The organism is Actinomadura rupiterrae, from assembly GCF_024172125.1.
In the GTDB taxonomy this organism is placed as follows: domain Bacteria; phylum Actinomycetota; class Actinomycetes; order Streptosporangiales; family Streptosporangiaceae; genus Spirillospora; species Spirillospora rupiterrae.
The window spans coordinates 1-112345 of record NZ_JAMZEA010000018.1; the positions used below are offsets into that span (position 1 = coordinate 1).

A 112345-nucleotide genomic window follows, 5' to 3' on the forward strand; every position below is an offset into this window, starting at 1 on the left:
TCGTTGCCTCGGGTCAACGACTTATGTCCCATATATGGATAAGGTGCCGCCCGTCCGGTTCCCCCTCGCCGGCAGCGCGCCGGCCCGGCCCCCAGGAGCACTCGATGCGCCCTCCCCGCCGCGCCTCCCGCTCGTCCCATCCCCGAGATCCCCGGGCGGACGAGCCCTACCCGCCCGCGCCCTCCGCGCCCCTCGGCGGGTACGGGGCCCCGGACCAGTTCGACCCGCCCGCCGGGCCCCGGCCCCTGGAACACGAGCGGCACCGCCCGTACGAGGCGATTCCCCCTCTCGGCGCCTCCCAGGCCGCGCAGCCCTTTCAGGGCGCTCACAGGGCTCAGGACGCCCCCGTCCACGCTCAGGGCGCTCACGGCCCCGGCTACGGCGACCAGCAGCCCTATCCGCCCGCGCACGGCGACCAGAACTACGTTCCCGAGGCCGGTGACACGCTCGCCTACTCCCCCACCGGACGGGCGCCGCACGAGCCCCCTCCCGGGTACGGCGGCGGTCATGGCGGCCCGCACGGCGGCGGACGGTCCGGTGGATCGGGCGGCGGACGCGACTTCTGGGACTCCCGTCCCGGCGGCGGTGGCGGTCGCAAGCGCCGGACGCCGCTGATCATCGCGGGCGCGGCCGGGGCGATGGCCCTGGTCGTCGGCGCGGGCATCGCCGTGAACCAGCTCACATCGGACGGCGGCGAGCAGAAGCCGACCGCCGCGTCCAAGCCCGAGGGCGGGCCGTCCGACCAGACCGGGACGCAGCCGGACGCCTCGCCCAGCGACAGCCCGTCCAGGACGCCGTCCAGGGCTCCCAGCACGAAGCCCAAGGCCAAGCCGAGCTCGAAGAAGCCCGCCTCGAAGCCCACGTCCGGCAAGACCGGCGGCGGCTCGGACTCCCCGTCCGGCGGATCGGGCGGAAACGGCGGCTCGGGCGGCTCGGGCGGCGGGTCTGGTTCCGGTGGGAACGGCGGCTCCGGCTCCGGCGGTGGCGGCGGCGCGACCGCGTCCGAGATGGCCGTCTACAAGCTGACCAACCAGCAGCGCGCCAAGGCGGGCTGCTCCCCGCTGCGGCTGGACGCGCGCCTCACCCGCGCCGCCCGCCTCCACTCGCAGGACATGGCGGCGCACGACTACTTCAGCCACGACTCCCGGAACGGCGACGACCCGTGGACCCGGATCAAGCGCCAGGGCTACACCCAGCCGGGCGCCGAGAACATCGCCAAGGGCTTCCCGGACGCGGCCGCCGTCATGAAGGGCTGGATGAACAGCCCCGGGCACCGCGCCAACATCCTGAACTGCGGTTTGAAGGCGATCGGCGTCGGCCGGGCGGACGGTCCGGACGGCCCGCTGTGGACCCAGGACTTCGGCTGGATGTGAGCTCCGGCGGACGCCGCGTGAGGTTCCCGAAACCAGCGGCGTCCGGTTCGCCCCCATGTCATGGTGGGTGGGCCGAAGGTCCAGAGCCCTGAGTAAAGAACGGTAGGGTCCGAGCCATGGGTTACCCCGGTGACACAGGCAGAAACGGCGGCTGGCCTGCAGAGCAGCCGTCGCGGCAGCCCCACGGTCCCGGCGGCGCGGAGCCCGCGCCGGTCTCGTGGGACGACGACCAGAACCGGTTCGCCCCCGGTTCCTTCGGCGCGCCCCCGGGCGGCCTGTCGCAGGAACCGGCGCGCTCGGCGTCCGGGCACGGCGACCCGAACGGGACGGCCGCCCTCGGCGACCCGCCCGCGTTCGGCGGCCCCGCCTCCGACCAGGGCTTCGGCGCTCCCCAGCCCGGCTTCGACGACCCCGCTCCCGGCCAGGGCTTCAACGCTCCCGGCCAGGGCTTCGACGCCCCGCAGGCCGGTCCCGGCCACGCGCCCGCGTTCGGCGAGCAGCAGCACCAGTTCGGCGCCCCGGGCGGCGAGTTCGGCTCGGGCCAGAACGACTTCGGCCCAGGCCCCGGCGAGTACGGGCAGGGCGAGCACGGCTCCGGCGGCCCGGGCGATTTCGGTCCCGGCCCCGGCGGGCCGGGCGGCTTCGGCGGCGACGGCTTCGACCAGCACGTGGCCGGACCGCCCCCCGGCAAGGCCAAGAAGCGCAACCTGCCGCTGATCATCGGCGGCGCGGCCGTCGCGGGCGTGGTGCTCATCGGCGGCGGCATCGCCGCGGCGTCCCTGCTCAAGGACGACCCGAAGCCGAAGCACAAGACCACGGCGACGACCAAGTCCGCGCCGGCCAAGGGGACCCAGCCGTCCCCGTCCCCCTCCCAGACCCTGGACCCGGTGAAGCTGAAGTCCCGGGCCACCGACCCCAGCCCGCTGGGCCTCGCCGAGATCTACGGCAAGGCGTCGTTCTCCGGCGCGGGCGAGAAGTACAAGCGGACCGGCTGGAACACCGCCAAGGACTGCACCGGAGCGGTCGGCGGCACGGCACTGACCGGCTCAGTGAAGAAGGGCGGCTGCTCCCAGGTGCTCCGCGCCACCTACACGCGCGGCGACGGCAAGCTCATCGGCACCGTCGGAGTTTTCAACCTCAAGACCGAGACCGCGGCCAAGGCGGCGGTGAAGGCGGCGGCCGACAAGGACGCCTACCTCAAGCCGCTGCCGGGCTCCGGCAACACCAAGAAGATCGGCACCGGGCTCGCCCTCGGCACCGCCGAGGCACGCGGCCACTACCTGGTCATGACCTGGGTGCAGCGGCCGGACGGCAAGAAGATCGCCGACAGCGCGCACCAGGACGTCTCCGACTTCGGCCAGCAGGTGATCCAGGGCAGCGGCCTCAGTTTCGCGCTGCACTACCGGGAGACCGAGGGCAAGCCCTACCGGAGCTGATCGGCACGAGGACCTGAACCCCCATGCCTGAACCTGACGAGATCCGCCCCGCCGAGGCGGCGGCGGACCCCGCCCCTGCCGCGCCGCCGAGCTTCGGCCACGACGAGCCGGCGCGCCCTGCGGGCGAACTCCGCATCCCGACCGCCTTCCGCCTCCAGGCCCCCTGGTGGGCCGCCGAGTCCACCGACACGGACGAGCCGGACCCCGAGCCCCCTTCCTCCCCGCCACACCAAGCGGAGGCCACCCCGGCCCCCGCACCCACCTACGACCCCGCGCCCGCGCCCACCGGCCCGGCGACCCAGCCGCGCCCGGAAGCACCCGTGCCGCATGCCGAGGCCGCTGCCGACCCGGCGAGCCCGCCGCACGCGGACGGCCCGGAACCGACGGCGCCACACCCCGCCGAGGCCCCTGACCAGGCGGCTCCGCTCCATGCTTCGGCAGCCGGTCCGGGCGCGGGGTCGGCGGCCGGGAACCGGCGCGTGCCGGAGCCGGAAGATCGGCTCGTGGCAGGGGCGGGTGCACCCGACGTGGACTCGCGCCGGGCCGTCCCCCGTCCGAAGCCGACGTCCCGTCCGGCACGCGACACCGTCCCGGACGGCACGCCGATCCAGCCGCCCGCGGCCTCGCAGCCCGAGCAGGCTGCCAGCACCGGCCCTCGGCCGCTCCCGTCAGCGCAGTCCGACGGCACTGGCCCTCAGCCGCTGCCGTCCGCGCAACCCAGCGCGGGCGGGCAGGCGGCGGACGGGACGGGGCCGCAGGCGCTGCCTCCGGTGCCGTCCGCGGACGGGACCGGGCCTCAGCCGACGGTCGCGGAGCCTCGGCCGGCGATCACGCCACCCCCGGCGCCGCAGGCGGCTCCGGCGGCCGGGCTGGAGGCGCGGACGGACAGCCGGACGTCCGGGCCCGTCCTGACGCCGGACGCGATCCTTCCGCCCGGCGTGACGCTGCCGCCCGCCGTGGCCCTGCCGACGGTCGAGCGGAACGTCGAGCAGACCGTCCACGACGTCCCGAGGCAGAACGCGCCGGTCACGGTCACCGACATGCCGACCGTCCCGCAAAGGCCGGCCACCGGGGGCGCGACGGCCACGGCGGTAGCGCCCGTCCAGCCGCCGCCCCTCCGCCCGGACGGCCCGAACGACGGCAACACCGGCCCGCAGCCGGTCTTCCCGGCAGGCCCGCTGAACAGCGGACCCGGTTCCAAGGCGAGCCGGCGGAAGCGCCTGCTGATCGGCGGAGGCGTCGCCGCGGCGGTCCTCGCGGTCGGCGGTATCGCCGTGGCCGGAATCGTCTCCAGTGACGGCGGCGGCAAGACCACGAAGCACAAGACCCGCCCGGTGGCCGGCGGCTCGCCGTCGCCGAGCGCGCCCGTCCACCACCCCGTGGACATCAACGACGAGAAGACCGACACCAGACCGCTCGCGCTGACCGAGGTCTTCCCGAGCCCGGCGATCCAGCTGGGCGGACAGAACTTCCAGCGCGACCGATCGTCGGTCAACCACCAGTGCGGCCTGACCGCGCGCGGCTCGATGGCCGCCGCGCTCGCGCACGAGGGCTGCCGGGCGGTCGTCCGCGTGACGTTCGTCAGCGACTCCAAGAAGTTCGCCGTGACCAGCGGTGTCGCCGTCCTCCCGACGCACGACGCGGCCGTCAAGGTGAGCCGCTCCGGAAACCCGGGCCGCTACGAGTGGTTCCGCGGCCTCACCGGACCGCACTCGCCCGACATCGACGGCACGGGCGGTTACGCTGCCGCTACCGTTCGAGGCCGTTACGTCGCATACGCGTACGCCACCTACACCGACGGCACCCGCATCACGCCCCAGGACACCCAGATCAAGGGCCTGGCCCAGCAGTTCCTCGACTACGGCACCAAGGCCCTGGACGCCCGCGCCCGAGGCTGAGCCCAAGTCTGAACGGCAGAACGACTGAGCGCCCGGTGCCGCACGGCACCGGGCGCTCAGTCGTGAACGAGGATCTAGCCCAAGGTCCGGACGCGCCGGGTCTGCTGCGCCCGGAGCGCCAGATCGGCGTCGTCCGGATACGAGATCTCCTCCAGCGACAGGCCGTGCGCGGGAGCCACGTTCACCGCCGAGTCGCGGACGCGCGCACCGAGCACCTCGGCGGGCCAGTCGATGTCGCGGCGGCCGTCACCGACGACCAGCAGCGCCCCGACCAGCGCGCGGACCATGGAGTGGCAGAACGCGTCGGCCTTCACCGTGGCGACCGCGAAGTGCTTCTCCTCGCGGTTCCACTCGAAGACCTGGAGCTCGCGGATCGTCGTGGCGCCCTCGCGCTTGCGGCAGAAGGCGGCGAAGTCGTGCTCGCCGAGCATCAGCTTCGTCGCGGCGTTCATCCGGCTGATGTCGAGGGGGCGCGGGTGCCAGAGGACGTCGTGGCGGCGCAGCGGGTCGACGCCCACGGGGTCGTCGCAGACGCGGTAGGCGTAGCGCCGGGACAGCGCGGAGAAGCGCGCGTCGAAGCCCTCCGGGGCCGTCCGGACGCGCCAGACCCGCACGTCCGGCGGTAGCAGGCCCGCCAGGCGGCGCGGGAGCGTCCCGTTGACGGCCGAGTAGGCGGCGACGGGCACCACCACGTGCGCGACCTGGCCGCGGGCGTGCACGCCCGCGTCGGTGCGCCCGGCGACGGTGAGCACGGGCGGGGGGTCGAGCCGCAGCACCCGGGCCAGCGCGTCCTCGATCACGCCCTGGACGGTGCGCTGGCCGGGCTGTCGAGCCCAGCCCGCGAAGTCCGACCCGTCGTAGCCGATGTCGAGCCGGAGTCGTACGAGAGCGGTCATGGGAGGCGGGGGTTCCTTGTCCTTTGCGTCGGGCATCGCGCGTCCAACCAGTTCCTGCCGACTGTCCGATTTCCGCCGACCGTGCCTCCGGTGCGGGGCCCCGGCATGGGACCGTCCCCGTCCGGCGGCGTGCCCCAGTGCATCATCGCCCCCCCTGACCATGGGATCCAGTCTGGCAAAGATCGAGCCCGCCGTCCCGTAGGGGGACGGCGGGCCCTCACATGTCGAGCGGGAAAGAACCCTTCCGGGGCCTTACTCCGCCTTCTCCTCCGCGGTCTCCTCGGCCTCGTCCGCGACCTCGGGGGTCTCGGCGGGGGCCTCGGCGACGGGCTCGGCCGGAGCGGCGGCCTGGGCCGGACGGGACGACGCCGCCAGCTGCTCGGTCACCAGCTCGATGACCGCCATGGGGGCGTTGTCGCCCTTGCGCGGGCCGAGCTTGGTGATCCGGGTGTAACCGCCGGGACGGTCGGCCATGGCCGGGCCGATCTCGGTGAACAGGGTGTGCAGGACGCCCTTGTCACGGATCGTCTTGGCCGCGAGGCGGCGGTTGTGCAGGTCGCCCTTCTTGGCCTTGGTGATCAGCTTCTCCGCCAGCGGGCGCAGGCGGCGGGCCTTGGCCTCGGTGGTGGTGATGCGGCCGTGCTCGAACAGCGAGGTCGCGAGGTTCGCCAGAAGCAGCTTCTGGTGAGCCGCGCCGCCGCCGAGGCGGGCGCCCTTGGTGGGCTGAGGCATGGTGTGTCCCTTCTTGCACCGGCCGTGCCAGGCACCGGTGGCAAATCTCCGCCGCCGGCCGTACCAGGTACCGGCGACGGGGTTGCGGATGATCCTGGCCCAGTTGGGCCCGGATCGGTTTCAGGCTAGGCGGAGATCAGTACTGCTCGGTCTCGGCGTAGCCGCCGTCGTCGTCGCCGTAGTTGTCGGCGGCGGCGGACGGGTCGAACCCGGGAGGCGAGTCCTTCAGCGAGAGGCCCATGTCGTTGAGCTTCTGCTTGACCTCTTCGATGGACTTGGCGCCGAAATTCCTTATGTCGAGGAGGTCCTGCTCGGAGCGGGCCACCAGCTCGCCCACCGAGTGGATGCCCTCGCGCTTCAGGCAGTTGTAGGAGCGGACCGTGAGGTTCAGCTCCTCGATCGGCAGGGCCAGGTCCGCGGCGAGCGCGGCGTCCGTCGGGGACGGGCCCATGTCGATGCCCTCGGCCTCGACGTTGAGCTCCCGGGCCAGGCCGAACAGCTCGACGAGGGTCTTGCCGGCCGAGGCCACCGCGTCGCGCGGCAGCATCGCGGCCTTGGTCTCCACGTCCAGGATGAGGCGGTCGAAGTCGGTGCGCTGCTCGACTCGGGTGGCCTCGACCTTGTAGGTGACCTTGAGCACGGGCGAGTAGATGGAGTCGATCGGGATCCGGCCGATCTCCTGACCCGGCTGCTTGTTCTGGGCCGCCGAGACGTAGCCGCGGCCGCGCTCGACCGTCAGCTCCATCTCCAGCTTGGCCTTGTTGTTCAGCGTGGCGATGTGCAGGTCCGGGTTGTGGACCTCCACACCGGCCGGCGGCGCGATGTCGGCCGCGGTGACCTCGCCGGGGCCCTGCTTGCGCAGGTACATGACCACCGGCTCGTCGTGCTCGGACGAGACGACGAGCTCCTTGAGGTTCAGGATGATGTCGGTGACGTCCTCCTTCACCCCCGGCACGGTGGAGAACTCGTGCAGGACGCCCTCGATCCGGATGCTGGTGACAGCGGCTCCGGGGATGGACGACAGCAGGGTGCGGCGGAGTGAGTTGCCGATCGTGTAGCCGAAGCCCGGCTCCAGCGGCTCGATGGTGAACCGCGACCGGTACTCGTCGACCTGCTCCTCGGTGAGGGTCGGGCGCTGAGCGATGAGCATGGGTTTTCCTTCTTTCCGCGGTGCCCGCTATATGACGACCGCAGTGGAGTTCTTCCCTGCCCGCCGCCGCCCACGCATGGCGCGGGCGGGCGGCGGGCGGTGAGCCCTACTTGGAGTAGAGCTCGACGATCAGCTGCTCCTGGACGGGAGCGTCGATCTGCTGGCGGACGGGCAGCGAGTGCACGAAGATGCGCATGCGCTCGGCGTCCACGCCCAGCCAGGCCGGAACCTGGCGCTCGCCGGCCTCGGCCTTGGCGACCTGGAACGGCGTCATCTCCAGCGACTTGGCCTTGACGTCCACGATGTCGGCCTCGGAGACGAGGAAGCTCGGGATGTCGACCTTCTTGCCGTTGACCCGGATGTGACCGTGCCGGATCAGCTGGCGCGCCATGTCGCGGGACTTGGCGAAGCCCGCGCGGTACACGACGTTGTCCAGGCGGCGCTCCAGCAGCGAGAGCAGGTTGTCACCCGTCTTGCCCTGCTGGCGGTTGGCCTCGACGTAGTAGTTCGAGAACTGCCGCTCAAGCACGCCGTAGATGCGCTTGGCCTTCTGCTTCTCGCGAAGCTGGAGCAGGTACTCGGTCTCCTTGGGACGACCGCGGCCGTGCTCACCCGGCGGGTAGGGACGGATCTCGATCGGGCACTTCGGGCCCTCGCACTTGCTGCCCTTGAGGAACAGCTTCATCTTCTCGCGGCGGCAGAGCTTGCAGTCCGCACCGGTGTAACGAGCCATTTTCTGTGATCTCCCCTACGGCTTCTCAGACCCGGCGACGCTTCGGCGGGCGGCAGCCGTTGTGCGGAACGGGCGTGACGTCCTGGATCGAGCCCACTTCGAGGCCGGTGGCCTGGAGCGAGCGGATCGCGGTCTCACGGCCCGAGCCCGGACCCTTGACGAACACGTCGACCTTGCGCATCCCGTGCTCCATCGCGCGCCGGGCGGCGGCCTCGGCGGCCTGCTGCGCGGCGAACGGGGTGGACTTGCGGGAGCCCTTGAATCCGACGTGGCCGGAGGAGGCCCAGGAGATCACGTTCCCGTTGGGGTCGGTGATCGAGACGATGGTGTTGTTGAACGTGCTCTTGATGTGGGCGTGCCCGTGAGCGACGTTCTTCTTCTCCTTGCGGCGCACCTTCTTCGCGCCGACACGGCTCTTGGGAGGCATCTCTGCTCTCTTCCTTCTGAGGTCGTCGATCCGTCAGACCAGACGAGGTCCGGACGGACTGCTACTTCTTGCCGGCCTTCTTCTTACCGGCCACGGTCTTCTTCTTGCCCTTGCGGGTACGCGCGTTGGTCTGCGTGCGCTGACCGTGCACGGGGAGGCCGCGGCGGTGCCGGATGCCCTGGTAGCAACCGATCTCGATCTTGCGGCGGATGTCGGCCTGGATCTCGCGACGGAGGTCGCCCTCGGTCTTGTAGTTGGCTTCCATCCAGTCGCGCAGCTTCACCAGGTCCTCGTCGGTGAGCTGGTGGACGCGGGTGTCCGGGTCGACGCCGGTCTGGGCCAGCGTCTCCTGGGCGCGGGTGCGACCGATGCCGAAGATGTAGGTGAGAGCGATCTCCACGCGCTTGTCGCGCGGGAGGTCGACGCCGAGGAGGCGTGCCATCTCTGGCGGTTCCCTTCATTTGGCGGAGGTGTTGGCGCATCGCGTCCGCACACACCCGACTCGCGTCGGGTGGCGGCCCCGGCCTCCGTCCGGGGGTGGCCCCTTCACACGACGGTGCCGCACGACCCGATCTTGGTGGACCGGAGCCGTACGGCGACCGCGTGCGAAGGCTGCGATGCGTGGATCAGTTGTTGAGCGCCTGCGGTCTGGGCGTCAGCCCTGACGCTGCTTGTGGCGCGGGTCGGAGCAGATGACCATGACCCGGCCGTGCCGGCGGATGACGCGGCACTTGTTGCAGATCTTCTTGACGCTCGGCTTGACCTTCACTGGGTCTCCTATTGATCAGGGTCACCCGGGTGCCGCCACACACCCGAGAGGCAACCCCAGTGATTACTTGTAGCGGTAGACGATCCGACCGCGCGTGAGGTCGTAGGGGCTCAGCTCCACGACGACGCGGTCGTCCGGCAGGATCCGGATGTAGTGCATCCGCATCTTGCCGCTGATGTGGGCGAGCACCTTGTGCCCGTTGTCCAGCTCAACCCTGAACATGGCGTTCGGGAGGGACTCGATGACGGTGCCCTCGATCTCGATGGCGCCTTCCTTCTTGGGCATGTCCTCCGCGCTTCGCTGATCGGCTCATTGGACGAAGGCCCGCGACCACCCCACGCACGCCGCGACCGCCGCTGGATCGGAGATCCGGGGATCGGGCGAGGTGCGGAACCGGCCGCGACCACGCCACGACGCGCAGGTGCGTCAAAGCAGGGATACAAGGCGGCCGAACACGGACCGACATAAGAGTGTACGTCACCGGGCGGCGGAACGCGAAATCATCCCACGGCCCGGCACCGGATACTGCTCCCGACACAAGCATACAGCGCTCCCGCGTTGTACCTTTCCAAGAGGACCAACGTCCAGGGTCCGAGCGGACCGGCGCCCAGGGGAGGATCGATGCCGAGCTATGACTTCGCGCTGATCCTCAGCCGTCCCCTCTACGAGGAGGAGCTGGACCCCCTGTTCGACCGCACCCACGGACAGGTCACGGTCTCGATCATCACCGAGCCGCAGCACGCCGACCGGCCCGGCAACGCCACCGCGTCCTGGCACGCGGCGACGCTGGCCGAGGCCGTGATGCAGGTCGTCGCGCACCTGGAGGCCGCCGCGCCCGGGCTGCACGTCCGGCAGGTCGAGGCCGACCCGCTGCTCACCATCCGCGACATCGCCGAGCGCGTCCGGCGCTCGGTCGAGTCCGTCCGGCTGTCGATCACGGGCGCGCGCGGCCCGGGCGGCTTCCCGGCGTCGGAGATGTCCACCGGCGGGCACCGGCTCTGGCGCTGGTCCAAGATCGCCGCCTGGTACGACGTGGACGACCCGCAGCTGCGCGAGGCGCGCCCCACCACCCAGGCGATCAACGGCTGGCTCGCGCTCCGCGACGTCGTCCCGGACATCGCGCCCACCCCGGAGGACGTCACGTCCGCCCTCAGCGCCGTCCTCACCCACGTCGCCTAGCCCTGCCTCACGTCGCGCGGACTGGGAGGCTCGTCACTTCGGGGCCGAAGCCGCATGGGCACCGCGCGGGGGTCAGCCTCGGGGCATGGACGCCAGGTCGGCGGCGCGGTAGGCGGCCGCGAAGGTGGCGTAGACGATGAGATTGTCGTCATAGGCGCCGCGGGCGCGGTCGTAGCGTCCGGCGCAGGTGATCAGCCGCAGCTCGGGGACGGTCCCGGCGACCAGCACGCGCGACTCGCTGAACCGCCGCTTCGGCACCTGCTCGGCCCGGGTCATGCGGAACACGGCGACCGTGCCGTCCGAGCGCGCGACGCCGATGATGTCGCCCGGGCTCAGCTCGCCCAGGTGCGCGAAGACGCCGGGCCCGGACGCGGTGTCCAGCCGTCCGAGCACCAGCGCCGCGCCCGGCTCCCCCGGACTCGGCCCGGACGCGAGCCACCTCGCGCGGTCCGGCGCGTCCGGGAGCAGGGCCTGGACCGTTCCGGGGAGGACGCGTCCGAGCGGCGCGGACAGCGCGATCTTCGGAATCAGCAGCCGCGTCGGGACGGCGTGGTCGAGGGCCGTCCGCAGCGGCGCCGGGACGTCCGCCCTGCCCTGTGGCAGCGCGAAAGAGGCGCGCTCGTGGCGGCCGCGCGGTCGCGGGAAGGCGGACGCCCCCGGCGACGGCCTCAGAACGCAGCGTGCCGACTGGCGGCGCCTCCCTGGACAAGGTCTAGGCATCCGGCCTCCCGGTCCGCCGCACGGCCCGCCAGGGCCCGCCCGGGGCACGTTCTACCAGCGCGGACCCCGGCCCCCGCGGCGCGGCGTCCGGCGGGCGGCCCGGCGGCACCGGCGGCCCCTGCCCCCCGGTGGCCGGGGATATGATCGACAGCGTCCGCCCCGCCCGAAGGCGTGCCTTCCCAGGTCTCCACGTCGCCCCGTCGTCCACGGACGCCGCCGGGCGGGCGGGGAGCGCGGTCAGGAGCACGGCGCGCGCCGAGGCCGCGCGTGCGCCGGGCCACCGGAAAGGCATGGTCTCCCCCGCCGGTCCCGGGGTCGGACGGGACCGGTGATCGATTACTGCCCGGCCCGCCTCGACGGTCCGGTCAGCCGGACGCAAAGATCGGGTCAGCGCTTCCCCCGGCGAGGATGCCGCGGGCGCGGGCGGCCGGGGCGTGCGAACGGGTCCGGTCCGTGGTTCGCTTGGAGGAGGGGGAGGATCAATGGCGATCATTGCGCAGCTCAGCGACATCCATCTGGCGGTCGGCCGGGACGGCGAGGTGGACGACGGCTCGGGGCCGGTCCGCTCGCTGCGCGCCGCGGTGTCCAGCCTGCTGGCACTGCCCGCCCGGCCGGACGCGGTCGTCCTGACCGGGGACCTGGCCGACGGCGGCCGGCCGATCGAGTACGCCCGGCTGCACGCCCTGCTGTCCCCGCTGCCGATGGCGGTCTACCCGCTGCCCGGCAACCACGACGACCGGGACGCGCTGCGGCACGCGTTCCGCGACCATCCGGCCGTCGCCGGCAGCGGCGGCCCCGGCGAGCCCGTCCAGTACGCGGTGGACGTCGCCGGAACCCGGCTGGTCTGCCTCGACACGACCATCCCGGGCTCGACGTCCGGCGAGCTGGACCTGGAGCGCCTCGCCTGGCTGGACGCGACGCTCGCCGAGCATCCGGACGTCCCGACCGTGATCGCCATGCACCACCCGCCGTACCCGATCGGCATCCGGTTCATCGACGACACGGGCCTGGCCGGGACCGAGGGCCTCGCCGAGATCTTCAAGCGGCACCGCCAGGTCGTCCGGGTGATGAGCGGGCACGTGCACCGCAGCTCGGCCGGCTCGCTCGCCGGGACGCCCTGCACCACCACCTCCAGCACCTACCGGCAGCTGTTCCTCGACCTCACCCGGCCGGGCCGGGCCGCGCTCACCGGCGAGCCCGCGGGCTTCTCGATCCACCTGATCGAGGGCGAGTCGGCCGTCACCCACTTCGTCCCGACGGGCAACTACCGCCCGCTGATGGAGGTCGACTGAACCGGACGCGAACGCGTCGGAGGCCCGTCCGGAACCCCGGACGGGCCTCTCTCGTCCTCCAGTCCTAACGTTTGCTCTCCGGGCCGCCGAACAGGGACCTGAGCAGCAGCAGCGCGCCCCACGGCCCGGCCACCCACAGCCACCACGGGTACGGGACGACCGGCGCGGTCACCGCGATGATCGCCCAGATCACCAGGTTCAGCGAGGACACGACCGCCCACGCGCCCCACATCGCGCGCGTCCCCGTCCAGACCTGCCCGCCGTGGGAGCGGGGCGCGACGGTGGCGCGCTGGTAGGCCGGGATCGGCCGGTGGTGCAGGTCGGCCTCGGGCAGGTCGGCGGTCAGCTCGTCCAGCTCGCCCATGGTCCTGGCGGAGTAGACGGCCTCCAGCCGCTCCTCCAGCTCGACCATGGTCAGCCGGCCCTCCGCGGTGTGCTCGCGCAGGCCGGCGGCCACCCGGTCCCGGTCGGCGTCCGAGGCCCGGATATCTGGATTGGACGCCATCGCGACCCCTTCACAGCGTCGTTCGAGGCAGCGGGAATGCGCCCCGCCGCTACCTCCCAGAGTGCCCAAGGATCGGCGGTGCTCTCAAGGTAGCCAGGACCACCTTCCCCCAGGGCACGGAATCCACCCCGCCCGTCCCGGTTCGACCGGGCGGATCGACCGCCCGAGTCGGCCGCCCGGGTCGAGCGGCCGGGTCAGGCGCCGAGCTTGGCGAACCACTCCTTGCCCTCGTCCAGCGCGGTCAGGACGCGCGGACCCTCGGGCGTGACGGCGAAGGTGTGCTCGAAGTGCGCCGAGGCGAGGCCGTCGGTGGTGATCACCGTCCAGCCGTCGTCCAGCTCGGCGGTGTCCTTGGTGCCGAGGTTGACCATCGGCTCGACGGCGAAGCACATGCCGGGCTCCAGCACCGGCCCGTGGCCCGCCGCGCCGTGGTTCGGGATGAGCGGGTCCATGTGCATCTCGGTGCCGATGCCGTGCCCACCGTAGCCCTCGACGATCCCGTACTCGCCCTGGGACCGGACGTAGGTCTCGATCGCGTGCGACATGTCGGTCAGCCGCGCGCCGGCGACTCCGGCGGCGAGACCGTGCCACATGGACGCCTCGGTCACGTCGAGCAGCTTCCGCAGCTCGGGGGTGATCTCGCCCACCGGGACGGTGATCGCGGAGTCGCCGTGCCAGCCGTCCACGATCGCGCCGCAGTCGATGGAGATCACGTCGCCGTCGCGCAGCACCTTGTCCGGCCGCGGGATGCCGTGCACGATCTCCTCGTTCACCGAGGCGCAGATCGTCCCGGTGAAGCCGTGGTAGCCGAGGAAGGACGGCACGCCGCCGTGGTCGCGGATGTGCTGCTCGGCCAGCCGGTCCAGATCGAGCGTGGAGATGCCCGGCTCGACCGCCTCGCGCAGCAGCTGCAGCGTGCGGCCGACCAGCAGGCCGGCCGCCCGCATCAGCTCGACCTGCTCGGGCGTCTTGATCTGGATGGCGGGCTTGCGCCGTTTGAACACTGTCTCTCCCCCATGGCCGGGGCCTCGGGGGTTACCCGACTCCCGCGGGCCCGGCGATCTACTTCTCGAACGGACGCAGCGCGTCCAGGGCCCGCCGGGTGACGTCCTCGACCGGTCCGGTCGCGTCGATACCGCGCAGGATGCCCTCGTCGGAATAGAACTGGACGAGCGGCGCGGTCTGTTCCGCGTAGACCTCCAGCCGGTGCCGGACGACCTCCTCGCGGTCGTCGTCGCGCTGGTAGAGGCGCCCGCCGCAGTCGTCGCAGACGTCGTCGTGCTTGTCGTCGAAGTCGACGTGCCAGATGCGGTTGCACTGCGAGCACTGCCGCCGGCCGGACAGCCGCCGGACGACCTCGTCCTCGTCCACGACCAGTTCGAGGACGACGTCCAGCCGGGTGTCCCACTCGGCCAGCATCTTCTTCAGCGTCTCGGCCTGGGGCACGTTGCGCGGGAAGCCGTCGAGCAGGAACCCGTCGCGGGCGTCCTCCTGCTGGAGCCGGTCGCGCACCATGTTGATGGTGACCTCGTCCGGGACCAGGTCGCCCCGGTCCATGTACTCCTTGGCCTGCTGCCCGAGCTGGGTGCGCTCTTTGATGTTGGCGCGGAAGATGTCACCCGTCGAGATTTTCGGGATCGACAGGTGCGACGCGATGTACTGGGCCTGCGTCCCCTTGCCCGCTCCGGGGGGGCCCACCAGAACGATACGCATCTACCGCAGGAAGCCTTCGTAGTTGCGCTGCTGGAGTTGGGATTCGATCTGCTTCACGGTATCCAGTCCGACGCCGACGACGATCAGGATGCTCGTCCCGCCGAAGGGGAAGTTCTGCGTGGCGTTCAGCAACGCGAACGCCACCATGGGGATCAGCGCGACGAGCCCCAGGTAGAGCGCGCCCGGAGTGGTGATCCGGGTCAGCACGTAGTCCAGATACTCGGCGGTGGGCCGACCCGGACGGATACCTGGGATGAACCCACCATACTTCTTCATGTTGTCGGCGACTTCAGTGGGGTTGAAGGTGATCGCGACGTAGAAGTAGGTGAAGAAGATGATGAAGACGAAGAAGATCGCCATGTGCCACGGGTTGTCCTGCTTGAGGTACGGCTGGACCTTCTGCAGCCAGTGCACATTCGGCCACAGCTGGGTCGCCAGCACCGGCAGGTACAGCAGCGACGAGGCGAAGATCACCGGGATGATGCCGGCCTGGTTGACCTTCAGCGGGATGTAGGTGGAGGTCCCGCCGTACATCCGCCGGCCGACCATCCGCTTGGCGTACTGCACCGGGATCCGGCGCTGCGCCTGCTCCACGAACACCACACCCGCCATGATCGCCAACCCGACGACGATCACCAGCGTGAACACGAACCCGCCCTTGGCCTTGTAGATCGACCAGAACTGGGACGGGAACACCGCCACGACCTGCGTGAAGATCAGGATCGACATGCCGTTGCCGACACCCCGGTCGGTGACCAGCTCACCCAGCCACATGATCACCGCGGTGCCCGCGACCATGCAGATCACCATCGTGATGATCGGGAAGATCCCGGTCTTGTACAGGATGTCGGCGCCCGAGCTGCCCTGGAACAGGTTCCCGGTCGAGGCCATCGCCACGATCCCGGTGCCCTGCAGGATCGCCAGACCCACCGTCAGGTACCGGGTGTACTGGGTGATCTTGGTGGTGCCGGCCTGGCCCTCCTTCTTCAGGGCCTCCAGCCGCGGGATCACCACCGTCAACAGCTGCAGGATGATCGAGGCGGTGATGTAGGGCATGATGCCCAGCGCGAACACCGACAGCTTCAGCAGCGCGCCACCGGAGAACAGATCCACCAGACCATAAAGCTGGTTGGACTTCTTCGCGGCGTCGGCGGTCTGCTTGAGCACCTCCACGTTCACGTTCGGGGTCGGCAGGTTCTGGCCGATCCGGAACACCACGATCATCAGAAGCGTGAACAGCAGCTTCTTACGCAGATCGGGCGTCCGGAAGGCCCGAGCGAACGCGGTCAGCACCATTCCTCCTGCGGGAACTTGCGAAACATCGGCCCTGGGGCAACGACGGCGGGGGCGCGGCGCGCGGGAAACGCGCCGCCCCGCGACGCCGGGGAGACTCTAACAGCAGATGAGACCGGGGCCGGTTCCCACGCGGCGGGCCCACCGGCCCGGACACGTGGTGGACTCTGGCCCCGGTCTCACGGGTGTCGTTCTCAGAGCTGCTCGGCGGTACCGCCGGCGGCCGCGATCTTCTCCTTGGCCGCGCCGGAGAAGGCGTGCACCTTCACCTGGACGGCGACGGAGATCTCACCGGTGCCGAGGATCTTCACCGGACGGCCGGAGCGCACCGCGCCCTTGGCCGCCAGGTCCTCGGCGGTGACCTCGCCACCCTCGGGGTAGAGGGCGGCGAGCTTGTCCAGGTTCACGACCTGGAACTCGACCCGGTTCGGGTTCTTGAAGCCCTTGAGCTTCGGAATCCGGCGGATCAGGGGCATCTGGCCGCCCTCGAACCCGACCGGAACGGTGTTGCGGGCCTTGGTGCCCTTGGTGCCGCGGCCGGCGGTCTTGCCCTTGGACGCCTCGCCGCGACCCTTGCGGGTCTTGGCGCGGTTGGCACCCGGGGCCGGACGCAGGTCGTGCACCTTGAGCGGGGTGCCCTCGGTGGCGTCGGCCATGTCAGTCGACCTCCTCGACGGCGACCAGGTGGGCCACCGTCCGGATCATGCCGCGAACCTGCTGGGAGTCCTCCCGGACGACCGACTGGCCGATCTTCTTGAGGCCCAGCGTCCGCAGCGTGTCACGCTGGTTCTGCTTCTCGCTGATCACGGACTTCTTCTGCGTGATCTTCAGCTGGCTCATGATGCGGCCGCCTCCGTCCGCGCCTCGGACCCGGCGGCCCGCGCGCGCAGCATCGCGGCCGGAGCCACGTCCTCGATCGGCAGGCCGCGCTTGGCCGCGATCTCCTCCGGACGCTTCAGCTGCTTCAGCCCGTCCACGGTGGCGTGGACGATGTTGATCGCGTTGTCGGTGCCCAGCGACTTGCTCAGCACGTCGTGGATGCCGGCGCACTCCAGCACCGCGCGCACCGGGCCACCCGCGATCACACCGGTACCCGGCGAGGCCGGGCGCAGCAGGACGACGCCGGCGGCGGCCTCACCCTGGACGGTGTGCGGGATGGTGCCCTGGATCCGCGGCACCTTGAAGAAGTGCTTCTTGGCCTCCTCGACACCCTTGGCGATCGCCGCGGGCACCTCCTTGGCCTTGCCGTACCCGACGCCGACGGTGCCGTTGCCGTCACCGACGATCACCAGGGCGGTGAAGCTGAAGCGACGTCCACCCTTGACGACCTTGGCGACACGGTTGATCGCCACGACCTTCTCGATGTACGACTGGCCCTTGTCGGCGCCACCGCGACGGTCATCGCGGCGGCCGTCGCGACGGTCGCCACCCTGACCGCCACCACGCCTCTGCGCTGCCATCAGTGGTTCCTCTTCTCATTGGTCGTGAGAGCCATCAGAGCTTCAGGCCCCCCTCGCGGGCGCCGTCCGCGACGGCGGCGACGCGACCGTGGTACTTGTTGCCACCGCGGTCGAAGACCACGGCGGTGACCCCGGCGGCCTGCGCGCGCTCGGCGAGCAGCTCGCCGACCCGGCGCGACTTGGCCGTCTTGTCGCCGTCGGAAGCGCGCAGGTCGGCCTCCATCGTCGACGCCCACGCCACGGTGTGGCCCTTGGAGTCGTCGATGACCTGGGCGAACATGTGCTGGTTGGAGCGCGTCACGACAAGGCGGGGACGCTCGGCGGAGCCGACGACCTTCTTGCGGACCCGCAGGTGCCGCCGCTTGCGGGCCAGCGCACGCTTCGACGTGGCCTTGCCGGCCAGGTGCTTCGTGCCTGCCATGACTACTTACCAGCCTTTCCGACCTTGCGGCGGATCTGCTCGCCCTCGTAACGCACGCCCTTGCCCTTGTACGGGTCGGGCTTGCGCAGCTTACGAATGTTGGCGGCGACCTCGCCGACCTTCTGCTTGTCGATACCCTCGACGACCAGCTGGGTCGGCTTCTCCACCGTGAAGGTGATGCCTTCCGGCGGCTCGACCGTGATCGGGTGGCTGTAGCCGAGCGAGAACTCCAGGTTCTTGCCCTTGGCCACCACGCGGTAACCGACGCCCTGGATGACCAGGGTCTTCTTGTACCCCTCGGTGACGCCGACCACCATGTTGTTGATCAGCGACCGGGTCAGGCCGTGCAGCGCGCGGACCGTGTTGACGTCGTTCGGCCGGGACACGGTCACCTGACCGTCCTCCAGCTGAACCTCGATCGGCTCGGCGACCGTCAGCGACAGGGCGCCCTTGGGGCCCTTCACCGCCACGTCCTGGCCGTCGATCTTCACCTCGACATTGCCGGGAACGGCGATGGGGAGACGTCCAATGCGAGACATTTTTCGAATCCTCCCCTCTACCAGACGTAGGCGAGGACTTCGCCGCCCACGCCGCGCTTGCCGGCCTGCCGGTCCGTCATCAGGCCGGAGGACGTCGAGATGATCGCGACGCCCAGTCCGCCGAGGACCTTGGGCAGGTTGTCCTTCTTCGCGTACACCCGGAGACCGGGCTTGGAAACGCGCTTGATGCCGGCGATCGAACGCTCGCGGGTGGGGCCGAACTTCAGCTCGACCAGGAGCTTCTTGCCCACCTCGGCGTCCTCGACGCTCCAGCCCGAGATGTAGCCCTCCTGCTGGAGGATCTCGGCGATGTGCGCCTTGATCTTGGAGTACGGCATCGACACCGAGTCGTGGTACGCCGAGTTAGCGTTCCGCAGACGCGTCAGCATGTCTGCGATCGGGTCGGTCATCGTCATGGCCTACTGGCCCTCCCTCGCCACGGTTTCCATCCGCCCGCCCGCCCGGCGGACGGAACGGATGGACCTTTGGCGCGGTCATGGGCACCTTCACCAGGTGCCCGGTGGTTATTACAGGCCGGGCTGGTTACCAGCTCGACTTCGTGATGCCCGGCAACTCGCCCCGGTGCGCCATCTCGCGGAAGCAGACGCGGCACAGGCCGAACTTGCGGTACACGGAGCGCGGACGGCCGCAGCGCGAGCAACGAGTGTACGCGCGCACGCCGAACTTGGGCTTCCGGGCCGCCTTGGCGATCAGGCTCTTCTTGGCCATTCGGCTCAGTTCTCCTTGAACGGGAAGCCCAGGAGCTTCAGCAGCGCCCGGCCCTCATCGTCGGTCTTGGCGGTGGTCACCACGGTGATGTCCATGCCCCGGACGCGGTCGATCTTGTCCGGGTCGACCTCGTGGAACATGACCTGCTCGGTCAGACCGAAGGTGTAGTTCCCGTTGCCGTCGAACTGCTTCGGCGACAGGCCGCGGAAGTCACGGATGCGGGGCAGCGCGGTGGCCAGCAGCCGGTCCAGGAACTCCCACATGCGGTCGCCGCGCAGCGTGACGTGCGCGCCGATCGGCATGCCCTCGCGCAGCTTGAACTGCGCGATGGACTTCTTGGCCCGGTTCACGGCCGGCTTCTGGCCGGTGATCGCGGTCAGGTCGCGGACGGCGCCCTCGATCAGCTTCGCGTCCTTGGCGGCGTCGCCGACGCCCATGTTCACGACGATCTTGGTGAGGCCCGGCACCAGCATGATGTTGCTGTAGCCGAACTGCTCCTGCATCGCCGCGACGATCTCCTCGCGGTAGCGGAGCTTGACGCGCGGCTGCGGGACGGGGCGCTCGGTAACGGTCTCGGTCATCTCAGATCTCCTTGCCGCTACGGCGCGAGATCCGGACCTTGGTGCCGTCCTCGTTCACGCGGTAGCCCGCGCGGACGGGCTTGCCGTCCTCGGCGAGGGCCACGTTGCTGACGTGGAGGGGCGCCTCGACGGTCACGCGGCCGCTTTCCTTGCCGGCTCGCTGCGCGTCGGCCTTGATGTTCTTCGTGATGAGGTTGACGCCTTCGACGACGACGCGCTCCTCACGGGGCAGCACGCGGATGACCTTGCCGGTCGCACCCTTGTCCTTGCCCGCGATGACGACGACCTCGTCGCCCTTCCTGATCTTCATCACAGCACCTCCGGCGCGAGCGAGATGATGCGCATGAACTTCTTCTCGCGCAGTTCGCGGCCCACCGGGCCGAAGATACGGGTGCCGCGGGGGTCCCCGCCGTCCTTGATCAGGACGGCCGCGTTCTCGTCGAAGCGGATGTAGGAGCCGTCCGGGCGCCGGCGCTCCTTGCGGGTGCGCACGACGACCGCCTTGACGACGTCACCCTTCTTCACGCCCGCGCCGGGAAGGGCGTCCTTCACCGTCGCGACAATGACGTCGCCGACTCCCGCGTAGCGCCGACCCGAGCCACCGAGAACGCGGATGCAAAGGATCTCCTTCGCACCCGTGTTGTCGGCGACCTTGAGTCGCGACTCCTGCTGGATCACGTCAACTCCTGTTCGTCACACCGGTTCTCCGGGGGCGTCGCCCGCGGAGCCTGGCGGAACCTTCACTGGTCTCCCCCCGAACGCGGGCCCTCGGCTGAGGGCCCGCCCACGGGGAGTCTGTCGGGAGGCGCCCCGGATGGGACGGAGCTCCCTGGTTACTTGGCCTTCTCGAGGATCTCCACCACGCGCCAGCGCTTGGTCGCCGACAGCGGGCGGGTCTCCATCAGGCGGACGCGGTCGCCGATGCCACACTCGTTGGCCTCGTCGTGCGCCTTGTAGTTCTTGGTGCGGCGGATGACCTTGTGGTACTTCGCGTGCTTGACGCGGTCCTCGACGGACACGACGACGGTCTTGTCCATCTTGTCGGAGACCACCAGGCCCTCCAGCACCTTGCGGGTGCTGCGCGCTTCGGTCTGCTCTGCCATTACTTCTCGCCCTCCGCGGCGCCCTCGGCGACCGTGACGATGCCGAGCTCGCGCTCGCGCATGACGGTGTAGATGCGGGCGATCTCGCGCTTCACCGTGCGCAGCCGCCCGTGGCTCTCCAGCTGCCCGGTCGCCGCCTGGAAGCGGAGGTTGAACAGCTCCTCCTTGGCTTCCTTCAGCTTGGTGACCAGGACGTCCTCGGGCTCGGTCCGCAGCTCGTCGGCGGTAAGACCCTTGGCCATCAGGACTCACCCACCTCTCGCTTGACGATCTTGCACTTCATGGGCAGCTTGTGGATCGCGCGGGTGAGCGCCTCCCGAGCGATCTGCTCGTTCGGGTAGGAGATCTCGAACATCACGCGGCCCGGCTTCACGTTGGCCACCCACCACTCGACCGAACCCTTGCCGGAGCCCATGCGGGTCTCGGCCGGCTTCTTGGTCAGCGGACGGTCCGGGAAGATGTTGATCCAGACCTTGCCGCCACGCTTGATGTGGCGGGTCATGGCGATACGCGCGGCCTCGATCTGCCGGTTGGTCACGTACGCGGCCTCGACGGCCTGGATGCCGTACTCACCGAAGGTAACCTTCGTACCGCCCTTGGCCATTCCCCGGCGCTTCGGGTGGTGCTGCTTGCGGTGCTTGACCTTACGAGGGATCAGCATCGGGTTCAGCTCCCCTCACCAGACGGAGCAGCCTCGGTCGCGGGGGCCTGCTGCTCGGTGTTCTGCTGCTGCTGGCGGGGCGCGCGGTCGCCGCCGCCCTGGCCGCCACGGCCGCCGCGGCCGCCGCGGCCGCCGCCGCCGCCACCACCGCGCCGGTCACGGCGCTCGCCACCGCGGCCACCGCCGCCGGCGGCGCGCTGCTGCGCGGCCTGGGCCTCGCGCTCGGCGCGGGTCTGGGCGGCCTCGCCCTTGTAGATCCACACCTTGACGCCGATGCGGCCGAAGGTCGTCCGGGCCTCGTAGAAGCCGTAGTCGATGTCGGCGCGCAGCGTGTGCAGCGGGACCTGGCCCTCGCGGTAGAACTCCGACCGCGACATCTCCGCGCCGCCGAGGCGGCCGGAGCACTGCACCTTGATGCCCTTGGCGCCGGACTTCATGGCCGACTGGATCGCCTTGCGCATCGCGCGGCGGAACGCCACGCGGGAGCTCAGCTGCTCGGCCACGCCCTGCGCGACGAGCTGGGCGTCGATCTCGGGGTTCTTGACCTCGAGGATGTTCAGCCGGACCTGCTTGCCGGTGAGCTTCTCCAGGTCGCCCCGGAGGCGCTCGGCCTCGGCGCCGCGGCGGCCGATCACGATGCCCGGACGCGCGGTGTGGATGTTCACCTCGACGCGGTCGCGGGTGCGCTCGATCTCGACCTTGGAGATGCCCGCCCGGTCCATGCCCTTGGAGAGCATGCGCCGGATCTGGACGTCCTCCTTGACGTAGTCCTTGTAGAGCTTGGTGGCGAACCACACGGACTTGTGGTCGGTGGTGATGCCGAGCCGGAACCCGTGCGGGTTGATCTTCTGACCCACTACCGGGCCCTCCTCGTCTTCTTACCGCCGGCCGCAGCGACCTCGTCCTGCGGGGCGACGACCACCGTGATGTGGCTCGTGCGCTTGTTGATGCGGTAAGCCCGACCCTGGGCGCGGGGGCGGAAACGCTTCAGCGTCGGCCCCTCGTCCACGTACGCGGCGGACACGACGAGCGTGTCGGTGTCGAGCTTGAAGTTGTGCTCGGCGTTGGCGATGGCACTCGCGAGCACCTTGCCCACGGGCTCACTCGCCGCCTGTGGGGCGAACCGCAGCACCTGCTGCGCCTCCGCGGCGGGCAGGCCGCGGATGAGGTCCACCACGCGCCGAGCCTTCATGGGCGTGACACGGATGAACCGTGCCTGGGCCCTGGCTTCCATCGCTGTTCCCTCTCTCCTACAGATTCCTGCCCGTGTCAGCCGCGACGGCTGCGACGGTCTTCCTTGACGTGGCTGCGGAACGTGCGCGTCGGCGCGAACTCGCCGAGCTTGTGCCCCACCATGGCGTCGGTGATGAACACCGGAACGTGCTTGCGGCCGTCGTGCACGGCGATCGTGTGACCGATCATGTCCGGCACGATCATGGAGCGCCGCGACCACGTCTTGATGACGTTCTTCGTCCCCTTCTCGTTCTGGGCGTCCACCTTCTTGATCAGGTGGTCGTCCACGAAGGGGCCCTTCTTAAGGCTACGTGGCATTGCGAGCGACTCCTACCGCTTCTTCTTGCTGCGACGACGGACGATGAGACGGTCGCTGGACTTGTTCGCCTTGCGCGTCCGGCCTTCCTTCTTACCGTTCGGGTTGACCGGGTGGCGGCCGCCGGAGGTCTTGCCCTCACCACCACCGTGCGGGTGGTCGATCGGGTTCATGGCCACACCGCGGACGGTCGGGCGCTTGCCCTTCCAGCGCATGCGGCCGGCCTTGCCCCAGTTGATGTTGGACTGCTCGGCGTTGCCGACCTCGCCCACCGTGGCGCGGCAGCGGACGTCCACCATGCGCATTTCGCCGGACGGCATACGCAGCGTGGCGTACTTGCCCTCCTTGGCGAGCAGCTGGACGCCGGCGCCCGCGGACCGGGCGATCTTCGCACCGCCGCCGGGCCGCAGCTCGATGGCGTGGATGACCGTACCGGTCGGGATGTTGCGGAGCGGCAGGCAGTTGCCCGGCTTGATGTCCGACCCGGGGCCGTTCTCGACCCGGTCGCCCTGCTTGAGCCCCTGCGGCGCGAGGATGTACCGCTTCTCACCGTCGGCGTAGTGCAGCAGCGCGATGCGAGCGGTGCGGTTCGGGTCGTACTCGATGTGAGCGACCTTCGCCGGAACGCCGTCCTTGTCGTGCCGGCGGAAGTCGATCAGCCGGTACGCGCGCTTGTGCCCACCGCCCTGGTGGCGCGTGGTGATGCGGCCGTGGTTGTTGCGGCCGCCCTTCTTGGGGAGAGGACGCAGCAGCGACTTCTCCGGCTCGGTGCGCGTGATCTCGACGAAGTCGGCCACGCTGGAGCCGCGACGACCCGGGGTCGTCGGCTTGTATTTACGGATGCCCATCTTTTTCGTGCAATCCCTTAGTTCACGCTTCGGGGCTCGGACCTCGTCAGGAGGTCTGTCCGCCGAAGATGTCGATCGGCTGCTCGCCCTCGGCCAGGCTCACGATCGCGCGCTTGGTGCCCTTGCGCTGACCGAAGCCGTAACGGGTCCGCTTGCGCTTGCCCGGACGGTTGATCGTGTTGACGCCGGCCACCTTGCGATCGAAGATCGCCTCGACGGCCTGCTTGATCTGCGTCTTGTTGGCGTCGGGCCGGACGATGAAGGTGTACTTGCCCTCGTCCAGCAGCCCGTAGCTCTTCTCCGAGACGACCGGCGCGATGATGATGTCGCGGGGGTCAGAGATCTTGTTCATGTCTGCCCTCGTTACTTCTTCGCGCGCGCCACGAACGACTCGTACGCCTTCTGGGTGAAGACCACGTCGTCGTTCACGAGCACGTCGTAGGTGTTGAGCTGGTCGTCGACGATGACGTGCACGCTCGGCTCGTTGCGCAGCGACTTCCAGGTGAGCTCGTCCTCGCGGTCGAGCACCAGGAGCACGCGCTTGGCCTCGGTCACGCCGCGCAGGGCGGCGAGCGCCGTCTTCGTCTTCGGGGCGTCGCCCTCGATGAGGCTGTCGACGACGTGCACCCGGCCGTAGCGGGCGCGGTCGGACAGCGCACCGCGCAGGGCGGCGGCCTTCATCTTCTTGGGCGTCTTCTGCGAGTAGTCGCGCGGCTGCGGGCCGTGGACGGTGCCACCGCCGGCGAACTGCGGCGCACGGGTCGAACCCTGGCGCGCGCGGCCGGTGCCCTTCTGCCGGTACGGCTTCTTGCCACCGCCGGAGACCTCGCCCCGGGTCTTGGTGGCGTGCGTACCCTGCCGGGCCGCCGCGAGCTGGGCGACGACGACCTGGTGGATCAGCGGGACGCTGGTCTTGGCGTCGAAGATCTCACCGGGCAGGTCGATGTCGAGCTTTGAGGTCACTTGCCCGTCCCCTTCACTGCGTCGCGGACCAGGACCACGCCGCCGTTCGGGCCGGGGACCGCACCCTTGATGAGGAGCAGGCCCTTCTCCGCGTCGATCGCGTGGACGGTCAGGTTCTGGACGGTGGTACGGGCGTTGCCGTGCCGTCCCGCCATGCGGAGGCCCTTGAAGACGCGACCGGGGGTCGCGCAGCCGCCGATCGAACCCGGCGAGCGGTGCTTGCGCTGGGTGCCGTGCGAGGCGCCGAGGCCCTTGAACCCGTGGCGCTTCATGACACCCGCGGTGCCCTTGCCCTTGCTGGTGCCGGTCACGTCGATCTTCTGGCCGGCCTCGAAGACGCTGGCGGTGATCTCCTGGCCGAGTTCGTACTCGGCGGCGTCGTCCACGCGCAGCTCGACCAGGTAGCGGCGCGGCGTGACGCCGGCCTTCTCGAAGTGGCCCGTGCGCGGCTTGTTCACCTTGCGCGGGTCGATCTGGCCGAAGCCGATCTGAACGGCGGTGTAGCCGTCCTTCTCCTGGTTCTTGAGCTGGGTGACCACGCACGGCCCGGCCTGGACGACGGTCACCGGAACGATCCGGCCCTCATCGTCGAAGACCTGGGTCATGCCGAGCTTCTCGCCCAGGACGCCCTTCCTCTGCGTACTCATTGTCGGTGCGTCCCTCAGAGCTTGATCTCGATGTCAACGCCGGCCGGAAGGTCGAGCCGCATCAGCGAGTCGACCGTCTTGGGCGTCGGGTCGATGATGTCGATCAACCGCTTGTGCGTGCGCATCTCGAAGTGCTCGCGGCTGTCCTTGTACTTGTGCGGCGAGCGGATGACGCAGTACACGTTCTTCTCGGTCGGCAGCGGCACCGGGCCCGCGACCTTGGCGCCCGTCCGCGTCACCGTCTCAACGATCTTCTTCGCGGAGGTGTCGATGACCTCGTGGTCGTAGGCCTTGAGCCGGATGCGGATCTTCTGTCCCGCCATGGTGGCCTCGGTGTCCTTTGCTGGTAGTGCCGCTGTTGCTTCTTCGGTCGTGGAACGGCGGGCCGACATGGCGTTCCAGGCCAGTGGTCGGCCCGCCGGACTACGAGAGTGTTACTTGAGAACCTTGGTGACGCGACCCGCGCCGACGGTCCGGCCGCCCTCGCGGATGGCGAACTTCAGGCCCTCCTCCATGGCGACGGGCTGGATCAGCTCGACGCGCATCTCGGTGTTGTCGCCCGGCATGACCATCTCGGTGCCCTCGGGGAGGTTCACCACGCCGGTCACGTCCGTGGTCCGGAAGTAGAACTGCGGGCGGTAGTTGTTGAAGAACGGCGTGTGGCGGCCGCCCTCGTCCTTGGACAGGATGTAGACCTGCGCCTCGAACTCGGTGTGCGGGGTGTTGGTGCCCGGCTTGATGACACACTGGCCGCGCTCGACGTCCTCGCGCTTGATGCCGCGCAGGAGCAGGCCGACGTTGTCGCCCGCCTGGCCCTGGTCGAGCAGCTTGCGGAACATCTCGACACCGGTGACCGTCGTCTTGGACGAGGTCTCCTTGATGCCGATGATCTCGACTTCCTCGTTGACGTTCACGACACCGCGCTCGATACGGCCGGTGACGACCGTGCCGCGGCCGGTGATCGAGAAGACGTCCTCGATCGGCATCAGGAACGGCTTCTCGGTGTCACGCACCGGCTCCGGCACGTTCTCGTCGACGGCGGTCATGAGCTCGATGATCGAGTCGGCCCACTTCTCGTCGCCCTGCAGCGCCTGGAAGGCGGAGACGCGGACCACGGGGACGTCGTCGCCCGGGAACTCGTACTCCGACAGCAGCTCGCGGACCTCGAGCTCGACGAGCTCCAGGATCTCCTCGTCGTCCACCATGTCGCACTTGTTCAGCGCGACGACGATGTAGGGGACGCCGACCTGGCGGGCCAGGAGCACGTGCTCCTTGGTCTGCGGCATCGGGCCGTCGGTGGCGGCGACCACCAGGATGGCGCCGTCCATCTGCGCCGCACCGGTGATCATGTTCTTGATGTAGTCGGCGTGACCCGGGCAGTCGACGTGCGCGTAGTGCCGCGACTCGGTCTGGTACTCGACGTGCGCGATCGAGATCGTGATACCGCGCTCGCGCTCCTCCGGCGCCTTGTCGATGTCCTCGAACGGCGTGAAGGGGTTGATGTCCGGGTACTTGTCGTGGAGCACCTTGGTGATCGCCGCGGTAAGCGTGGTCTTACCGTGGTCGATGTGCCCAATGGTGCCGATGTTCACGTGCGGCTTCGTCCGCTCGAACTTGGCCTTCGCCACTGGTTGCTCCTTGTTGCGATCCTCGGCCTGCAGGAGGCCGCTTCGTGTGCTGGCTGGGTGACTGTGCTGGCTCGACGACCGTCGCGCCGGTCCGGGACTACTCGCCCCGGGCCTTGGCGATGATCTCCTCCGCGACGTTCTTGGGAACCTCGGCGTAGGAGTCGAACTGCATGGTGAAAACAGCCCGGCCCTGGGTCTTGCTGCGCAGATCACCCACGTAGCCGAACATCTCCGAGAGGGGCACGAGCGCCTTGACGACCCGCATCCCCGAGCGCTCGTCCATCGACTGGACGTGGCCGCGCCGGGAGTTGATGTCGCCGATGACGTCGCCCATGTTGTCCTCGGGCGTGGTGACCTCGACGGCCATCAGCGGCTCGAGGATGGTCGCCCCGGCCTTGCGGGCGGCCTCCTTGAACGCCATGGAACCGGCGATCTTGAACGCCATCTCCGAGGAGTCCACCTCGTGGTAGGCACCGTCGAGAAGGGTGACCTTCACGCCCACCATGGGGTAGCCGGCGAGAACGCCGAACTCGGCGGCCTCCTGGCAGCCCGCGTCGACCGACGGGATGTACTCCCGCGGGATGCGGCCACCGGTGACCTTGTTCTCGAACTCGTAGCCGTCGTTGCCCTCGCCCAGCGGCTCCAGGTTGATGATCACGCGACCGAACTGACCGGAACCACCGGTCTGCTTCTTGTGCGTGTACTCGACCTTCTCGACCTTCCGCGTGATGGTCTCGCGGTAGGCGACCTGGGGCTTGCCGACGTTGGCGTCGACCTTGAACTCCCGCTTCATGCGGTCGACCAGGATCTCCAGGTGGAGCTCGCCCATGCCGGAGATGACCGTCTGGCCGGTCTCCTCGTCCGTGCGGACCTGGAAGGAGGGGTCCTCCTCCGCGAGCCGCTGGATGGCGGTGCCGAGCTTCTGCTGGTCGGCCTTGGTCTTCGGCTCGATCGCCACGTGGATGACCGGCGCCGGGAAGTTCATCGACTCAAGGACGATGGAGTCCTTCTCGTCGCAGAGGGTCTCGCCGGTGGTGGTCTGCTTCAGACCCATGACGGCGACGATGTCGCCGGCGCCCACCTGGCTGATCTCCTCACGCTTGTTCGCGTGCATCCGGTAGATCTTGCCGATCCGCTCCTTGCGCTCCTTGACGGAGTTCAGGACCTGGGAACCGGCCTCCAGCACGCCCGAGTAGACGCGGATGAAGGTCAGCTTGCCCAGGTGCGGGTCGGACGCGATCTTGAACGCCAGCGCGGCGAAGGGCTCGTCCTCGGAGGCGTCCCGGTGAAGGGTCTTCTCCTCGTCGCGCACCGCGTGGCCGTCCACGCCGCCGTCGTCCAGCGGCGAGGGCAGGTAGCGGACGATGGCGTCGAGCAGCGGCTGGACGCCCTTGTTCTTGAAGGCGGTCCCGGTCAGGACGGGGAACAGGTTGCCCGCGATCGTGGCGCGGCGGACACCGGCGTAGATCTGCTCCACGGTGGGCTCGACGCCCTCCAGGTAGAGCTCCATGATCTCGTCGTCGCCCTCGGCCAGCGTCTCGATCAGCTTGTCGTGCCACTCCTGGGCGGCCTCGACGTGCGTGTCGGGGATCTCGACGGTCTCGTACATCTCGCCGAGCTTGGTGTCGTCGGTCCAGACCAGGGCCTTCATGGTGACCAGGTCGACGACGCCCTTGAAGTCCGCCTCGGCGCCGATCGGGAGCTGCATGACCAGCGGGGTCGCGTTCAGGCGGTCCGTGATCATGTCGACGCAGCGGTGGAACTCCGCGCCGACCCGGTCGAGCTTGTTGACGAAGCAGATCCGCGGGACGCCGTAGCGGTCCGCCTGGCGCCACACGGTCTCGGACTGCGGCTCGACGCCCGCGACACCGTCGAACACCGCGACGGCACCGTCCAGCACGCGCAGCGAGCGCTCCACCTCGATGGTGAAGTCGACGTGGCCCGGGGTGTCGATGATGTTGATGGTGTGCTTGACGTCCTCGACCGGCCAGGTGCAGGTGGTGGCCGCGGAGGTGATGGTGATGCCCCGCTCCTGCTCCTGCTCCATCCAGTCCATCGTGGCCGCGCCGTCGTGGACCTCACCGATCTTGTAGCTGATGCCCGTGTAGTACAGGATCCGCTCGGTGGTGGTGGTCTTGCCGGCGTCGATGTGGGCCATGATGCCGATGTTGCGGACCTTGGAGAGGTCTACACCGGTTTTGGTAGCCACTTTCGTCCTCGCGTCGTCTCGTCGTAACTCAGGATCCGCCGGATTACCAGCGGTAGTGGGCGAAGGCCTTGTTGGACTCCGCCATCTTGTGCGTGTCCTCGCGCTTCTTGACGGACGCGCCGAGCCCGTTGGAGGCGTCGAGCAGCTCGTTCATCAGGCGCTCGGTCATGGTCTTCTCGCGGCGCTGCCGCGAGTAGAGCACCAGCCAGCGCAGCGCGAGCGTCGTGGAGCGGGCGGGCCGGACCTCGACCGGGACCTGGTAGGTCGCGCCGCCGACGCGGCGGGAGCGGACCTCCAGGGTCGGCTTGACGTTGTCCAGCGCGCGCTTGAGCGTGACGACCGGGTCGTTGCCGGTCTTCTCGCGCGCACCCTCCAGAGCGTCGTAGACGATGCTCTGCGCGATGGAGCGCTTGCCGTCCAGGAGAACCTTGTTGATCAGCGCGGTGACCAGCGGCGAGTTGTACACCGGGTCCGCGATGAGCTGGCGCTTGCCAGCAGGGCCCTTGCGCGGCATTAGCTCACTTCTCCTTCTTGGCGCCGTAGCGGCTGCGCGCCTGCTTGCGGTTGCGGACGCCCTGGGTGTCCAGCGAACCGCGAATGATCTTGTACCGAACGCCCGGGAGGTCCTTCACTCGGCCGCCGCGCACGAGCACGATCGAGTGCTCCTGCAGGTTGTGACCGACACCGGGGATGTAGGCCGTGACCTCAATCCCGCTGGTCAGCCGGACACGGGCGACCTTGCGAAGCGCGGAGTTCGGCTTCTTGGGCGTCGTCGTGTAGACGCGCGTGCAGACACCCCTGCGCTGGGGGCTGCCCTTCAGCGCCGGCGTCTTGTTCTTGGTCACCTTGTCCTGGCGGCCCTTTCGGACCAGCTGCTGGATCGTGGGCACCGCGTCTCCGTCTTCCTCGTACCGAGCCGGTAAGTCTTGTTCTGCCAGGACCCCATCGGTGAGGTCCGTCATCACCACCTCGTCTGAGGCTGTGACCTGCCGGTTTCCCGACCTCTCCGACCCACGCGGTCGGGCGTGTCGCATCCTGCTCATCCAAGGATGTCCGGATCCGACACGAGACCGCCCGGCCCACGTGATGGGCCGAAACAAGCCGGGGAGTTTGCCGCGGCGCTGGGCCGCCCTGTCAAATCGCAGGGACCTGCCGGCGCGCACGCAGATTGGCCCGCACACAGCGGGCACAAGTAGAGAGGTTACCGACCGCTACGCGAAAGGTCAAAGCGAACGGTCCACTATCGCGAGCGGGGCCTCCGGCGCAAGCTCGCGACGCCCCTGCGGGCCATGTTCCCGTAGTCAGAACGGACGAACGCCGACGGGTTGTTCCCGTCCTGTGACGGAATTCCCGTCGGCGTTCGTGCCACCGTCCCCGACGACCGGTCCGCGAGTCAAGAGATCCTGGCCCGCTTTTTGCGTGTCGCCGGGGCCCGGCGCCGTCCGTCCGGTCCGGCGCGCCGCCTCTGGTCCCGGTGGGTCAGAGGAAGAACGCGACGATGACGACCACGATCACGACCACGGCGAGGACGCCGCCTCCGACGATGTACCAGAGCTGCTTGTTGCTGCCGCCGCCGCTCTGCGCCGGCGCCTGCTGGTAGCCGGGGTACGGCTCGGCGCCCTGACCGGGCTGACCGTACTGCCCCTGCTGACCGCCGAACTGGCCTTGTCCCTGGGCGCCCTGGCTGTAGGCGCCGGCCTGCTGGCCATACTGGCCCTGCTCTTGGCCGTACTGGCCCTGCTGCCCCTGACCGAATTGGCCCTGGTCCTGGCCGCCGTACTGGCCCTGGCCCTGGTCCTGCTGGCCGTAGGACTGCTGGCCCTGGCCGTACTGGCCCTGGTCCTGGCCGTACTGGCCCTGCTGGCTGCCGTACTGGCCGCCCTGCTGCTGGCCGTACTGGCCGGGCTGCTGGGCTCCGAACGGCGGCTGCTGGCCGTAGCCGCTCTGCTCCTGCTGGGCGGACGCGCCCCACTGGCGGCCGACGTCCATGCGGGTCGCGTCGCCGAGGCCCTCGCCCTGCTGGCCCTGCTGACCCGGCTGGGAGCCGTGCGCGGACGGGTCGAACGCCTGGGTCGGCTTGCCGTCCTCGACCTGCGGGCGGTCACCGCCGAAACCGGACGGGTCGTGCCCGGCGACCGGGGCGCCGAGGTTCTGCTCCGGCGGCGGGACCATCATCGTCCGCTCGTTGTCGCCGCCCTGCCGGCCCGGCTGCGGGCTCGCCCACGGCTCGGGCGCGTCCGGCGTGGCCGGGGCCTGCCACGGCTCGGCGGGACGGCGCTCCGGACCCGACGCCACCGGGACGTCCGGTCCGGGCGACCACGCGACGGTGGCCTGGTCGTCCACCTTCGGGTTCGGGCGCTCGGGCTCGGCCGCCGGGGCCGGGGACGCTGCGGGACCGGGGACGATCAGCGTGCGGTCCTCGCCCTGGACCGGCGCGGCGGGCTCGGCCGCAGGCGCCTTCGGCTCCGCGGGCGGCGCGAACGGCTCGACCGGCGGGTAGGCGCCGCCCTGCGGCGGGGCGTACGGGTCCTGGCCGAACTGCTGCTGCGGCGGCTGCCCGAACTGGCCGGGTTCCTGCGGCTGGCTGTACGGCTGCTGCGGGTAGGCGGGCTCCCCCGCCGGCGGCTGGCCGCCGAATCCCTGCGGCGCGGCCGGAGGCTGGCCGTACGGGTCCTGCGGCTGGTTGCCATATCCCTGCTGGCCGCCGAAGCCCTGGTCGGGCTGCTGACCGTAGCCCTGCTGCTCGTGCTGCGGCTGGCCGTACGGCTGCTGCGCGCCCGGCTGCTCGCCGTAGGGCTGCTGCCCGTACTGCTGCTGCTCGGGGGGCGCGCCGTATCCGCCCTGGTCGGCGGGGGGTGCGCCGAAGCCGGGGGCGGCCTGCGGCTCGTGCGGCGGGACGGGCGGCTGCTGGCCCAGCGCCGGCATCGGCTCGATCATCGTGGGGGGCGCGGCGGGCGGGGTCGGCCGCGCGGGCTCCGCCGGGGGCCCGGCGGGGGCCGCGGGCTCGGCCGGCTTCGGCGCGGCGGGCTGCCCGCCCGCGGCGCCGCCGAGCTGCGGCGCGCCGAACACGACCGTGCGGTCGCCCATCGGACGCGCGGGCGGCTCGGCGCCCTTGCCCTCGTCACTGGAACCGGCCGCCCGGCCCTCCGCGCCCTCGGGCTTCTCGTCGTCCCGGGGCGACGGCCACTGCGGTCCCTGCGCGCCGTCGTTGTCGGTCATCGTCAGGCTCCTTCGGGCGGATATTCCCACGTGAGGGTGGTCCCCACGAAGTGACTCATCGGCTCAAGCCTGCCCCGATCGCCGGGGGAATCGCAAATCACCACCGTCCGGTTCGACGCGCCGGACGGCCCGTCCGTTCCCGACCGGGGTGTCCCGTCCCACCCGAAACGAGCGCGGGACGCACGGCCGATACCGAACGTCCGCTGCGGTTCGCCCGCGACCGCCGGCCTTCGGGCGCGCGATGCCGAACACAGCGTGAACGTGAGGTCGACCACGCTTGCGGGCAAGCAGGTCGTAGACGTGAAAAGGCCCCCGCCGAGGCGGGGGCCCTTCACTGACTGCTACCGCTTAGCGGTTGTACTGACCGAAGTCGTACTCCTCCAGCGGAACCGCCTCGCCCGAGCCCTGCCCGAACGAGTAGTCCGCGCCGTCGTCGTACGAACCGACGGAGTAGACCGCGGCCTTCGCCTCTTCGGTCGGCTCCACCCGGACGTTGCGGTACTGCGGCATGCCGGTACCGGCCGGGATGAGCTTGCCGATGATGACGTTCTCCTTGAGGCCGAGCAGCGGGTCGCTCTTGGCGTGCATGGCCGCCTCGGTGAGCACCCGGGTCGTCTCCTGGAAGGACGCCGCCGACAGCCACGACTCGGTCGCGAGCGAGGCCTTGGTGATGCCCATGAGGACCGGCCGGCCCGCCGCGGGCTTGCCGCCCTCGGCGACCACCGAGCGGTTGGTCTCCTCGAACATCGGCCGCTCGACCAGGTCGCCCGGCAGCAGTTCGGTGTCGCCCGACTCGAGGATGTTCACCCGCTTCAGCATCTGGCGGACGATGATCTCGATGTGCTTGTCGTGGATCGACACACCCTGCGACCGGTACACCTCCTGGACCTCGTGGACCAGGTGGAGCTGGACCGCGCGCGGGCCGAGGATGCGCAGCACCTCGTGCGGGTTCTGCGCGCCGACGATGAGCTGCTGGCCGACCTCGACGTGGGCGCCCTCGAAGACGCCGTCGGTGAGCCGGGCCCGCATCGGGACCTGGTAGGCGATCTCGTCGGTGCCGTCGTCCGGCACCACGATGATCTTCCGGGTCTTCTCGGTCTCGTCGATCTTGATCCGGCCGGCCACCTCGGAGATCGGGGCCACACCCTTGGGGATGCGGGCCTCGAACAGCTCCTGGACACGCGGCAGACCGTGCGTGATGTCGCCACCCGCCACACCACCGGTGTGGAAGGTACGCATGGTCAGCTGGGTGCCGGGCTCACCGATGGACTGCGCGGCGATGATGCCGACGGCCTCGCCGACGTCCACCCGCTTGCCGGTGGCCAGGGAGCGGCCGTAGCACGCGGCGCAGACACCGATCTTCGCCTCGCAGACGAGCGCGGACCGGGTCCGCACCTCCTCCACGCCGACCTCGACCAGGCGGGTGATCACCGTGTCGGACAGGTCGGTGTCGGCCGGGAAGATGACCGTCCCGTCCACCGTCACGTCCTCGGCGATCGTCCGGCCGACCAGGCTGGTCTCGGACTGCACCGGCTTGGTCAGGGTGCCGTCCGCGGCGCGGTCGGCGACCCGGAACGCGATCGTGCGGTCGGTGCCGCAGTCGATCTCGCGGACGATCACGTCCTGCGCGACGTCCACCAGGCGCCGGGTCAGGTAACCCGAGTCGGCGGTCCGCAGCGCGGTGTCGGCCAGGCCCTTGCGGGCGCCGTGCGTCGAGATGAAGTACTCGACGACCGACAGGCCCTCGCGGAAGGACGACTTGATCGGACGCGGGATCGTCTCACCCTTCGGGTTCGACACCAGGCCGCGCATGCCGGCGATCTGCCGCAGCTGGAGCGGGTTGCCTCGGGCGCCCGACTGGATCATCATCCAGATCGGGTTCTCCTTCGGGAACGCCTTCTCCATGTCGGCGGCGACCTCGGCCGTGGCCTTGTTCCAGATCCCGATGAGCTCCTGCTTGCGCTCGTCGTCGGTGATCAGACCGCGGTTGTACTCGCGCTGCACCTTGGCGTCGTCACGCTCGTGCTCGGCCAGGATGGCCGCCTTGTTCGGCGGCGTCACGACGTCCTCGATCGAGATCGTCACACCGGACCGGGTGGCCCAGTGGAAACCGGTGCTCTTGAGGGCGTCCAGCGCGTCGGCCACCTCGACCTTGGGGTAGGTCTCGGCCAGCTCGTTCACGATCGCCGACAGCTGCTTCTTGCCGATCTCGGCGTCCACGAACGGGAAGTCCGCGGGCAGCGTCTCGTTGAACAGCGCGCGGCCGAGGGTGGTCTCCAGCCGGTACGGCTGGCCCGGCTCGTAGCCCTCCGGGGCGACCCACTCGCGCGGCGGCGGGACGTCCTTGAAGCGCAGCTGGATCTTGGCCTGCAGGTCCAGCTCGCGCCGGTCGTAGGCCATGATCGCCTCGGCGATCGAGCCGAACGCCCGGCCCTCGCCGACCGCGCCGTCCTTCTGCGTCGTCAGCCAGTACAGGCCGATGACCATGTCCTGGGTGGGCATGGTGACGGGCTTGCCGTCCGACGGCTTCAGGATGTTGTTGGTGGACAGCATCAGGATCCGCGCCTCGGCCTGCGCCTCGGCGGACAGCGGCAGGTGCACCGCCATCTGGTCGCCGTCGAAGTCGGCGTTGAACGCCGTGCAGACCAGCGGGTGGATCTGGATGGCCTTGCCCTCGACCAGCTGCGGCTCGAACGCCTGGATGCCGAGGCGGTGCAGGGTCGGCGCCCGGTTCAGCAGGACCGGGTGCTCGGTGATGACCTCTTCGAGGACGTCCCACACGACCGACTTGGCGCGCTCGACCATCCGCTTGGCGGACTTGATGTTCTGCGCGTGGTTCAGGTCGACCAGCCGCTTCATGACGAACGGCTTGAACAGCTCCAGCGCCATCTGCTTGGGCAGGCCGCACTGGTGCAGGCGCAGCTGCGGACCGACGACGATGACCGAACGGCCGGAGTAGTCGACGCGCTTGCCCAGCAGGTTCTGGCGGAACCGGCCCTGCTTGCCCTTGAGCATGTCGCTCAGGGACTTCAGCGGGCGGTTGCCCGGACCCGTGACCGGACGGCCGCGCCGGCCGTTGTCGAACAGCGCGTCCACGGCCTCCTGCAGCATTCGCTTCTCGTTGTTCACGATGATCTCGGGCGCACCGAGGTCGAGCAGGCGCTTGAGCCGGTTGTTCCGGTTGATCACGCGGCGGTACAGGTCGTTCAGGTCGGAGGTCGCGAAGCGGCCGCCGTCCAGCTGCACCATCGGACGCAGGTCCGGCGGGATCACCGGGATGCAGTCCAGCACCATGCCGAGCGGGCTGTTGCGGGTGTTCAGGAACGCCGACACGACCTTCAGCCGCTTGAGCGCGCGGGCCTTCTTCTGGCCCTTGCCCGTGCGGATGATCTCGCGCAGCTTCTCCGCCTCGGCGTCGAGGTCGAAGTTCTGGAGCCGGGCCTGGATGGCCGCGGCGCCCATGCCGCCCTCGAAGTACTTGCCGAAGCGGTCCCGCATCTCGCGGTACAGCATCTCGTCGCCCTCAAGGTCCTGGACCTTGAGGTTCTTGAAGCGGTTCCACACCTCGTCGAGCCGGTCCAGCTCGCGCTGGGCGCGGTCGCGCAGCTGCTTCATCTCGCGCTCGGCGCTGTCGCGCACCTTGCGCTTCTGGTCGGCCTTGGCCCCGGCCTCCTCCAGCTCCGCCAGGTCGGCCTCCAGCTTCTGCTGGCGGGCCTCGACCTGCGCGTCGCGGGCCTGCTCGATCTGCTGGCGCTCCACCGAGATGTGCGCCTCCAGCGTGGGCAGGTCGCGGTCGCGCCGCTCCGCGTCCACACTGGTGATCATGTAGGCCGCGAAGTAGATGATCTTCTCGAGATCCTTCGGGGCCAGGTCCAGCAGGTAGCCCAGCCGGGACGGCACGCCCTTGAAGTACCAGATGTGCGTGACCGGAGCGGCCAGCTCGATGTGGCCCATCCGCTCGCGCCGCACCTTGGCGCGGGTCACCTCGACGCCGCAGCGCTCACAGATGATGCCCTTGAACCGGACGCGCTTGTACTTGCCGCAGTAGCACTCCCAGTCCCGGGTCGGACCGAAGATCTTCTCGCAGAAGAGCCCGTCCTTCTCCGGCTTAAGGGTCCGGTAGTTGATGGTCTCCGGCTTCTTCACCTCGCCGTGCGACCACTGGCGGATGTCGTCGGCGGTCGCGAGGCCGATGCGAAGCTCGTCGAAGAAGTTGACGTCAAGCAACTTTGTTCCCCTTGAGTTGATCAGACCTCGTCGACGCTCATCGCGCCCTCATTGGGGCGGCGGGAGAGGTCGATGCCGAGCTCCTCCGCTGCGCGGAAGACGTCCTCGTCCGTGTCCCGCATCTCGATGGACATGCCGTCGCTGGACAGCACCTCGACGTTGAGGCACAGCGACTGCATCTCCTTGATGAGGACCTTGAAGGACTCGGGGATGCCGGGCTCGGGGATGTTCTCGCCCTTGACGATGGCCTCGTACACCTTCACGCGGCCGAGGACGTCGTCGGACTTGATGGTGAGCAGCTCCTGCAGGGCGTAGGCGGCGCCGTACGCCTCCAGGGCCCACACCTCCATCTCGCCGAACCGCTGGCCGCCGAACTGCGCCTTGCCGCCCAGCGGCTGCTGGGTGATCATCGAGTACGGCCCGGTGGAGCGCGCGTGGATCTTGTCGTCCACCAGGTGCAGCAGCTTGAGGATGTAGGTGTAGCCGACCGCGATCGGGTCCCGGTAGGGCTCGCCGGTGCGGCCGTCGAACAGCTTCGCCTTGCCGCCCGGGCCGACCATGCGGTTGCCGTCCCGGTTGGGCAGGGTGGAGCTGATCAGGCCGGTGACGTCGTCCTCGCGGGCGCCGTCGAACACCGGGGTGGCGGCGCGGGTCCAGGGCTCGGCCTGGTCGGCGCCGATCTCCTTGAGCTCGCGCTTCCACTCGGCGTCGTCGCCCTCGACCTTCCAGCCCTGGCTGGCGACCCAGCCGAGGTGGGACTCCAGGACCTGGCCGACGTTCATCCGGCCGGGGACGCCCAGCGGGTTCAGCACGATGTCGACGGGCGTGCCGTCCTCCAGGAACGGCATGTCCTCGACGGGCAGCACCTTGGAGATGACGCCCTTGTTGCCGTGCCGGCCGGCCAGCTTGTCACCGTCGGTGATCTTGCGCTTCTGCGCCACGTACACCCGGACCAGCTCGTTCACGCCGGGCGGGAGCTCGTCGCCCTCGTCCCGGGAGAACACCCGGACGCCGATGACCTTGCCCTGCTCGCCGTGCGGCACCTTCAGCGAGGTGTCGCGGACCTCGCGCGCCTTCTCACCGAAGATCGCGCGGAGCAGCCGCTCCTCGGGGGTCAGCTCGGTCTCGCCCTTCGGCGTGACCTTGCCGACCAGGATGTCGCCGGGCACGACGTCCGCGCCGATGCGGATGATGCCGCGCTCGTCCAGGTCCGCCAGGACCTCCTCGGAGACGTTCGGGATGTCCCGGGTGATCTCCTCGGGGCCGAGCTTGGTGTCGCGGGCGTCGACCTCGTGCTCCTCGATGTGGATCGAGGACAGGACATCGTCCTGCACGAGGCGCTGCGACAGGATGATCGCGTCCTCGTAGTTGTGGCCCTCCCACGGCATGTACGCCACGAGCAGGTTCTTGCCGAGCGCCATCTCGCCGGTGTCGGTGCAGGGGCCGTCGGCGACGACCTGGTTCACCTCGACCCGCTGGCCCTCCTGGACGATCGGCTTCTGGTTGAAGCAGGTGCCCTGGTTGGACCGCTTGAACTTGGCGACGCGGTAGGTGGTGCGGGTGCCGTCGTCGTTCATGACGGTCACGTAGTCGGCGGAGACCTCCTCGACCACGCCGGCCTTCTCGGCGACGATGACGTCACCGGCGTCGACCGCGGCCCGGTACTCCATGCCGGTGCCGACCAGCGGCGCCTCGCTGCGCAGCAGCGGCACCGACTGGCGCTGCATGTTGGAGCCCATCAGCGCGCGGTTGGCGTCGTCGTGCTCCAGGAACGGGATCATCGCGGTGGCGACCGAGGTCATCTGCCGCGCCGACACGTCCATGTACTGCACGTCCTGCGGCGGGATCAGCTCGATCTCGCCGCCCTTCTTGCGGACCAGGACCTGGTTCTCGGTGAACCGGCCCTCGTCGTCGAGCAGCGAGTTCGCCTGGGCGACGACGAAGCGGTCCTCCTCGTCGGCGGTCAGGTAGTCGATCTGGTCGGTCACCTGGCCGTCGACGACCTTGCGGTACGGGGTCTCGACGAACCCGAACGGGTTCACCCGGCCGTACGCGGCGAGCGAGCCGATCAGGCCGATGTTCGGGCCTTCCGGCGTCTCGATCGGGCAGGCGCGGCCGTAGTGCGACGGGTGGACGTCGCGGACCTCCATGCCCGCGCGCTCACGGGACAGACCGCCCGGACCCAGCGCGTTCAGGCGGCGCTTGTGGGTCAGGCCCGCGAGCGGGTTGGTCTGGTCCATGAACTGCGACAGCTGGCTGGTGCCGAAGAACTCCTTGATGGAGGCGACGACCGGCCGGATGTTGATCAGGGTCTGCGGCGTGATCGCCTCGACGTCCTGGGTGGTCATCCGCTCGCGGACGACCCGCTCCATCCGGGCCAGGCCCAGCCGGACCTGGTTCTGGATCAGCTCGCCGACGGTGCGCAGGCGGCGGTTGCCGAAGTGGTCGATGTCGTCGACCTCGATCGGCACGGGGGCGCCGCCGAGCGACGCCTCCTCCTCACCGGCGTGCAGCCGGACGAGGTACTCGATCGTCCCGACGATGTCGTCCTCGGTCAGCGTGCCCTGGTTGGTCTCCAGCTCCAGCCCGAGCTTCTTGTTGACCTTGTAGCGGCCCACCTTGGCCAGGTCGTAGCGCTTCGGGTTGAAGTACAGGTTCTCCAGCAGGGTCTGCGCCGACTCCTTGGTCGGCGGCTCGCCCGGACGCAGCTTGCGGTAGATGTCCAGCAGCGCGTCGTCCTGGCCGGAGGTGTGGTCCTTCTCCAGGGTGATGTTGATCGACTCGTAGGAGCCGAAGCGCTCGCGGATGCGCGCCTCGTCCCAGCCCAGGGCCTTCAGCAGGACCGTGACCGGCTGCTTGCGCTTGCGGTCGATGCGCACACCGACGTTGTCGCGCTTGTCGATCTCGAACTCCAGCCAGGCACCCCGGCTGGGGATCACCCGGCAGCCGTAGATGTCCTTGTCGCTGGCCTTGTCGAGCGCGCGGTCGAAGTAGACGCCGGGCGAACGCACGAGCTGGGACACCACGACCCGCTCGGTGCCGTTGATGATGAAGGTGCCCTTGGAGGTCATGAGCGGGAAGTCGCCCATGAACACCGTCTGGCTCTTGATCTCACCGGTGGTGTTGTTGATGAACTCCGCCGTGACGAACATGGGGGCGGAGAAGGTCATGTCCTTGTCCTTGCACTCCTCGGCGGAGTACTTGGGCGGCTCGAACCGGTGGTCGCGGAACGAGAGGGACATGGTCCCGGAGAAGTCCTCGATGGGACTGATCTCTTCAAAGATCTCTTCGAGGCCCGACTGGGTCGGGACGCTCTTACTTCCGGCCTTCTGGGCCGCCTCGACCCGGGCCTTCCACCTCTCGTTGCCCAGCAACCAGTCAAAGGAGTTGGTCTGAAGGGCAAGGAGGTCCGGGACTTCGAGCGGCTCCTTGATGCGCGCGAAGGAGACGCGGTTCGGACCGGTTGCGGTATTCGAGGCGTTGCGCGAGGCTGCCAAGAGTGGTCCTTCCGAGGGCTCGCGGCGTAACTGACGACACGCACGCCAGACGATCCAGATGCGAGACCGGCACGATAAGGTCCAAAACGGACCATGGCAGGAGTGCTCTCGCACGTGGATAGTCAGAGGGCAGCGCAAAGGGGCAGTGTAGTCGACAACCACACCGCTCGCAACTCCAGCGCCGCAGTATGCATCACAGTCGCCTGCGAGCATCGCTCCTCACGGCCTCCTAGTCAAGAGCGCACTTGGACTTTTCGGGCTCTGACCTGCAGTGAGGAAGGCCATAGTTTAGAACCCCCGCCGGGCCCTCCGGCGACCGCGCCGCGACGGCGTGCCGAAACGCCGCGAGCGACCACCCCGGAGAGGGTGGTCGCTCGTTCCGCGCCCGGGTCCGGGCGGGCCGGTTACGGCCCGTCCGGAGGCCGGATTAAGGGTGGGCTAGAGCATCTGGAGGTCCGAGACCATCCACTGCCCCTTGACCTTCTTCATCACCATGCGCAGCGTGTACTGGTTCGGCGTGCGGGACGCGCTGGCCTGCTTCGCGGTCGTCTGGTCGAGGTAGACCAGGGCGATCGCCTTGTCGCCGTCCACGTTCTCCACGGCCGTCTTCACGGCCTGCCCCTCGACCACCGCCTGCTGCTGCTGGGCACTGGTCTTGACCTGCGAGATCTGCTGGTCGAACTGGGTCTTGAAGTTGCCGGTGGTGTGGCCGGCGGCGCGCTTCAGGTCCGAGTCGATCGTCCGGTAGTCGTAGGACGAGATGTCCTCCGCCGCCCGCGTCGCCGCGAACTGAACCGCCTTGGTCTCCTTGTCGCTGCCGCCCGACTGGCCGGACTTCGCGATCAGCAGCCAGCTCAGCCCGCCCACGAGCAGGATGTTCACCGCGATGAGCAGCCAGACGGCCATGGAGACCGTGCTCAGGAAGATCAAGGCTCCCGCTCCGGGACCGCGCTCCCTCCGGGGAGCCGCGTCCACCGCAGTGCCGTCCTCAACGGTGACGATCTTCGCCTGGCGCCCGCGCCTCCGCTTCTTGCGACCGGCGGCCTCGTCGCCTTCGTCGCCCGAACCATCCTCTCCGGACGGCGTTTCGGACTCCTCGGAATCACCGCCGACATCGGCGCCAGCGTCCGCAGTGTCGACATCGTCCTCGGCGACCTCAGCCACGTCGGCGTCCGTCTCAGCCGCCTTGGCGAGCTTCACATCGCCCGCCTCGTCGTCCGCGTCGGGCGTGTCGCCGTCATCGGAGGTCGCGTCGGCGTCATCGGACGTGGCGTCGGCCTTCGTGTCGGACGCAGCGTCGGCCTTGGTGACGGCCTTCGCGTTCTTGCCCTGCTTCGCGGGCTTGGCGAGCTCCGCGTCAGCGTCCGTTTCGTCCGCTGCGTCCGTGTCGACAGGGGTGCCGGTGTCGGCGTCCTCGGCGGACGGCTTGGCGGACGCGGATTTCCCGCCTGTACGGGCCTCAGCGGGCTTCTCCGGCGTTTCGGGGGCATCCCCGGCGTTTGAAGTCTCCGACGACCCGGCGGCCTCGCGTTCGGCCTCCTCGGCCTCCCGGGCGGCCTCCTCGGCCATCCGGCGCGTGATCTCCGCCTTGAGCTTGGCCTCCTGGGCCCGGCGGGCCCGCTCCTCGGCGTTGATGTCGGTCGTCACGGGACCATCCCCATCTTCGACACGAGCCACTTGCCCTTGACCTTGGACATGTCCATCGCGAACCGGTAGTAGCGCGGCTCACCGTTCGGCACCTTCGGGCTGGTGGTCGTCGCGGTGATCGAGACGAGCACCTCGGCCGAGTTCCCGTCCATCGACACGATGCCCGCGCGGACCTGCTGGACCGACGAGGCGGACTGGGACTTGGTGGCGATGTCGGCGATCTGCTTGGCCTGGGTGGCCCACTGGTTCTTGATGTCGCCGGTCATCCCGGAGGTGACCCGCTCGATGCCCTGCTGGACGGTCTTGTAGTCGATGCTGGCGAGGTTCACGCCGGTCTGCCGGGCCGACTGGAGGACCGACTTGCGGTCGTCGGCGTGGTCCCTCGCGGAGTACCACTGGATGCCGGCGACCACCGTCGCCACCGCGAGGGCGGCGGCCACGATGCCCAGGACGATGGCGGCGATCGAAACACCGACCCCGGCCCGCCGCGTTGCGGCATCGACCGCGTCGGTCGCGCCGTATTTCATAGCGTCTCCTAACGCGTTGAGGGGTTCGCTCCGGGCCCGGGCTGTGTGGTCATTTCCCGCCCATCAGGGGGCCGAGCAGGAGCATCTTCCAGGAGGCGTCCCCGAGGAGGCGCTGCTGTCCGCCGGTGTTGCCGAGGCCGTAACGGCGTCCGTCCGGTCCGTAGACCACACCGGTCGATGGATCGTACCCGGCGAGTTCGACCGTCCCGGTCGTCGGAACGTTGATGCCGGTCAGCTGCCCCATCGGGCTCGGCGCGGAGCCGGAGCCCGCGGCGGCCTTCCGGTCCTTCGTGCCCGGCTTTCCGGCCGCGTCGGACGTCTTGCCGGGCGGGAAGCCGCCGCCGTCGGTCGCGCCCGGCGGCACGGACGGGACGGGCTCCAGCGCCGAGGTCGGGAAGTTGCGGGCGCCGCGGACGTCCGAGGGCGAGTTGTGCGGCGCCTTGCAGCCGGTGTTCAGGTCGGGCATCCGGTCGCGGGTGTCCTGGGGCCAGCGGTGCGGGGTCTTCTCGTACCCCTTGGTGCACGGCGGCGGCGAGTCGATGTTGAGGGCGAGGCCGAGGTGCTGGGTGCCGTCGCCCGGCATGACGGTGAACACGCCGGCCAGCGTGACCGGGTAGAGGATCATCAGGGACCGCAGCCCGGCCCGCCGGGCGGCGATGATCTGCCCGGTGGTGGTCAGGTTGGCCAGCAGCACCGGCAGGGTGGGGGCCAGGTCCTTGATCGTGCCGTCGGCCTGGGTGATCGCGCCGGGGGCGGCGGCGATGTCGTCCCGGATCGCGCCGTCGTTGTCCCGGAGCGTGGCGCTCAGGTCCTTCAGGTTGGCGGCGAAGCCCCGGATGTTGGCGCCCTCGGCGGCCTGGGTGTCGAGGACGACCCGGCTGTTGTCGAGCAGCGCCTTGGTGTCCGGGTAGGACTTGTTGGCCGTCTTCAGGATCCGGTCGGTGTCGTCCAGGATCTTCTGCAGGTCGGTGGACGTGCCGGAGAACGCCTTGTCCAGCTCGTTCACGATCGTGCCGAGGTTCTTCGGGTCGACGGACCCGACGAGCTGGTCGACGTTGCGCAGCAGCTCGGCGGTGGACACCGGGATCTTGGTCAGCTGGCGCGGGATCGTGTACGGCTTGCCCTGGTCGAGGTAGGGCCCGCCGTCGCGGCTCGGCTCCAGGTCGATGTACTGCTCGCCGACCGCGGACCGGTTCGCGACGATGGCGGACGTGCCCTCGCGCGGGATCCGGTGGTTCTTGTCGAGCAGCAGCTTGACCTTGATGCCGTCCTGGGTGAGCTGGATGGGCCCGACCCGTCCGACCGGGACGCCCCGGTAGGTGACCTCGGCGTTGGTGAACACGCCGCCGGAGTCGCTGAGGTCGACATAGGCGATGTACTGCTGGCCGAGCGCCTTCTTGCCGAACCCGACGTAGTTCACCGAGACGACGGTGATGCCGATGATCGTGATCAGCAGGAACGCGATCAGCTGGATCTTGACGCCGCGCTTGAGGATCACGAGAGCCCCCCGGTCATCAGGCTGTGCAGGTCACTGGGCCCCTGGAGCGCCTTCGGCTTGGGCTGCCCGCCCTTGCCGCCCTGGCCCCCCTGGCCGCCCTGCCCGCCGGTAGTGCCGTTGCTGCCGCCGAGCCCCGGCAGGCCGCCGCTGGACGGCATCTGCGGCAGGATGCCGAGCGGCGTCCGCGGCAGCGTGACGTTCGGGACCTTGAGCATGGACCGCATCTGCTGGCCGCCCGCCAGGCCCTCCAGGTCGGTGCCGCCCAGCAGGTTGTGGGCGATGCTCTGGAAGTCCAGGTCGAGCGTCAGCCGGACGTTGCCGTAGTCGCCCTTGATGACGTTGCCGAACGTCGGTGCGAACGGGTAGCTCAGCAGGGTCTCCAGGTTGCGCGGCAGGGTGTTGCCGGCCTTGTTCAGGTTGCGCAGCAGCGGGTCGAGCGCCTTGAGGTTGGCGAGCAGGTCGTCCCGGGACTGGTTCACCACGCTGGTCGTCGTGCGGCTGAGCTTGTCCAGCGACACCAGCATCTCGGTGAGGTCGGCGCGGTTGTCCTTGAGGATCTCGATCGCCGGGCCGGTGGTGTCGATGGTCGCCTTGATCGTCTTGCGCTCGGCGGCCAGCTTGGTGGTGAGCCGGTCCAGCGAGTCCAGCGCCTTGGTGATCGCCGGACGGTTCCGGTCGAGCGTCCCGACGAACACGTTGATCCGCTGGAGCACCGAGCGGATCGTGGACTCGCGGCCGCTCATCGCCGCGTTCAGCTCCCGGGTGATCGTGGTGACCTGCTCCAGCCCGCCGCCGTTGAGCAGCAGCGACATGGCCGAGAGCACCTCCTCGATCTCGGTGGACCGGGTGGTGCGCGACAGCGGGATCACCGCGCCGCTGGCCAGCTGCCCGCGCGCGGGCTCGCCGACCGGCGGCTCGTCCAGCTCGACGAACTTCTCGCCGAGCAGGGACGTCTGGCCGATCCGGGCGTAGGAGTTCTCGGGCAGCCTCACGTCCGAGCGGACCTTCAGCGTGACCAGGGCGTGCCAGCCCTCCTGCCCGCCGCCGAGCTGGATCTTGTCGACCTTGCCGACCGACACGTCGTTGACCTTGACCACCGACTGCGGGACCAGGTCGAGCACGTTGCCGAACTCGACCTTCACCGTGCGCGGGTGCGGGCCGAGGTCGGGCCCGCCGGGCAGCGGGATCGAGTCGACGCCGCGGAACGAGCAGCCCGACAGCGCCGCCGCGGCCGCGAGCGCCGCCGCGCCCAGCCGGACGGGCGTCCGGAACGACCGGCGGGTCATCGGGTACCTCCCGGCAGCAGGGCGGTGAAGTCGCGCTTCTTGGTGGACGGCTTGGTGGACGGCTGCCCGGTCTTGCCGGACGCGCCCTTGCTCTTGGTGCCCGGCCGCTCCTCGCCGGGGCCGTAGGCGTCCGGCGGGATCGGGACCGGGTCGTAGTGCGTGGTCAGCGCCGTGATCCAGGACAGGTCGAGGCTGAGGCCGGTGAGGGCCTTGCCGATGCCGTTGTAGGGCCGGACGAAGTCCAGGCACTGCTTGGGCGGCGTGCCGACCGAGTAGGCCAGCGAGCACACCCAGTCGGCCAGGTCGTGGAACTGGCGCAGGTCGGCCCGGTTGTGGATGGTGCCGCTGATCGGGTCGTAGGCGCGGGCCAGGTTGTTGATGGCCAGCGGCGCGACCGCGAGCAGCTCGGCGAAGGAGTCCTTCTCCTTGACCAGCGTGCCGGTGACCTGGGCGAGCTGGCGCACGTTGGTGGACAGCCCGTCCCGGTTCTGCCTGACGAACTGCTGGACGTTCCGCAGCGTCGGGCCGAGCGTGCGCAGCGCGGCGGTGAGGTCGTCCTTCTCCCCCGCGAGCTGGCCGGAGACCGAGTTCAGGTGGCCGGTCAGGGACCGCACCTGGTCGTCGTTCTCGCGCAGCGTGTCGGTGATCACGCGGAGGTTGCTGATCGTCTTGGCCACGTCCTCGCGGTCCTGGCTGAGCGTGCTCAGCGCCTTGGACGAGTCGTGGATGGTGGAGTTGAAGTCGTCGCCGGTGCCCTGGAGGGTGTCGGCGCCGGTCTGCAGCAGCCGGGACAGCGCGCCGTCCTTGTTCGCGCCCTGCGGCCCGAGCGCCTTGCTGAGGTCGCTCAGGCTGGAGCCGACCTCGTCCACCTCGACCGGCACCTGGGTGCGGGCCGTGGTCAGGGTCGCCTTGTCGGCCAGCGTCGCGCCGCCCTTGTAGACGGGGGTGAACTGGACGTACCGGTCGGCGACGAGCGTCTGGTTCACGATGACCGCGTAGGCGTCGCTCGGCACCTTGTACTTGGCGTCGTAGGTCATCTCGACCTTCACCGACGGCCCGACCGGCTGGACCTTGGTCACCTTGCCGACGGGGATGCCGAGGATCCGCACGTCGGCGCCCTTGTAGAGGCCGACGCTGCGGGTGAAGTACGCCGTCACGTGCTTCTGCTTCGGCTCGCGCAGCAGCAGCACGACCGCGGCCGCCACGACGGCGAGGGCGAGCAGCGCCCCGCCGATGCGGAGGATCAGTCCTGAGTTACGCACGGTGTACCTGCCTGGTCGCGATCACGGGAGGAACGGCAGCGGGTTCTTGCCGCCGCCCGACTGGCCGTTGCCCGGCTGTCCGTTGCCGGACGGGCCGCGCTGGCCCGTGTTGCCGTTTCCGGACGGGGGGTTCTGGATGGAGGCCGGGATCGGAAGCAGGTTCTGGATGTAGCTGTCGAACCAGCGTCCGGTGCCCGTGACGTCGGCGAACTGCCGCGCGTAGGGGGTGAACAGCTTGATGATCTTGTCCAGGTTGTCCTGGTTGCGAACCAGCAGCGCGGTCACCCGGCCGAGGTTGTCCAGCATCGGCTTGACCTGCGCCTGGTTCTCCCGGATCAGCGCGTTCACCTGCTCCGACAGCGAAACGGTGTTCACCAGCAGCTGGTGGATCACCTGCCGCCGCGCCTGCACGGCCGCGAGCACCTTGTCGCCGTCCTGGATGAGCTTGGCGAAGTCGGTGTTGCGGTCGGCGAGGATCTGGGACACGTTCTTCGCCTTGCCGGCCAGCTCGTGCAGCTCGTCGTCGCGCGAGGCGACGGTGTTGGACAGCCGCTTGAGCCCGTTCAGCGACGCCCGGACCTCCGGCCCGGAGTTCTTGAACGTGTCCGACAGGACGTTGAACGACTTGGCGACCTGCGCGTAGTCGATCTGGCTGATCTGCTGGCTGAGCTGGCTGATCGCCGGGACGACCTCGAACGGCGTGGCCGTCCGCTCGATCGGGATGTTCTTGCCGAGCCGCCCCGAACCGCGCGGGTCGAGCGCCAGGAAGTGCGAGCCGAGCAGCGTCTTGATCTTGATCTCGGCGCGGGTCTGGTCGCCCAGCCGCACCCCGTCGTTCACCCGGAAGGTGACCTTGACGTGGTCGCCCTGCAGCGACAGCGCCTCGACCTTGCCGACCTTGACACCGGCGATCCGCACCTCCTCGTCCGGCTTGAGGCCCGCGGCCTCGGCGAACGAGGCGGTGTGGGTCTTGCCGCCGGTGACGAACGGGATGCTGTCGAGGTTCATCGCCAGCACCAGCGCCACGATGATCACGGCGAACGCGGTGAGCCCGATGGGGACCGGGTTGCGCTCCCGGAAGGGGATCCTCATCTACTTGCACCTCGCGTTCTCGTTCACGATCGCCGGGGTCTGGTAGACCGGACCGCCCGGCAGCCGCACCCGCGCGTCGAGGCCGCAGATGTACATGTTGAACCACGAGCCGTAGGACGAGATGTTCACCATCCGCTGCAACCGCAGCGGGCTGCGCTGGAACAGCGTGTTCAGCGCGTCCTGGTTCTGGTCGAACGTGGTGGCCAGCTGGCGCAGCCCCGCGATGTCGTTCTTCAGATCGGGCCGCGCGTCCTTCAGCAGATCGGCGGTGGTGCCGGTCAGGCCGTTGATCGCGTCCACCGACTGGAAGATCGCCTCCCGGTCGTTGGCCAGCCCGCCGACCAGCGAGCGCAGGTCGCCGACGACCTGCTCCACCTGCTGGTGGCGCTCGTCGATGGTGCCGAGCACGCTGTTCAGGTTGGTGATCACGTCGCCGATGACCTTGTCCCGGTCGGCGAGCGTGTTGGTCAGCGACCCGACGTGGGTGAGCAGGCTGTTCACCGTGCCGCCCTCGCCCTGGAGGGTCTGCACGATCTCGAACGCCAGCTTGTTGACCTCCTGCGGCTCCAGCGCCTTGAACAGCGGCCGGAACCCGTTGAACAGGACGGTCAGGTCGAGCGCCGGGTGGGTCTGCGCGACCGGGATCGTTCCGCCCGGACGCAGCGTCGACCCGACGTTGCCCGGCCCCTCGGTCAGCGACAGGTAACGCTGGCCCATGAGGTTGCGGTAGCGGACGTTCGCCTGCGTGGACGAGGGCAGACCGCCCGCGAACACGCCGCCCTTCTCCACCGAGAAGGTCACCTCGGCGAGGTTGTCCCTGGTCAGCTTGATCTTCTCGACCTGGCCGACCCGGACGCCCGCGACGCGCACGTCGTCCTTGTCGAGCAGCCCGGTCACGTCGGTGAACAGCGCCTTGTAGCTGCGCGTGTCCGCGAACCGCAGGTTGCTGATCGTCATCGCCAGCACGCCGGTGGCCAGCGAGGTGAGCACCACGAAGATCACCAGCTTGATGCCGGCGGAGAGCGTCCTGCCCCTCATCGGAGGTTCACCACCGATCCCTGCATGAGCGGGCCCCACCACAGCTGGACGGCGTCGGTGACCTGGTCCGCGGGGGTGTGGGTGGCCGGCCCGACGATGCTCTTGATCTTGTCCTTCTCAGCCATGGCGCCCTGGTCCACGAAGACGTCCGACACGGCGCGGCCGCGGCCGTTGCCGGTCGTGGAGCCGTTGGCCGGGTCGGGGTTCTTCCACCACAGGTCGTCCTCTGTGCCGTCCCGCGCGAGGTAGTCGGGGAACGGGACCTTCGGGTTCGGCAGGTTGTAGCAGCGGGGGCCGCGCCGGTCCTTGGCCTCGGGGAGGTCCAGGGGGTACTTGTAGGCCGGGCGCGGCTTCACGATCTCGATCGTGAGGTTGAAGGTCGGCGAGCCGTTCGCGCCGCCGACCCGCTCCAGCTCGGGCTTGATCTTCTCCAGCGTGCTGAACACGCAGGACAGCGACGGCGAGTAGTACGACAGCAGCTCGATGCCGGGCCGGCTCGCCGCGTTCACGCCGATGATCTTCGGGCCGTTGTCCTGCATGAACCGGGTGCCGTCCTTGGCGAACCCGGTGACCATGGGGATCAGGTCCTCGATCTGCCGCTTCTTGTCGACGATCGTCTTGCTCGTGACGTTGAGGTTGCGCAGCGCCTGCATCAGGTCGGGCGTCGCGTCCGCGTAGACGTCGGACGTCGCGGCCAGCCCGTTCAGGTCGTGCACCAGCGTGCCGAGCTGCGGGTTGACCTTGCCGAGCAGGCTGTTCGCCTCTTCGAGGTCGGTGCCGATCTGGTCGCCGCGGCCCTGGAGCGCCGTCGCCAGCGCGTTCAGCGTCGTGTTCAGCTTCTCCGGCCGGACGGCCTGGAGCAGCGGCAGCAGCTTGTCGAGCACCTGGTCGATCTCGACCGCCTGCTGGGAGCGGTCCTGCTGGATGACCTGGCCGCGCTTCAGCCCGAACGGGCCGGGCTGCGACGGGATCTCCAGGTCGACGTACTTCTCGCCGAACAGCGTCTTCGGCAGCAGCCGCGCCTGCACGTTGTCCGGGATCAGCTTGGCCTTGTCAGGGTCGAGCGCGAGGTCGAGGGTCGAGCCCTGCGCGGTGGCGTGCGTGCCGCGCACCTCGCCGACGATCAGCCCGCGGACCTTCACGTCCGAGTGCGGCAGCAGCTGCAGCCCGGCGCGCGCGCCCTCGACCTTCACCTTCAGGACCGGGGTGAAGACCTTCTCGTAGAAGCCGACCGTCAGCACGAGCAGCAGGATGATCACCATGATCATCGAGAGCCCGAGCAGGCGGTAGCGCGCCTTCTCGCCGAGGCCGGTGCGGCGGGGGGCGGAGGGTGCGGGGTGGGGGGCGGGAGCAGCGGGGGTGGGGGCCCCGGGAGAGGTCATCGCGCGGTCACCCCGCGATCCGGACGTTCATGCTGGAACCCCAGATGGCCATGCCGAGCAGCAGGTCGGCGACGTTGATCACCACGATGCTGGTGCGCACCGCCCGGCCCACCGCGACGCCGACGCCCGCAGGGCCGCCGCTCGCGTTGTAGCCGTAGTAGCAGTGGATGAGCATCACCAGGACCGAGAAGATGATGACCTTGCCGAACGACCACAGGATGTCGTTCGGCGGTAGGAACAGATGGAAGTAGTGGTCGTAGGTGCCGGTCGACTGCCCGTAGAACAGCGTGACCACGATCCGGGTCGCGCCGTAGGACGCCAGCAGGCCCACCACGTACAGCGGGATCACCGCGACCATCCCCGCGATCATGCGGGTGGTCACCAGGAACGGCATCGACGGGACCGCCATGACCTCCAGCGCGTCGATCTCGTCCGAGATCCGCATCGCGCCGAGCTGGGCGGTGAACCCGCAGCCGACCGTCGCCGACAGCGCCAGCGCCGACACCAGCGGCGCGATCTCGCGGGTGTTGAAGTAGGACGCGACGAAACCGGTGAAGGCCGAGACGCCGATCGTGTTCAGCGAGTTGAAGCCCTGCAGGCCGACCTGCGAGCCGGTGAAGAACGTCATGAACCCGACGATCACCACCGAGCCGCCGATCACCGCGAGCCCGCCGGTGCCGAGCGACACCTCGGCGAGCAGCCGCAGCACCTCGGTGCGGTAGCGGCGCAGCACCCGGAACGTCCAGGCGAACGCCCGGACGTAGAACGACATCTGGTGCCCGAAGTCGTCGAGCCGCGACAGCGGCGCGTTGACGGCGGACTTGACGGCCCTTCCCGTCCTTCCTTGGGCGGCCATGCTCACATGCCCTTCGACGGGACGAACTGGAAGTACAGCGTGGAGATGATGAAGTTCTCCACGAACAGCAGCATGAAGGTGATGACGACGGTCTGGTTGACCGCGTCGCCGACGCCCTTCGGGCCGCCCTTGGCGTTCAGGCCCTTGTAGGCCGCGACGAGCCCGGCGGTGATGCCGAACACGAACGCCTTGAACTCGGCCTGCAGCAGATCGGGCAGCTGCGCGATGGCGTTGAACGACGCCAGGTACGCGCCCGGCGTGCCGTTCTGCAGCATCACGTTGAACACGTAGCCGCCGACCAGGCCGACCACCGACACCAGGCCGTTGAGGAACAGCGCGATGAACGCGCAGGCGAACATGCGCGGGACGACCAGGCGGTGCAGCGGGTTGATGCCCAGCACCTCCATCGCGTCGATCTCCTCACGGATCTTCCGCGAGCCGATGTCGGCGCACATCGCCGACCCGGCCGCGCCCGCGACCAGCAGCGAGGTCACCAGCGGGCTGGCCTCGCGGACGATCGCGACCACCGCGGTCGCACCGGTGTAGGACTGCGCGCCGAGCTGCCGGATGAGGCCGCCGACCTGCAGCGACAGGATGCCGCCGAACGGGATCGCGACCAGCATCGTCGGCACGACCGTCACGCTGACGATGAACCAGGACTGCTCGATGAACTCCCGCCACTGGAACGGCCAGCGGAAGATCGCGCGGAAGGTGTCCAGGCACAGCGCGAAGAACCGGCCGGGTTCCTTGACGGCGACGTTCACCGCGCCGTCGGAGATCTTGCGGAGCGCGGCACCGCCGCCGCCTCCCCCGGCGCGCCGCGCGCGCCGGGGGGTCGAACCGCCCGAGGGGGACGATCCCCCGATGCCCCCCGGGGTGAAGCCGTCGGTCGTCATCAGTACGCGGCACCGCCCGGACCCGGCGCGGGCGGCGGGAAGGCGCCACCCGGCGCCCCCGCGGCCTGGCCGGCCTGCATCGACGCCACGTACCGCGGCCACTCGTCCACCCAGTTGCGGCCGAGCTCGTCGATGAACGAGCCGGGCGGCGGGGTGACGCCGTGCGCCGCGCACCACGCGCCGGGCGCGTGCTGGCCGCGCCGGACCAGCCCGTTGCTCGGCATCTGCTGCGGCGGGATCGGCGGCAGCTTGCCGGAGTCGAGGCCCATCTTGGCCTCGGCCTCCAGCTCGGAGGCGTCCTTCTCCTCCGACATGCCGATCGGGCCGACCTTGCTGGCGTTGAGGAACTGCCGGACGACCGGCTCCTCGCTGGACAGCAGCATCTCGCGCGGGCCGAACATGGCCAGGTGCCGCTGGTACAGCAGGCCGATGTTGTCCGGCACGGTGCGCGCGGTGTTGATGTCGTGGGTGACGATCAGGAACGTGCAGTCGAGCTGCGCGTTCAGGTCGATGAACACCTGGTTCAGGAAGGCCGTGCGGACCGGGTCGAGGCCGGAGTCGGGCTCGTCCACCAGCAGGATCTCCGGGTCGAGCACCAGCGCGCGGGCGAGGCCGGCGCGCTTCTTCATACCGCCGGAGATCTCGCCGGGCAGCTTGCCCTCGGCGCCCATCAGGCCGACCAGGTCCATCTTCTCCAGCACGATCCGCTTGACCTCGGCCTCGGTCTTGCGGGTGTGCTCGCGGAGCGGGAAGGCGATGTTGTCGAAGAGGTTCATCGACCCGAACAGCGCGCCGTCCTGGAACAGCACGCCGAACAGCTTGCGGGTCTCGTAGAGCTGGTGCTCCGGGAGGTAGGGCAGGTCGCGGTCGCCGATGTAGATGTGGCCGCGGTCGGGCTTCAGCAGACCGACCAGCGACTTCAGGAAGACCGACTTGCCCGTGCCGGAGGGGCCCAGCAGGACGGAGATCTCTCCTGCGGGGATGCTCAGCGACACGTCCTGCCAGATGACCTGGCGGCCGAAGGACTTGGTCAGCCCCTCGACTCTGATTTCGACGCCCACTCGTCACCTTTCGTCCAGGCCGGGGGAATCCGAACCAATGAGCGAGTAGCACTCAGGCGGGGTGCGGTCCCGCGCCGCCGCGCCGCGGACGGGATCGCCTTGCTGTTGTCGTTGTGTTGTCCGCCGGCGCTGCCCGAGGTCTCGGCCGACGCGCCGGTCGCCGCCGTGACATCCGCCGTGACGTCAGGTGCCGGGCCGGTTACTACCGTCCGGTAGCTGTGGCGGGTGCCACTACCGTAGCGGTCCGCGCGCGAAATGGAAGAGGCGCGAGCCCGCTGGGGCGACAAAAACCGACGTCGTAAGACAATCGTTACTTACGTCGTCCGTGAGACTAGTGGTCCGAGAACCAGCACTTCAAGGCGGGTGTCGGCGGAACGTCCGAGACCGGCCGAGGCTCCCGGGATTCCCTTTGACGCCCGAGACGCTACGCGCCGTGGGAGAACGGGCACAACCGGCGTGCTCACTTGTGGATAACTTCCGGCTCCCCTCAAGCGCACATCGCGCACGCACGAGCCGGATCCCCGTCACGCTCCGTGCGCACGCCTCCGGGAGCTCTCCTAGGAGCGGTTCGGTGGCCGTCCGGGATGGGTGCGTCACCGTCCGGAACCGTCCGGGTGTCCAGAACCGTCCGGGGACGTCCGGAACCGACCGGGGACGGCCGGGGACGGCCGGAAAAGCGGCGAGGCGGCCGCCCCACCGGAGTGGGACGACCGCCTCGCGCGGAGAGACTCTGAGTGCAGAGCGCTCTGGAGGGTCCTACTTGACCGTGACCGTGGCGCCGGCCTTCTCCAGGGCCTCCTTGGCCTTCTCGGCGGTCTCCTTGTTGACCTTCTCCAGCAGCGGCTTCGGCGCGCCGTCGACCAGGTCCTTGGCCTCCTTGAGGCCGAGCGAGGTCAGGCCGCGCACCTCCTTGATGACCTGGATCTTCTTGTCGCCGGCGGCCTCGAGGATGACGTCGAACTCGTCCTGCTCGGCGGCCTCCTCGCCACCGCCGGTGCCACCCTGCTGGGGGGCGACGGCGATCGCGGCCGGGGCGGCGGCCTTGACGTCGAAGGTCTCCTCGAAGAGCTTCACGAAGTCGGAGAGCTCGAGAAGGGTCATTTCCTTGAACGCGTCGAGCAGCTCGTCGGTGCTGAGCTTCGCCATGATGTTTCCTCCGCTATGGCTTGGTACGTGTGGTCAGTGATGACCGCGGGTCTCAGTCCGGACGGACCGTTACTCGGCGGGCGCCTCGTCGGCGGCGGACTCGGCCGGAGCCTCGTCCGCGGCCGGAGCGGCCGGAGCCTCGGCCGTCTCGCCGGCCTCCTCGCGCTTGGCGCGCAGCGCCTCCGCGAGCTGGGCGGCCTTGGTCGGCAGCGCGTTGAACAGGGCCGCGGCGTTGGCCATGGACGCCTGCATCGCGCCGGCGAGCTTGGCGAGGAGAACCTCGCGGGACTCCAGGTCCGCGAGCTTGGTGATCTCCGCGGCGTCCATCGACTTGCCGTCGATGAAGCCACCCTTGATCACCAGCAGCGGGTTCGCCTTGGCGAAGTCGCGCAGGCCCTTGGCGGCCTCGACCACGTCGCCCTGCACGAACGCGATGGCGGACGGGCCCTCAAGAAGGTTCTTGAAAGCGTCGTCCACACCCGCGCCGTCAGCGGCGATCTTGGTCAGCGTGTTCTTCACCACGGCGAACTTCGCGTTCTCGCCGAGGTTGGTGCGCAGCTCCTTGAGCTGGGCGACCGTGAGCCCGCGGTACTCGGTCAGCACGGCGCCGTTCGAGCTCTCGAAATCGTTCTTGAGCTCGGCGATCGCCGTGGCCTTTTCGGCCTTAGCCATGGGCCTCCTTCCGATTACCTTGGGTGGGAAGCCGCCGGGGCGAAGAAAACAGAAACGCCCCGGCGCAGGCGCACGGGGCGTCAGGCACGACCACGGGAAGGCCATGCGGGAAGCTCTCGTCTCACCTACGCGGGCCGCTCGTCCCCCGACGGATCGGGTTCGGAGTCCTTCGGCCGTCCGCTGTGCGGACACAGGGACGGCGACCGGCGGTCTTCGGCAGTGCACAGGTTACGCGCCGGAGACCGCCGATGCCAAATCGCGCTGGCGGGCGAGGCCGCGGCAGGGCGGCCGAGGCTCGGTCAGTCGCCGGGGGCGCCGTGGGTGAGCAGGCTCGGCATCTTGCCGACCTGGGCCGCGGGCGGCGCGCTGACCTGCACCGGGAGGTTCCAGCCCGTGTAGGTCACCGTCGTGTTCATCTTGCTGGACGCGTCGTCCGGCGTCTTCATGACGATCTTCGCCGGGAGCTGCTTGCCGTCCACCCACAGGTCGAACGCCAGCGACTGGACGCCGAGCTTCTGGAAGCTCTGCTGCCGCTGCTGCCGCTGGGCCTCGGGGAGCTTGGCCAGCATCTCCTGCACCGAGACCGTGCCCTGGTAGTGCGTGGTCTGGACGCCGTTCAGCGTCTCCTTGCCGACCTCGTGCACGTCCTTGGACGCGGTGAGCTGCTTGACCTGCTCGGTCGGGTCGGCCTGCTTCTGCTGCTGGAGGAGCTTGTCGAAGTTCTGCCCGACCGCGCCGCCCAGGTCCGTGGTGGACAGCCTCACCCACGGCTTGCCGTGCGTCAGCTGGGCGAACATCGGCGACTTCATGTAGATCGTGTGGCCGAGCAGGACCATCTCCATGCCGTCGGCCTGGCCCGCCATGGACTTGCCGCCCATGTTCATCGAGTCGATGGTGATCCGGTAGGCGGGCTCCGGCCGGAGCTTCGCCTCCATCCGCATGTGCATCGTGACCGGGTCGGACACGCCCGGCGCGGTGACCTCGGTCTGGATCTCGCCCTTCACGGACTGGACCTGCGAGGTCTTGGCGGACGTGTCGCGCACCGCGGCCGCCGCGAGCACGACCGCCTTGGCGCCGCCCGCCTTGTCGTCCCCTCCCGAGCCGAGGCAGCCGGTCAGTGAGAGGACCAGGCCCGCCGCGACGGCGGTCCCGGTGGCGAGACGACGTTTCATGACAAAGGCTCCCTTTCGGTGATCTCCACGGACCGTGGGTCCGGCACTATACGGGAGATCACCGACGGGAGCCTCATCCGAACCGGCCGTGCCCGGGGCTCCGGACGCGCGGTCCGGGGCCGTCCGGGCGCCCGGTGGAGCCGGGGCCGGTCGGGGTTCGTTCCGGGATTCGTCCGGTGTTCGTTCCGGGATTCGTCCGGGGTTCGTTCCGGAGTTCGTCCGGGGTTCGTTCCGGTTCGTCCGGGTGGGTCAGTTCTTGTTGCCGAACAGGCCCTGCAGCGAGAAGTCGCCGACCTGGTCGGACGGCGGCGGGCTGACCTTGAAGGACTTGCCGTAGTCGCGGTAGAGCACGGTCACGGTCCCGGTGTCGCCGTTGGCGCCGGCGCCCTTGGTGACCATCTTGCGCGGGAGGTTGTCGGAGTCGACCCACAGGTCGAAGTTCAGCTTCTTGTCGGAGTTGGCGGCCTTGTCCAGCCACTTCTGCGCGTCGGCGCGCTGCTGCGCGTTCAGCTGCTGCAGCGCCTCCTTGACGGTCACGGTGCCCTGGTAGTGCGTGGTCTGGGTGCCGTCCACCGACTCGGTGCCGACCTTGTGCACGTCCTTCGACGCGGTGAACATCTTGGTCTGCTCGGCCGGGTCGACCTGCTGGATCTGGTTGATGATGCCCTTGACGTCCATGCCGGACTGCTGCTGGACCTGCGCCACGCTGATCTTCACCCACGGCTTGCCGCCGCCGACGAACTGGCTGAACTGCTGGGGCACCTTGGCGTACAGGGTGTCCCCGGTGAAGATCGCCTGCCCGCTCAGCCCGCCCAGGCTCTGCCCGCCCTTGGACACGTTGTCGAGCGTCGCGTTGAACTGGAGCGTCGGACGCAGCCGGAACTGCCCGGTCGCGTGCACGGACCCGCCCTTGGCGGAGTCGGTGGCGGTCAGGTCGGCCTTGAAGGTGTCGGCCTTCCCGGTCTTCTCGGACGCCTTGACCACGGCGTCGGCCGCGGTGAGCTTGATGTCACCCGTGGTGCCGCCTTTCGAGCCCGTCCCGCCACATCCGGACAGGAGAAGGACGGCACCGACGGAGGTCACGCCGGCGGCCACGGCGATTCGGCGCTTCATGGAAAGGTGCCTCCTGGATCTCACTGCTGACTGGGTCTCTGCTGATGACCTTCAGTCTGCGCGGGCGGGCCGCGCTCCACATCCCCCGGTGGTACGAAGCACGGCCCCCCGGCTACGACCACGGACGTACCCCACTTGGCCATCTTGTGCGGATTATGTGCGGACGTCCTGCACGAAAACGCGAAATGGGCGCCCCCGGAATCCGGGAACGCCCACTTCATACGGCTCGTCCGCCTTGTCGGGCGGACGAACCGACGGCTCGACCGTCCTCAAGGACGGGTTCACCGATGGCTCGTCCGCCCGCAGAAGGCGGGTCGGCCGGTGGCTCGTCCGCCCTCAGAGAGCGGGCCTGCCGGTGGCTCGGCCGCGTCAGGCGGCGGAGTCCTCCAGCTCGGCGGCGAGGTTGCGGACCGCGTTCGGGTCCACCGGGATGGACGGGCCCATCGAGGTGGTGAACGAGGCCTTCTTCACGTACCGGCCCTTGGCCGCGGACGGCTTGAGACGCATGATCTCGTCGATCGCGGCGGCGTAGTTCTCCACCAGCTGGCGCTCGGAGAACGAGGCCTTGCCGATGATGAAGTGCAGGTTCGCGTGCCGGTCGACACGGAACTCGATCTTGCCGCCCTTGATGTCGGTGACGGCCTTGGCCACGTCCATGGTGACGGTGCCGGTCTTCGGGTTCGGCATCAGGCCGCGCGGACCGAGCACCCGGCCCAGGCGCCCGACCTTGCCCATCTGGTCCGGGGTCGCCACGACCGCGTCGAAGTCCAGGAAGCCGCCCTGGATCCGCTCGATCAGGTCGTCCGAGCCGACGATGTCGGCGCCGGCCTCGCGGGCCTCGTCCGCCTTAGCGCCACCGGCGAAGACCAGCACGCGGGCGGTCTTGCCGGTGCCGTGCGGCAGGTTGACGGTGCCGCGGACCATCTGGTCGGCCTTGCGCGGGTCCACGCCGAGGCGCAGCGCGACCTCGACGGTCGCGTCGAACTTGGTGGCCGCGGTCTCCTTGGCCAGCTGCACGGCGGCGGCCGGGGAGTACAGGCGGTCCTTGTCGATCTTCTCCTGCGCGGAGCGGTAAGCCTTGCTGCGCTTCATGGTTCCCTCCCTGGGGACTCGTGGTACGGGCCGCGCAGCGACCCTGCCACTGACTTCGGTGCCGTCCGCGCGCGGCGGGCGGTCGCCCACCCGGGCGCGCACGGACGGTCGGCTCGATGACGAGCCTGGGCGCCCGCGCGAGGCGGGCGCCGGGGTACTACTCGACCTCGATGCCCATGGAGCGGGCGGTGCCGGCGACGATCTTCTCGGCGGCGTCCAGGTCGTTGGCGTTCAGGTCGGGCATCTTGGTGGTGGCGATCTCGCGGATCTGGTCGCGGGTCACCTTGCCGACCTTGGTCTTGTGCGGCTCGCCCGAGCCCTTCTCGATGCCCGCGGCCTTCAGGATCAGCTGCGCGGCCGGCGGGGTCTTGGTGACGAAGGTGAACGAGCGGTCCTCGTAGATCGTGATCTCGACCGGGATCACGTTGCCGCGCTGGGCCTCCGTGGCAGCGTTGTACTGCTTGCAGAAGTCCATGATGTTCACGCCGTGCGGACCGAGCGCGGTACCGACCGGCGGCGCCGGGGTCGCCTGACCGGCCTGCAGCTGGACCTTCACGACGGCGGCAATCTTCTTCTTGGGGGGCATGTGCCCTCCTTCGTCCCGTTTCGCGGTGGCTTCGACTCCCGTGGGCACGGGCAACACGGCGGCCGGGACTTAGCCCGCCGTGTAGAAGCCGGGAAGAGCGGCTCCGCCGACCCTGCGAACGCGGGGCGGGCGGCGCGGGAGTCCTGCGACCCGTCCGCGCCCTCCGGAGCCTTCCCCGCCGGAGCGGGGCCAGCCAGCAAGTCTAGGCGATCCGCCGGAGCACCTCGTCCAACGCCCGCGGAAACCCTCGTCCCGGGCCACGGAAACCCTCGCCCCGGACCCGCCGAAACGCTCGTCCCGCGGGCACGGAACACCGGGGGCACGGACCCTCGCCCCAGGAACGCCGAAACCCTAGTCCTGAGCACGAGGCAGCTCTCGGTCTAGGCCACGGAGACCTTCGTCCTGGTGCCGTCGAAACCTCCCGTCGGCTCGTCCAGGCAGCGCGGGCCTCGGCCGGGTAGGCCGGGACCGGGTGGCGGGGACGCAGGCGGGATGCGGACGCGGGCGGGTTGCGGACGCGGGCGGGTTGCGGACGCGGGCGGGTTGCGGACGCGGGGGGACGGTCCGGGCTGGAAAGGCGAACGCTCCCGGCCGGGTGGCGCGGGAGCGTTCGGGGAAGCCGTCGTCAGATCTTGGAGACCTGGTTGAAGGAGAGCTCGACCGGGGTCTCGCGGCCGAAGATCGACACCAGCACCTTGAGCTTCTGCTGCTCGATGTTGATCTCGTTGACCGTGGCCGGCAGGGTCGCGAACGGGCCATCCATGACGGTGACCGACTCGCCGACCGAGAAGTCCACCGTGCTGGCGATCTTCGCGGTCTCCTTGGCCTTGGTCTCCGGGGTCTCCTCCGGCTCGGGCGCGAGCAGCTTGGCGACCTCGTCAAGGCTCAGCGGGGACGGCTTGTTCGACAGGCCGACGAACCCGGTGACGCCCGGCGTGTTGCGGACCGCGGCCCACGACTCGTCGGTCAGCTCCATCCGGACGAGGATGTAGCCCGGCAGGACCTTCTCGTTGACCTTCTGCCGCTTGCCGCTCTTGATCTCGGTCACCTCGTGCTGGGGGACCTCGATCTGGAAGATGTAGTCCTCCATGTTGAGCGTCTGGGTGCGGGTCTCGATGTTGGTCTTGACCCGGTTCTCGTACCCCGCATAGGAGTGCACGACGTACCAGTCGCCCGGCTGGAGCCGGAGCTGCATCTTGAAGTCGGCGTAGGGGTCGACCGGGATCTCGACGGGGGCCTCGTCCTCGCCGTCCTCGGCTGGGGCCTCACCCTCGGCGGCCGGGGCCTCGCCCTCGGCGTCCTCCGCCGGAGCCTCGGCGTCGCCGGTCTCGGCGTCGCCAGTCTCGGCGTCGCCCGCCTCGGCCTCCGTGACGTCGCCCTCCGCGGCGGCGTCCTCGCCGGCCGGGGCGTCCGCGACGGCGCCGGCCGCCTCGTCCGTGGGCTCGGCCGCGGCAGCCGCAGCGGACTGGGCCTCTTCGCTGGCCTCGTCGTGGGGCTGTGAGGACTCGGACACGGTGCTGAACCTTCTCTCGGACTGGCTTGGCTGGAGTTTTCCGGCGGTGGACCGGACGCGGGGGGCTGGTCGGCTCTCGGTGCTGCTGACGCGGACCGCACGGTCGGCGCCGGAGCGTCACGCTCCCGGCGAAGGGGACACGCGCCCGGCGTGCCCCGCGCGGTCGGCGCGGATCAGCCGAAGAGCCAGAACACGCCCTTCTGCAGACCCCAGTCGATGCCCGCGACCAGCGCGACCATGACCAGCACGAAGACCAGGGAGACCGTGGTGTAGGTGACCAGCTCGCGGCGCGTCGGCCAGATGACCTTGCGCAGCTCGGCGATCACCTGGCGCACGAACAGGGCCGGGGTGGTCCGCTTCGGAGCGGAGCCCGACTTGCCCTCGTCCTTGGCCGCTGCCTCGTCGCGCGTGTCAGTCGCCATTGTGCCGCCGTTCACCTCATAGGTCGTGTTCAACCACGTCGTGGTTGTTCGCGCGGACCCCGGCAGCCCGTGGCCGCGCGGGGAAGCGCGCACCGCACCTCGCAGGGCAGGAGGGACTCGAACCCCCAACCGCCGGTTTTGGAGACCGGTGCTCTACCAATTGAGCCACTGCCCTTCAACGCCTCCCGGAGGAGGCAGCCCCGGTCCTCGCGGACCGGTTTCGTGCCGGTACCAGCTTACGGCTTGTGCGGACATGGCCGTATCCCGGTGACGCGTCACTAGGCAGTGGAGTCTACGGCCCCGAACGCCCTTCCGTCGAACCGGAAACCGAAAACCGTCCCGGCATGTCTCCGCGACCGGGGCGGACGGCCGTCCGCATCTCGCCGAAGTGCCGCGGATATCTCGCTGAAGTCATGGCCCGGCGTCGGTAACGTTGCGGGCATGAGCACTGAGCGTCCCCGCATCTCACGCCGCATCGCCGCCATCTCCGAGTCCGCCACGCTGGCCGTCGACGCCAAGGCCAAGGCGCTGAAGGCGGCGGGCCGCCCGGTCATCGGCTTCGGCGCGGGCGAGCCCGACTTCCCGACGCCCGACTACATCGTCGAGGCGGCCGTGACCGCGTGCCGGGTGCCGCGGTTCCACAAGTACACCCCCGCCGGGGGCCTGCCGGAGCTGCGGGACGCCATCGCCGAGAAGACGCTGCGCGACTCCGGCCTGCGGGTCGAGTCCGCGCAGGTGCTGGTGACCAACGGGGGCAAGCAGGCCGTCTACGAGGCGTTCGCGACGCTGCTCGACCCGGGCGACGAGGTGATCGTCCCCACCCCGTACTGGACCACCTACCCCGAGTCGATCAAGCTCGCCGGGGGCGTCCCGGTGGACGTGGTCGCCGACGAGACCACCGGCTACCGGGTCACCGTCGAGCAGCTGGAGGCGGCCCGCACCGACCGCACCAAGGTGCTGCTGTTCGTCTCGCCGTCCAACCCGACCGGCGCGGTCTACTCCCGCGACGAGATCGAGGCGATCGGCCGCTGGGCCGCCGAGCATGGCCTCTGGGTGATCACGGACGAGATCTACGAGCACCTGGTCTACGGCGGCGCCGAGTTCCACTCGATGCCCGTCGTGGTGCCCGAGCTCGCCGACCGGACGCTGGTGCTCAACGGCGTCGCCAAGACCTACGCGATGACCGGCTGGCGGGTCGGCTGGATGATCGGCCCGAAGGACGTCGTGAAGGCCGCCGCGAACCTGCAGTCGCACGCCACGTCCAACGTCGCCAACGTGTCCCAGGCCGCCGCGCTCGCCGCCGTGACCGGCGACCTGTCGGCCGTGGCCGAGATGCGCGCCTCGTTCGACCGCCGCCGGCAGACCATGGTCCGGATGCTCAACGAGATCCCCGGCGTCCTCTGCCCCGAGCCCGAGGGCGCGTTCTACGCCTACCCGTCGGTCAAGGAGCTGATCGGCAAGGAGATCCGCGGCAAGCGCCCGCAGTCGTCGGTCGAGCTCGCCGCGCTGATCCTGGACGAGGCGGAGGTCGCGCTCGTCCCCGGCGAGGCGTTCGGCACCCCCGGCTACTTCCGCCTCTCCTACGCCCTCGGCGACGACGACCTCGTCGAAGGCGTCTCCCGCCTCGGCAAGCTCCTCACCGAGGCCCACTGACCTCTCCACCGAAGCCCCGGCCACCCACCCGGCCGGGGCTTCCGCGTTCCAAGGCCCGGACCTTCCACGTCCAACGGCCGAGCCTTCCGCACACCAACAGCCAGAGCTTCCACGTCAGGCGGCCAGCCCTTCACGCCCCTCCACGACCCGGGCCTTTACGCCTCTCCGAAAGCCGGGCCTTCGCACTCCTCCGAGGGCCGGGGCTTCGCGCCCTCCGAGGAGTGATTTTCCACACACCCGAACCAACCCGTTCCCGATATGCCACCCATCTGGGACGTGCTCGCATCACTGGGGATTTCGCCGCTCCAGATGGCATCCGGGACGACCAAAGGATCATGGGGCCGCATGGCCGCAACGGGTCATGGCGGGTAGTCCGGACTGATGGTCCTGGTGAGCCGGTGGTTACGGACGGCCCCGGATCCGGCAACATTGGCACATGGAGGCCCCTACCACGTTCGCCGCGTCCCCGCTGGTCGAGTCCCGCCGTCCCCGTCCGGTGGCCACGCTGCCCAAGGCCCACCTGCACCTGCACTTCACCGGCTCGATGCGGCACTCCACCCTGGTCGACCTCGCCGCCAAGTACGGGGTGCACCTCCCGGACGCCCTGGTCGAGGACTGGCCGCCCCGGCTGCGCGCCACCGACGAACGCGGCTGGTTCCGCTTCCAGCGCCTGTACGACATCGCCCGGTCCGTCCTGCAGTCCCCGGACGACCTGCGCCGCCTGCTCCGCGAGACCGCCGAGGACGAGGCCGCCGAGGGGTCCGGCTGGCTGGAGATCCAGGTGGACCCGAGCGGCTACGCGGCCCGCTTCGGCGGCCTGACACCGACCGTCGAGCTCGTCCTGTCCGCCGCCCGCGAGGCCGAGGAGGCCACCGGCGTCGGCATCGGCATCGTCATCGCCGCGAACCGCACCCGCCACCCCCTGGACGCCAAGACCCTCGCCCGCCTCGCCACCCGCTACGTGGACCAGGGCGTCGTCGGCTTCGGCCTCTCCAACGACGAGCGCCGGGGCCGCGCCTACGACTTCGAGGGCGCCTTCCGCATCGCCAAGCGCGCGGGCCTCCTCTCCGTCCCGCACGGCGGCGAGCTCCTGGGCCCGGCCAGCATCCGCGAATGCCTTGAAACCCTCGAAGCCGACCGCATCGGCCACGGCGTCCGCGCCGTCGAGGACCCCCGCCTCCTGGCCCGCATCGTCGACCGAGGCGTGGCCCTGGAGGTCTGCCCCGCCTCCAACGTCAGCCTCGGCGTCGCCTCCACCCCGTCCGACGTCCCCCTTCGCCCCCTCTACGAAGCCGGCGCCCACCTGGCCCTCGGCGCCGACGACCCCCTCCTCTTCGGCTCCCGCCTGGCCCGCCAGTACGAACTGGCCCGCGAAGTCCACAACTTCACCGACCCCGAACTAGCCGACCTGGCCCGCCACTCCATCCAAGCCTCCGCCGCCCCCACCCCCCTAAGATCCCGCCTCCTAACCCAAGTAGAAACCTGGCTAACCAACCCCCCCGAATAACCCCCACCCCAACCCCACCCACCAGCCCAACGCACCGCACCGCACACCACCCGCGCAAGCCCACGCCCCCCCACGCGCAACGCAGTGGACGCCAAAACGCCACACAGCCCACCCGCGCCGCATGCACCGCGCCCCAAGCGGCAGGAGCCTCGCAACGCGGACGTGCCAAACAGACACACGGCGCAGGACGAACGCCGAGCGGAACATGGGCAGTGGACGCGCGGCATGAGCCAAGCGGCACCAGCCTCGTAACGCGGACGCGCGGCAACCGCGCAGCACATGTACTGCACCCCCCGGACGACGCAACACGGACACAACGCAGACGCGCCGCACGGACGCACGGCACAGGACCCATACCGAGCGGAACATGGGCAGTGGACGCGTGGCATGAGCCAAGCGGCACGATCCTTGCGACGCGGACGCGCGGAACATGCCCCATGCGGAATGTGTCGGCGAGGATCACCCCACACGGGGGTGGTCCGCGGGCACACCGTCTGGACATAGCGCCCGGCCCACGCTCGGCCACGAACGCCCACTGCAAACGAGCAACGCAAGCGTCCACCGTTGGCGTCCACCAGGGAACGGGCGTTGCGAGCGCAGGCGCCAGCTGCGCAGTACAAGGGGAGGACGGCGTTCCCGCGCCGCCCCGCCGCGCATCACACGAACCCGCTGCACAAATACACAGCGCACTTGTACGGCACCGCCGCCTGGACGACGCCACGCGGACAACCCGAAGCGAGCCATGCGGAGTGCCCCATACGCAGCGGACGCGCAGCGCGAGCCATGCGCAACGGGACACGCGTGGCACGAGCCATGCACCGCGGAACAAGCAGCCCAAGCCTTGCGGCATGAACCCACTGCGCAGACGCGCGGCATGGACGCGCGGCACACGAGCCATGCGCAGCGCGGACAAGCCAGGTAGTCGCGCGCCGCGAGCCGTGTGAAGCGGGCCAAACGGCACAGCCATGCAGCACGGACGCGCGGGTACAGGGCCCGCGCGAAGCGGTAACCGGAGCGGACGCGCGGCACGCGTCACGTGGCGCGTGGCGCGTGCCGCGTGGCGCGTGGCGCGCGTGCGACGCTGATCGCTCTGTGCTGCGCAGGGGGATGTATGTGCGCAGGTGGAAGTGTGCGCCGCGCGGGTGGATGTGTGCGCCACGTGAGTGGATGTGTGGGCGCGCGGGTGAATGCGTGGGCGTGCGGCATTGGCAGGCCGGGACGGGGCCTTTGCGAACGCTGTGGTGCTTCGTGATCAACCCCCTGGGTTGTTACGGGTGAGTGCGCAAGTTCCGCTTGTTGTGTGGTTGGCAGCGGCGTGGGTGCCACATCGCGTCGCGTGCCCTTGCAGTTGGCGCCTGGTTGGCGTCTCGTCGCGCCTTGTTCGGCTTCAGGAGGTGGCGCGGGGTGGACGTTGGGGGGCGTAGAGCGTTGGGCATTGGCGGCGTGGAGTTGTGGGGAGTTTGCCCAGGACGCCGGGCGGTCGCCAGAGCAGGGGTTCTGGCGTCGGGCACGACGTCGAGGCATCGGGTCACGGGTGGCGGTAACGGCGTCAGGGGTCGGGACGCGGGCGGCGGTGAGGGACAGCGGCGGCAGGCGGCGTAGCTGATGCCGTCGCCGAGGGAGGGCAGCCTGACCGTGAACGCGCCGGAACTGGGTCTGCCGCGGCCGGTCATGCAGCCACTCGGACGGCAGCGACAAGCTCGTGGTCGGCACCATCGTGCACAACCAGGGCAGCCCGCCGGAACTGGGCCTGCCGCGCCCGGTCAAGCAGCCACTCGGACGGCAGCGACAAGCTCGTGGTCGGCACCATCGTGCACAACCAGGGCAGCCCGCCGGAACTGGGCCTGCCGCGCCCGGTCAAGCAGCTACCCGGACGGCAGCGACAAGCTCGTGGTCGGCGCCGTCGCGCACAACCAGGGCGACGCGCCGGAACTGGGCCTGCCGCGGCCGGTCTCGCAGCCCCGCCCGGGACGGCGTCGACGAGCTCGTGGTTGGCGCCGTTGTGCACGGCCAGGGCGACGCGCTGGCCCCGCACAGGGGTTTGACCTGCGCCTCTGGCTCGCCTTGTTGGGCGGGCACGCCCCGGTTGGGGGGGGGTGGACTTGTTAGGGCGGGATTGGGGGTGGGGGTTCTTGGTGGGGTGGGTTGGCTGGCCACGTGTTGGGGGCGTGGCCAGCCTTGTTTGGGTGGCGGGGTGGGTTAGAGGGCTGGGGCGGATTCGGGGGTGGGTTGGGTTGCGGGGGTTTGGGGGGTTGTTTCGGGTGGGGTGGTGGTGGGGGTGGGGATGGCTAGGGCTGCTGCGGCTGCGGTGGTCAGGACTGCTACGGCGGTCCAGAGGACGGTGGTGACGCCGGTGGCGAAGTGGTGGGGGGTCGTCATGTCGCCGGAGGCGGAGAAGACGGCGCCCAGTGCGGCTACGCCGAGGACGGTGCCGAGCTGGCGGCTGACGTTGCTGATGCCGGACGCGACGCCGGTTTGGGCGGGCGGGGCGGACGACAGCACGAGGCGGGTGACGGGGGCGAAGAAGAGGCCCATGCCGGTGCCCGCCAGGACGAAGCCGGGGATCAGGTCGGCGTAGTCGAAGGTCGGCGCGAGGTTGAGGGCGAGCCAGGCCAGGCCCGCGGCCTGGAGGAGCAGGGCCAGGGTGATCACGGTGCGGGTGCCGAGGCGGGACGCGAGGGGCGCGGTGAGCGGGGCCACCAGGAGCGGCATGGCGGTCCACGGCAGGGTGCGGACGCCGGCCTCCAGCGGGGACATGTGGCCGATCATCTGGAGGAACTGGATGAGGATGAACGTCACGCCGAACATGCCGAAGCACATGGCGAGGCTGATCAGGTTCACCAGGGTGAAGCTGCGGGAGCGGAACAGGGGCAGGGGCATCATCGGGTGCGGTGTGCGGGCCTCGTGCGCGACGAACGCGGCGAGCAGGGCGATGCCGGCGATGGCGGGGACGAGCACCTGGGCGCTCGTCCAGCCGTGCTCGTTGCCGCGGACCAGGCCGAGGACGACGCCGAGCAGGCCGAGGGTGACCAGGACGGTGCCGACCGGGTCGAGGCGCTGGGCGGGGCCGCGGCTCTCGGTCAGGAAGCGCGGGGCGAGGGCGAGCACGAGCAGTCCGGCGGGGACGTTGATCCAGAAGATCCACTCCCAGGTGGCGTACTCGGTGACGGCGCCGCCGACGACCGGGCCGAGCGCGACGCCGAGGCCGCTCATCACGCTCCATGCGGCCAGCGCCACGGCGCGGCGGGCGGGCGGGACGGCGTGGGCGAGCAGGGTGAGCGTGAGCGGGGCGAGGATCGCGCCGCCGACGCCCTGGACGGCGCGCGCCGCGATCAGCACGCCGATGCTCGGCGCGAGCGCCGCCGCCGCGGAGGCGAGGGTGAACAGGGCCAGGCCGAGCATGAACAGGCGGCGCCGGCCGTGCCGGTCGGCGATCGAGGCCGCGGGCAGCAGCAGGACGGCGAAGGTGAGGGTGTAGGCGTTGACCGTCCACTCCAGGCCTTCGAGGCCGGTGCCCAGGTCTTCGCGGATGGCGGGCAGGGCGTTCGTCACGATGAGGTTGTCGAGGGTGACCATGAACAGCGCGATGCCGGTCACCACGAAGGTGCGTAGGGCGTGAGGTTTCATGACTCTTCCTAGGTAGTTATCAGTCACTAACTTCAATGGCCGTAAGAATGCGCGCCCGAAGGCGCGCGACGTCGATGGTGCAGCGGCTACCCCGTCCCCGCCGAAGGCGCGGATGCGGCGGGCCGGTCCGAGGGCGAGTGGTCGGCGGCGAGACTTCCGGCGGAGGCCCCGTCGGGGTGATGCGACCACTCCACCAGGAGGTGCGGCAGCCGCTCACCCGTGTCGAACGGGATGTTGAAGGCGGTCAGCACGTTCAGCAGCATGCCGACGGAGACGAACCGCATGACCTCTTCGGCCGACTCGCCGGAGAGCTCGCCTATTGTCCGCCAGAGGCTGGCCCACTTGGCGTTCCCCAGGGCGCGCAGCTCCGGATCGTCCACCGCGGCGGCGTAGATCTGCAACTGGAAGCGGAGCAGGGTCGGGTCGTCGACCAGGATGCCGCGGTACGCGCGGCCCATGGCGGTGAGCGCCTCGGCCCCGTACAGGCCGCCGGCCGCCTCGCGCATCACCCGTTCCATGTCGTCGAAGCAGCGCTCGGCGGCGGCCAGGAACAGCGCGCGCTTGGACGCGAACAGGCGGAACAGGTAGGGCTGCGAGACCCCCACCCGTTCGGCGATCGCGGCGGTGGAGGTGCCCTCGAAGCCGCTGCGGGCGAACTCGGCCGTGGCGGCCCGGATCGTCTGCTCGCGGCGCTCGTCGGCGCTCATCCGTGGACTCATGGATCCGAAGTTAGTGGTCGATCACTAATCTCGTCAACTCGAACGAGGCCACACTCTCCTACCGTTTCGGTTAGGTGATCACTTCGGTGATCCTCAAGCGGCAGGCACAGACGGCGTCGCAGGACGCCGGGCTCGGCCGGGAGCCGGGTGCTTGCCGCGTCAGAGCACGTCCAGAGTCAGAGGGTCACGCCTACGAAGACCGGCTCGTTGACCAGTTCGACGCCGAACGCAGCGCGGACGCCGTCGCGGACCTCGCGCGCGAGGTCGAGCAGGTTCTCGGTGCTGCCGCCGTCCGGGTTGGTGAGGGCGAGGGTGTGCTTGGATGAGATGCGCGCGCGCCCGCGAGCGTGGCCCTTGGCGAAGCCCGCGCGGTCGATGAGCCAGGCGGCGGACGTCTTGGTGAGCCCTTCACCTTCCGGGTAGCGCGGGAACGTGGCGTCCGGTCCGAGGCGTTCGGCGACGCGCCGCTCAAGCTCGGCAAGGGACGACGGGTCCAGGATCGGGTTAGTGAAGAACGATCCGGCGCTGCGGGTATCCGGGTCCGAAGGGTCCAGGACCATGCCCTTGCCACGGCGCAGTTCCAGAACGGCGTCCCGCGCTTCCTTCAGGGGGACGCACTCTCCCGGCGCCGCACCCAGGCGGCGGGCAAGCTCGGCATAGGCGATCGGCTGCGAATCGTCGGACTCGCGTAGGGCGTAGGTCACATCAAGGACGACGTACTGGTCCGGCGTCTGCTTGAAGCGACTGTTGCGGTAGGTGAAGCGACAGTCCTCGCGCGAGAGGGTGACGATCGCTCCCGAACGGCGGTCGTAGGCGCGGACCTCGACGATGGTCTCCGAGACGTCCTGCCCGTAGGCGCCGACGTTCTGGATCGGCGTCGCGCCCACGCGTCCCGGGATGCCGGACAGGCACTCGACTCCGGCGAGACCGTCGGCGACACAGCGCGCCACGAACGGTTCCCACTCCTCGCCTGCCTGCACGCGCATGAGGACGCGGCCGTTCGCCTCTGTCAGCTGCTCGGCGCCGCGCGTTCCGACGTGGACGACCGTCCCGGGGAAGCCCTCGTCCGACACCACCAGGTTGCTGCCGCCGCCCAGCACCAGCACGGGCTCGCCGTCCGCGTCCGCTTCCCGGACGGCGTCGACGACCTCGGCCTCGGTGGTGGCCTCGACGAACCGCCGGGCCGGGCCGCCGAGGCGCAGCGTGGTGTATCCGGCCAGGTTCACCTCTTCAGCGAACACCGCCACGTGGTGTCTCCCCTCCCGTGCGCGCATGAGCCGGGGGCGGCCAGCCGCCCCCGGCTCATGTGTACCGTACTCGCGGCCCTCGTCCCGACTCAGGCGAGCCCGACGGCCCGGTCCCGGGCAAGCCCAACTGCCTGCCCCCGGCCCACGCCAACCCCGGCCCACGCCAAGCCTGGCCTCACGCCAACCTCGGCTGCCGCAAGCAGCCAGGTCCCGGCTCAGGCGAGCTTCACCACGGCCTTGGCCCGGGTGAGGACCTTCTGGCCCTCGGCACGCGCGGTCAGGGCGATGACGACCGTGTTGTCGTCCCGCTTCTCCTCGATCTTGCCGGTGAGCTCCAGGTCGGCGCCGCCGGCGTCCGGCACGACGACGGGTGCGGAGAAGCGCACGCCGTAGTCGAGGACGGCGCCGGGGTCGCCCGCCCAGTCGGTCACGTAGCGGCCCCCCTGGGCCATCGTGTACATGCCGTGCGCGATGACGTCCGGTAGGCCGACCGACTTGGCGAAGCTCTCACGCCAGTGGATCGGGTTGAAGTCGCCGGACGCGCCCGCGTACATCACGAGGTTGGCCCTGTCGACGTGGTAGGTCTGGGCGGGGAGCTCGTCGCCGACGTTGACCTCGTCGAACTTCACCTTGGCGGTCATCAGGCACCCCGCTCCACGATCGTGTTGTACGACTTGCAGACCAGCTCGCCCTCGGACGTCTTCACGTCCGTGACGATGTCCACCTTCTCGTTGTTGCCGATCGCCTTGATCTCGGTGATGGCCGAGGTGCAGGTGACGACGTCCCCCGCGCGCACGGGGCGGACGTACTCGAAGCGCTGCTCGCCGTGGACGACCATGGCGAAGTTGATGCCCAGCTCGGGATCGGCGAGCGCGCCCCCGCCGAGGGAGACCACGATCGGAAAGGTGGGCGGCGCGATGACGTCGGGGTGTCCGGCGGCGCGGGCGGCCTCGGGGTCGCGGTACACGGGGTTGGGGTCGCCGATGGCGTCCGCGAACTCCCGGATCTTCACCCGGCTGACCTCGTAGGGCTCGCTGGGCGGGAACGTCCGCCCGATGAAATCACGGTTGATCGCCATGCACTCCGTCCTTCTCGCTCGCGTCCGGACTCCCCGGCGGAGTCCGAGGCTCGCGCGCGCAGAGCCGCAGAGCCCCCGTACGGGACGTCCCGTAACGGGAGTTCCCGAGCAGGAGCCCGTGCGAGGCTCGTGCGCGCGCAGTCCGCAGGCGCCCGCGCCCAAGCGCCTGCTTACCGGTCTCGCTCCGGGACGGTAACAGAACGACGTTCAGCCCGCCCTCGCGGGTAGGTGCGAGGACGGGCTGAGGCGCGTCTGTGGCAAGCGCGAAGCTGCCCGCGCGGACCGCTGCGGCCGGTGGAGGCTAGCGGGTCTCGCGGTGCGGACGGTGCGTCCGGCAGTTGGGGCAGTACTTCTTGATCTCCAGGCGGTCCGGGTCGTTCCGCCGGTTCTTCCGCGTGATGTAGTTGCGGTGCTTGCACTCCTGGCAGGCCAGCGTGATCTTTGGCCGGACGTCGGTGGCAGCCACGGTGGAGTGCCTTTCTGGGCTAGGGACATGGACGTTCTCGGTCGGCCGTCCGGGAGTGGATGGCCGGCTGTTTCAACCCAGCCCTCTCGCCCCCGTCGGGGGCCGAGAGGTTCGGGTAGTAGCGAGGGCCGGACTTGAACCGGCGACACAGCGATTATGAGCCGCTTGCTCTGCCTGACTGAGCTACCCCGCCGTGATGGTCGGTGACGACCGGATTGCAAGGATACCGGAAGTTCACCGCACCGGGGAAACACGAGCTCCCGGGGCTTGCAGGGGGACTCGGTTCCACATGGTCCGCAGCGGACCGGACCCCAGGCTACCCGCTGACGCGGTGACCTGCGAATCATCCCGTTGGGACCGGATGGACGCTATCACAACGCCCGCACACGAGCGAATCTCGCACACGCCTGACCAGGCCCTTCCGGGCACGCCCGCATCATCGTCCCCACTGGCCGCTCTCATCCCCAGTAGCCGCTCTCGTGCGCACGGGCGATTGGGCGCGGGGATTGGGCGCGGGCGATCACGATTCGCACATACGAAGAGAGCCGCACCCCCTGATCGGGATGCGGCCCTTACTCTCTGAGCCCCTTTACGGAATCGAACCGTAGACCTTCTCCTTACCATGGAGACGCTCTGCCGACTGAGCTAAAGGGGCCTGGCCTCCGCGTTCTTCCGTCCGCGGCGACAGGAAGAACAGTACACGGTCCCGGGGCGTAGTGCGAAATCAATCCGGCAGGGCTGCGGGGCGCCTAGCGGAGGAGGTGCCGGGCTATGACGAGCTGCTGGATCTGGCTCGTGCCCTCGTAGATCCGGAAGAGCCGGGCGTCCCGGTAGAACCGCTCTACGGGGACGCCGTGCATGTAGCCCATGCCACCGAACACCTGGACGGCGCGGTCGGCGACGCGTCCGACCATCTCCGAGCAGAAGTACTTGGTGCAGGACGGCCCGAGCTTGGTGTCCTCCCCCGCGTCGAACGCACGAGCCGCCTCTACGACCATTGAGCGTCCGGCATACAGATCGGTCTGGGAGTCGGCGATGAGGCCCTGGATGAGCTGGTACTCGCCGATGGTGCGGCCGCCTTGGCTGCGCTCGCGCGCGTACGCGACGGTCTCGTCCAGGATCCGCTGGGCGAGGCCCACGCAGACGGCGGAGATGCTCACGCGCCCGTGCGCGAGCGAGGCCATGGCCGTGCGGAAACCCGTCCCCTCCCGCCCGACCATCGCGGACGCCGGAACGCGCACTCCGTCGAAGAAGACCTCGGCGGTGTGCGCGCCGCGCTGGCCCATCTTGGCGTCGGGCGGCCCGACCTTCAGGCCTTGCGCGTCCCCTGGGACGAGGAACGTGGAGATGCCGCGCGAGCCCGGTCCTCCTGTGCGCGCGAACACCATGAAGACGTCCGCCTCTGGGGCGTTGGTGATGAACCGCTTGGATCCGTCGATGACGTAGTCGTCGCCGTCCCGCCGGGCCGTGGTGGTGAGAGTGCTGGGGTCGGACCCCGCTTCGGCCTCGGTCAGGGCGAAAGCACCCACGATCTCGCCGGACGCCAGGCGCGGCAGCCAGACCTCCCTCTGCTCCGCCGAACCCGACTTCACGAGGACCTGGCCGGCGATGCCGTTGCTGGTACCGAACATGGAGCGGAAGGCGGGGCTGGCATAGCCGAGCTCGAAAACCAGCCTGACCTCCTCGCTCAGGGACAGGCCGAGGCCGCCGTACTCCTCGGGCAGGGCATAGCCGAACAGGCCCATCTCGCGCGCGCCCTGGCGGATCGCCTCCGGGATGGCATCGGATTCTTCGATCTCGTCCTCGCGGGGAATGACTTGCTCGCGCACGAAGGCGCGTACGGCCGAGATGACGTCGGCGAAGTCCTGTGCGTCCATGGCGCCGATTCTAGAATCCAGCTCTAGAATCCGATATGCCAGGGTGATCCGCATGGGTTCCGAGGACTTCCACCGGGCCTGCGATGCGCTCGTCCAGGCCGCCGTCGGCGACAACCCCGCGTTCAGCGATCTGTTGCCGCAGGTCATGGGCATGGCACAGCAGGTCCCCCCTGACGATCTGTCGGCGGCGCTGCCGCGCCTGGCGGACGGCCTGGCCAAGGCCCAGCCTTCCCTGGCCGGCTGGCTCGCGGTCATGTCCGGCGCATGGGTGGAGAACGGCGCGGCTCCCGAAGCCGTGGGACTTCCACTTGTCGAGCGCGCGACCGAGGTGATGACCGAAGCGCTCGCCTTCGCGCGCGCATGGAGCGAGGCCACCGGCGATGCGCCGCCCGACATGGAGCAGTCGGCGCCTTCGCAGGAGATCGTGAACACCATCGGCCCGAAGCTCGGGGACGCGGCCGTCAGCGCGATGCTGTCCTGGTTCTCGCTGCCCCAGTTCGCCATGGGGACGACCACGATCCTGCAGAACTCCGCGATCGTGCGCGGGGCCATCTCGGATCGCGAGCGCCGCGCTCACCTCGCCGGCGAGCTGGCCGAGCACCACGGGCACATGGTCTACGTGCGCGACCTCCTGCGCGTGCTGGAGGGCGAGCGGCTGCTCGTCCTGGACCGTGCCAGCAGGCAAGGCTGGACGGTCACGATCGCGGGAATCGGCGACAACTTCCAGTTGCACATGCTTCTCGGTGGGGCGCTCCTAGGACGTCCCGGTTGCATGCCCGGGGAACCGCTCGCTCCCGAGTGGGTCTCATGGTTCACCAACCAGGACCCGCCCGGGAAGGTCGTCGTCACCAGCCCGTGGAACCTCGTGGACGGCCACGGCGCATGGATCTACAACGAAGGCGTCCCGGCGGACATCCCGGCCATCAACGGCACCCGCGTAGTGGTGCTGGACGCGCCCTCGTACGCGCGCCACTTCCCGGCCGGACGACGCTTCCCGATGATGGACGCGACGCTCACCATCGAAGGCGTCCACCACCCCGAGGACCTCGCCGCGTGGTGGCCGCACATCGCTCCCGACCGCGGCCAGTAGAGGCCAAACGAATTCCTCTACGCCGACGAGCGGCGGCCCTACGGACGGCGCCGCCGCTCTACAAGCGGAACACGGCGCCGCCGCTCTACAGGCGGAACACGGCGCCGCCGCTCTACAGGCGGAACACGGCGCCGCCGCTCTACAGGCGGAACACGGCGCCGCCGCTCTACAGGCGAAGCAAGGCGACCGTGGCGTCGTCGTAGCGTTTGCCTCGGCGCGCGCCGTCCGGCTCTGCGGACTCGGCTGCGCGCGTGCGCTCGATGACGGCCTGCGGACCTGCGCTGTAGGCGAGGTCGAGCAGGCCGTCCCAGTCGAGCGTCCCGAAACGTTCCACGAGCCGCGAGGCGCCGTCGCTGAACAGCGCCGCGCGCCGGACCGAGGCCGCGTCGATCCGGCCGCTCAGCGCCTCGTACGCCGCCTCCGGACGGGTGCTCGCGACCCAGAACCCGTCCGCCGCGTTCCGGGCCGCACGGACGGCCTGAAGCGTGTACGAGGACAGGTGGTCGACCCGGTCATCTCGCATGACTCGCACCTCCCCTTCCACGTCCAGCATAACGGGCGAATCAGCGAGAACCAGCCACTCCAGGGCGTCTCCCCTGCGGCGCAGCATCGCGACCGTCGCGGACGGGCTGTCGGGGTTGGCCAGATCGCACCGGTCGGCATGCAGCTCGCACACCGTCTTGATTGCCTCGGCAAGCAGGTCGTCCAGCGGACGCTCGTCCTCTACCGAAAGCCTCGCCGCCAGCGCTCCGCCCAGGTGACGCGCGAGCCACGCGGGATTGTGCACGCATCCGCTGTCGACGCCCGGCGGTGCGGTCGCCCCGTCTAGGACGACGACCCAATCCGGGCCTGCAACCACGAAATCCTCGTTCGTCCGCCCGGGCGTCGGTTCACTCGCGAAGCTCACATGCACGAGCCTGGTCTACACGTCCGCTCGACGTGGGAACAACATCCACCTCGCGGAGGAACAACATCCGCCTCCAACTGGGAACAACCAAGGCCGATGATGCGTCCACGACATGGGGCCGATCCGCAGGCGCGCTGAGGCATCGGACACCATAAGCTGGCAAGCCTGTCCCCGGGGAGGTTCTCGAACGTGCGACCTGATGCTGAAGACCAGCACACGGAACCCTCTCCAGAAGAGCCCGAGCAGGGAACCAAGAAGGACAAGGGCAAGAAGAAGGGCTCGTTCTGGAAGGAACTGCCCGTCCTCATCGCCGTCGCCGTGATCCTCGCCCTCACCATCAAGGCGTTCGCGGTCCAGGCCTTCTACATCCCGTCCGGCTCCATGGAGAACACGCTGCTGGTCGGCGACCGCGTCCTGGTGAACAAGATCGTGTTCCACACCAGGGACGTCACGCGCGGCGACGTCGTCGTCTTCAAGGGCCCGCCCTCGTGGCAGCCCGAGGTGCAGGTCTCCAAGCCGACCAACATCGTCTCCAAGGCGGCGCGCTGGGTCGGCACGGCCTTCGGGGTCGCGCCTACCGAGAAGGACTACATCAAGCGCGTCATCGGCATCCCCGGCGACCACGTGAAGTGCTGCGACGCGCAGGGGCGCATCACTGTGAACGGGGTCGCGCTCAACGAGCAGGCCTACATCTACACCGACCCCAACGACCACGAGCAGGACAAGCCGTCCGAGAGCCCCTTCGATGTGACGCTCCAGAAGGGCCAGCTCTGGGTCATGGGCGACCACCGGTCCAACTCGCTCGACTCGCGCGCGCACCAGGACGGCCCCGACAACGGTTCGATCCCCACCAAGAACGTCATCGGCCGCGCGTTCGTGAAGGTCTGGCCCCTCAACCGGATGGGGACGATCCCGATCCCGTCCACGTTCAAGCAGCCCGCCCTGAAGCACAGCCAGGCGTCCGCACCGCTACCGGCCCCCGACCCCGGCCCGGTTCCGGCCTTCGCCGCCGTGATCCTGCCCATGGCCATAGGAATCCGCTTCCGCCGCTAACGCACAGGACGAGTTCCTAGCCCCAGGTTCCTAGCCCGGGTTCCTGGCCGCCGGGACGGCTGCTCATGCTTGAGCGGCCGTCCCGAACACTTTCTCTGGCGAGATACGCATCTGCACGCGCACGATCTCGGGCGGCAGTTCGAGGTACTCCTCCCCCGCGCCCGTCCCCTCGTACTTCTCCGCCAGCGCGACCGCGAGCGCGCGCCCCTCGTCCTCGACCACGGCGCACTTTCCCCGCACCTCCAGGTACCAGAGGGGGTCGCTCTGGTCGAAGACGCTCAGCGACACCCGCGGATCGCGCAGGACGTTGAGGACCTTCCGCCGTCCTTGCTGGCTGGAGACGAGCAGGTCGTCCCCGTCCCGCCCGACCCAGACCACCGACGTCTGAGGGCTCCCATCGGGATTCACCGTCGCCAGGACCGCCGGGTTCTCCCCGTCCACCAGCCGCCGCGCGGCGTCGCTCAACACATTGCTCACCCCGCGAACCTAACGTCCGTCCCCCCGCGCACGCACGAGGCGGCGGCGGACGGACGAGGTGTGGGCGGACGGACGAGGTGTGGGCGAACGCGCGGGGCGGTGGCGAACGCACGACGCGGCGGTTCGCCGCAAACCGTGTGGTGACCGGCTGCCCGGCGGCCACCACACGGGCCTTTTCTCAACTGCTCGCGATCCAGCTTCCGTGCAGCCCGAGCGGAATTCGACTCGGCAGGTGGATCCGGGCGATCGGCTTTCCGGTGAAATCCTGCGCCGACAGGATGACCAGGTCCGAAGCATTCCGATCAGGATTGTGCACGTAGGACATCACGTAGCCGTCATCCTCGGCGCGCGCACCGGCACGCGGGACGAAGACGGCCTCGCTCGCACTGGCATGCTTCGGGAACTGGTGGAACTGCGAACGGCCGGTGACCAGATCGTGCTTGACCAGGCCGTTGCTGAACGCCGAGTCGGGCGTCGAACCGTGCCCGTACGACTTCAGGAAATCGGCGGTGGCGGCCGTGTAGCCGTACCTGTGCTTTCGGCTGACCCGGGCGTCCGGGACGCGCGGGAATTCCTGCGGACGGTCGTCCAGAACGCTCCGGCGGACGGCGCCCCGCGCCCGGTCGATCGTCCATCTGACCAGGGACGGCGGCGCACTGGTCGACAGCTGGTCCGCACTGAACGGAGCAGGGAACTCAACGAAGTCGACGACGATGCCCCCGCCCTCGTCGTACGCGTTGAGCGTGTGCGAAATATACGTTGCCGGAACGGTGATCCAAGTGACGGGACCGCCGGTCCGCGAGAAATACCCCACCCGATTGGGACGCTTCTCATCCCACACCCACGGGATCTTCTGCCCCCGCTGCATCGCCCCCATATCGAACATGATCGGCTGGTCGTAGAGCACGACGTATTTCTCGGTGAGAGCGAAGTCGTGCATCAGGATCGTCCCACCCATGGGAATTTTCCGGCTCGACTTCACCTTCCCGTCCGCGCCGACGACCATGTACTGCACGTAATCGGCGCTCTCGTCGTAGCTTACCGAATGCAGCTCACCGCTGCCCGGGTCGAGCTTGGTATGTGCCGACATCGTCCCGGCCCATGTGCCGTCGAAATCGCACGGCCCGACCGTGTACAGCTCATTGGTGAGCTCCTGCGGACGAGCCGTCCCCTCCTGCAGCGCATAGGTCTTGCCCCGGAACCCGATCACGTTGACGTTCGACGCGAAATCGGTCTCGGCCGGCTTTCCCCGCACCGGCTCACCGAGCTTCTCGGCAGTGCCCTTCGCGCGGACCCACCGGCTCCGGTACCACTCGGCCTTGCCGTCGCGCAGTTGCACGCCGTGCACCATGCCGTCGCCTGCCAGCCAGTGATGGGCGACCGGATCCTCCAGGCCCAGCACGTTGGGGCCGTTGCGCAGCAGGCGCCCGGTCAGATCCTTGGGGATCGTCCCGGTAACCGCCAGGTTGAACGCGGTCACTTCATACGGAACCGGAGCGAACTGCCCTTCTAGGAAGGGGTTTCCGCTGTCGGACTTGGGTGGAGCCGGCTGGGCCGCACCCGCCTTCGCCGCCACACCGACCGCGACGGCCGTGCCGGCGGCGAGACCGGCGGCCAGCGCGTGCCGGCGGGACATCTGCTGGGGCATCCTGCACCTCCGATGGACGAGACAAGACGTCTCGTTCCCATGGAGGCTAGACCCGCCCGGCACCCCGGTCAAGACGAGTCGTCTCGTTTCACCTATAGTCACTGGTCATGACTCCCGAACCGGCGAACCCGCGCTACCGGAGCGAGAGCTCCCACAAGGCGATCCTCGATGCCGCGCTGAGGCTCTGCCTGGAGCAGGGCTTCGCGAAGACCAGCGTCGACGCCATCGCCAAGGAGGCCGGCGTCGGCAAGCAGACGATCTACCGCTGGTGGCCGTCCAAGGCCGCGGTCCTGGTCGAGGCGATCGACCGGCACGCCGCCCCGACCACCACGTTCCGGGACACCGGGGACATCCAGGCCGACCTGCGCGCCCAGATGCACGCCGTCGCCGAGTTCTTCCAGTCGCCCCAGTCCTCGACCTACCGCGAGGTCATCGGCGCCGCCCAGTCCGACCCGGCCGCCGCCCAGGCCATCCTGGAAAGGCTGGTCAAACCCCGCGTAGAGGACTGCCGGCACCGCCTGGAACTAGCCCGGCAACAGGGCCAGATCCGCCCCGACGCCGCCCTGGACGACATCGTGGAGCTCCTCTACGCGCCCCTCTACTACCGCCTGCTCCTGGAAACCCGCCCCATAACCACCGACCACGTCGAAGCCATCCTGACCCTCGTCTTCGAAGGCCTCCGCCCCCGCTAACGCCCCGGCTCCGCGGCCCCACCCGCGAACACGCGAACGGCCCCTGACCGCAATCGCGATCAGGGGCCGTTCTCATTGGTGTGGCGGGTGCAGGGTTCGAACCTGCGTAGGCTAAGCCGACGGATTTACAGAGAGTTCGCCCCGTTCTCCCGAAACCACCGCTGACCTGCCACGGAACAGCGCACGCCCACGTATTTCGGTGCCATTGTCCCGTCACTGTCCCGCAGCGTGGTTCGCGAGATGCTGGTACAGCGCCCGCCGGGACTTCCCGAGAACCTCGCGTTCGAACTCCTGTGGGTCGTCCCTCTCCGGCTGGTAGGTGGCCATGAGGGCGTGAGCGTCCTCATACCAGTCAAGCAACGGCTGGACTTCCGCTTGTCCGATCCTGCCCCGCCGAAGGGCTTCGGAGATCAGAAGTTCAAGCTCTTGGTGCATCAGGTCCGGCTTGGGACGCTGCGGGTTAACCCAGTCATCGGACAGCACCGGCCGAAGCGTCTTCGCATGCTCGTTCCAGTGCAGGAGAATGGCCAAGTCGGAGGTAAACCCCTCCGGTAGTTCCGTAGGCCACAGATGCCGCATGGCCGCCCGCTGACCAGACCACGGGCTAGAACCAACCCGCGAAAGCATCTCCGGGAAAAGAAACCCGGCAACTGGCGCAAAGAAGGCTTGCAGCCAAAGTTGAGGATACAGCGGCCTCCAATAGAGATCTGAGACAACCGCATCCGCGATGCCGTTTAGGATGGGCTCGGTGACCAACGCCGCGAGCGGCTGATCACCGTAGTACTGCAAGTCGCCGTCGATCAGACAGACAACATCCCCGGTTGTCGCCTTAAGTCCTGTGATGATGGCAGCTCCCTTGCCCTTCGGCGCATCGACGACATGCGCCCCCGCGCGCGCAGCAATATGCGCGGTCGCATCGCTGCATGCACTTGCGCTTACGGTGACGTCACCCGCGACATCGAGAACAACGAGAGCGCGTCTCGCTTCACTCACGACTTCGCCAATGGTGGCTTCCTCGTTGTGAGCCGGGATGATGATGCTGACACTGGCATCTGATCTACTTAGCGTCCGCTCCCGCTTGAGTTCAAGCCCTAGAGCCGGATCAATCGTAGGCCGCTCCATTAACGGTCCCCCTTCTTAATGTCGAATCGATTATGGTCGGCTGGCCAGCGCGCCAGCTTCTCGGCATAGACGAGTTCCGTCCTGTCCGCGGGGTACCACGCGTCCGAAAGCTCAACAACCCTGTCATTTATGTCTATCGACCGGGTACGCACGCGAAGCATTGGCACCCCTTCGTCCATACCCCAGCGCTGACGATCTCCGACCGTAGGTTGCTCGGCGATAACCGATCGGATGAATTTTCCGACTTCGATCCCGACCGTGTAGAGCTGATGCAGATGCCCGCCCGGCCATGGCTCGTTCTCCTCATCCAAGAGAGCCGGGTTGTCCCGAATTAGCTCCAATGGGATGTATGAAATACTGAAAGACAGGCGATGTCTCGTCTTCGGGTCGGTCATCTCATATGTCCGACGTAGAAGTTCGCCGCCCTCAGCGATCCCGAATTCCTCGCTCAGATCAGGGTTCGCGGCGACGACCTCATAGCGATGTGTGGAGATGACCTCTTCGATCGGAACGCCGGAGATCATCTCGATTGCACCGCGCTTGGCCCGTTCGGCGCGTGGCCGCAGAACAAGATCCTTCTGTTCCTGCGCAAAGCCGGTCCGCAGCTTGATACGAGTCGGCGGGACGCGGACGGTGGACGCCTTGCCGCGCGAACTCGCGATCAGTCCCTCCGAGCGGAGCACCGCGAGAGCTTCACGGACGACGCCGTCAGAGCAACCCCAATCCCGCTGCAAGTCGCCGATGGTGGGCAACCGGGCGCCCGGTTGAAGCTCCCCCGACTGGATGCGTTCCCGCAGGTCATTCGCGATCTGGTGATGGACCGGGAGTACACCGGTCGCAGGCTCTGACCTCATGAGGTCATCTAATCACTTCGGTAGTTCGGTACCAAACCCTTGCGCGGCGCCATCGCGGCGGGCTACGGTCATCGCAAGTTCGGTACCGAAGTACCGAAGAGGCGAACTTGACGGAGGTCCGATGCTCCCCCAGAAGTCCCACGTCGTTCAGACCCTGATCGCAATTGCGCTGATCTTCTACGTGTTCAACTCGCCGGCGTCGGCCGGCCACACGGTCAACAAGGCCCTGCACTCCGCGGGCACGTTCTTCTCCTCCATCCACCCCGACAAGCAGTGACCGCCCGCCGTCGCCTGTCGCGCTTCCCGGCGCACTGGCCACCAAGCACGCCGCCGGGACCGCACCCCCAACCGACCACCACGCCCTTGGAGTTCGTCATGACCGTTCGTCCGTCCCTACTGCGCTCGGTGGATCTGCTGGACGCGCTGGCCGAAAACGCCGCGTGCCGATGGGACCCGGAGCTGCACACCGGCCCGGACGTGTTCACCCCGGAGTCCGTCGCCGAGCGTCAGGCCCGAATGGACGTGGCGCGGGAGGTGTGCGAGAGGTGCCCGGTCTGGGCCGAGTGCCTGGACTACGCGCTTCGCGTGCGCCCCTCGCACGGCATGTGGGCGGGTCTGTCCGTGCGTGAGCTGAACGAGCTGCGCCGGAACGCGCGTCAGATGCCCTCCCCCGTTCCGGCTGACCTTCCCGCCGCGGCCTGATGATCGTGTCGAAGTACTTCGCGACTACCCGCAAGGAGTGTCACCAGTGATCGAGATCCGAGCGAACGCCGAGGCCGAGCCCGCCCGCGCCGATGCGGGGCACAACCCCGACCAGACCCTTGCGATTGCCGACGCCCTTGCGGAATCGGCTCGGCTGCTCACGTACGCCACGATGCCGGGCAGCGGCGGCCTGGACGACCCCGGCGACGTCTACACCGTGCTCGGCTCGTTGACCGCCGCTATCGGGTCTCTCCCTCAGACGCTCGCGCAGATGAGCGAGTTGGTTCGCGACCAGATCGCCCAGGGGCGCGCGGTTGAGAACCCGTTCTACGGGCCGAACAGCGGAAACGCCAACGCGTCCTACGCCGAGATGCACGCCGCCATCCAGCAGGCCGGCGGCCATCTGGCCGCATTGCTCCGTGACCTCCAGGCCGCACACATCGCTGTGTCGGGCCTCGGGATCAACCCCAACCCGCCGTCCGAGACCAACGAGTAGAGGAGTCCTCCCCCATGACTTCCCGAACGTTGACCGCCAGCGTGGCGGGCCCGGCAGTGCTGGCGGTGGATCTGCCGCACGGCCGTATCGAGACCATCACCGAGTCGGGCCGGCGGTTCGCCGAGGTGACGGTTACCGCGACCGGCGACGACCCGGAGCTTGCCGCCGCGGTCCGAGACGCCCGTATCGAGTTCCTGCCCGACCCGACCCGCCTGCTGGTCAAGGTCCCCGCCGTCAGCGCGGGGCGGACCGTGACCGTGTCGGACGGGGCGGTGCGCATCACGCAGTCCGCCGGACGCGTGGCGACCGGTTTCCAGGTCGGCGGGGTGTCGTTCCACGGTGGCGTGTTCGACCTGGACGAGATCACCGTCAACGGCGTTCCGGTGTCGGAGCTGACCGCGGGTCCGTCCGGCATGCTGATGGTGACCGCCCGGCTTCCGGCCGGTTCCGGCGTGGTCGCCTCCACCGAGTCGGCCGACCTGGACGTCACCGGTTGCTACGAGGGCATCAAGTTCGATTCGACCTCGGGCAGCCTGACCGGTACCAAGCCCGACGACCACACCCGGTACCTGATCGCCAAGACCGGTTCGGGTGCGGTGCGGGTGACCTCCGCCGTGCGGGGCAATGTGTCGAGTACCTCCGGCGCTGTGTGGCTCGGCTGGACCAGCGAGATCCAGGCCGTCACCAAGTCCGGCGCCATCCAGGTGGACCGCCTGAGCGGTCCCCGCGCTGACCTGTCCACCGCTTCGGGCGCGATCACGGCGCACGCCGCGGAGCCCGGCGAAGTGACCGCCGAGTCCCGGTCGGGCGCGGTGACGGTCACCGCCAGCCCGCACCTGACCTCGGACCTGCTGACCGTGTCGGCGTTCAGCAGGTCCGGCCGCGTGCGCACCCCGCACACCGCGGCCCACCGCACCGGCGGTGCGTGGTGAGCCGCCGGCGCGGGAGCGTGACCCGCTTCTATGACCCGACCGGCGACAAGTACGGCGTGCCCACCTACCCGTGGCGGATGGCGCCCGGTCACCTGCTGACCCGCCGCCAGCTCACGGCGCGCGGACTGCGGCCCGGCGGTCAGACCGTGGTCGCCCAAGTGATGTGGCAATCGCGCCGGACCCGCGGCGTGCGTGAGGCGTACCTGTACGACGCGCGTCTCGCCCTGCCGAAGCGGACCGCCAGCCCGCGTCAGCGCGTCGCGCTCGGCAAGGCCATGGCCGCCCGCCGCACCTGCCCCGAATGCCGCACCGACGTCGGATACGTGATCCCGCGCAGCCTCGGCGCCTGCCTGGACTGCGCGGAGAGCTGGGAGAACGCCGCATGAGCCACCACCCGCACGTTATGGGCATGGTCGGCACCGGCAAGAGCAGCACCTTCGACGCGATCGCCATCCACGCCCTTCTGACCGGCGACGACGCCACGAACCACGCCGGTTACCTGCCGCCCGGCCACAAGCCCGACGACGCCCCGCCCCCGGAGCACGGCAGCGACCTGGACTAGCAGGAAGGACTTCGACCATGCGATCCCTGACCGTGGTCGCCGGCGCACTGGCCACCAAGCACGCCGCCGGAACCACCGCCGCCCGACCGACCACGAACCTCCACGACCCGGCGACCACGCCGACCCCCGTCACGGCCCGGACCACGAGCGGCTACCGGCCGGCGGGCACGCTGTGCCCGACCTGCCGCACGCCGCTGGACGGCGGCCCGGTGCACTTCCGGTGCCCGTACTGCTGCCGCGCGGTGATGGCCGCCGAGATCGACCACGAGAGCCACGCCCCGCTGACCGTCCCGGCCTGGGCCATGGCCCGCGCCGAGTTGGGAGAGGCCGCGTGAACATCCCCGACCCGACCATGCCCGCGGCCGTCCCGGTGCGCGGGGACCGGATGATCCGGCGCAGCACCGCCGTCACGGTGGTGGCGCTGGGCGGTATCGCCGCGGTGGTGTCGTTCCGGCACGCGCTGGAAGTGGTCCGGCTGCACGGCGAGAGTGGCATCACCACCTACCTGACCCCGCTGACCCCGGACGGGCTGGTGTTCTGCGCCTCCATGGTGCTGCTGGACGCGGCCCGGCAGGGGCACCGGCCGCCGCTGCTGGCGCGGGCCGCGCTGTTGCTGGGCATCGCGGCGACCATGGCCGTCAACGTGCTGCACGGCTGGGCGCACGGCCTGATCGGTGCCGTGGTCGGCGCGTGGCCGGCCGCCACGCTCATCCTTGTGGTGGAGCTGCTGATGGGCATGATCCGGCGCCGCCGGACCGCCCGTACGAGCACCACTGTGCCCGCCCCGACCACCGCCACCGGCCGCGACCGCGCCCCGACGTCGAACCCGGCAGGTACGGCAAGCGCTCCGGGTACGCCCACCCCTGCGCGCGTACCCGATCCCGCCCGGAATGTACCTGCCGAGCCTCGCGTACCCCCCACGAGTACGCCCGCGGCCGTCCGGCTGTCGAAGCAGGACAAGTCCGAACGCATCGCGCAGGTACGCGCGCTCCCAGTCGGGATTGACCCCGCGCACGTGCGCGCGGCGCGGGTGTTCGCCGAGGAACTCGCGGCCGGTCAGGTGCCGTCGATTCGTCGGATCAAGGCCGCGTTGCGGTGCGGTCAGGACAAGGCATCCCAGGTCCGCGACTACCTGTCCACCCTGACCACCACTCCCGACGCGCCGCCGGCCGCCGCAGTGACGTCGGCGCCGCCTGCCCCTGTCACCAAGGCCGCCGAGACGGCCCGTGGGTCCGCGCCCGTACCTGCCGAGAGCGGTGCGCGATGACCCGCCCCGTACTTCCCGAGGAGCCCACCATGACCGCCACCCGTACCCGAGACGACGCGGCGCCGCGTACCCGCGCCCCGTACCTGCTCCGCCCCGCCGACCGGTTCATGCTCGCGGCCTGGGCTGGCGGGCCCGTGTACCTGATCCTGCTGCACCTGCTGGGCGCGCCCGCGGTGGTGGCCGCGGCGGTCGGTGCGGCGGTGTTCGCCCTGGCGCGCTGGCGCCTGACGCGCGTGCGGTACCTGCCGCGGCTGCGGTTCGGTCTCCCGTCGCGGATGAGGGGGCAGCGGTGATGCTGACCGCCACCGCACGGCCCGCTGGCCCGTCCGCCCGCCCGGCGTGGTGGACGCGGCTGGCGGGCGTGGCCCGCGGCTGCTGGCGCGTGCTGGTCCTGTGCTGGGCGGCGCTGTGCGCGCTGGTGTCGGCCGCGGTCGGCACCCCGCCCGGCGTGTGCTCGCGACTCGGGCACGTGCTGGCCGACGAATACCGCGCCGGCCGCGCCGGCGCTATCGACGCCGAGACCACCGAACCGCACTCCGACGACCCGTCCGCCGATGCCGTTCCGTCCGTGACCGTGCAGGGAGTTGACCTGTGAGCACCAAGAGCCGCATCATCGAGTTGGGAAACATCCAGTTCACCGGCGCCAAGTCCATCACCGCCTATGCCCAGGCCGCCCGCGGGCTGTGCCGGGACATGTCGATGGAGTTCCAGATGGCCGCCGATGAGGTCTACGGCGCGCTCGTGGCCTCGCAAAAGGGCAACCCGCTGCTGATGGGCGTGGACGTCAAGTTGCGCGCCCGCAGGGTCCGCAACCGGCTGCGCCGCGCCGGGGAGCACTCGGGCGCCGCGGCCGCCGAGGCGGTGAAGTTCCACAGTCAGTTCCGCACCGAGTTCGCCGACGTGCTGAACCCGCCCAAGCAGACCAAGCCCAAGTTCAACTTCAAGGACGAGTGACCCATGGCTGCCAAGAACACCGCGCAGGTCGCCACCATCGAGGAATCGTCCTGGGAGCGCGTCAAGGCCGCCCAAGCGTCCAAGCTGATGACGCTGGCGCCGCCGTGGCTGGTCTGGCCGTTCACCGCCGGCATCGGGCAGATGTGCCACGTGCTGTGGGGGCACGGGCAGGCCGCCGCATGGTCCGGGATCGGGCTCACGCTCGGCACTGGGCTGCTGTCGGCGGTGACCTGGAACGTCTCCCACCAACGCGGCATCCTCGGGCGCGGTTCGGCGACCGCGACCACCGCCGCCGCGGGTATGTGGGTCACCGCCTGTTCGGTCGCCGGCATCGGTCAGCCTGTGGTGACGTGGCTGGTCACCGTGGGCGGGCTGGTCGGTTGCCTGGGCTGGAACATCCGGACCGTGATCCGGGAGAAGCAGGGCCTGTCCGGGGTGATGGACCCGCTGGCGTTCCTGTTCGACCACGCCAAGGACAAGACCGGCCTGGACGGTGCCCGGATGGCCACCGTCAAGGCCAGCGAACACAAGATCGAAGCCGCGATGGCGCTGCCCGCCGGACAGAAGACCGTGGCCGACATTCAGAAGAAGACCGAGCACATCGAAGGCGCGATGGCGCTGCCGCCCGGCACCATCACCGTTTCGGCCGATGAGGACCGCGCCGACCGCGCCAAGGTCGTCCTGTCGGACGCGCGGGTGATGAAGCACCCGATCCCGTGGCCCGGCCCGTACCGGCCCGGCGGGTCCATCGGTGAGCCGCTGCGGATTGGCGTGTGGCAGGACGGTGACGAGGTCTTGCACACCATCGCCGGGCACCACTTCCAGGTCATGGGCAAGACCGGCGCGGGCAAGTCGGTCGGCGCCGCCTGGAACTACCTCGCCGAGATCATCACCCGTCGGGACGTGGTGGTGTTCGCCGCCGACCTCACCAAGGGCGAACAGAGCATCGGCAAGCTGCGGCCGGCGCTGCACCGGTTCGAGACCACCACGGCCGGCGTCCGGTCCCTGATCAACGACATCCACGCCCAACTCAAGCCCCGCACCGACTGGCTGTCGGCGCACGGCTACGTCAACTGGGAACCGGGCTGCGGCCTCACCTATTGGGTGCTCTGGCTGGAAGAGGTCCCCGACATCTTCGACGCCCTGGGAGACAAGGGCGTGGAGACCTTCCTGAAGCTGCTGAAGGCCATCCGGTCGGCCGGCGGCACGATCGTGCTGAGCTTGCAGCGCTCGGACTGGACCCAGATGCCCACCATCGCGCGCGGCCAGCTGGCGAACATGTGCTTCGGCGTCGCCAACGCCGCCGACGCCGCGTTCGGACTCTCAGACGCCCAAGAAGACGCCGGCGCGCGTCCGGAGCTGTGGGGCGACAAGCAGCCCGGCATGGCCTACCTGGACGCTCCCAGCATCGACTCCGGCCGGATCGCGATGCCGCTGCGCACCTTCGGATGGCTCAAAAGCGACGGCAAGCCCGACCCGGCCGCGCTGCACGCGCACGCCCTGGAATGGCCCGCCGCGGCCAAGCAGGTGGACGAGTTCACCGCGGCCGTGACCCGCGCCGCCGCGGCCGTCATGCCCCTCACCGGCCCCGTGGGCGCCGCGAGCGGGACCGACGACGCTAACGCCCCGGACGACCGGGACGACGCCGTGAGCGGCCCGCAGGACGACGGGGACGACTGGAACCCGGAGGACGACATCACCACGCCCGACCCCGACCCGAGCATCACCGCCGACAAAGACGGCCCCATCGAAGACGACCCCGACGACGCCGAATGGACCTTCACCCGCCCCACCCCGACCATGACCGCCGCCCAAGCCCGCCAGACGCTCTATGACCGCATCGCCCAATGGCAGAACCAGGGCGTCACCGACTTCACCACCGCCGACCTGTCCGACATCTGGACCAACGCCGGACTGAGCCGAGCATGGGCACAGAAGTGGATTCGCAAACTCCGCGATGACGGCGTGCTCGGCTTCGATGACGAGACCCAGCGACACCAGATCCACGCCGCCCCCGACACCGCCGGCGCCGCCGCTTAACCCGCTTGAGATCGCGCGCACGGCTGCGCGTGGGTAGCGCGCCCACACAAGTTGATCATGATGCAACGCGCCCACACGCACCCGCCACGCGAGCGTGCAACGCCCGATGCCACGCCCCTGCAACGCCCACCTGCCACGCCACCCGTGGCGGCCCGCTGACCAGTAATCCCAACCCCCGACCCCCGCCCGACCGCAAGCCCAGGGTGCAACGCCCCTGCCGCAACCACATCGGGAGTCTCATGACGCCGCCCACCGTCCGCGTGGTCAAGGTCCGGCTGTCCGGGCTGGACGACGACGCCGGCGCGGTCGCCGACCTGCTGACCCGCCTGTTGCCGGAGCTGTCCGGCGGGCGCTGCCAGACCGGCGAGATCTCACCCGCCTACCCCAACCGTCGCGGAGGAGGCGCCCGCCGCTACTTCGACCTCTACCTACTCGACACCGACCCCACCGCCGACGACCACGCCGTCAACACCGGTCCGGCCCGCGTCCGGCGGTCCCGGCCCGGCGGAGAACTTCCCGAGAGCAGCTAGCCCAGCCCCCCGGACACGAAAAGAGCGGTCCCCGGCGCACTAGCCACCAAGCACGCCGCCGGGGACCGCACCCCCAACCGACCACGGACCCCAACGAACCAGCAGGTCCATCGAAGCCCTTCCAGATGGAGGCACTTCCATCATGACGCATCACATCCCCGACATGCCGCCGACCGGCCAATGGCCGATCCCGGACGGCGCCGACTGCGCCGGCTGCAGCAGCAACCAGCACACCCGATGGGCCGGCTACGACTTCACCGTCACGCCCGCCCTGCACCTGTGGCGCTGCCGCGCCTGCCGCGCGGTTACCCGCACCCCGGTTACCTACTGGCCGGCCAATGACGGCCCGGACTGCCCGTCCTGCCTGTCCGCGGTCACCTGCTGGGCCACCTTCGACCCCGACCACGCGGGGGACCTGTGGATCTGCGAGAACGCCCACGAGTTCACCCTGACCCCCGAAGGCATCGTGATCCCGCGGACCGGTGAGGCCGGATGACCGCGCGGACCGGTCGGCAGACGCCGCGGCTGACTGAACTGCAAGCCGCGTGCGGGCGGTGTGGGCACCAAAACGGCGCCCACACCCGCAGCGCCGGCCGTAGCGGCTGGGCCATCGGCGACCGGACGTGGCGAGAGGCGTCCGGCGGTTGCAACCACCCCGGATGCCCCTGCCCCGGCCGCACCCCCGCCGCCGTGCCCACGCCCACGTCCGCGCCATCCTCGGCAGCGTCCGGCGCCGCGCCGGCGGGGAAGGTGCCCGCATCACTGGGTTCGGCGTTGCAGTGCGCGGCGCGCGGCTGGCACGTGTTCCCGCTGCGCCCCGGCGACAAGCGGCCCTTGCCGCGCTTCACCGACTGGGAGACCCACGCCACCACCGACCCCGACCGCATCCGCGCGTTCTGGTCCCGCGGCGCGTTCAACACCGCGGTTGCCTGCGGGCCGTCCGGGCTGGTCGTCATCGACCTGGACACCCCCAAGCCCGGCGAGACCCCGCCGAAGCCGTGGGCGCTGCCCGGTGTCCATGAGGGTGCCGACGTGCTGGCGGTGCTGTGCGAACGCCACCGCCAGCCCTTCCCGTCCGAGACCTACACCGTGCGGACCCGCCGCGGCGGGCTGCACCTGTACTTCACCAGCCCGCCCGGCGTCCGTCTGCGCAACACGACCGGACGGCACCGCACCGGCCTGGGGTGGCTGATCGACACCCGCGCGCACGGCGGATACGTCGTCGCGGCCGGCAGCCGCGTCGAACTCCCGGACGGAACCGGCGCCTACCGCGTCATTCATGACGTCGCGCCCGCGCCCCTGCCGGACTGGCTGACGGGGCTGCTGACCGCCACCCCGCCGACTCCTGTCCCCTTGGAGTGCCCTCCCGGACAGCGCGCCGGGGTCGGTGACCTCCCGGCTTACGTTCGAACGGCACTCCAAGGGGAGAAGCGGCGCGTGGCCGATGCCGAGCCCGGAACCCGCAACCACGCTCTCAACAAAGCCGCCTACAACCTCGGGCGCCTGGTCGGCGCCGGCCTGCTGCCCGCCGACCACGCCGCCGCGCACCTGACCGACGCTGCCGCCGTCCACAGCGGGCCCGGTGGCCTCACCCCCGGTGAAGTCCACGCCACCATCACCTCCGGTCTGACCGCCGGCGCCGCCCGTCCCCGCACCATCACCCGGAAGCAGGCCGCATGAACCCCGCACCGGCCGCGCAACCCACCACCGACCCCGACACCGAGGAGCACCACGAGCCGATCGACGGCGCCGCGCTGCTGGACGCGCTGCGCGCCGCCCTCACCAAGTACGTCATCCTGCCCAGCGACCACGCCGCGGACGCGGTCACGCTGTGGATCGCGGCCACCCACGTCCAACCCGCATGGCCGCACGCGCCGCGGCTGGTCATCCGCGCCCCGGAGAAGCGGTGCGGCAAGTCCCGCCTGCTGGACGTGGTGGAGGCCACCTGCCACAACCCGTTCATCACCGTCAACAGCAGTCCGGCCGCCGTGTACCGGTCGATCAGCGACGACCCGCCCACGCTTCTCGTGGATGAGGCCGACACGCTGTTCGGCGCCAAAGCCGAAGGCAACGAAGATCTGCGCGGGCTGCTGAACGCCGGACACCAGCGCAACCGGCCCGCCAAGCGGTATGACGCCAACCTCGGACGCGTCGAGTCCATCCCGACCTTCGCCATGGCCGCACTCGCCGGCATCGGCGCCATGCCCGACACCATCGAAGACCGCGCCATCGTGGTCCGGATGCGGCGCCGCGCCCCCGGCGAAACTGTCGCGCCCTACCGGCACCGCCGCGACCGGCCCGCGCTCCGCCAGCTGGCAACCGACCTGGCGCGCTGGCTCCGCCCCGACCTAAAGATTCTGGAGAACGCCGAGCCGCCCATGCCCGTGGAAGACCGCGCCGCCGACACCTGGGAACCGCTCGTGGTCGTCGCCGACCACGCCGCCGGCCCGTGGCCCAACCGCGCCCGCGCCGCCGTCCTGGCACTCACCGCCGAAGCCGACGACTCCGACGACATGTCCCCGCGGCTGCGCGCGCTGACCGACTGCCGCGCCGCGTTCGGCACCGACACCGCCCTACCAACCGCCGTCCTGCTGGACCGACTCAAGAACGCCCCCGAATCCCCGTGGGCCGACTACGGGCCGTCCGGGCTGACCCCGCACCGGCTCGGCGCGATGCTCCGCGAATACGAGATCCGATCCAGCACCATCCGGTTCCCCAACGGCCAGCAGGCCAAGGGCTATCTGCGCGCGGACTTCAGCGAGGCGTGGGCGCGGTACTGCCCGCCCGAGCCGCCCCCGCCCGCCGCACGCCCGGAGGGCACCGTCGTTCCCCTGCCAGGGGTATCCGTACCAAGCGTCCCGAACGTCCCGGCCCAGGTCAGCCCTGGGACGGATACCGCCACTGGGACGGATTGAAGCGTCCCACCACCCACGAACCCAACGACCACCCGAAGCCGAACCGAACACGCCCTGGGACGGATCAAAGCGTCCCAGCACACCAATCCGTCCCAGGGCTGACCTGCGGAAATGACCTCGGGACGCTTGGGACGGATACCCCTCCCCCCAGCGTCCCGAACGCCGGCGCACTAGCCACCAAGCACGCCGCCGGCACCCACCCAACCGACCAACCCACGGAGACCCCAACCATGGCTACGTCCATGACCGCCGCCCTCTTGCCCCTGTCCGAGGTGCTGACCCGACTCAAGGTGTCGCGGAGCACCTTCGACACCTGGCGGGTGCTCGGCAAAAGCCCCGAGTGCATCAAGTTCGCCAACCGGCGTCTCTACGTGTCCCCGGCCGCTCTGACCTCTTGGTTCGGCGCGCCCGTAACCGAGCCGCTCCTCACCCTCCCCGAAGTGCTGACCATGCTGGACGTGGCCCGCAGCACCTTCGACACCTGGCGGTCCCTGGACAGCGCGCCGTCCTGTTTCAAGCTGCCGAATGGGCAGATCCGCGTACGTTCGGCCGACCTTGCGGCATGGCTCAATGCCCACGTCGAGATGCGAGAGGCCGCCTGACAATGCCCTACTCTCACGACGTCAACATCTGGAAGCTTGCGCGAAAGAAGCGCAAGCGCGGGCACGGCGTCCGTTGGATCGTCGCCAAACGCGAATTCGACAAGTGGTTCACCGAATACGCGCTGGCCGACAACCACCGATCCAAGCTCATGCAAGCCGCGCGCCGCGGGGAAGGCTTCGACACCGAGACCGGGCTACCGGAGTCCATGGTCCGTGAGCAGCTCTCGGTTACGTGGTTCGAACTGGCCTGCCGCTACGTCGATCTGAAATGGCCGGACGCCGCGCCCAAGTCGAGAACCGGTATCGCCGATGCGCTCGCCACTGTCACGCCGGTCATGGTCGCCACCGAACGGGGCAGGCCCGACCCCCAGGTTCTCCGGGAGGCCTTGTACGGCTGGGCGTTCCACAAGGTGCGGCGGGAGACCACCGAGTTGACCGGCGCGAAAGCCGCCGCCCTGGATTGGCTGCGCGCCAACTCATTGAAGGTGGTGGCCATCAACGAGCGGGAGCAGCGTTCCCAACTTGTTCGGCGTGCGCTGGATGCCATCGCGCTCCGGCTGGACGGTGCACCGGCGGCCGCTAAGACGGTGGCTCGTAAGCGCGCCATCATTCATGGCGTGTTCGGCTATGCCGTCGAACTCGACATCCTGCCCAGCAACCCCATCGACCGAATCAAATGGAAGGCGCCTGCGGTTGCCGAGGAAGTCAACCGCAACGTACTCGCCAACCCGAAGCAGATCCGCGCCCTGTTGGATGCGGTGAAATCCTGGCGCCCGGAACTGGTCGCGTTCTACGGCTGTCTCTACTACGCCTACACGCGGCCCGGAGAAGCCAAGCTTCTATGCAAGGACGATTGCGTTGAACTCCCGGACAAGGGCTGGGGGTTGATCCTGCTGGGCCAGAACGCGCCCCGGGTCGGCGCCGATTGGACGGATACCGGCAACAGCCATGAGGCACGGCAGCTCAAGCACCGCGCGAAGAAGACCACCCGGCCGGTACCGATCCCTCCGGAACTGGTCCGGCTGCTCCGTCACCACCTGGACGAGTACGGCACCGCCAGCGATGGCCGCCTGTTCTCCGGGGGGCGCGGCGGCCCGCTGTCGGAAAGCGTGTACGGGCGCGTCTGGCGGAAGGCCCGCGAGCAAGCCCTGACGCCCTCCCAGGTCGCTTCTCCGCTTGCCGGACGCCCGTATGACCTGCGGCACAGCGGTGTGACGCTGGCGCTCAATTCCGGCGTTCCCGCCCCGGAGGTCGCTCGGCGCGCCGGCCACGGCGTGGAAGTCCTGCTACGCGTCTACGCCGGCTGCATCGACGGCCATGACGGCATGTGGAACGACCGGATCACCGACGCCTTGCGGGATGACGATGATCACCCGGAGGTATGACCGGGGTGTCCCGCGAGTGTCCCGTCACTGTCCCGTGAACACCTGGCAGTGACCGGGAACAGCCGGTAGCTTCGACGTAGAACAAGATCAGCCCCTCACCCTGTTTTCGCAGGTGAGGGGCTGATCGTTTTCCTGTGGCGGGTGCAGGGTTCGAACCTGCGTAGGCTAAGCCGACGGATTTACAGTCCGCTCCCATTGGCCACTCGGGCAACCCGCCGTGGTCGCCGCTGTCGCGGCGGCACTGGAAAGAATAGCGGACCTTGGGAGTGGGTGTGACATCCGTTCGGGTCGCTACGCTGGCGGGGCGCGCCGGGGTGGGCGCAGGGGCGCGCGCCTGGTGTTCGGAGCGGACGTAATCGCAGCTTAGAAGGGGTGAGGTGTCCGGTGGCGGACTCTTCCTTTGACATCGTGAGCAAGCTCGACCGGCAGGAGGTCGACAACGCGCTGAACCAGGCGGCCAAGGAGGTCGCGAACCGGTTCGACTTCCGGAACGTGGACGCCGGGATCAAGTGGTCCGGCGAGACGATCGAGATCCAGGGGAACACCGAGGAGCGCGCCAACGCGGTGCTGGACGTCCTGAAGGACAAGCTGGTCAAGCGCGGGATCTCGCTGAAGTCGATCGACCCGGGGGAGCCGAAGGCGTCCGGGAAGATCTACAAGCTGGGTGTGGCGCTCAAGGAGGGCATCTCGCAGGAGAACGCCAAGAAGATCAGCAAGATCATCCGGGATGAGGGGCCGAAGGGCGTGAAGGCCCAGATCCAGGGTGAGGAGCTGCGCGTCAGCTCGAAGAAGAAGGACGACCTGCAGACCGTGATCAACCTGCTCAAGGGGCAGGACCTGGACGTCGCGCTGCAGTTCGTGAACTACCGGTAGGACGGTCACGCGGCCGGGGCGCCGGGGGGATGGCGTCCCGGCCGCGTGAGCCGTAGGAGAGCGCGCCCCGCGACCCTTCCCCCGCTGAAGGGCGCGGCGGGCGCGCTCTTGTGTTCTATGACGGGCGGGACGGCCCGGAGGTTCGGACCTTTTTTCAGCGGCCCGCCATGCGCTCCAGGCGGGCGATCCGCTCGGCGGTCGGCGGGTGGGTGGAGAACAGCTTGCCCATGCCGCCGCCGCGGAACGGGTTGGCGATCATCAGGGAGCTGGTGGTGGCCAGCTCGGGGTCCTGCGGGAGGGGCAGCGCCTGGGTGCCGGCCTCGATCTTGCGGAGCGCGGACGCGAGCGCGAGCGGGTCGCCGGTGAGCTGGGCGCCCGAGGCGTCCGCCTGGAACTCGCGGGTGCGGCTGATCGCCATCTGGACGACGGCGGCGGCGATCGGGCCGAGGACGAGCATCAGGAGCGCGCCGATGATGCCAGGGCCGTCATCGTCGTCGGAGCGTCCGATCGGCAGGAAGAACGCCAGGTGGGACAGGTAGGTGATGACCGTCGCGATCGCGGCGGCCACCGAGGAGATCAGGATGTCCCGGTTGTAGACGTGGGACAGCTCGTGCCCGAGGACGGCGCGCAGCTCCCGTTCGTCCAGGATGCGAAGGATGCCGCGGGTGACGCAGACCGCCGCGTTGCGCGGGTTGCGGCCGGTCGCGAACGCGTTGGGCTGCATGGTCTCCGAGACGTACAGCCGGGGCATCGGCTGCCGCGCGGACGTCGACAGCTCCCGGACGGTCCGGTAGAGCACCGGCGCCTCGACCTCGCCGACGGGGTGGGCGCGCATCGAGCGCAGCGCGATCCGGTCGCTGAAGAAGAAGGCGACGCCGTTGGTGCCGAGCGCGATCACCAGGGCGATGGTCAGGCCGGCCGTGCCGCCGAAGACCCAGCCCACCGCCAGCATCAACGCCGACAGCGCTGCGATCAGGGCCGCCGTCTTGATGCCGTTGAACTGCACGTGTGCCCTGCCTCCCGTTGACGGTTCGTACATTAGCGACAACGGCGTGACCTGGAGAAACGTTCCCCTTCGGCCCGCTCTGTGACGGATGCGACGGGCGGGCTCAGGTGGCGGCGGCGACGGCCGAGAGCACCAGCTGCGGCGCCACCGACAGCACCAGCGCGCCCGCCCCCGTCGCGGCGATCGCGGCGCGGACCGCGAGCCCCGGACGCGTCGTCCCCTCATCCGAGGCGGACGCCGCGAACACCCGGGCGGCCCAGGCGAGGTAGTAGTACAGCCCGAGGACGGTGTTCACGGCCATCACGACCGCGAGCCACGTGACGTTCCCGGCGACCGCCGCGCGGAACACCACGACCTTCGCGAACAGTCCCATCACGCCCGGCGGCAGCCCGGCGAGGCAGATGAGGAAGAACGCCAGCGCCGTCCCGGACACCGGGTCCCGGCGCGCCAGGCCGCGGAAGCCGTCCAGGGGCACGTGCGGCGAGCCCGCCTTCTGGACGCCCACGACGACCGCGAACGCGCCGAGGTTCATCACGGCATAAAGCGCGACATAGGCGACGGTCGCGGCGACCGCCTCGGGCAGCCGCCGCTCCCCGACCGCGAGCGGCGCGAGCATGTAGCCGGACTGCGCGACCGACGACCACGCCAGCAGCCGGATCGCGGTGCGCTGCCGCAGCGCCATCAGGTTCCCAAGAGTCATCGTGGCGGCCGCCAGGACGGCGATGACGGGTCCCCAGACGTGCCCGAGGGACGGCATGCCCAGCCCGGCGATGATCGCGAGCCCGGCGAATCCGGCGGCCTTCGACACGACCGACAGGAAGGCCGCGACGGGCAGCGGCGCGCCCTGGTAGACGTCCGGCGCCCAGAAGTGGAACGGGACGGCCGCGACCTTGAACGCGAACCCGGCCAGGACGAGCACCGCGCCGACCGCCGCGACCGGCTTCAGGTCGGACGGCACCGACCGCAGCCCCGCCGACAGCCGGTCGAGGTGCATCGCGCCGGTCACGCCGTACAGCAGCGAGATACCGAACAGCATCACGGCGGTCGAGACGACCGAGACCAGGAACAGCTTGAGCGCGGCCTCGGCGGCGGCGCCGTCCCGGCGGCGCAGCCCGACGAGCGCGAACACCGGCAGCGAGAGCGTCTCCAGCGCGACGACCAACGTCACCAGGTCGCGCGCGGCGACGAGCGCCAGGGCGCCGACGATCGCCGAAAGCAGGAGGAAGTGGTACTCGCCGGCGGGCAGGTCGTCCTCGACGATCGTGCGCAGCGACAGCAGGACGACGATGATCGCCGCCGCGAGCACGAGGCCCTGGAAGAGCAGGGTGAAGTCGTCCGCCACGTAGGAGCACGAGCGCGGCCCGCCGCCCCGCAGCCCGGACGGGACGCAGAACGTGGCGCGCCGGTCCCCCGCCGCCAGCACGCCGACCGCGACCAGCGCGCCGCCGAGGAACAGGCAGGTCACCGCGCCGAGCCAGCGCCGCGGGACGTCGAAGGCGTCCGCGAGCAGCACCAGCACGGCGGCGACCGCGCACAGCAGCGGCGGCGCGATCGCCGCGTAGTCGATCCCCTGGATCATCCGAGGCCTCCGAACAGCGCGCGGACGGGTTCGGACGTGACGGCGAGCAGGGTCTTCGGCCAGAGCCCGACCAGCAGCGTCAGCGCGACGAGCGGGACCCAGGCGGCGTACTCGTAGACGGTCGGGGCGGCGACCGCCGCGGCCTCGGCGGCGTCCGCGCGCGGGCGGCCATGGGTGATCTTCGACAGCAGGCGCAGGAAGTAGGCGGCGGTCAGCACCGCGCCGATCCCGCCGAACGCCATGAACGTCACGAAGGCCGGACGGGACAGCCCCGCGTCCGGCTTGTACGCGCCGAGCAGCGCGAGCATCTCGCCCCAGAACCCGGCGAGCCCCGGCAGGCCGAGGGACGCGACGGACGCGAAGGTGAGGAACGAGGCGAGCCGCGGCGCGGTGCCGAGCATCCCGCCGCCGATCCGGGCGAGGTCGCCGGTGCCGTAGCGGTCCTTGATCGATCCGGCCAGGAAGAACAGCAGGCCGGTGATCAGGCCGTGCGCGATGTTGCCGAACAGCGCCGCGTTCAGCCCGACCGGGGTGAGCGTCGCGATGCCGAGCAGCACGAACCCCATGTGCCCGACCGACGAGTAGGCGATCATCCGTTTCAGGTCCGTCTGGGCGAGGCAGGCGAGCGCGCCGTAGACGATCCCGATCACCGCGAGGAGGCCGAGCGCCGTCGCGCACGAGCGGGCTCCGTCCGGCGCGGACGGGACGGCGATCCGGACGAGCCCGTAGGTGCCCATCTTCAGCAGCACCCCGGCGAGCAGCACGGACCCGACCGTCGGCGCCTCGGTGTGCGCGTCCGGGAGCCAGGTGTGCAGCGGCCACATCGGGGCCTTCACCCCGAAGCCCAGCATCATCAGCAGGAACCCGGCGATCTGGACGCCGTGCGAGACGCCCGCGCCGTGCCGCCGGGCCAGCTCGGTCATGTCGAGCGTCCCGGCGTTCACCGCGATCAGCAGCATCCCGGCGAGCAGCAGGCCGGAGCCGAGCAGCGTGTAGAGGATGAACTTGGTCGCCGCCGCGCGCCGGTCCGCGCCGCCCCAGATGAGGATCACCGCGAACATCGGGAGCAGGACGACCTCGAAGAACACGAAGAACAGGATCAGGTCGAGCGCGACGAACGTGCCGAGCATCCCGATCTCCAGGACGAGCAGCAGCGCGGTCAGCAGCCGCAGCCGCCCGCCCGCCGGGGGATGCCGGTAGGTGTAGACGAAGCACAGGAACGTCAGCAGCGCGGTCAGCACGACCAGCGGCAGCGAGATCCCGTCCACGCCGAGGTGGAACCGCAGCCCGATGGACGACTCCCAGGTGCGGTTCACGCTCAGCTGCGCGCGGGACGCGTCGGAGAAGTCGAACGCGGTCACCGCCGACAGCCCGACCAGCAGCGTCGCGCCGGAGACGAGGATCCCGAACCGTCCGAGGGACGCGTCGTCCGGCAGGAACCGCGCCCGCGGGACGAGCAGCGCGAGCGCCGCGCACGCCGGGATCGCCATCATCAGCAGGAAGATCACTGGAAGATCACCACCAGGGCCGTGATGACGACCACGCCGCCGAGCAGCGCGGTCAGGTACGACTGGGCGTTGCCGTTCTGCGGGATCCGCAGCGCGCCGCCCAGTCTGCGCGCCGCCCGCGCCGTCCCGACGACGGCGGCGTCGATGCCGATCCGGTCGAAGACGGCCACGCCGCGCGCCAGCTTCAGGACGGGCCGGACGATGACGAGCGCGTACAGCTCGTCCAGGTAGAACGCCTTCGCGAACACCGGACGCACCGGACCGAGCGCCCGCGCCGGATCCGCCGCCGGATCGCGGTTCCAGACCAGCCACATGCCGCCGAACCCGACCGCTACGAGGACCGCGCTCAGCAGCGCGGAGCCGAGCTCGGGCCGCAACTCGGACGCGCCTAGCCCGAAGAACCCGAGGATCGCGGCGGGCACCGCGAGCGCCATCACGGGCCATGTCATCAGCTTCGGCGCCTCGTGCGCGTGCGCGCTGGAAGGTTCCTTCGTCACTTCGCCTTCGGCGGGGATCGAAAGCTCAACCGTGTCCGCTACCGACGTCTCGTACGCGCGCGGGACGGTCACCTCCGGCACTCCCTCGCTAGGCGCCTCGTGTGCGCGCGCGACCGCGCGAGGCTCACCGAAGAACGTCATCAACCACGCGCGCGCGGAGTACGCCGCTGTCAGGACGACCGTGAGCAGCAAGCCCAGGTAAATCACCCAAGCGACGCCCGCAGGAAGGTGCAGTTCCGGATAGGGACGGAGGTGGATGGTCCAAACATGATCCTTGGGCGTACCGGCTGGCGGCGGCGGGTTCCCGGTAGACGCGTGCGCGAACCACCCGGTTTGCATCTTGCCCGCGTAGTCGCCGTTGTGGACGGCGCCGTGTTGGGCTGCGGCTATGACGGCGTCCTTGCTGAACCAGCCGCTGAACGCGGGAACGCCGATGAGGGCCGCGAAACCGACCGTCATCGACCAGAACGTGATCGGCATCGTCCTGCGGAGGCCGCCGTAGCGGGCGAGCAGGTTCGTGGTGGTCGCGTGGATGACGCAGCCCGCCGCGAGGAACAGCAGCGCCTTGAACGCGGCGTGCGTGACCAGGTGGAAGAGCACCGCCGAGCGCGCGCCGACCGCGAGGCCCGCCGCCATGACGGCGAGCTGGCTGATCGTCGAGTACGCCAGGACGCGTTTCAGGTCGTCCTGCGCGAGGGCGGCCAGGGCCGAGCCGACCATCGACACGACCGCGAGGATCCCGAGGACGGCCAGCGCGGACGGGACGAGCCAGAACACCGGGTACACGCGCGCGACGAAGTAGATCCCGGCGGCGACCATCGTCGCGGCGTGGATCAGCGCGCTGATCGGCGTGGGGCCCGCCATCGCGTCCGGGAGCCAGGTGTGCAGCGGGAACTGCGCGGACTTGCCGACGACCCCGCACAGCAGCAGGAGCGCCGCGGCGGTGAGCGTGGTGTGGGACATCGTGCCGACGCGCGCGAGGACGTCCGAGATCGTGAACGACTTCGCCGCGACGCCGAGCACGAAGATGCCGAAGAGGAAGCCGACGTCGCCGAGCCGCGTCACCAGGAACGCCTTGACGGCGGCGCGCGAGTTCGCGCGGTCCTCCCAGTGGTGGCCGATCAGGAAGTACGAGCAGACGCCCATGACCTCCCAGCCGGCGTACAGCAGGAGCAGGTCGCCCGCGAAGACGACCAGCAGCATCGCGGCGGTGAACAGGGAGACGAACGCCGCGTAGGACGTGTAGCGCCGGTCGTCCGCCATGTACGCGACCGAGTACACCTGGACGGCGACCGCGACGCAGCACACCATGACCCCGACCAGTCCGGACAGGCCGTCCACCTGGAGGCCGACGCGGATCGGCAGCGAGCCGGTGTGGATCAGCGTGAGCGTGCCCGTGCGCTCGCCCGGCGACCGCCAGACCGCGAAGGCGACGACCGCCGCGAGGACGGTCGAGACCGCGACCGGGACGCACGCGACCCACGGCTGCGGCAGCCGCCGTCCGCCGAGCAGCCCGGCGAACGCGCCGAGGAACGGCAGCAGGACGACCAGCGCGGCAAGCGTGATCACTTGGCCCCCTCCCGCTCCGCGGCCGGTTCGGCGGCGTCCGGCCCGGCGGCCTCCGGATCGGGCTCCTCGGCGAGCGTGCGCAGCCGGTCGACGTCGATCATCTGCCGGTTCCGGAACACCAGCAGGACGATCGCCAGGCCGAGCCCGACCTCGGCGGCGGCGATCACGATGGTGAACAGGGTGAGCACCTGCCCGCCGTGCAGCCGGTCGCGCAGGTGCACGTCGAACGCGACGAGGTTGAGGTTGACCGCGTTCAGCATCAGCTCGACCGACATCAGGACGAGGATCGCGTTCCGCCGCGCGAGCACCCCGTACACCCCGGCGGCGAACAGCAGCGCGGCCGTGACGAGCGGGAAGGCGAGATGCATCAGCGTCCCTTCCTGAGCGGCGTCGGGAGATCCGTCCGGGAGAGGACGATCGCGCCGACCAGGGCGGCGAGGAGGAGCACCGACAGCACCTCGAACGGCAGGACCCAGGTGCGGAACACGGCCTCGCCGAGGTGCTCGGCGCTGCCGTTGGCCCTCGCCGGGCAGGACGCGCCCGCCGCACACCTCGGCGCGTCGTTCAGCCTCGTCCCGCGGAAGCCCATGACCAGGACCGTGACCAGCAGCGCGGCGGTGCCGGCGGCGACGCCGAGCGCCGCCCAGCGGTTCCCGGAGTCCAGCTCGTCGGACGGCCCGACCGGCGCCCGCGTCAGCATGATCCCGAACAGCAGCAGCACCACGACCGCGCCGACGTAGATCAGCACCTGCACCCAGGCGACGAACTCGGCCGTCAGCACCAGGTAGCACCCGGCCAGCGCGCCGAACGAGACGACCAGCCACAGCGCCGCGTGGACGAGCTGCCGCGTCGTCACCACCAGCAGGCCCGCCCCCACGGCGACCACTCCGAGCAGCGCGAACACCAGATCGCGGCCCGTCATCGGCCGGCTCCGCGGTTGGCGGACTTCTCGGCGGCCTGGACTTCCTTGGGCGGGTCGGCGTGCGCGTCGGGCGCCTGCGGCGGCGGGACGGTCCACATCCACTCGCGCAGGCGGTCCTTCTCGTGGGTCAGCTCGGCGATGTCGTACTCGGCGTACTCGAACTCGGGCGACCAGAACAGCGCGTCGAACGGGCACGCCTCGATGCAGATGCCGCAGTACATGCACAGGGCGAAGTCGATGGCGAAACGGTCCAGGACATTGCGCGTGCGCGCGCGTCCGCCGCCCTCGGCGGGCAGGGTCTCCTTATGCGAGTCGATGTAGATGCACCAGTCCGGGCATTCGCGCGCGCAGAGCATGCAGACCGTGCAGTTCTCCTCCAGGAGCGCGATCACGCCCCTGGAGCGCGGCGGGAGGTCCGGTTCGGCCTCCGGGTACTGCCGCGTGATAGAACGCCTGGTCATCGTCCGCATCGTGACGGCGAGCCCCTTGGCAAGCCCGCCTCCTGGCAACCGTCCCACGGGCCCATGATTGCGTACGCGGCGGCGCGGGGGAACGCGCCGGGCGCCGCGTTCGTCTCATCGGGTGTGGGCGGCGAGGGAGGAGGGGCCGCGTGACATCGGGTCCGGAACCGCGTTGGCCGGACGGCCCGCTGCCGCCCGGAGGCCCCGCGGTCCCGGTCGGGCCGCAGCCTCCGCCGCTGGTTCCGCGCGGTCTCGGCTGGGCTTTCATCCCGTTCGTCACGCTCGGCTGGGGCACGCCGCTGTCGTTCCTGTACGGCTCGCTGAAGGCGCGCTCGCCCGGCCTCGCGGTCGGCGCGGCGGCCTATACGGCCGGGATCGGCCTTTCGGTGTACCTGTGGTCGCTCGCCGACCCGATGCTGTTCCTGCTCGGCGCGGTCACGATGACGATGGTCTGGGTCGCGGGGACGGCCAACGCGTTCGCCGTCCGGACGAGGGTGTTCTCGCGCGGCGCGTCGCACAGCCCGGCGAACGACCACGCCATCCGGGTGGCGCAGTACCGGCGGCAGCTGCGCGCCGACGCCCGCAGCCTCGCCGCCGACGACCCGGCTCTGGCGGAGGAGCTGCGCATCGGACGTCCCGACCTGCCGCGCAACTACGACGACGGCGGCCTGGTCGATGTGAACCACGCGTCCGCGCACGCCCTCGGCACGCTGCCGGGGATGACGTCCGAGCTGGTCGAGCGGATCGTCCGGCACCGGGCCGAGCACGGCGGGTTCATCTCGGTCGAGGAGCTGGCCGTGGACGTCGACCTGCCACCCGCCCTGCTACCGAAGATCAAGGAGTACGTGATCTTCCTCGACTAGCGCCCGGCTCCGAGGCGGCTCGGGGGTCAGCCGAGGGCGACCTTGAGGATTCCGGTCAGGGCGAGCTGCGCGAGGGACAGCGGGACAAGCCAGGCCCACGCGAGCTTCTGCAGCTGGTCCTCGCGCAGCCGCGGGTAGCTGACCCGGAACCAGATGACCAGGAACGCCAGGACGAACACCTTGGCGAGCGTCCAGAGCCAGCCGAGCTGGTCGTCCAGGAACGGGCCCTTCCAGCCGCCGAGGAACAGCACGGTCGTCAGCGCGCAGAGCACCACGATGCCCGCGTACTCGGCGAGCAGGAACAGCGCGAAGCGCAACCCGCCGTACTCCGTGTACGGGCCGAAGATGATCTCCGAGTCGGCGACCGGCATGTCGAACGGCGGGCGGCGCAGCTCGGCGAGGCCCGCGACGAAGAACACCACGCCGCCGACCGCCTGCCACGGCAGCCAGTACCAGCGCCACTGCTCCACGATGCCGGGCAGCGACAGCGTCCCGGCGGCCATCGCGGCCGAGGACGCCGCGAACACCATCGGCAGCTCGTAGGACATCAGCTGCGCCGCGACGCGCATGCCGCCGAGCAGCGAGTACTTGTTCGCGCTCGCCCAGCCCGCCATGATCGCGCCGATCACGCCGACGCCCATCACGGCGAGCGCGAAGAACACGCCGGGGCCGAGGTCCACCGCGACCTGCCCGTGCGGCCCGACCGGGACCACCAGCAGGACCAGCAGGTACGGGACGAGCGCGACGGCCGGGGCGAGCTTGAAGATCCGCCGGTCGGCCGCGGCCGGGACGACGTCCTCCTTCTGGACGAACTTGACCCCGTCGGCGACCAGCTGCGCCCAGCCGTGGAACGCGCCGGCGTACATCGGGCCGAGGCGGCCCTGCATGTGCGCCATGACCTTGTGCTCGATCTGGCCGACCAGCAGCGGCAGCACCGCGAACGCGGCGGCGACCAGCACGAGCTTGACGACGATCTCAAGCATGCGAGGGCCCCCAGTCGTCCGGGACGCCCGGCGGGCGGACGCGGCGGCGGGACGGCGCGCCGTGCCCGGACTCGCCCGGTTCCTTCGCGCCCGGCCACGGCTTGGCGACCCGCGCGGCGAGGACGAAGTCCTTGCGCAGCGGATGCCCTTCGAAGCCGTCCGGGAGCAGCAGCGGGACGAGGTTCGGATGGTCCTCGAAGGCGATGCCGAACATCTCGAACGTCTCGCGCTCGTGCCAGTTCGCGCCGCGGAACACGCCGGAGGCGGACGGCAGCACCGGGTTCTCGCGCGGGATGCGCGTGCGCACGAGCACGTGGTGCTTGCCTTCGAGCGAGTACAGGTGGACGACGATCGCGAAGCCGTCGTCCAGCTCGTCCACGGCGGTGAGCCAGTCGAAGAACGCGCAACCGAGGTCGTCGCGGGCGAAGGCCAGCGCGTCCAGCCAGGACTCGGCGGGGACGTCGGCGGTGACCTCGCCGTGGCTCTCGGCCGTCGTGACGGCCTCGCCGAACCGCGCCGTCCAGGATTCGGCGAGCTCTTCCGGTGTCACCGCGTCCTGCCGATCTCGTCGTCGCCCTCGTCGCCGTCCGCGAGGCCGGGGATGATCGACGGGTCGTGGTCCTCGGGACGGAACCGGCGCTTCCGGCGCGTCCCGCCGCCGTGCTCGTGCTGCTCGGCGTCCGCGGGCGGCTGGACCTCGTCGGCAGGCGGCTGGACCTCGTCGGGCGGCGTCTCCAGCGGGCGCGTCGCATCCGGCTGGGCAACCGCCTCATTCGGCACGGTCAGGTCGTCCGGCTGGGCGACGACCTCGTGCGGAACGGTCGGGTCATCCGGCGGGGCGACGAGCTCGTGCGGAACGGTCGCATCGTCGGGCGCAGCCACGGGCTCGTTCGGGACGGTCGCATCGTCCGGAGCAGCAACAGTCTCGTCCGGGGCGGCGACCGGCATGGCGGGCAGCGTCGGCGTTTCGTCAACGGCCGGTCGCGGCTCGTCCGCCAGGGGCGCGGGCATCTCGACTTCCGCGGTCGCCGCGGAAGTGGCAGCGGACACTTCGGACGTCGCGGGAGGTTCCGGTTCCGGGTCGGGTTCGGGCGGTGGCGGCGGGGGCTGTATCGGACGGCGCAGAACCGTGGCCGGAAGTGGACGCGGCGGCGGAGGCGGCGACACCGGCTCGGAGCCGTTGCCGTCGTAGCGCTCGCCGAGCGACTCGGCGGCGATCTTCTCCTGGAGCCGGATGATCCCCTGCAGCAGCGCCTCGGGGCGCGGCGGGCAGCCGGGCACGTACACGTCCACCGGGATGATCTGGTCGACGCCCTTGGTGACGCAGTAGGAGTCCCAGTAGGGGCCGCCGCAGTTGGAGCACGCGCCGAACGAGATGACGTACTTCGGCTCGGGCATCTGCTCGTACAGGCGGCGGACGGCCGGGGCCATCTTGTCGCTGACCGTCCCGGACACCACCATCAGGTCGGCCTGCCGGGGCCCGGGCGCGAACGGGATCACGCCGAGCCGGATGAAGTCGTGCCGGCTCATCGAGGTCGCGATGAACTCGATGGCGCAGCAGGCGAGCCCGAAGTTGAACACCCAGAGCGAGTAGCGGCGGCCCCAGTTGAGGACGAACCGGACCGGCTTCGGCGCGAGCCGGGACAGCGGTCCGACACTGGGCGGCGGAAGATCCACGGCGCTCATGCGGCCATTGTTCCCCACGCGGGTCCCGTCGCTAGACCCACGAGAGGACGCCCTTCTTCCCCGCGTACGCGAGACCGACGGCGAGGAAGGCCAGGAAGACGAACATCTCGCCCAGCGTGGTCATGCCGTAGCCGGGCGCGGAGAACACCGTCGCCCAGGGGAAGAGGAACACCGCGTCTACCGCGAACACGACGTAGAGATAGGCGAAGACGTAGTAGCGGACGTACGACTGCGCCCATCCCTCACCGACCGGGTCGACGCCGCACTCGTAGGTGGTGAGCTTCTCGCCGGTGGGACGGCTCGGGCGCAGCAGCCGGTTCGCGGCGAGGCCGCCGCCGACGATCCCGCCGCCGACCGCCACCAGGGCGGCGACGACGCCGTACGCGTGGAAATAGTCCTGCACGGGCTCCTCCGGGGCCGGGTCCCGTCAAGTATCCCCGACCGGCTCCGCCGGGACGCGTAGCCGGGCCCCCGCATCTGACGGGTTCACAAAACGGGCGCTTCGCCTCACGTTGGAGGGAGGGCGCACCGCGTTCCGGCGGTGGCGCGGCGACCGGAGGGACGTGATCACCGTGGGCACACCACCGTCCGGCTGGGAGCCGCCGTCCGGGTCCGACTGGTGGGAGACGCAGCGGCAGCGCCCCGGCGGTCCGCCGCAGCAACCGCGACCGAGCACCCCGCCGCCCTTCCCGCCACCGCAGTCGGGCGGCCCCTACCCGCCTCCGCAGTCAGGCAGCCCATACCCGCCGCCCCAGCAGCCGAGCACCCCGCAGCCGTTCCCGCCTCCGCAGCCGATTCCGCCGACCCAGCCGCCGGCCCCGTCCGCCCCGTCCGCCCCGCGCCGCCGCCGGACGGCGCTGATCGCCGGCGTGACGCTCGCGACGCTGGTGTTCGTCGGCCTCTCCGCCGCGGCGATCACCCTGACCGTCCAGGACAGCCGGAAGGAGAAGCCGCGGGACACGCTGCTCAAGGCGGCGTCCGCGCTCGGGAGCGCCCGCATGCTCACCTACTCCGGGACGATCAGCTCCACCACGCAGACGCTCACCGGGAGGGTGAAGGTCACCAAGGGCGGGCGCGCGTACGGGCCGATCTCGTGGAGCGGGACCGACGCCACGATGCTGGCCGCAGACGGCCATGTCTTTCTGAAGGAACCGAAGTCGGCCTGGATGAGTCGTATGCAGGTGGGCACAACAGACGCCGCACTCCTTCCGGACGGCGACTACTGGGGCGCCGTCGACACGACCGAGCTCGGCATCGACTTCAAGGGCGCGCTCTCGCCGCCCGCCATGGCGTCGGTGCTGCGCCGCTACGCGGGCCTGCGCACGACGCGTTCCGAGACGACCGCGCGCGGCCGCAAGGCGATCAAGATCAGCGCGAGTGACGCCGCGTTCTACATTTCCCGGACGGGCGGCCACGAACTGCTGCGCTACGAGCTGTCCTTTCCGAAGATCGCCGCGGACGTGACCGCGCAGCCGGTGTCGGCCGGTCCCGCCGCGGTCTCCGACGTGATGGCCGATCTCGGCCGCCTCGGCGACGCGTTCGACGCGTCCCGGCACGCGAAGGTCGCCGCGAAGCCGGAGTTCACCAGCTGCGGGACGTTCGGCCGGCCCTGCACGGTCAGCGTGAAGGTCCAGCCGGACGAGAACTCCCCCGGTCCGGCGCGGGTCAGGGCGTACTTCCGGCTGGCGTCCGCGCAGAACGGGGGCGGCAAGGTGTTCGGCGACTGCCAGGCCACCGGGGTCGTCGCGGCGGGGCAGAGCCAGCCGGTGACGTGCACGATCTCCGGCGGCGAGTGGGCCAGGCACGGCGCCGACTACAAGACCGTGTGGGTCTACACCGCGCCGTTCCAGCTGGCCGTCCAGCCCCAGGACGTACCGCGGATGCAGCACGATCTCGCCAACGAATAACTCGAACCTCACAATTGCCCACCAATTGGGGGGCCGGGGATCACACACCCCGATCTTTGCTGCACACTGGACAGGCATTTGAGGTCATATGACCTGGAAGGATGTGACCGGATGAGCAGTCCTCCGCCGCCACCGCCCGGATGGGACCCCCCGGCCGGTCCCTCCTGGCCGCCTCCGCCGCCCGAGGGCCCCGGAGGTCCCGGTGGGGCGGGCGGGCCCGGGTACCCCGGCGCGCCCGGAGCCCCGGGCGCCCCAGGCGCGCCCGGCTACGGCCCACCCGGGGGCTACGGGTCCCCCGAGACGCCGCCGCCGTTCTACAACCCGCCGCCGCCCGGCCCCGGCATGCCGCCCGGACCGGGCATGCCCCCCGGCCCCGGGATGCCGCCGCCGGTCAAGTCCGGTGGGGGCAAGGGCGGCCTGATCGCCGCGCTCGTCGGCGGCGCCGTGCTGCTCGTCGCGATCATCGTGGTCGTGGTCCTCGTCGTGGTCGTGAACAGCGGCGAGAAGCCGGGCCAGCGCCTGGCCAAGGCCGCGGACGCCGTGGCGGGCGCCCGCGTGCTGGACTACAAGGGCTCGGTCGGCTCGACGTCCGACACGCTGAGCGGCGACGTCAAGGTCACCAAGGGCGGCCGCGCCTACGGCCCGGTCTCCTGGGGCGGCAACAACGTCACCTTCATCTCGGCGGACGACAAGCTGTTCGTGAAGGCGCCCAAGTCGTACTGGTCGGGCAAGTTCACCTCCACGGTCAACTCCGGGATGCTCAAGGACGGCGACCAGTGGGGCTCGCTGAGCTCCAGCGAGCTGATGGTCGACTTCAAGCAGAACCTGACCCCGACCGCGATCGCCGACCAGATGCGCCGGTACAGCAAGTTCCACCTCACGGTGACCAAGACCACGGCGCAGGGCAAGAAGGCGCTCAAGATCACCGCGATCGGGACGACCTTCTACGTGACCGCCGACGGCGACCCGCAGCTGCTCCGCTACGAGAGCAGCTACCCCCGGGTCAGCGCCGACGTCACCCCGCTGTCGGGCGGCGCCGCCGCGCCCGCGATCAGCGACATCCGCGGCCAGATGGGGCAGCTCGGCGACGCCGTCGACTCCGACCACACCGCCCGCATCCAGGGCAAGGCCCAGTTCGTCAGCTGCAAGACCTTCGGCGACCCCTGCACGGTCAAGGCCGACGTCTGGACCACCCGGGGCAGCAACACGTCCCTGAACGTCAAGGTGACCTTCCGGCTCACCGAGAAGCAGGACGGCGGGAAGTACTTCGGCGACTGCACCAACACCGGCACCGTCACCTCCACCGACGACGTCCCGGTGCAGTGCACGATCTCCGGCGGCGAGTGGGCCCGGACCGGCAAGAACTACCAGCGCGTGTGGGTGACCCCCTACGCGATCACGCTGGCCGCGTCCTCGTCGGACGTCCAGACCCTCCAGCGGAACCTCGACTCGGAGTAGTTCCGGACACGGCGTCCAGAGTGCCGGTCGGGCTGCGGCATCGCATCCCGTCCGGCACTCTTTGTTCTTGACCGTCGTCCCGTTCGTGATCGCCGTCGGCAGGAAGGGCGCTGCGTGAGTTCGAACCCGGAGGGGCCCTCCCCCGCACCCCCCTCTCCCCCGGCCGAGGAGCCGCGCGACCATTCTGAAGACGAGCCCGTCCCGGCGGCGGGGCCGGGTCGCCCTCGCCTGGCCCGGTTGGACGGGGACGAGTCCGTCGAAGCGGCCAAGCCGGACGGGCCCGAAACGGCCACGGACGGCTCAGCGGCCCCGGGCGGCGAGCCGCCGAAGAAGGGCTGGGGACGGGTTCTGGGGGTGCCCTCGCCGCTGCTGATCGCCGGATCGGCGATCGTGGCGGTCGCGCTGACTATCGCGGCGTTCGCGATGACCGAGGACGGCGCGGAGAAGAAGCGGCGGCACGCGGCCAAGCCCCACCCGACCGCGCCCTGGGCCGCGGCTGCCCGGCAGCGGCTGCTGGGCGCGTCCGGCGTCCGCTACGACGGGACGGTCCGGAGCAACGACAAGCCCGTCCACCTGAAGCTGACCGTGTTCGACGGCGGCGCCGCCTCGGGGACGCTGACCGCGGGAACCGAGCACGCGGACGTCGTGGCGGCGGGCGGCGACACCTACCTCAAGGCGGCAGCGTCCTTCTGGAAGAACTATGGAGGCGAGGCCGAGCACGCGGCCGACTACGCGGGACGCTGGACGAAGGCACCCGCGAACCTGCCCGGCCTGGACGTGAAGGCCGTGTTCGCGCCGGACACGATCGCCAAGCGGCTCGCGTCCGCGCCGGAAAGGCCGTCCACCGAGACCGTCGGGACGGTCCGGGCGTACCGGCTCAAGACACCGCGCGCCGACTACCTCGTCGGTGTGGACGCACCGAACGCCCTGCTCAAGGTCCAGGCGGCGGGCGGGGACGAGCCGACCTTCACCGCCGCGGACGTGCCGGACGCCGCCAAGGCGTTCGCGGACGTCCGGACCCGGGTCGCCGCGCTCGGCGGCGCGTCGGACCCGGCGCTGCGGTTCCGTCCGGGCAAGCTGACCTTCATCAACTGCGACCAGAACGTGGACGGCTGCACGGTCAGCGTCCCGGCCTCGCTCGTCCGGCCGGAGGGCTCGCCGCCGGACGGCGCCCGGGCGACCTTGATCGCCACGGTCCTCGCGGACGGCCGCGCGCTCGGCACCTGCACCGGGTCGGGGACCGTCCCGGCCAACGGCTCGCTCGTGCTGCGCTGCACGGTCACCGGCCCCGGCTGGCGGTCGTGGATGCGGTCGGCCCTGGACGATCCGGGCGCGCACCCGTACGAGGCGCGGGCCCGGGTCCTGGGCGAGGCCGTTTCGGCGTCCCGCGTGTCCCAGCTGCTGGCCCAGCTCGACCGGCACCGCCCGTCCGCCACCCCCTGACACCCTGCGGTCGGGCACCGTGGACGGCCAGCGGTCCGGCACCCCTGACGATCTGCGGTCCGGCTTCTCCCGGCCGGGCGGGAGACGCCTGGCCAGGGATAGGGGTCGTGAGCTGGGACACAAGGGCGGCTCGGGGTAGGGGCGGTGCGGCGGCGGCCGCAAGCCGCTGCTTATAGTGCGTGGCGTGAAACCCGTGCCCCCGGAGATCCCTCGACGCGCCGTCCTCGTGCGGCGGCTCCACGTCGACTACTGCCGACTGACCAGCTGCCTGTGTCGAGGTCGTTCCTGACGGGCTGACGTCCGCCTGTCCGGAAAGGCGGCTGACCGCCACCGGACGGGCGGGATCACGAACCCGGAGCCCCGGCCGGGCGTCCCCCCGGATAGGAACGGTCCGAATCCCGTACCGCAGCACGATCGCGACACGACGGCCCCGACCTTGGTGATACGCCTGGAATGGCGGGGCACGGGCTCCACGCGCGGTCGACCGACGCACCAGAGCCCGGACATACGATGAAGGTAAGCCTAAGTAGCGCCACGATCCCGGGTGCCTCCCGCGGGACGGGCGCTGCGCGTCGAGGAGGTCTTCCTCTGTGACCAAACAGGTCCAGCAACTCGACCGCGTCATCATCCGCTTCGCCGGTGACTCCGGCGACGGCATGCAGTTGACCGGTGACCGCTTCACCCAGGAGACGGCGGCGTTCGGCAACGACTTGTCGACCCTGCCGAACTTCCCGGCCGAGATCCGCGCCCCGGCCGGCACCCTCCCCGGCGTGTCCAGCTTCCAGTTGCACTTCGCCGACCACGACATCCTGACCCCCGGCGACGCGCCGAACGTGCTCGTCGCGATGAACCCGGCGGCGCTCAAGGCCAACCTCGGCGACCTGCCGCGCGGCGCCGACCTGATCGTCAACACCGACGAGTTCAGCAAGCGCAACCTGGCCAAGGTCGGGTACGAGACCAGCCCGGTCGAGGACGAGTCGCTCAGCGAGTATCGGGTGCACGCGCTGCCGCTCACCTCGATGACGGTCAAGGCTCTGGAAGACTTCGACATCTCGAAGAAGGACGCCGAGCGGGCCAAGAACATGTTCGCCCTCGGGCTGCTGTCCTGGCTCTACCACCGGCCCACCGAGGGCACGGTGGCGTTCCTGGAGCGCAAGTTCGCCAAGAAGCCCGAGATCATGAAGGCCAACATCGCGGCCTTCCAGGCGGGCTGGTCCTACGGCGAGACCACCGAGGCGTTCTCCGTCCAGTACGAGATCAAGCCCGCCGACCACGAGCCCGGCCTGTACCGCAACATCACCGGCAACACCGCCCTCGCCTACGGGCTGGTCGCGGCCGGCGAGCGCAGCGGCCTGCCGGTGTTCCTCGGCTCCTACCCGATCACCCCGGCCTCCGACATCCTGCACGAGCTGTCCAAGCACAAGCGGTTCGGCGTGCGGACGTTCCAGGCCGAGGACGAGATCGCCGCGGTCGGCGCGGCGCTCGGCGCGTCCTTCGGCGGCTCGCTCGGCGTGACCACCACGTCCGGCCCGGGCATCGCGCTGAAGTCCGAGACGATCGGCCTCGCGGTGGCGACCGAGCTGCCGCTGCTGGTCATCGACGTGCAGCGGGCCGGGCCGTCCACCGGGCTGCCGACCAAGACCGAGCAGGCCGACCTGATGCAGGCGATGTACGGCCGCAACGGCGAGGCGCCGGTGCCGGTGGTCGCGCCGCGCTCGCCGTCGGACTGCTTCGACGCCGCGCTGGAGGCCGCCCGGATCGCGGTGAAGTACCGCACCCCGGTCATCCTGCTCTCGGACGGCTACCTCGCCAACGGCTCCGAGCCCTGGAACATCCCCTCCGTGGACTCGCTGCCCGTGATCGAGCCGGCCTTCGCCGAGCCCGACCAGGAGGACTTCCAGCCGTTCAAGCGCGACCCCGAGACGCTCGCGCGGCCCTGGGCCGTGCCCGGGACGCCCGGTCTGGAGCACCGGATCGGCGGCCTGGAGAAGGCGGACGGGTCCGGCAACATCTCCTACGACCCGGCGAACCACGACCTGATGGTCCGGCTGCGGCAGGCCAAGGTCGACGGGATCGCCGGCGACGTCACCCCCCTTGAGGTGGACGACCCGTCCGGCGAGGCGCGGGTGCTGGTGCTCGGCTGGGGCGGCACGTACGGCGCGATCTCGGCGGCCGTCCGGCGCGTCCGGAAGGCCGGCGGGAAGATCGCGCAGGCGCACCTGCGGCACCTCAACCCGTTCCCGGCCAACACCGAGGCGGTGCTCCGCTCCTACGACAAGGTCGTGGTGCCGGAGATCAACCTCGGCCAGCTCGCGCTGCTGCTGCGCGGCCGGTTCCTCATCGACGTCGTCGGCTACAACCGCGTGCGCGGCCTGCCCTTCAAGGCCGAGGAGCTCGCGGGAGTCATCCAGGATGTGATCGACAGTGAGTGACCTCAACGGCGCTGCGAACGGCGCGGCCAACGGCAACGGCGGCGGCGCGGTGAACGGCAACGGCGGCGCGGGCGGGCCGCTCGCGCTGTCGCTGGTGC

At 70.0% G+C, this 112345-nt stretch carries 118 protein-coding genes and 4 tRNA genes (1 of these 122 cut by a window edge); 35 read left to right on the forward strand and 87 right to left on the reverse strand.

The genetic code is table 11. The features are described from left to right. Positions 1-104 precede the first annotated feature (104 nt). The 3 genes from FHU30_RS42735 (at position 105) to FHU30_RS42745 (ending at position 4707) form a co-directional block, all read left to right on the forward strand. Positions 105-1373, forward strand: coding sequence for a CAP domain-containing protein (locus FHU30_RS42735; RefSeq protein WP_253883459.1), 1269 nt, complete (start codon positions 105-107; stop codon positions 1371-1373). Between the two features lie 116 nt (positions 1374-1489). Further along, positions 1490-2809, forward strand: coding sequence for a hypothetical protein (locus FHU30_RS42740; RefSeq protein ID WP_253883460.1), 1320 nt, complete (start codon positions 1490-1492; stop codon positions 2807-2809). A 23-nt stretch (positions 2810-2832) separates the two neighbouring features. After that, positions 2833-4707, forward strand: coding sequence for a hypothetical protein (locus tag FHU30_RS42745; protein ID WP_253883461.1), 1875 nt, complete (start codon positions 2833-2835; stop codon positions 4705-4707). A 74-nt stretch (positions 4708-4781) separates the two neighbouring features. On the opposite strand, the gene truA is transcribed toward FHU30_RS42745, so the two are convergent. The 8 genes from truA to infA form a co-directional block, all read right to left on the reverse strand. Beyond that, complete coding sequence (gene truA / locus FHU30_RS42750) at positions 4782-5603, reverse strand: tRNA pseudouridine(38-40) synthase TruA (RefSeq protein WP_253883462.1); 822 nt, start codon at positions 5601-5603, stop codon at positions 4782-4784. A gap of 252 nt (positions 5604-5855) precedes the next feature. Further along, a complete protein-coding gene (gene rplQ / locus FHU30_RS42755; protein ID WP_253883463.1) occupies positions 5856-6335 on the reverse strand; it encodes a 50S ribosomal protein L17 in 480 nt (159 codons plus the stop codon). Positions 6336-6471: 136 nt separating this feature from the next. Continuing rightward, a complete protein-coding gene (locus tag FHU30_RS42760) occupies positions 6472-7485 on the reverse strand; it encodes a DNA-directed RNA polymerase subunit alpha (RefSeq protein WP_026415301.1) in 1014 nt (337 codons plus the stop codon). A 106-nt stretch (positions 7486-7591) separates the two neighbouring features. After that, on the reverse strand, positions 7592-8218 hold the full coding sequence (rpsD, locus tag FHU30_RS42765; protein ID WP_253883464.1) for a 30S ribosomal protein S4: 627 nt from the start codon (positions 8216-8218) through the stop codon (positions 7592-7594). Positions 8219-8243: 25 nt separating this feature from the next. Next, entirely contained in the window at positions 8244-8645 is a 402-nt protein-coding gene (rpsK, locus tag FHU30_RS42770) for a 30S ribosomal protein S11 (RefSeq protein WP_021596710.1), read from the reverse strand. Positions 8646-8706: 61 nt separating this feature from the next. Then, a complete protein-coding gene (rpsM, locus tag FHU30_RS42775) occupies positions 8707-9087 on the reverse strand; it encodes a 30S ribosomal protein S13 (RefSeq protein WP_253883465.1) in 381 nt (126 codons plus the stop codon). Positions 9088-9300: 213 nt separating this feature from the next. Then, positions 9301-9414, reverse strand: a complete 114-nt coding sequence (gene rpmJ / locus FHU30_RS42780) for a 50S ribosomal protein L36 (protein ID WP_021596712.1) — start codon at positions 9412-9414, stop codon at positions 9301-9303. Positions 9415-9477: 63 nt separating this feature from the next. Next, positions 9478-9699 (reverse strand): translation initiation factor IF-1, encoded by a 222-nt coding sequence (infA, locus tag FHU30_RS42785; RefSeq protein WP_018657567.1) that lies wholly within the window; start codon positions 9697-9699, stop codon positions 9478-9480. Positions 9700-10035: 336 nt separating this feature from the next. On the opposite strand from infA, the gene FHU30_RS42790 reads away from it, so the two are divergent. Beyond that, positions 10036-10593, forward strand: a complete 558-nt coding sequence (locus FHU30_RS42790) for a hypothetical protein (protein WP_253883466.1) — start codon at positions 10036-10038, stop codon at positions 10591-10593. A gap of 72 nt (positions 10594-10665) precedes the next feature. On the opposite strand, the gene FHU30_RS42795 is transcribed toward FHU30_RS42790, so the two are convergent. Beyond that, on the reverse strand, positions 10666-11313 hold the full coding sequence (locus FHU30_RS42795; RefSeq protein ID WP_253883467.1) for a sortase domain-containing protein: 648 nt from the start codon (positions 11311-11313) through the stop codon (positions 10666-10668). 482 nt (positions 11314-11795) lie between these two features. Between FHU30_RS42795 and FHU30_RS42800 the strand changes: the two genes are divergently transcribed. After that, positions 11796-12605, forward strand: a complete 810-nt coding sequence (locus FHU30_RS42800) for a phosphodiesterase (RefSeq protein ID WP_253883468.1) — start codon at positions 11796-11798, stop codon at positions 12603-12605. A gap of 64 nt (positions 12606-12669) precedes the next feature. Here FHU30_RS42800 and FHU30_RS42805 read toward each other — a convergent pair whose 3' ends face one another. The 52 genes from FHU30_RS42805 to FHU30_RS43060 all read right to left on the reverse strand — a co-directional run bounded on the left by FHU30_RS42805 (position 12670) and on the right by FHU30_RS43060 (position 60833). Then, positions 12670-13110, reverse strand: a complete 441-nt coding sequence (locus FHU30_RS42805; RefSeq protein ID WP_253883469.1) for a DUF1707 SHOCT-like domain-containing protein — start codon at positions 13108-13110, stop codon at positions 12670-12672. Positions 13111-13304: 194 nt separating this feature from the next. Further along, positions 13305-14114: a type I methionyl aminopeptidase gene (gene map / locus FHU30_RS42810; protein ID WP_253883470.1), complete on the reverse strand. Its 810-nt coding sequence runs from the start codon at positions 14112-14114 to the stop codon at positions 13305-13307. A 58-nt stretch (positions 14115-14172) separates the two neighbouring features. Then, positions 14173-14823 carry an adenylate kinase gene (locus FHU30_RS42815; protein WP_253883471.1) on the reverse strand — a complete coding sequence of 217 codons (651 nt, stop codon included), beginning with the start codon at positions 14821-14823 and terminating at the stop codon, positions 14173-14175. Further along, positions 14824-16116, reverse strand: coding sequence for a preprotein translocase subunit SecY (secY, locus tag FHU30_RS42820; protein WP_253883639.1), 1293 nt, complete (start codon positions 16114-16116; stop codon positions 14824-14826). Between the two features lie 194 nt (positions 16117-16310). After that, the gene (gene rplO / locus FHU30_RS42825) at positions 16311-16772 is read right to left on the reverse strand and encodes a 50S ribosomal protein L15 (protein WP_253883472.1); all 462 of its coding nucleotides are present in this window, start codon (positions 16770-16772) and stop codon (positions 16311-16313) included. A 1-nt stretch (position 16773) separates the two neighbouring features. Then, positions 16774-16956, reverse strand: a complete 183-nt coding sequence (gene rpmD / locus FHU30_RS42830; RefSeq protein ID WP_253883473.1) for a 50S ribosomal protein L30 — start codon at positions 16954-16956, stop codon at positions 16774-16776. Then, positions 16953-17576, reverse strand: coding sequence for a 30S ribosomal protein S5 (gene rpsE / locus FHU30_RS42835; RefSeq protein ID WP_443612903.1), 624 nt, complete (start codon positions 17574-17576; stop codon positions 16953-16955). Before rpsE ends, rpmD begins: the two co-directional genes overlap by 4 nt. A gap of 34 nt (positions 17577-17610) precedes the next feature. Next, positions 17611-17997, reverse strand: coding sequence for a 50S ribosomal protein L18 (gene rplR, locus FHU30_RS42840; protein ID WP_253883474.1), 387 nt, complete (start codon positions 17995-17997; stop codon positions 17611-17613). 2 nt (positions 17998-17999) lie between these two features. Continuing rightward, entirely contained in the window at positions 18000-18536 is a 537-nt protein-coding gene (gene rplF / locus FHU30_RS42845; protein ID WP_253883475.1) for a 50S ribosomal protein L6, read from the reverse strand. A gap of 17 nt (positions 18537-18553) precedes the next feature. Beyond that, positions 18554-18952, reverse strand: a complete 399-nt coding sequence (gene rpsH / locus FHU30_RS42850) for a 30S ribosomal protein S8 (RefSeq protein ID WP_026414314.1) — start codon at positions 18950-18952, stop codon at positions 18554-18556. A 127-nt stretch (positions 18953-19079) separates the two neighbouring features. After that, a complete protein-coding gene (locus FHU30_RS42855) occupies positions 19080-19265 on the reverse strand; it encodes a type Z 30S ribosomal protein S14 (RefSeq protein WP_018657585.1) in 186 nt (61 codons plus the stop codon). Between the two features lie 5 nt (positions 19266-19270). After that, complete coding sequence (gene rplE / locus FHU30_RS42860; protein WP_253883476.1) at positions 19271-19846, reverse strand: 50S ribosomal protein L5; 576 nt, start codon at positions 19844-19846, stop codon at positions 19271-19273. A gap of 1 nt (position 19847) precedes the next feature. Further along, positions 19848-20156, reverse strand: coding sequence for a 50S ribosomal protein L24 (gene rplX / locus FHU30_RS42865; protein ID WP_253883477.1), 309 nt, complete (start codon positions 20154-20156; stop codon positions 19848-19850). Next, a complete protein-coding gene (gene rplN / locus FHU30_RS42870; protein ID WP_026414311.1) occupies positions 20156-20524 on the reverse strand; it encodes a 50S ribosomal protein L14 in 369 nt (122 codons plus the stop codon). Before rplN ends, rplX begins: the two co-directional genes overlap by 1 nt. A 155-nt stretch (positions 20525-20679) precedes the next feature. After that, on the reverse strand, positions 20680-20949 hold the full coding sequence (gene rpsQ / locus FHU30_RS42875; RefSeq protein WP_253883478.1) for a 30S ribosomal protein S17: 270 nt from the start codon (positions 20947-20949) through the stop codon (positions 20680-20682). Continuing rightward, positions 20949-21191 carry a 50S ribosomal protein L29 gene (rpmC, locus tag FHU30_RS42880; protein WP_253883479.1) on the reverse strand — a complete coding sequence of 81 codons (243 nt, stop codon included), beginning with the start codon at positions 21189-21191 and terminating at the stop codon, positions 20949-20951. Before rpmC ends, rpsQ begins: the two co-directional genes overlap by 1 nt. Beyond that, positions 21191-21610, reverse strand: coding sequence for a 50S ribosomal protein L16 (gene rplP / locus FHU30_RS42885; RefSeq protein ID WP_117360384.1), 420 nt, complete (start codon positions 21608-21610; stop codon positions 21191-21193). Before rplP ends, rpmC begins: the two co-directional genes overlap by 1 nt. A 5-nt stretch (positions 21611-21615) precedes the next feature. Beyond that, entirely contained in the window at positions 21616-22467 is an 852-nt protein-coding gene (gene rpsC / locus FHU30_RS42890) for a 30S ribosomal protein S3 (RefSeq protein ID WP_253883480.1), read from the reverse strand. Continuing rightward, positions 22467-22844, reverse strand: a complete 378-nt coding sequence (gene rplV, locus FHU30_RS42895; RefSeq protein ID WP_253883481.1) for a 50S ribosomal protein L22 — start codon at positions 22842-22844, stop codon at positions 22467-22469. Before rplV ends, rpsC begins: the two co-directional genes overlap by 1 nt. 35 nt (positions 22845-22879) lie before the next feature. Beyond that, the gene (gene rpsS / locus FHU30_RS42900) at positions 22880-23161 is read right to left on the reverse strand and encodes a 30S ribosomal protein S19 (RefSeq protein WP_030176138.1); all 282 of its coding nucleotides are present in this window, start codon (positions 23159-23161) and stop codon (positions 22880-22882) included. Positions 23162-23173: 12 nt separating this feature from the next. Then, positions 23174-24007: a 50S ribosomal protein L2 gene (gene rplB, locus FHU30_RS42905; protein ID WP_117361128.1), complete on the reverse strand. Its 834-nt coding sequence runs from the start codon at positions 24005-24007 to the stop codon at positions 23174-23176. 46 nt (positions 24008-24053) lie between these two features. After that, entirely contained in the window at positions 24054-24359 is a 306-nt protein-coding gene (gene rplW / locus FHU30_RS42910) for a 50S ribosomal protein L23 (RefSeq protein ID WP_253883482.1), read from the reverse strand. Between the two features lie 11 nt (positions 24360-24370). After that, the gene (rplD, locus tag FHU30_RS42915) at positions 24371-24970 is read right to left on the reverse strand and encodes a 50S ribosomal protein L4 (protein ID WP_253883483.1); all 600 of its coding nucleotides are present in this window, start codon (positions 24968-24970) and stop codon (positions 24371-24373) included. Next, positions 24967-25617, reverse strand: coding sequence for a 50S ribosomal protein L3 (gene rplC, locus FHU30_RS42920; protein WP_253883484.1), 651 nt, complete (start codon positions 25615-25617; stop codon positions 24967-24969). The genes rplD and rplC overlap by 4 nt, the downstream gene beginning before the upstream one ends. A gap of 14 nt (positions 25618-25631) precedes the next feature. Further along, positions 25632-25940 (reverse strand): 30S ribosomal protein S10, encoded by a 309-nt coding sequence (gene rpsJ, locus FHU30_RS42925; RefSeq protein WP_018657599.1) that lies wholly within the window; start codon positions 25938-25940, stop codon positions 25632-25634. Between the two features lie 111 nt (positions 25941-26051). Then, positions 26052-27245: an elongation factor Tu gene (tuf, locus tag FHU30_RS42930; RefSeq protein WP_253883485.1), complete on the reverse strand. Its 1194-nt coding sequence runs from the start codon at positions 27243-27245 to the stop codon at positions 26052-26054. A 97-nt stretch (positions 27246-27342) separates the two neighbouring features. Next, positions 27343-29454 (reverse strand): elongation factor G, encoded by a 2112-nt coding sequence (fusA, locus tag FHU30_RS42935; protein ID WP_253883486.1) that lies wholly within the window; start codon positions 29452-29454, stop codon positions 27343-27345. A gap of 43 nt (positions 29455-29497) precedes the next feature. Continuing rightward, positions 29498-29968, reverse strand: coding sequence for a 30S ribosomal protein S7 (gene rpsG, locus FHU30_RS42940; protein ID WP_067487277.1), 471 nt, complete (start codon positions 29966-29968; stop codon positions 29498-29500). A gap of 4 nt (positions 29969-29972) precedes the next feature. Then, positions 29973-30344, reverse strand: a complete 372-nt coding sequence (gene rpsL, locus FHU30_RS42945; protein WP_067832642.1) for a 30S ribosomal protein S12 — start codon at positions 30342-30344, stop codon at positions 29973-29975. Between the two features lie 589 nt (positions 30345-30933). Then, a complete protein-coding gene (locus FHU30_RS42950) occupies positions 30934-32673 on the reverse strand; it encodes a hypothetical protein (protein WP_253883650.1) in 1740 nt (579 codons plus the stop codon). Between the two features lie 348 nt (positions 32674-33021). After that, positions 33022-36900 (reverse strand): DNA-directed RNA polymerase subunit beta', encoded by a 3879-nt coding sequence (locus tag FHU30_RS42955; protein ID WP_253883487.1) that lies wholly within the window; start codon positions 36898-36900, stop codon positions 33022-33024. Positions 36901-36920: 20 nt separating this feature from the next. Next, a complete protein-coding gene (gene rpoB / locus FHU30_RS42960) occupies positions 36921-40397 on the reverse strand; it encodes a DNA-directed RNA polymerase subunit beta (protein WP_253883488.1) in 3477 nt (1158 codons plus the stop codon). A 438-nt stretch (positions 40398-40835) separates the two neighbouring features. Next, positions 40836-42044: an Rv1363c family protein gene (locus tag FHU30_RS42965; RefSeq protein ID WP_253883489.1), complete on the reverse strand. Its 1209-nt coding sequence runs from the start codon at positions 42042-42044 to the stop codon at positions 40836-40838. Further along, complete coding sequence (locus tag FHU30_RS42970; protein WP_253883490.1) at positions 42041-42571, reverse strand: Rv1363c family protein; 531 nt, start codon at positions 42569-42571, stop codon at positions 42041-42043. Before FHU30_RS42970 ends, FHU30_RS42965 begins: the two co-directional genes overlap by 4 nt. A 49-nt stretch (positions 42572-42620) precedes the next feature. Beyond that, positions 42621-44069: an MCE family protein gene (locus FHU30_RS42975; protein WP_253883491.1), complete on the reverse strand. Its 1449-nt coding sequence runs from the start codon at positions 44067-44069 to the stop codon at positions 42621-42623. Further along, the gene (locus FHU30_RS42980; protein ID WP_253883492.1) at positions 44066-45355 is read right to left on the reverse strand and encodes an MCE family protein; all 1290 of its coding nucleotides are present in this window, start codon (positions 45353-45355) and stop codon (positions 44066-44068) included. Before FHU30_RS42980 ends, FHU30_RS42975 begins: the two co-directional genes overlap by 4 nt. After that, the gene (locus FHU30_RS42985) at positions 45352-46617 is read right to left on the reverse strand and encodes an MCE family protein (protein WP_253883493.1); all 1266 of its coding nucleotides are present in this window, start codon (positions 46615-46617) and stop codon (positions 45352-45354) included. Before FHU30_RS42985 ends, FHU30_RS42980 begins: the two co-directional genes overlap by 4 nt. A gap of 21 nt (positions 46618-46638) precedes the next feature. Beyond that, positions 46639-47709 carry an MCE family protein gene (locus FHU30_RS42990; protein ID WP_253883494.1) on the reverse strand — a complete coding sequence of 357 codons (1071 nt, stop codon included), beginning with the start codon at positions 47707-47709 and terminating at the stop codon, positions 46639-46641. Further along, entirely contained in the window at positions 47710-48747 is a 1038-nt protein-coding gene (locus tag FHU30_RS42995) for an MCE family protein (protein WP_253883495.1), read from the reverse strand. It abuts the gene before it with no gap. Beyond that, entirely contained in the window at positions 48744-50129 is a 1386-nt protein-coding gene (locus FHU30_RS43000) for an MCE family protein (protein ID WP_253883496.1), read from the reverse strand. Before FHU30_RS43000 ends, FHU30_RS42995 begins: the two co-directional genes overlap by 4 nt. A gap of 7 nt (positions 50130-50136) precedes the next feature. Beyond that, positions 50137-50985, reverse strand: a complete 849-nt coding sequence (locus FHU30_RS43005; RefSeq protein WP_253883497.1) for an MlaE family ABC transporter permease — start codon at positions 50983-50985, stop codon at positions 50137-50139. A gap of 2 nt (positions 50986-50987) precedes the next feature. Continuing rightward, positions 50988-51881 (reverse strand): MlaE family ABC transporter permease, encoded by an 894-nt coding sequence (locus tag FHU30_RS43010; protein ID WP_253883641.1) that lies wholly within the window; start codon positions 51879-51881, stop codon positions 50988-50990. Next, positions 51881-52942: an ABC transporter ATP-binding protein gene (locus tag FHU30_RS43015; protein ID WP_308211499.1), complete on the reverse strand. Its 1062-nt coding sequence runs from the start codon at positions 52940-52942 to the stop codon at positions 51881-51883. The genes FHU30_RS43010 and FHU30_RS43015 overlap by 1 nt, the downstream gene beginning before the upstream one ends. A 756-nt stretch (positions 52943-53698) precedes the next feature. Then, the gene (rplL, locus tag FHU30_RS43020; RefSeq protein ID WP_253883498.1) at positions 53699-54088 is read right to left on the reverse strand and encodes a 50S ribosomal protein L7/L12; all 390 of its coding nucleotides are present in this window, start codon (positions 54086-54088) and stop codon (positions 53699-53701) included. 69 nt (positions 54089-54157) lie between these two features. Then, positions 54158-54760, reverse strand: a complete 603-nt coding sequence (gene rplJ / locus FHU30_RS43025) for a 50S ribosomal protein L10 (protein ID WP_253883499.1) — start codon at positions 54758-54760, stop codon at positions 54158-54160. Positions 54761-55059: 299 nt separating this feature from the next. Continuing rightward, positions 55060-55932: an SCO4651 family lipoprotein gene (locus FHU30_RS43030; RefSeq protein ID WP_253883500.1), complete on the reverse strand. Its 873-nt coding sequence runs from the start codon at positions 55930-55932 to the stop codon at positions 55060-55062. A gap of 249 nt (positions 55933-56181) precedes the next feature. After that, positions 56182-57045: an SCO4651 family lipoprotein gene (locus FHU30_RS43035; protein WP_253883501.1), complete on the reverse strand. Its 864-nt coding sequence runs from the start codon at positions 57043-57045 to the stop codon at positions 56182-56184. A 369-nt stretch (positions 57046-57414) separates the two neighbouring features. Beyond that, positions 57415-58137 (reverse strand): 50S ribosomal protein L1, encoded by a 723-nt coding sequence (gene rplA / locus FHU30_RS43040; protein WP_253883502.1) that lies wholly within the window; start codon positions 58135-58137, stop codon positions 57415-57417. Positions 58138-58294: 157 nt separating this feature from the next. Beyond that, positions 58295-58723 (reverse strand): 50S ribosomal protein L11, encoded by a 429-nt coding sequence (gene rplK, locus FHU30_RS43045; RefSeq protein ID WP_253883503.1) that lies wholly within the window; start codon positions 58721-58723, stop codon positions 58295-58297. A 625-nt stretch (positions 58724-59348) separates the two neighbouring features. Continuing rightward, entirely contained in the window at positions 59349-60236 is an 888-nt protein-coding gene (gene nusG, locus FHU30_RS43050) for a transcription termination/antitermination protein NusG (RefSeq protein ID WP_253883504.1), read from the reverse strand. A gap of 173 nt (positions 60237-60409) precedes the next feature. Next, positions 60410-60658: a preprotein translocase subunit SecE gene (gene secE, locus FHU30_RS43055; protein WP_253883505.1), complete on the reverse strand. Its 249-nt coding sequence runs from the start codon at positions 60656-60658 to the stop codon at positions 60410-60412. Between the two features lie 102 nt (positions 60659-60760). Next, positions 60761-60833 (reverse strand) — tRNA-Trp (locus FHU30_RS43060). Between the two features lie 266 nt (positions 60834-61099). Here FHU30_RS43060 and FHU30_RS43065 point away from each other — a divergent pair. Both FHU30_RS43065 and FHU30_RS43070 read left to right on the forward strand, forming a co-directional pair. Continuing rightward, positions 61100-62311 carry a pyridoxal phosphate-dependent aminotransferase gene (locus FHU30_RS43065; protein ID WP_253883506.1) on the forward strand — a complete coding sequence of 404 codons (1212 nt, stop codon included), beginning with the start codon at positions 61100-61102 and terminating at the stop codon, positions 62309-62311. A gap of 436 nt (positions 62312-62747) precedes the next feature. After that, entirely contained in the window at positions 62748-63818 is a 1071-nt protein-coding gene (locus FHU30_RS43070; protein ID WP_253883507.1) for an adenosine deaminase, read from the forward strand. A 2199-nt stretch (positions 63819-66017) separates the two neighbouring features. On the opposite strand, the gene FHU30_RS43075 is transcribed toward FHU30_RS43070, so the two are convergent. From FHU30_RS43075 to FHU30_RS43115, 9 genes are all read right to left on the reverse strand, one after another. Next, positions 66018-67445 carry an MFS transporter gene (locus FHU30_RS43075; RefSeq protein ID WP_301324488.1) on the reverse strand — a complete coding sequence of 476 codons (1428 nt, stop codon included), beginning with the start codon at positions 67443-67445 and terminating at the stop codon, positions 66018-66020. A gap of 86 nt (positions 67446-67531) precedes the next feature. Continuing rightward, entirely contained in the window at positions 67532-68164 is a 633-nt protein-coding gene (locus tag FHU30_RS43080; protein WP_253883508.1) for a TetR/AcrR family transcriptional regulator, read from the reverse strand. Between the two features lie 176 nt (positions 68165-68340). After that, entirely contained in the window at positions 68341-69411 is a 1071-nt protein-coding gene (locus FHU30_RS43085) for a UDP-N-acetylmuramate dehydrogenase (protein ID WP_253883509.1), read from the reverse strand. Positions 69412-69626: 215 nt separating this feature from the next. After that, positions 69627-70052, reverse strand: coding sequence for a MaoC family dehydratase (locus FHU30_RS43090; RefSeq protein WP_253883510.1), 426 nt, complete (start codon positions 70050-70052; stop codon positions 69627-69629). Continuing rightward, positions 70052-70489, reverse strand: coding sequence for a MaoC family dehydratase N-terminal domain-containing protein (locus FHU30_RS43095; RefSeq protein WP_253883511.1), 438 nt, complete (start codon positions 70487-70489; stop codon positions 70052-70054). The genes FHU30_RS43090 and FHU30_RS43095 overlap by 1 nt, the downstream gene beginning before the upstream one ends. Before the next feature lie 301 nt (positions 70490-70790). Further along, positions 70791-70955 carry a 50S ribosomal protein L33 gene (rpmG, locus tag FHU30_RS43100; protein ID WP_026404241.1) on the reverse strand — a complete coding sequence of 55 codons (165 nt, stop codon included), beginning with the start codon at positions 70953-70955 and terminating at the stop codon, positions 70791-70793. A gap of 119 nt (positions 70956-71074) precedes the next feature. Further along, positions 71075-71148, reverse strand: a tRNA-Met gene (locus tag FHU30_RS43105). A gap of 389 nt (positions 71149-71537) precedes the next feature. Beyond that, positions 71538-71610: transfer RNA gene (locus FHU30_RS43110), tRNA-Thr, on the reverse strand. A gap of 94 nt (positions 71611-71704) precedes the next feature. Further along, a complete protein-coding gene (locus FHU30_RS43115) occupies positions 71705-72832 on the reverse strand; it encodes an acyl-CoA dehydrogenase family protein (RefSeq protein WP_253883512.1) in 1128 nt (375 codons plus the stop codon). Positions 72833-72884: 52 nt separating this feature from the next. Here FHU30_RS43115 and FHU30_RS43120 point away from each other — a divergent pair, with 52 nt between their 5' ends. Beyond that, positions 72885-73922, forward strand: coding sequence for a hypothetical protein (locus tag FHU30_RS43120; RefSeq protein ID WP_253883513.1), 1038 nt, complete (start codon positions 72885-72887; stop codon positions 73920-73922). 166 nt (positions 73923-74088) lie between these two features. Here FHU30_RS43120 and FHU30_RS43125 read toward each other — a convergent pair whose 3' ends face one another. Beyond that, positions 74089-74829 (reverse strand): protein phosphatase 2C domain-containing protein, encoded by a 741-nt coding sequence (locus FHU30_RS43125; protein ID WP_308211500.1) that lies wholly within the window; start codon positions 74827-74829, stop codon positions 74089-74091. A gap of 189 nt (positions 74830-75018) precedes the next feature. On the opposite strand from FHU30_RS43125, the gene lepB reads away from it, so the two are divergent. Continuing rightward, the gene (gene lepB / locus FHU30_RS43130; RefSeq protein ID WP_253883515.1) at positions 75019-75882 is read left to right on the forward strand and encodes a signal peptidase I; all 864 of its coding nucleotides are present in this window, start codon (positions 75019-75021) and stop codon (positions 75880-75882) included. Between the two features lie 63 nt (positions 75883-75945). Here the strand turns inward: lepB and FHU30_RS43135 are convergent, their stop codons facing one another. Together FHU30_RS43135 and FHU30_RS43140 are read right to left on the reverse strand one after the other, a co-directional pair. Continuing rightward, positions 75946-76359 carry a PPOX class F420-dependent oxidoreductase gene (locus FHU30_RS43135; protein WP_253883516.1) on the reverse strand — a complete coding sequence of 138 codons (414 nt, stop codon included), beginning with the start codon at positions 76357-76359 and terminating at the stop codon, positions 75946-75948. 178 nt (positions 76360-76537) lie between these two features. Then, entirely contained in the window at positions 76538-78007 is a 1470-nt protein-coding gene (locus tag FHU30_RS43140; RefSeq protein ID WP_253883517.1) for a carotenoid oxygenase family protein, read from the reverse strand. Positions 78008-78114: 107 nt separating this feature from the next. Between FHU30_RS43140 and FHU30_RS43145 the strand changes: the two genes are divergently transcribed. Then, positions 78115-78699 (forward strand): TetR/AcrR family transcriptional regulator, encoded by a 585-nt coding sequence (locus FHU30_RS43145; protein ID WP_253883518.1) that lies wholly within the window; start codon positions 78115-78117, stop codon positions 78697-78699. 213 nt (positions 78700-78912) lie between these two features. Here the strand turns inward: FHU30_RS43145 and FHU30_RS43150 are convergent, their stop codons facing one another. Next, positions 78913-79821, reverse strand: a complete 909-nt coding sequence (locus FHU30_RS43150; protein ID WP_253883519.1) for a glycosyltransferase — start codon at positions 79819-79821, stop codon at positions 78913-78915. Continuing rightward, entirely contained in the window at positions 79821-80675 is an 855-nt protein-coding gene (locus FHU30_RS43155; protein WP_253883520.1) for a GntR family transcriptional regulator, read from the reverse strand. Before FHU30_RS43155 ends, FHU30_RS43150 begins: the two co-directional genes overlap by 1 nt. 121 nt (positions 80676-80796) lie before the next feature. On the opposite strand from FHU30_RS43155, the gene FHU30_RS43160 reads away from it, so the two are divergent. From FHU30_RS43160 to FHU30_RS43245, 18 genes are all read left to right on the forward strand, one after another. Then, complete coding sequence (locus FHU30_RS43160) at positions 80797-80952, forward strand: hypothetical protein (RefSeq protein ID WP_253883521.1); 156 nt, start codon at positions 80797-80799, stop codon at positions 80950-80952. A gap of 98 nt (positions 80953-81050) precedes the next feature. Continuing rightward, complete coding sequence (locus tag FHU30_RS43165; protein WP_253883522.1) at positions 81051-81377, forward strand: WhiB family transcriptional regulator; 327 nt, start codon at positions 81051-81053, stop codon at positions 81375-81377. 46 nt (positions 81378-81423) lie between these two features. Then, positions 81424-81873 carry a hypothetical protein gene (locus FHU30_RS43170; RefSeq protein ID WP_253883523.1) on the forward strand — a complete coding sequence of 150 codons (450 nt, stop codon included), beginning with the start codon at positions 81424-81426 and terminating at the stop codon, positions 81871-81873. Positions 81874-81887: 14 nt separating this feature from the next. Beyond that, complete coding sequence (locus FHU30_RS43175) at positions 81888-82805, forward strand: DUF4097 family beta strand repeat-containing protein (protein ID WP_253883524.1); 918 nt, start codon at positions 81888-81890, stop codon at positions 82803-82805. Positions 82806-82822: 17 nt separating this feature from the next. Then, on the forward strand, positions 82823-83191 hold the full coding sequence (locus tag FHU30_RS43180; RefSeq protein ID WP_253883525.1) for an RRQRL motif-containing zinc-binding protein: 369 nt from the start codon (positions 82823-82825) through the stop codon (positions 83189-83191). Next, positions 83188-83367: a hypothetical protein gene (locus FHU30_RS43185; protein ID WP_253883526.1), complete on the forward strand. Its 180-nt coding sequence runs from the start codon at positions 83188-83190 to the stop codon at positions 83365-83367. The genes FHU30_RS43180 and FHU30_RS43185 overlap by 4 nt, the downstream gene beginning before the upstream one ends. A gap of 17 nt (positions 83368-83384) precedes the next feature. Then, entirely contained in the window at positions 83385-83702 is a 318-nt protein-coding gene (locus FHU30_RS43190) for a hypothetical protein (protein WP_253883527.1), read from the forward strand. After that, on the forward strand, positions 83699-84634 hold the full coding sequence (locus FHU30_RS43195; RefSeq protein ID WP_253883528.1) for a DUF2637 domain-containing protein: 936 nt from the start codon (positions 83699-83701) through the stop codon (positions 84632-84634). The genes FHU30_RS43190 and FHU30_RS43195 overlap by 4 nt, the downstream gene beginning before the upstream one ends. A gap of 29 nt (positions 84635-84663) precedes the next feature. Beyond that, the gene (locus FHU30_RS43200; protein WP_253883529.1) at positions 84664-84927 is read left to right on the forward strand and encodes a hypothetical protein; all 264 of its coding nucleotides are present in this window, start codon (positions 84664-84666) and stop codon (positions 84925-84927) included. Then, positions 84927-85229: a hypothetical protein gene (locus tag FHU30_RS43205; protein ID WP_253883530.1), complete on the forward strand. Its 303-nt coding sequence runs from the start codon at positions 84927-84929 to the stop codon at positions 85227-85229. The genes FHU30_RS43200 and FHU30_RS43205 overlap by 1 nt, the downstream gene beginning before the upstream one ends. Next, the gene (locus FHU30_RS43210) at positions 85226-85588 is read left to right on the forward strand and encodes a TraA-like protein (RefSeq protein WP_253883531.1); all 363 of its coding nucleotides are present in this window, start codon (positions 85226-85228) and stop codon (positions 85586-85588) included. The genes FHU30_RS43205 and FHU30_RS43210 overlap by 4 nt, the downstream gene beginning before the upstream one ends. Positions 85589-85591: 3 nt before the next feature. After that, positions 85592-87628 carry a hypothetical protein gene (locus tag FHU30_RS43215; protein ID WP_253883532.1) on the forward strand — a complete coding sequence of 679 codons (2037 nt, stop codon included), beginning with the start codon at positions 85592-85594 and terminating at the stop codon, positions 87626-87628. 239 nt (positions 87629-87867) lie between these two features. Beyond that, a complete protein-coding gene (locus FHU30_RS43220; protein ID WP_253883533.1) occupies positions 87868-88158 on the forward strand; it encodes a hypothetical protein in 291 nt (96 codons plus the stop codon). A gap of 142 nt (positions 88159-88300) precedes the next feature. Further along, a complete protein-coding gene (locus FHU30_RS43225; RefSeq protein WP_253883534.1) occupies positions 88301-88654 on the forward strand; it encodes a hypothetical protein in 354 nt (117 codons plus the stop codon). 254 nt (positions 88655-88908) lie between these two features. Further along, complete coding sequence (locus FHU30_RS43230; protein ID WP_253883535.1) at positions 88909-89838, forward strand: bifunctional DNA primase/polymerase; 930 nt, start codon at positions 88909-88911, stop codon at positions 89836-89838. Beyond that, positions 89835-91073, forward strand: coding sequence for a DUF3631 domain-containing protein (locus FHU30_RS43235; RefSeq protein WP_253883536.1), 1239 nt, complete (start codon positions 89835-89837; stop codon positions 91071-91073). The genes FHU30_RS43230 and FHU30_RS43235 overlap by 4 nt, the downstream gene beginning before the upstream one ends. Before the next feature lie 242 nt (positions 91074-91315). Continuing rightward, a complete protein-coding gene (locus tag FHU30_RS43240; protein WP_253883537.1) occupies positions 91316-91675 on the forward strand; it encodes a helix-turn-helix transcriptional regulator in 360 nt (119 codons plus the stop codon). 2 nt (positions 91676-91677) lie between these two features. Continuing rightward, positions 91678-93060, forward strand: coding sequence for a tyrosine-type recombinase/integrase (locus FHU30_RS43245; RefSeq protein WP_253883538.1), 1383 nt, complete (start codon positions 91678-91680; stop codon positions 93058-93060). A 135-nt stretch (positions 93061-93195) separates the two neighbouring features. Here the strand turns inward: FHU30_RS43245 and FHU30_RS43250 are convergent. Further along, positions 93196-93277, reverse strand: a tRNA-Tyr gene (locus FHU30_RS43250). Between the two features lie 167 nt (positions 93278-93444). On the opposite strand from FHU30_RS43250, the gene FHU30_RS43255 reads away from it, so the two are divergent. Beyond that, entirely contained in the window at positions 93445-93933 is a 489-nt protein-coding gene (locus FHU30_RS43255; RefSeq protein WP_253883539.1) for a YajQ family cyclic di-GMP-binding protein, read from the forward strand. A 154-nt stretch (positions 93934-94087) separates the two neighbouring features. Here FHU30_RS43255 and htpX read toward each other — a convergent pair whose 3' ends face one another. The 7 genes from htpX to FHU30_RS43290 form a co-directional block, all read right to left on the reverse strand. Further along, positions 94088-94939, reverse strand: coding sequence for a zinc metalloprotease HtpX (gene htpX, locus FHU30_RS43260; RefSeq protein ID WP_253883540.1), 852 nt, complete (start codon positions 94937-94939; stop codon positions 94088-94090). A gap of 103 nt (positions 94940-95042) precedes the next feature. Beyond that, a complete protein-coding gene (locus FHU30_RS43265; RefSeq protein ID WP_253883541.1) occupies positions 95043-96518 on the reverse strand; it encodes an NADH-quinone oxidoreductase subunit N in 1476 nt (491 codons plus the stop codon). Beyond that, on the reverse strand, positions 96515-98026 hold the full coding sequence (locus FHU30_RS43270) for a complex I subunit 4 family protein (RefSeq protein WP_253883542.1): 1512 nt from the start codon (positions 98024-98026) through the stop codon (positions 96515-96517). Before FHU30_RS43270 ends, FHU30_RS43265 begins: the two co-directional genes overlap by 4 nt. After that, a complete protein-coding gene (locus tag FHU30_RS43275; RefSeq protein ID WP_253883543.1) occupies positions 98023-100092 on the reverse strand; it encodes an NADH-quinone oxidoreductase subunit 5 family protein in 2070 nt (689 codons plus the stop codon). Before FHU30_RS43275 ends, FHU30_RS43270 begins: the two co-directional genes overlap by 4 nt. Beyond that, positions 100089-100460 carry an NADH-quinone oxidoreductase subunit NuoK gene (nuoK, locus tag FHU30_RS43280; RefSeq protein ID WP_253883544.1) on the reverse strand — a complete coding sequence of 124 codons (372 nt, stop codon included), beginning with the start codon at positions 100458-100460 and terminating at the stop codon, positions 100089-100091. The genes FHU30_RS43275 and nuoK overlap by 4 nt, the downstream gene beginning before the upstream one ends. Then, a complete protein-coding gene (locus FHU30_RS43285) occupies positions 100460-101014 on the reverse strand; it encodes an NADH-quinone oxidoreductase subunit J family protein (RefSeq protein WP_253883545.1) in 555 nt (184 codons plus the stop codon). Before FHU30_RS43285 ends, nuoK begins: the two co-directional genes overlap by 1 nt. After that, entirely contained in the window at positions 101011-101475 is a 465-nt protein-coding gene (locus tag FHU30_RS43290; protein WP_253883546.1) for a NuoI/complex I 23 kDa subunit family protein, read from the reverse strand. The genes FHU30_RS43285 and FHU30_RS43290 overlap by 4 nt, the downstream gene beginning before the upstream one ends. A 149-nt stretch (positions 101476-101624) precedes the next feature. On the opposite strand from FHU30_RS43290, the gene FHU30_RS47515 reads away from it, so the two are divergent. Beyond that, entirely contained in the window at positions 101625-102338 is a 714-nt protein-coding gene (locus FHU30_RS47515) for a ComEA family DNA-binding protein (protein WP_253883547.1), read from the forward strand. Positions 102339-102364: 26 nt separating this feature from the next. Here FHU30_RS47515 and FHU30_RS43300 read toward each other — a convergent pair whose 3' ends face one another. Genes FHU30_RS43300 through FHU30_RS43315 form a run of 4 tightly spaced genes read right to left on the reverse strand, consistent with a single transcriptional unit; the run spans position 102365 to position 105410 of the window. Further along, the gene (locus FHU30_RS43300) at positions 102365-103321 is read right to left on the reverse strand and encodes a complex I subunit 1/NuoH family protein (RefSeq protein ID WP_253883548.1); all 957 of its coding nucleotides are present in this window, start codon (positions 103319-103321) and stop codon (positions 102365-102367) included. Then, positions 103314-103871, reverse strand: coding sequence for an NADH-quinone oxidoreductase subunit C (locus FHU30_RS43305; RefSeq protein WP_253883549.1), 558 nt, complete (start codon positions 103869-103871; stop codon positions 103314-103316). Before FHU30_RS43305 ends, FHU30_RS43300 begins: the two co-directional genes overlap by 8 nt. Beyond that, entirely contained in the window at positions 103868-105007 is a 1140-nt protein-coding gene (locus FHU30_RS47900; RefSeq protein WP_301324491.1) for an NADH-quinone oxidoreductase subunit B, read from the reverse strand. The genes FHU30_RS43305 and FHU30_RS47900 overlap by 4 nt, the downstream gene beginning before the upstream one ends. A 31-nt stretch (positions 105008-105038) precedes the next feature. Further along, on the reverse strand, positions 105039-105410 hold the full coding sequence (locus FHU30_RS43315) for an NADH-quinone oxidoreductase subunit A (protein WP_253883550.1): 372 nt from the start codon (positions 105408-105410) through the stop codon (positions 105039-105041). Between the two features lie 160 nt (positions 105411-105570). Between FHU30_RS43315 and FHU30_RS43320 the strand changes: the two genes are divergently transcribed. From FHU30_RS43320 to FHU30_RS43340, 5 genes are all read left to right on the forward strand, one after another. Continuing rightward, positions 105571-106914, forward strand: a complete 1344-nt coding sequence (locus FHU30_RS43320) for a hypothetical protein (protein WP_253883551.1) — start codon at positions 105571-105573, stop codon at positions 106912-106914. Positions 106915-107025: 111 nt separating this feature from the next. Beyond that, positions 107026-108372, forward strand: coding sequence for a hypothetical protein (locus tag FHU30_RS43325; protein ID WP_253883651.1), 1347 nt, complete (start codon positions 107026-107028; stop codon positions 108370-108372). A 237-nt stretch (positions 108373-108609) separates the two neighbouring features. Then, a complete protein-coding gene (locus FHU30_RS43330; protein ID WP_253883552.1) occupies positions 108610-109815 on the forward strand; it encodes a LolA-like protein in 1206 nt (401 codons plus the stop codon). Positions 109816-110405: 590 nt separating this feature from the next. Further along, on the forward strand, positions 110406-112247 hold the full coding sequence (locus FHU30_RS43335; protein WP_253883553.1) for a 2-oxoacid:acceptor oxidoreductase subunit alpha: 1842 nt from the start codon (positions 110406-110408) through the stop codon (positions 112245-112247). A gap of 49 nt (positions 112248-112296) precedes the next feature. Further along, a protein-coding gene (locus tag FHU30_RS43340) for a 2-oxoacid:ferredoxin oxidoreductase subunit beta (protein WP_253883642.1) crosses the window boundary here: on the forward strand, positions 112297-112345 show its 5' portion. Its footprint extends 1016 nt past the window's final position; the window shows 49 of its 1065 coding nt (coding positions 1-49); the start codon lies at positions 112297-112299; its stop codon lies off the right edge, out of view.

Excerpts from the sequence above, each read along its gene's own strand:
- FHU30_RS42735 (WP_253883459.1), top strand. The coding sequence starts at position 105 with ATGCGCCCTCCCCGCCGCGCCTCCCGCTCGTCCCATCCCCGAGATCCC.
- FHU30_RS42740 (WP_253883460.1), top strand. The coding sequence starts at position 1,490 with ATGGGTTACCCCGGTGACACAGGCAGAAACGGCGGCTGGCCTGCAGAG.
- FHU30_RS42745 (WP_253883461.1), top strand. The coding sequence starts at position 2,833 with ATGCCTGAACCTGACGAGATCCGCCCCGCCGAGGCGGCGGCGGACCCC.
- truA (WP_253883462.1), bottom strand. The coding sequence starts at position 5,603 with ATGACCGCTCTCGTACGACTCCGGCTCGACATCGGCTACGACGGGTCG.
- rplQ (WP_253883463.1), bottom strand. The coding sequence starts at position 6,335 with ATGCCTCAGCCCACCAAGGGCGCCCGCCTCGGCGGCGGCGCGGCTCAC.
- FHU30_RS42760 (WP_026415301.1), bottom strand. The coding sequence starts at position 7,485 with ATGCTCATCGCTCAGCGCCCGACCCTCACCGAGGAGCAGGTCGACGAG.
- rpsD (WP_253883464.1), bottom strand. The coding sequence starts at position 8,218 with ATGGCTCGTTACACCGGTGCGGACTGCAAGCTCTGCCGCCGCGAGAAG.
- rpsK (WP_021596710.1), bottom strand. The coding sequence starts at position 8,645 with ATGCCTCCCAAGAGCCGTGTCGGCGCGAAGAAGGTGCGCCGCAAGGAG.
- rpsM (WP_253883465.1), bottom strand. The coding sequence starts at position 9,087 with ATGGCACGCCTCCTCGGCGTCGACCTCCCGCGCGACAAGCGCGTGGAG.
- infA (WP_018657567.1), bottom strand. The coding sequence starts at position 9,699 with ATGCCCAAGAAGGAAGGCGCCATCGAGATCGAGGGCACCGTCATCGAG.
- FHU30_RS42790 (WP_253883466.1), top strand. The coding sequence starts at position 10,036 with ATGCCGAGCTATGACTTCGCGCTGATCCTCAGCCGTCCCCTCTACGAG.
- FHU30_RS42795 (WP_253883467.1), bottom strand. The coding sequence starts at position 11,313 with ATGCCTAGACCTTGTCCAGGGAGGCGCCGCCAGTCGGCACGCTGCGTT.
- FHU30_RS42800 (WP_253883468.1), top strand. The coding sequence starts at position 11,796 with ATGGCGATCATTGCGCAGCTCAGCGACATCCATCTGGCGGTCGGCCGG.
- FHU30_RS42805 (WP_253883469.1), bottom strand. The coding sequence starts at position 13,110 with ATGGCGTCCAATCCAGATATCCGGGCCTCGGACGCCGACCGGGACCGG.
- FHU30_RS42815 (WP_253883471.1), bottom strand. The coding sequence starts at position 14,823 with ATGCGTATCGTTCTGGTGGGCCCCCCCGGAGCGGGCAAGGGGACGCAG.
- rplO (WP_253883472.1), bottom strand. The coding sequence starts at position 16,772 with ATGGCCGACGCCACCGAGGGCACCCCGCTCAAGGTGCACGACCTGCGT.
- rpmD (WP_253883473.1), bottom strand. The coding sequence starts at position 16,956 with ATGAGCCAGCTGAAGATCACGCAGAAGAAGTCCGTGATCAGCGAGAAG.
- rpsE (WP_443612903.1), bottom strand. The coding sequence starts at position 17,576 with ATGGCAGCGCAGAGGCGTGGTGGCGGTCAGGGTGGCGACCGTCGCGAC.
- rplR (WP_253883474.1), bottom strand. The coding sequence starts at position 17,997 with ATGGCAGGCACGAAGCACCTGGCCGGCAAGGCCACGTCGAAGCGTGCG.
- rplF (WP_253883475.1), bottom strand. The coding sequence starts at position 18,536 with ATGTCTCGCATTGGACGTCTCCCCATCGCCGTTCCCGGCAATGTCGAG.
- rpsH (WP_026414314.1), bottom strand. The coding sequence starts at position 18,952 with ATGACGATGACCGACCCGATCGCAGACATGCTGACGCGTCTGCGGAAC.
- FHU30_RS42855 (WP_018657585.1), bottom strand. The coding sequence starts at position 19,265 with ATGGCCAAGAAGAGCCTGATCGCCAAGGCGGCCCGGAAGCCCAAGTTC.
- rplE (WP_253883476.1), bottom strand. The coding sequence starts at position 19,846 with ATGACCGAGACCGTTACCGAGCGCCCCGTCCCGCAGCCGCGCGTCAAG.
- rplX (WP_253883477.1), bottom strand. The coding sequence starts at position 20,156 with ATGAAGATCAGGAAGGGCGACGAGGTCGTCGTCATCGCGGGCAAGGAC.
- rpsQ (WP_253883478.1), bottom strand. The coding sequence starts at position 20,949 with ATGGCAGAGCAGACCGAAGCGCGCAGCACCCGCAAGGTGCTGGAGGGC.
- rpmC (WP_253883479.1), bottom strand. The coding sequence starts at position 21,191 with ATGGCCAAGGGTCTTACCGCCGACGAGCTGCGGACCGAGCCCGAGGAC.
- rplP (WP_117360384.1), bottom strand. The coding sequence starts at position 21,610 with ATGCTGATCCCTCGTAAGGTCAAGCACCGCAAGCAGCACCACCCGAAG.
- rplV (WP_253883481.1), bottom strand. The coding sequence starts at position 22,844 with ATGGAAGCCAGGGCCCAGGCACGGTTCATCCGTGTCACGCCCATGAAG.
- rpsS (WP_030176138.1), bottom strand. The coding sequence starts at position 23,161 with ATGCCACGTAGCCTTAAGAAGGGCCCCTTCGTGGACGACCACCTGATC.
- rplB (WP_117361128.1), bottom strand. The coding sequence starts at position 24,007 with ATGGGCATCCGTAAATACAAGCCGACGACCCCGGGTCGTCGCGGCTCC.
- rplW (WP_253883482.1), bottom strand. The coding sequence starts at position 24,359 with ATGAACAAGATCTCTGACCCCCGCGACATCATCATCGCGCCGGTCGTC.
- rplC (WP_253883484.1), bottom strand. The coding sequence starts at position 25,617 with ATGAGTACGCAGAGGAAGGGCGTCCTGGGCGAGAAGCTCGGCATGACC.
- rpsJ (WP_018657599.1), bottom strand. The coding sequence starts at position 25,940 with ATGGCGGGACAGAAGATCCGCATCCGGCTCAAGGCCTACGACCACGAG.
- rpsG (WP_067487277.1), bottom strand. The coding sequence starts at position 29,968 with ATGCCGCGCAAGGGCCCTGCTGGCAAGCGCCAGCTCATCGCGGACCCG.
- FHU30_RS42950 (WP_253883650.1), bottom strand. The coding sequence starts at position 32,673 with ATGACCGACAACGACGGCGCGCAGGGACCGCAGTGGCCGTCGCCCCGG.
- FHU30_RS42970 (WP_253883490.1), bottom strand. The coding sequence starts at position 42,571 with ATGAAATACGGCGCGACCGACGCGGTCGATGCCGCAACGCGGCGGGCC.
- FHU30_RS42980 (WP_253883492.1), bottom strand. The coding sequence starts at position 45,355 with ATGACCCGCCGGTCGTTCCGGACGCCCGTCCGGCTGGGCGCGGCGGCG.
- FHU30_RS42990 (WP_253883494.1), bottom strand. The coding sequence starts at position 47,709 with ATGAGGATCCCCTTCCGGGAGCGCAACCCGGTCCCCATCGGGCTCACC.
- FHU30_RS42995 (WP_253883495.1), bottom strand. The coding sequence starts at position 48,747 with ATGAGGGGCAGGACGCTCTCCGCCGGCATCAAGCTGGTGATCTTCGTG.
- FHU30_RS43000 (WP_253883496.1), bottom strand. The coding sequence starts at position 50,129 with ATGACCTCTCCCGGGGCCCCCACCCCCGCTGCTCCCGCCCCCCACCCC.
- FHU30_RS43005 (WP_253883497.1), bottom strand. The coding sequence starts at position 50,985 with ATGGCCGCCCAAGGAAGGACGGGAAGGGCCGTCAAGTCCGCCGTCAAC.
- FHU30_RS43010 (WP_253883641.1), bottom strand. The coding sequence starts at position 51,881 with ATGACGACCGACGGCTTCACCCCGGGGGGCATCGGGGGATCGTCCCCC.
- rplL (WP_253883498.1), bottom strand. The coding sequence starts at position 54,088 with ATGGCGAAGCTCAGCACCGACGAGCTGCTCGACGCGTTCAAGGAAATG.
- rplJ (WP_253883499.1), bottom strand. The coding sequence starts at position 54,760 with ATGGCTAAGGCCGAAAAGGCCACGGCGATCGCCGAGCTCAAGAACGAT.
- FHU30_RS43030 (WP_253883500.1), bottom strand. The coding sequence starts at position 55,932 with ATGAAACGTCGTCTCGCCACCGGGACCGCCGTCGCGGCGGGCCTGGTC.
- FHU30_RS43035 (WP_253883501.1), bottom strand. The coding sequence starts at position 57,045 with ATGAAGCGCCGAATCGCCGTGGCCGCCGGCGTGACCTCCGTCGGTGCC.
- rplA (WP_253883502.1), bottom strand. The coding sequence starts at position 58,137 with ATGAAGCGCAGCAAGGCTTACCGCTCCGCGCAGGAGAAGATCGACAAG.
- rplK (WP_253883503.1), bottom strand. The coding sequence starts at position 58,723 with ATGCCCCCCAAGAAGAAGATTGCCGCCGTCGTGAAGGTCCAGCTGCAG.
- secE (WP_253883505.1), bottom strand. The coding sequence starts at position 60,658 with ATGGCGACTGACACGCGCGACGAGGCAGCGGCCAAGGACGAGGGCAAG.
- FHU30_RS43065 (WP_253883506.1), top strand. The coding sequence starts at position 61,100 with ATGAGCACTGAGCGTCCCCGCATCTCACGCCGCATCGCCGCCATCTCC.
- FHU30_RS43070 (WP_253883507.1), top strand. The coding sequence starts at position 62,748 with ATGGAGGCCCCTACCACGTTCGCCGCGTCCCCGCTGGTCGAGTCCCGC.
- FHU30_RS43075 (WP_301324488.1), bottom strand. The coding sequence starts at position 67,445 with ATGAAACCTCACGCCCTACGCACCTTCGTGGTGACCGGCATCGCGCTG.
- FHU30_RS43080 (WP_253883508.1), bottom strand. The coding sequence starts at position 68,164 with ATGAGTCCACGGATGAGCGCCGACGAGCGCCGCGAGCAGACGATCCGG.
- FHU30_RS43090 (WP_253883510.1), bottom strand. The coding sequence starts at position 70,052 with ATGACCGCCAAGGTGAAGTTCGACGAGGTCAACGTCGGCGACGAGCTC.
- FHU30_RS43095 (WP_253883511.1), bottom strand. The coding sequence starts at position 70,489 with ATGGCGATCAACCGTGATTTCATCGGGCGGACGTTCCCGCCCAGCGAG.
- FHU30_RS43115 (WP_253883512.1), bottom strand. The coding sequence starts at position 72,832 with ATGGACGCACAGGACTTCGCCGACGTCATCTCGGCCGTACGCGCCTTC.
- FHU30_RS43120 (WP_253883513.1), top strand. The coding sequence starts at position 72,885 with ATGGGTTCCGAGGACTTCCACCGGGCCTGCGATGCGCTCGTCCAGGCC.
- FHU30_RS43140 (WP_253883517.1), bottom strand. The coding sequence starts at position 78,007 with ATGCCCCAGCAGATGTCCCGCCGGCACGCGCTGGCCGCCGGTCTCGCC.
- FHU30_RS43145 (WP_253883518.1), top strand. The coding sequence starts at position 78,115 with ATGACTCCCGAACCGGCGAACCCGCGCTACCGGAGCGAGAGCTCCCAC.
- FHU30_RS43150 (WP_253883519.1), bottom strand. The coding sequence starts at position 79,821 with ATGGAGCGGCCTACGATTGATCCGGCTCTAGGGCTTGAACTCAAGCGG.
- FHU30_RS43155 (WP_253883520.1), bottom strand. The coding sequence starts at position 80,675 with ATGAGGTCAGAGCCTGCGACCGGTGTACTCCCGGTCCATCACCAGATC.
- FHU30_RS43160 (WP_253883521.1), top strand. The coding sequence starts at position 80,797 with ATGCTCCCCCAGAAGTCCCACGTCGTTCAGACCCTGATCGCAATTGCG.
- FHU30_RS43165 (WP_253883522.1), top strand. The coding sequence starts at position 81,051 with ATGACCGTTCGTCCGTCCCTACTGCGCTCGGTGGATCTGCTGGACGCG.
- FHU30_RS43175 (WP_253883524.1), top strand. The coding sequence starts at position 81,888 with ATGACTTCCCGAACGTTGACCGCCAGCGTGGCGGGCCCGGCAGTGCTG.
- FHU30_RS43185 (WP_253883526.1), top strand. The coding sequence starts at position 83,188 with ATGAGCCACCACCCGCACGTTATGGGCATGGTCGGCACCGGCAAGAGC.
- FHU30_RS43190 (WP_253883527.1), top strand. The coding sequence starts at position 83,385 with ATGCGATCCCTGACCGTGGTCGCCGGCGCACTGGCCACCAAGCACGCC.
- FHU30_RS43200 (WP_253883529.1), top strand. The coding sequence starts at position 84,664 with ATGACCGCCACCCGTACCCGAGACGACGCGGCGCCGCGTACCCGCGCC.
- FHU30_RS43205 (WP_253883530.1), top strand. The coding sequence starts at position 84,927 with ATGCTGACCGCCACCGCACGGCCCGCTGGCCCGTCCGCCCGCCCGGCG.
- FHU30_RS43215 (WP_253883532.1), top strand. The coding sequence starts at position 85,592 with ATGGCTGCCAAGAACACCGCGCAGGTCGCCACCATCGAGGAATCGTCC.
- FHU30_RS43220 (WP_253883533.1), top strand. The coding sequence starts at position 87,868 with ATGACGCCGCCCACCGTCCGCGTGGTCAAGGTCCGGCTGTCCGGGCTG.
- FHU30_RS43225 (WP_253883534.1), top strand. The coding sequence starts at position 88,301 with ATGACGCATCACATCCCCGACATGCCGCCGACCGGCCAATGGCCGATC.
- FHU30_RS43235 (WP_253883536.1), top strand. The coding sequence starts at position 89,835 with ATGAACCCCGCACCGGCCGCGCAACCCACCACCGACCCCGACACCGAG.
- FHU30_RS43240 (WP_253883537.1), top strand. The coding sequence starts at position 91,316 with ATGACCGCCGCCCTCTTGCCCCTGTCCGAGGTGCTGACCCGACTCAAG.
- FHU30_RS43245 (WP_253883538.1), top strand. The coding sequence starts at position 91,678 with ATGCCCTACTCTCACGACGTCAACATCTGGAAGCTTGCGCGAAAGAAG.
- FHU30_RS43265 (WP_253883541.1), bottom strand. The coding sequence starts at position 96,518 with ATGATCCAGGGGATCGACTACGCGGCGATCGCGCCGCCGCTGCTGTGC.
- nuoK (WP_253883544.1), bottom strand. The coding sequence starts at position 100,460 with ATGCATCTCGCCTTCCCGCTCGTCACGGCCGCGCTGCTGTTCGCCGCC.
- FHU30_RS43285 (WP_253883545.1), bottom strand. The coding sequence starts at position 101,014 with ATGACGGGCCGCGATCTGGTGTTCGCGCTGCTCGGAGTGGTCGCCGTG.
- FHU30_RS43290 (WP_253883546.1), bottom strand. The coding sequence starts at position 101,475 with ATGACCAGGCGTTCTATCACGCGGCAGTACCCGGAGGCCGAACCGGAC.
- FHU30_RS43300 (WP_253883548.1), bottom strand. The coding sequence starts at position 103,321 with ATGCTTGAGATCGTCGTCAAGCTCGTGCTGGTCGCCGCCGCGTTCGCG.
- FHU30_RS47900 (WP_301324491.1), bottom strand. The coding sequence starts at position 105,007 with ATGAGCGCCGTGGATCTTCCGCCGCCCAGTGTCGGACCGCTGTCCCGG.
- FHU30_RS43325 (WP_253883651.1), top strand. The coding sequence starts at position 107,026 with ATGAGCAGTCCTCCGCCGCCACCGCCCGGATGGGACCCCCCGGCCGGT.